101 protein-coding genes, 1 tRNA gene and 6 pseudogenes (1 of these 108 running past the window's edge) are annotated in these 115,343 nt (G+C 39.5%); 82 read left to right on the top strand and 26 right to left on the bottom strand.

The genetic code is table 11. The annotated features are described in order from the left end of the window. Positions 1 to 1,298, top strand: the 3' portion of a protein-coding gene (locus AC1Z3S_RS13800) for an MFS transporter (protein ID WP_461740840.1). The gene continues 133 nt to the left of window position 1, outside the view; the window shows 1,298 of its 1,431 coding nt (coding positions 134–1,431); its start codon lies beyond the left edge, outside the window; it ends in the stop codon at positions 1,296 to 1,298. A gap of 160 nt (positions 1,299 to 1,458) precedes the next feature. Here the strand turns inward: AC1Z3S_RS13800 and AC1Z3S_RS13795 are convergent, their stop codons facing one another. Continuing rightward, positions 1,459 to 2,451 carry an AraC family transcriptional regulator gene (locus AC1Z3S_RS13795; protein WP_461740839.1) on the bottom strand — a complete coding sequence of 331 codons (993 nt, stop codon included), beginning with the start codon at positions 2,449 to 2,451 and terminating at the stop codon, positions 1,459 to 1,461. A gap of 142 nt (positions 2,452 to 2,593) precedes the next feature. On the opposite strand from AC1Z3S_RS13795, the gene AC1Z3S_RS13790 reads away from it, so the two are divergent. Genes AC1Z3S_RS13790 through AC1Z3S_RS13780 form a run of 3 tightly spaced genes read left to right on the top strand, consistent with a single transcriptional unit; the run spans position 2,594 to position 7,222 of the window. Further along, complete coding sequence (locus AC1Z3S_RS13790; protein WP_461740838.1) at positions 2,594 to 3,877, top strand: MFS transporter; 1,284 nt, start codon at positions 2,594 to 2,596, stop codon at positions 3,875 to 3,877. An 11-nt stretch (positions 3,878 to 3,888) separates the two neighbouring features. Continuing rightward, positions 3,889 to 5,868 (top strand): alpha-L-rhamnosidase-related protein, encoded by a 1,980-nt coding sequence (locus tag AC1Z3S_RS13785; RefSeq protein WP_461740837.1) that lies wholly within the window; start codon positions 3,889 to 3,891, stop codon positions 5,866 to 5,868. 13 nt (positions 5,869 to 5,881) lie between these two features. Beyond that, positions 5,882 to 7,222, top strand: a complete 1,341-nt coding sequence (locus AC1Z3S_RS13780) for an MFS transporter (RefSeq protein WP_461740836.1) — start codon at positions 5,882 to 5,884, stop codon at positions 7,220 to 7,222. A gap of 133 nt (positions 7,223 to 7,355) precedes the next feature. On the opposite strand, the gene AC1Z3S_RS13775 is transcribed toward AC1Z3S_RS13780, so the two are convergent. The 4 genes from AC1Z3S_RS13775 to AC1Z3S_RS13760 are packed head-to-tail and all read right to left on the bottom strand — an operon-like array spanning position 7,356 to position 10,286. Then, the gene (locus tag AC1Z3S_RS13775; protein WP_461740835.1) at positions 7,356 to 7,985 is read right to left on the bottom strand and encodes an ECF transporter S component; all 630 of its coding nucleotides are present in this window, start codon (positions 7,983 to 7,985) and stop codon (positions 7,356 to 7,358) included. A 15-nt stretch (positions 7,986 to 8,000) separates the two neighbouring features. Beyond that, complete coding sequence (coaC, locus tag AC1Z3S_RS13770) at positions 8,001 to 8,549, bottom strand: phosphopantothenoylcysteine decarboxylase (protein WP_461740834.1); 549 nt, start codon at positions 8,547 to 8,549, stop codon at positions 8,001 to 8,003. Further along, a complete protein-coding gene (gene coaB, locus AC1Z3S_RS13765; RefSeq protein ID WP_461740833.1) occupies positions 8,546 to 9,295 on the bottom strand; it encodes a phosphopantothenate--cysteine ligase in 750 nt (249 codons plus the stop codon). The genes coaC and coaB overlap by 4 nt, the downstream gene beginning before the upstream one ends. Before the next feature lies 1 nt (position 9,296). After that, positions 9,297 to 10,286, bottom strand: a complete 990-nt coding sequence (locus AC1Z3S_RS13760; protein ID WP_461740832.1) for a YhdH/YhfP family quinone oxidoreductase — start codon at positions 10,284 to 10,286, stop codon at positions 9,297 to 9,299. 411 nt (positions 10,287 to 10,697) lie between these two features. Here AC1Z3S_RS13760 and AC1Z3S_RS13755 point away from each other — a divergent pair, with 411 nt between their 5' ends. From AC1Z3S_RS13755 to AC1Z3S_RS13735, 5 genes are read left to right on the top strand one after another with little or no spacing between them, the layout of a single operon-like run. Next, positions 10,698 to 11,240, top strand: a complete 543-nt coding sequence (locus AC1Z3S_RS13755; RefSeq protein WP_461740831.1) for a helix-turn-helix domain-containing protein — start codon at positions 10,698 to 10,700, stop codon at positions 11,238 to 11,240. Between the two features lie 24 nt (positions 11,241 to 11,264). Beyond that, positions 11,265 to 12,350 carry an ABC transporter ATP-binding protein gene (locus AC1Z3S_RS13750; protein ID WP_461735758.1) on the top strand — a complete coding sequence of 362 codons (1,086 nt, stop codon included), beginning with the start codon at positions 11,265 to 11,267 and terminating at the stop codon, positions 12,348 to 12,350. 11 nt (positions 12,351 to 12,361) lie between these two features. Next, positions 12,362 to 13,174, top strand: a complete 813-nt coding sequence (locus AC1Z3S_RS13745) for an ABC transporter permease (protein WP_461740830.1) — start codon at positions 12,362 to 12,364, stop codon at positions 13,172 to 13,174. After that, positions 13,171 to 14,010, top strand: a complete 840-nt coding sequence (locus tag AC1Z3S_RS13740; protein WP_265455288.1) for an ABC transporter permease — start codon at positions 13,171 to 13,173, stop codon at positions 14,008 to 14,010. Before AC1Z3S_RS13745 ends, AC1Z3S_RS13740 begins: the two co-directional genes overlap by 4 nt. Continuing rightward, positions 14,010 to 15,083 (top strand): ABC transporter substrate-binding protein, encoded by a 1,074-nt coding sequence (locus AC1Z3S_RS13735; protein WP_461740829.1) that lies wholly within the window; start codon positions 14,010 to 14,012, stop codon positions 15,081 to 15,083. Before AC1Z3S_RS13740 ends, AC1Z3S_RS13735 begins: the two co-directional genes overlap by 1 nt. A gap of 237 nt (positions 15,084 to 15,320) precedes the next feature. Here the strand turns inward: AC1Z3S_RS13735 and AC1Z3S_RS13730 are convergent, their stop codons facing one another. Continuing rightward, entirely contained in the window at positions 15,321 to 16,379 is a 1,059-nt protein-coding gene (locus tag AC1Z3S_RS13730; RefSeq protein ID WP_461740828.1) for a zinc-binding dehydrogenase, read from the bottom strand. Positions 16,380 to 16,730: 351 nt separating this feature from the next. Between AC1Z3S_RS13730 and AC1Z3S_RS13725 the strand changes: the two genes are divergently transcribed. From AC1Z3S_RS13725 to AC1Z3S_RS13565, 33 genes and pseudogenes are all read left to right on the top strand, one after another. Then, positions 16,731 to 17,168, top strand: a complete 438-nt coding sequence (locus AC1Z3S_RS13725; RefSeq protein WP_461740827.1) for a MerR family transcriptional regulator — start codon at positions 16,731 to 16,733, stop codon at positions 17,166 to 17,168. Between the two features lie 17 nt (positions 17,169 to 17,185). Then, entirely contained in the window at positions 17,186 to 18,037 is an 852-nt protein-coding gene (locus AC1Z3S_RS13720; protein ID WP_461740826.1) for an aldo/keto reductase, read from the top strand. Positions 18,038 to 18,151: 114 nt separating this feature from the next. Next, positions 18,152 to 19,138, top strand: coding sequence for an aldo/keto reductase (locus AC1Z3S_RS13715; protein WP_461740825.1), 987 nt, complete (start codon positions 18,152 to 18,154; stop codon positions 19,136 to 19,138). A gap of 327 nt (positions 19,139 to 19,465) precedes the next feature. Then, the gene (locus AC1Z3S_RS13710) at positions 19,466 to 20,107 is read left to right on the top strand and encodes a flavodoxin (RefSeq protein ID WP_461740824.1); all 642 of its coding nucleotides are present in this window, start codon (positions 19,466 to 19,468) and stop codon (positions 20,105 to 20,107) included. A gap of 31 nt (positions 20,108 to 20,138) precedes the next feature. After that, entirely contained in the window at positions 20,139 to 20,729 is a 591-nt protein-coding gene (locus tag AC1Z3S_RS13705) for a cyclophilin-like fold protein (protein WP_461740823.1), read from the top strand. 199 nt (positions 20,730 to 20,928) lie between these two features. After that, entirely contained in the window at positions 20,929 to 21,810 is an 882-nt protein-coding gene (locus AC1Z3S_RS13700) for a LysR family transcriptional regulator (RefSeq protein WP_461740822.1), read from the top strand. Between the two features lie 132 nt (positions 21,811 to 21,942). Continuing rightward, complete coding sequence (locus tag AC1Z3S_RS13695; protein WP_461740821.1) at positions 21,943 to 22,293, top strand: MerR family transcriptional regulator; 351 nt, start codon at positions 21,943 to 21,945, stop codon at positions 22,291 to 22,293. Between the two features lie 20 nt (positions 22,294 to 22,313). Continuing rightward, positions 22,314 to 22,862 (top strand): NAD(P)H-dependent oxidoreductase, encoded by a 549-nt coding sequence (locus tag AC1Z3S_RS13690; protein ID WP_461740820.1) that lies wholly within the window; start codon positions 22,314 to 22,316, stop codon positions 22,860 to 22,862. A gap of 14 nt (positions 22,863 to 22,876) precedes the next feature. Beyond that, positions 22,877 to 23,062 carry a 4-oxalocrotonate tautomerase DmpI gene (gene dmpI / locus AC1Z3S_RS13685; RefSeq protein ID WP_461740819.1) on the top strand — a complete coding sequence of 62 codons (186 nt, stop codon included), beginning with the start codon at positions 22,877 to 22,879 and terminating at the stop codon, positions 23,060 to 23,062. 33 nt (positions 23,063 to 23,095) lie between these two features. Continuing rightward, positions 23,096 to 24,058 carry an aldo/keto reductase gene (locus AC1Z3S_RS13680; protein WP_461740818.1) on the top strand — a complete coding sequence of 321 codons (963 nt, stop codon included), beginning with the start codon at positions 23,096 to 23,098 and terminating at the stop codon, positions 24,056 to 24,058. 24 nt (positions 24,059 to 24,082) lie between these two features. Beyond that, the gene (locus tag AC1Z3S_RS13675) at positions 24,083 to 24,472 is read left to right on the top strand and encodes a MerR family transcriptional regulator (RefSeq protein ID WP_461740817.1); all 390 of its coding nucleotides are present in this window, start codon (positions 24,083 to 24,085) and stop codon (positions 24,470 to 24,472) included. A 74-nt stretch (positions 24,473 to 24,546) separates the two neighbouring features. Then, positions 24,547 to 25,286, top strand: a pseudogene (locus tag AC1Z3S_RS13670) (SDR family oxidoreductase). A 466-nt stretch (positions 25,287 to 25,752) separates the two neighbouring features. Next, a pseudogene (gene secA / locus AC1Z3S_RS13665) lies at positions 25,753 to 28,141 on the top strand (preprotein translocase subunit SecA); the annotation flags it as partial. Positions 28,142 to 28,218: 77 nt separating this feature from the next. Further along, positions 28,219 to 28,302 (top strand): annotated as a pseudogene (locus AC1Z3S_RS13660) (SEC-C metal-binding domain-containing protein); the annotation flags it as partial. Positions 28,303 to 28,519: 217 nt separating this feature from the next. Continuing rightward, a protein-coding gene (prfB, locus tag AC1Z3S_RS13655) for a peptide chain release factor 2 (protein WP_461740816.1) occupies positions 28,520 to 29,627 on the top strand; the annotation gives its coding sequence in 2 pieces (ribosomal slippage) (positions 28,520 to 28,591 and positions 28,593 to 29,627; 1,107 coding nt in all). 108 nt (positions 29,628 to 29,735) lie between these two features. Next, positions 29,736 to 30,422 carry a cell division ATP-binding protein FtsE gene (ftsE, locus tag AC1Z3S_RS13650; RefSeq protein WP_461735676.1) on the top strand — a complete coding sequence of 229 codons (687 nt, stop codon included), beginning with the start codon at positions 29,736 to 29,738 and terminating at the stop codon, positions 30,420 to 30,422. Next, the gene (ftsX, locus tag AC1Z3S_RS13645) at positions 30,415 to 31,299 is read left to right on the top strand and encodes a permease-like cell division protein FtsX (protein WP_461740941.1); all 885 of its coding nucleotides are present in this window, start codon (positions 30,415 to 30,417) and stop codon (positions 31,297 to 31,299) included. Before ftsE ends, ftsX begins: the two co-directional genes overlap by 8 nt. Positions 31,300 to 31,498: 199 nt before the next feature. Continuing rightward, positions 31,499 to 32,956: a cardiolipin synthase gene (cls, locus tag AC1Z3S_RS13640; protein ID WP_461740815.1), complete on the top strand. Its 1,458-nt coding sequence runs from the start codon at positions 31,499 to 31,501 to the stop codon at positions 32,954 to 32,956. A 171-nt stretch (positions 32,957 to 33,127) separates the two neighbouring features. Continuing rightward, positions 33,128 to 33,997: a phosphate ABC transporter substrate-binding protein PstS gene (locus AC1Z3S_RS13635; RefSeq protein ID WP_461740814.1), complete on the top strand. Its 870-nt coding sequence runs from the start codon at positions 33,128 to 33,130 to the stop codon at positions 33,995 to 33,997. A 112-nt stretch (positions 33,998 to 34,109) separates the two neighbouring features. Continuing rightward, the gene (pstC, locus tag AC1Z3S_RS13630; protein WP_461735680.1) at positions 34,110 to 35,030 is read left to right on the top strand and encodes a phosphate ABC transporter permease subunit PstC; all 921 of its coding nucleotides are present in this window, start codon (positions 34,110 to 34,112) and stop codon (positions 35,028 to 35,030) included. Then, positions 35,030 to 35,914, top strand: a complete 885-nt coding sequence (gene pstA / locus AC1Z3S_RS13625) for a phosphate ABC transporter permease PstA (RefSeq protein ID WP_265455217.1) — start codon at positions 35,030 to 35,032, stop codon at positions 35,912 to 35,914. Before pstC ends, pstA begins: the two co-directional genes overlap by 1 nt. A gap of 43 nt (positions 35,915 to 35,957) precedes the next feature. Further along, positions 35,958 to 36,764 carry a phosphate ABC transporter ATP-binding protein PstB gene (gene pstB / locus AC1Z3S_RS13620; RefSeq protein ID WP_461740940.1) on the top strand — a complete coding sequence of 269 codons (807 nt, stop codon included), beginning with the start codon at positions 35,958 to 35,960 and terminating at the stop codon, positions 36,762 to 36,764. A 46-nt stretch (positions 36,765 to 36,810) separates the two neighbouring features. Beyond that, on the top strand, positions 36,811 to 37,569 hold the full coding sequence (pstB, locus tag AC1Z3S_RS13615; RefSeq protein WP_265455216.1) for a phosphate ABC transporter ATP-binding protein PstB: 759 nt from the start codon (positions 36,811 to 36,813) through the stop codon (positions 37,567 to 37,569). A gap of 144 nt (positions 37,570 to 37,713) precedes the next feature. Then, entirely contained in the window at positions 37,714 to 38,391 is a 678-nt protein-coding gene (gene phoU, locus AC1Z3S_RS13610) for a phosphate signaling complex protein PhoU (RefSeq protein ID WP_461735760.1), read from the top strand. Positions 38,392 to 38,669: 278 nt separating this feature from the next. Next, a complete protein-coding gene (gene liaX / locus AC1Z3S_RS13605) occupies positions 38,670 to 40,268 on the top strand; it encodes a daptomycin-sensing surface protein LiaX (protein WP_461740813.1) in 1,599 nt (532 codons plus the stop codon). A 65-nt stretch (positions 40,269 to 40,333) separates the two neighbouring features. Next, a complete protein-coding gene (locus tag AC1Z3S_RS13600; protein ID WP_461740939.1) occupies positions 40,334 to 40,645 on the top strand; it encodes a PspC domain-containing protein in 312 nt (103 codons plus the stop codon). Next, positions 40,645 to 40,998, top strand: coding sequence for a phage holin family protein (locus AC1Z3S_RS13595; protein WP_265455212.1), 354 nt, complete (start codon positions 40,645 to 40,647; stop codon positions 40,996 to 40,998). Before AC1Z3S_RS13600 ends, AC1Z3S_RS13595 begins: the two co-directional genes overlap by 1 nt. 328 nt (positions 40,999 to 41,326) lie before the next feature. Next, complete coding sequence (gene hprK, locus AC1Z3S_RS13590; RefSeq protein WP_265455211.1) at positions 41,327 to 42,262, top strand: HPr(Ser) kinase/phosphatase; 936 nt, start codon at positions 41,327 to 41,329, stop codon at positions 42,260 to 42,262. 19 nt (positions 42,263 to 42,281) lie between these two features. After that, the gene (lgt, locus tag AC1Z3S_RS13585) at positions 42,282 to 43,112 is read left to right on the top strand and encodes a prolipoprotein diacylglyceryl transferase (protein ID WP_461740812.1); all 831 of its coding nucleotides are present in this window, start codon (positions 42,282 to 42,284) and stop codon (positions 43,110 to 43,112) included. 76 nt (positions 43,113 to 43,188) lie between these two features. Continuing rightward, entirely contained in the window at positions 43,189 to 44,205 is a 1,017-nt protein-coding gene (locus AC1Z3S_RS13580; protein ID WP_461740811.1) for an NAD(P)H-dependent glycerol-3-phosphate dehydrogenase, read from the top strand. A gap of 19 nt (positions 44,206 to 44,224) precedes the next feature. Beyond that, the gene (gene galU, locus AC1Z3S_RS13575) at positions 44,225 to 45,118 is read left to right on the top strand and encodes a UTP--glucose-1-phosphate uridylyltransferase GalU (RefSeq protein WP_461740810.1); all 894 of its coding nucleotides are present in this window, start codon (positions 44,225 to 44,227) and stop codon (positions 45,116 to 45,118) included. A 169-nt stretch (positions 45,119 to 45,287) separates the two neighbouring features. Then, positions 45,288 to 45,716, top strand: a pseudogene (locus tag AC1Z3S_RS13570) (DUF948 domain-containing protein); the annotation flags it as partial. A gap of 121 nt (positions 45,717 to 45,837) precedes the next feature. Further along, positions 45,838 to 46,425: pseudogene (locus AC1Z3S_RS13565) on the top strand (YtxH domain-containing protein); the annotation flags it as partial. A 207-nt stretch (positions 46,426 to 46,632) separates the two neighbouring features. Here the strand turns inward: AC1Z3S_RS13565 and AC1Z3S_RS13560 are convergent. From AC1Z3S_RS13560 to AC1Z3S_RS13550, 3 genes are all read right to left on the bottom strand, one after another. Then, a complete protein-coding gene (locus AC1Z3S_RS13560; protein ID WP_461740809.1) occupies positions 46,633 to 47,913 on the bottom strand; it encodes a glycosyltransferase in 1,281 nt (426 codons plus the stop codon). Between the two features lie 3 nt (positions 47,914 to 47,916). Beyond that, positions 47,917 to 49,218 (bottom strand): nucleotide sugar dehydrogenase, encoded by a 1,302-nt coding sequence (locus AC1Z3S_RS13555; RefSeq protein ID WP_461740808.1) that lies wholly within the window; start codon positions 49,216 to 49,218, stop codon positions 47,917 to 47,919. Positions 49,219 to 49,479: 261 nt separating this feature from the next. Next, a complete protein-coding gene (locus AC1Z3S_RS13550) occupies positions 49,480 to 50,583 on the bottom strand; it encodes an aminopeptidase P family protein (RefSeq protein ID WP_461740807.1) in 1,104 nt (367 codons plus the stop codon). Positions 50,584 to 50,788: 205 nt separating this feature from the next. On the opposite strand from AC1Z3S_RS13550, the gene ccpA reads away from it, so the two are divergent. The 8 genes from ccpA to AC1Z3S_RS13510 all read left to right on the top strand — a co-directional run bounded on the left by ccpA (position 50,789) and on the right by AC1Z3S_RS13510 (position 56,389). Beyond that, the gene (gene ccpA / locus AC1Z3S_RS13545) at positions 50,789 to 51,790 is read left to right on the top strand and encodes a catabolite control protein A (RefSeq protein ID WP_461735689.1); all 1,002 of its coding nucleotides are present in this window, start codon (positions 50,789 to 50,791) and stop codon (positions 51,788 to 51,790) included. A 286-nt stretch (positions 51,791 to 52,076) separates the two neighbouring features. Next, on the top strand, positions 52,077 to 52,613 hold the full coding sequence (locus tag AC1Z3S_RS13540) for a YqeG family HAD IIIA-type phosphatase (RefSeq protein ID WP_461740806.1): 537 nt from the start codon (positions 52,077 to 52,079) through the stop codon (positions 52,611 to 52,613). Next, entirely contained in the window at positions 52,606 to 53,718 is a 1,113-nt protein-coding gene (gene yqeH, locus AC1Z3S_RS13535) for a ribosome biogenesis GTPase YqeH (protein ID WP_461740938.1), read from the top strand. Before AC1Z3S_RS13540 ends, yqeH begins: the two co-directional genes overlap by 8 nt. 15 nt (positions 53,719 to 53,733) lie before the next feature. After that, positions 53,734 to 54,045, top strand: a complete 312-nt coding sequence (gene yhbY, locus AC1Z3S_RS13530; protein ID WP_265455196.1) for a ribosome assembly RNA-binding protein YhbY — start codon at positions 53,734 to 53,736, stop codon at positions 54,043 to 54,045. A 33-nt stretch (positions 54,046 to 54,078) separates the two neighbouring features. Then, a complete protein-coding gene (locus tag AC1Z3S_RS13525; protein ID WP_265456629.1) occupies positions 54,079 to 54,699 on the top strand; it encodes a nicotinate-nucleotide adenylyltransferase in 621 nt (206 codons plus the stop codon). Continuing rightward, positions 54,689 to 55,285 (top strand): bis(5'-nucleosyl)-tetraphosphatase (symmetrical) YqeK, encoded by a 597-nt coding sequence (gene yqeK, locus AC1Z3S_RS13520; RefSeq protein ID WP_461740805.1) that lies wholly within the window; start codon positions 54,689 to 54,691, stop codon positions 55,283 to 55,285. Before AC1Z3S_RS13525 ends, yqeK begins: the two co-directional genes overlap by 11 nt. A gap of 28 nt (positions 55,286 to 55,313) precedes the next feature. Continuing rightward, entirely contained in the window at positions 55,314 to 55,652 is a 339-nt protein-coding gene (gene rsfS / locus AC1Z3S_RS13515; protein WP_461740804.1) for a ribosome silencing factor, read from the top strand. Beyond that, complete coding sequence (locus AC1Z3S_RS13510; protein ID WP_461740803.1) at positions 55,652 to 56,389, top strand: class I SAM-dependent DNA methyltransferase; 738 nt, start codon at positions 55,652 to 55,654, stop codon at positions 56,387 to 56,389. Before rsfS ends, AC1Z3S_RS13510 begins: the two co-directional genes overlap by 1 nt. Before the next feature lie 263 nt (positions 56,390 to 56,652). Here the strand turns inward: AC1Z3S_RS13510 and AC1Z3S_RS13505 are convergent, their stop codons facing one another. Beyond that, positions 56,653 to 58,842: an LTA synthase family protein gene (locus tag AC1Z3S_RS13505; RefSeq protein ID WP_461740802.1), complete on the bottom strand. Its 2,190-nt coding sequence runs from the start codon at positions 58,840 to 58,842 to the stop codon at positions 56,653 to 56,655. 184 nt (positions 58,843 to 59,026) lie between these two features. Between AC1Z3S_RS13505 and AC1Z3S_RS13500 the strand changes: the two genes are divergently transcribed. Then, entirely contained in the window at positions 59,027 to 60,193 is a 1,167-nt protein-coding gene (locus AC1Z3S_RS13500) for a class I SAM-dependent rRNA methyltransferase (RefSeq protein ID WP_461740801.1), read from the top strand. A 186-nt stretch (positions 60,194 to 60,379) separates the two neighbouring features. Here AC1Z3S_RS13500 and AC1Z3S_RS13495 read toward each other — a convergent pair whose 3' ends face one another. Further along, positions 60,380 to 61,273, bottom strand: coding sequence for a LysR family transcriptional regulator (locus AC1Z3S_RS13495; RefSeq protein ID WP_461740800.1), 894 nt, complete (start codon positions 61,271 to 61,273; stop codon positions 60,380 to 60,382). Positions 61,274 to 61,594: 321 nt separating this feature from the next. On the opposite strand from AC1Z3S_RS13495, the gene AC1Z3S_RS13490 reads away from it, so the two are divergent. From AC1Z3S_RS13490 to AC1Z3S_RS13465, 6 genes are all read left to right on the top strand, one after another. Continuing rightward, positions 61,595 to 63,643: an oxidoreductase gene (locus AC1Z3S_RS13490; protein ID WP_461740799.1), complete on the top strand. Its 2,049-nt coding sequence runs from the start codon at positions 61,595 to 61,597 to the stop codon at positions 63,641 to 63,643. 138 nt (positions 63,644 to 63,781) lie between these two features. Beyond that, complete coding sequence (gene aroD, locus AC1Z3S_RS13485; protein WP_461740798.1) at positions 63,782 to 64,534, top strand: type I 3-dehydroquinate dehydratase; 753 nt, start codon at positions 63,782 to 63,784, stop codon at positions 64,532 to 64,534. Between the two features lie 211 nt (positions 64,535 to 64,745). Next, positions 64,746 to 65,351, top strand: a complete 606-nt coding sequence (locus AC1Z3S_RS13480; protein WP_461740797.1) for a putative ABC transporter permease — start codon at positions 64,746 to 64,748, stop codon at positions 65,349 to 65,351. A 110-nt stretch (positions 65,352 to 65,461) separates the two neighbouring features. After that, positions 65,462 to 66,232 carry a type I 3-dehydroquinate dehydratase gene (locus AC1Z3S_RS13475; protein ID WP_461740796.1) on the top strand — a complete coding sequence of 257 codons (771 nt, stop codon included), beginning with the start codon at positions 65,462 to 65,464 and terminating at the stop codon, positions 66,230 to 66,232. A gap of 28 nt (positions 66,233 to 66,260) precedes the next feature. After that, positions 66,261 to 66,752: a Cys-tRNA(Pro) deacylase gene (gene ybaK / locus AC1Z3S_RS13470; RefSeq protein ID WP_461740795.1), complete on the top strand. Its 492-nt coding sequence runs from the start codon at positions 66,261 to 66,263 to the stop codon at positions 66,750 to 66,752. A gap of 102 nt (positions 66,753 to 66,854) precedes the next feature. Beyond that, positions 66,855 to 67,214, top strand: a complete 360-nt coding sequence (locus AC1Z3S_RS13465; protein ID WP_461740794.1) for a hypothetical protein — start codon at positions 66,855 to 66,857, stop codon at positions 67,212 to 67,214. Positions 67,215 to 67,267: 53 nt separating this feature from the next. Here AC1Z3S_RS13465 and AC1Z3S_RS13460 read toward each other — a convergent pair whose 3' ends face one another. Next, complete coding sequence (locus tag AC1Z3S_RS13460; protein ID WP_461740793.1) at positions 67,268 to 68,533, bottom strand: BaiN/RdsA family NAD(P)/FAD-dependent oxidoreductase; 1,266 nt, start codon at positions 68,531 to 68,533, stop codon at positions 67,268 to 67,270. Positions 68,534 to 68,791: 258 nt separating this feature from the next. Between AC1Z3S_RS13460 and AC1Z3S_RS13455 the strand changes: the two genes are divergently transcribed. Continuing rightward, entirely contained in the window at positions 68,792 to 70,138 is a 1,347-nt protein-coding gene (locus tag AC1Z3S_RS13455) for a glucose-6-phosphate isomerase (RefSeq protein WP_461735705.1), read from the top strand. Positions 70,139 to 70,560: 422 nt separating this feature from the next. On the opposite strand, the gene AC1Z3S_RS13450 is transcribed toward AC1Z3S_RS13455, so the two are convergent. Continuing rightward, positions 70,561 to 71,190 (bottom strand): TetR/AcrR family transcriptional regulator, encoded by a 630-nt coding sequence (locus AC1Z3S_RS13450; protein ID WP_461740792.1) that lies wholly within the window; start codon positions 71,188 to 71,190, stop codon positions 70,561 to 70,563. 522 nt (positions 71,191 to 71,712) lie between these two features. On the opposite strand from AC1Z3S_RS13450, the gene AC1Z3S_RS13445 reads away from it, so the two are divergent. Together AC1Z3S_RS13445 and AC1Z3S_RS13440 are read left to right on the top strand one after the other, a co-directional pair. Continuing rightward, positions 71,713 to 72,378: a winged helix-turn-helix domain-containing protein gene (locus AC1Z3S_RS13445; protein ID WP_461740791.1), complete on the top strand. Its 666-nt coding sequence runs from the start codon at positions 71,713 to 71,715 to the stop codon at positions 72,376 to 72,378. A 321-nt stretch (positions 72,379 to 72,699) separates the two neighbouring features. Beyond that, positions 72,700 to 73,134, top strand: coding sequence for a universal stress protein (locus AC1Z3S_RS13440; protein WP_461740790.1), 435 nt, complete (start codon positions 72,700 to 72,702; stop codon positions 73,132 to 73,134). Between the two features lie 677 nt (positions 73,135 to 73,811). Here the strand turns inward: AC1Z3S_RS13440 and AC1Z3S_RS13435 are convergent. Then, positions 73,812 to 74,213: a hypothetical protein gene (locus tag AC1Z3S_RS13435; protein WP_461740789.1), complete on the bottom strand. Its 402-nt coding sequence runs from the start codon at positions 74,211 to 74,213 to the stop codon at positions 73,812 to 73,814. A gap of 108 nt (positions 74,214 to 74,321) precedes the next feature. Next, positions 74,322 to 75,083, bottom strand: a complete 762-nt coding sequence (locus AC1Z3S_RS13430) for a hypothetical protein (protein ID WP_461740788.1) — start codon at positions 75,081 to 75,083, stop codon at positions 74,322 to 74,324. Positions 75,084 to 75,470: 387 nt separating this feature from the next. On the opposite strand from AC1Z3S_RS13430, the gene AC1Z3S_RS13425 reads away from it, so the two are divergent. Beyond that, positions 75,471 to 76,481, top strand: a complete 1,011-nt coding sequence (locus AC1Z3S_RS13425) for a cobalamin biosynthesis protein (RefSeq protein WP_461740787.1) — start codon at positions 75,471 to 75,473, stop codon at positions 76,479 to 76,481. 209 nt (positions 76,482 to 76,690) lie between these two features. Further along, the gene (locus AC1Z3S_RS13420) at positions 76,691 to 76,921 is read left to right on the top strand and encodes a hypothetical protein (protein ID WP_461740786.1); all 231 of its coding nucleotides are present in this window, start codon (positions 76,691 to 76,693) and stop codon (positions 76,919 to 76,921) included. Positions 76,922 to 76,993: 72 nt separating this feature from the next. Here AC1Z3S_RS13420 and AC1Z3S_RS13415 read toward each other — a convergent pair whose 3' ends face one another. Both AC1Z3S_RS13415 and AC1Z3S_RS13410 read right to left on the bottom strand, forming a co-directional pair. Continuing rightward, complete coding sequence (locus AC1Z3S_RS13415) at positions 76,994 to 78,706, bottom strand: glycerophosphodiester phosphodiesterase family protein (protein WP_461740785.1); 1,713 nt, start codon at positions 78,704 to 78,706, stop codon at positions 76,994 to 76,996. Between the two features lie 76 nt (positions 78,707 to 78,782). Further along, positions 78,783 to 79,379, bottom strand: coding sequence for a TVP38/TMEM64 family protein (locus AC1Z3S_RS13410; RefSeq protein ID WP_461735720.1), 597 nt, complete (start codon positions 79,377 to 79,379; stop codon positions 78,783 to 78,785). A 343-nt stretch (positions 79,380 to 79,722) separates the two neighbouring features. Between AC1Z3S_RS13410 and AC1Z3S_RS13405 the strand changes: the two genes are divergently transcribed. Beyond that, on the top strand, positions 79,723 to 81,072 hold the full coding sequence (locus AC1Z3S_RS13405; protein ID WP_461740784.1) for an Nramp family divalent metal transporter: 1,350 nt from the start codon (positions 79,723 to 79,725) through the stop codon (positions 81,070 to 81,072). 311 nt (positions 81,073 to 81,383) lie between these two features. Here AC1Z3S_RS13405 and AC1Z3S_RS13400 read toward each other — a convergent pair whose 3' ends face one another. Then, positions 81,384 to 81,845 (bottom strand): threonine/serine exporter family protein, encoded by a 462-nt coding sequence (locus AC1Z3S_RS13400; protein WP_461735722.1) that lies wholly within the window; start codon positions 81,843 to 81,845, stop codon positions 81,384 to 81,386. Positions 81,846 to 81,871: 26 nt separating this feature from the next. Further along, a complete protein-coding gene (locus AC1Z3S_RS13395; RefSeq protein WP_461740783.1) occupies positions 81,872 to 82,627 on the bottom strand; it encodes a threonine/serine exporter family protein in 756 nt (251 codons plus the stop codon). Positions 82,628 to 83,035: 408 nt separating this feature from the next. On the opposite strand from AC1Z3S_RS13395, the gene AC1Z3S_RS13390 reads away from it, so the two are divergent. Together AC1Z3S_RS13390 and AC1Z3S_RS13385 are read left to right on the top strand one after the other, a co-directional pair. Then, positions 83,036 to 83,123 (top strand) — tRNA-Ser (locus AC1Z3S_RS13390). A gap of 757 nt (positions 83,124 to 83,880) precedes the next feature. Next, entirely contained in the window at positions 83,881 to 84,102 is a 222-nt protein-coding gene (locus AC1Z3S_RS13385) for a helix-turn-helix domain-containing protein (RefSeq protein ID WP_461740782.1), read from the top strand. Between the two features lie 72 nt (positions 84,103 to 84,174). Here AC1Z3S_RS13385 and AC1Z3S_RS13380 read toward each other — a convergent pair. Continuing rightward, positions 84,175 to 85,315: pseudogene (locus tag AC1Z3S_RS13380) on the bottom strand (IS3 family transposase). Positions 85,316 to 85,925: 610 nt separating this feature from the next. Here AC1Z3S_RS13380 and AC1Z3S_RS13375 point away from each other — a divergent pair. The 3 genes from AC1Z3S_RS13375 to AC1Z3S_RS13365 all read left to right on the top strand — a co-directional run bounded on the left by AC1Z3S_RS13375 (position 85,926) and on the right by AC1Z3S_RS13365 (position 89,446). After that, the gene (locus AC1Z3S_RS13375; RefSeq protein WP_461740781.1) at positions 85,926 to 87,191 is read left to right on the top strand and encodes a PAAR-like protein; all 1,266 of its coding nucleotides are present in this window, start codon (positions 85,926 to 85,928) and stop codon (positions 87,189 to 87,191) included. 1 nt (position 87,192) lies between these two features. Further along, positions 87,193 to 87,792, top strand: a complete 600-nt coding sequence (locus AC1Z3S_RS13370) for a hypothetical protein (RefSeq protein ID WP_461740780.1) — start codon at positions 87,193 to 87,195, stop codon at positions 87,790 to 87,792. A gap of 955 nt (positions 87,793 to 88,747) precedes the next feature. Next, positions 88,748 to 89,446 carry an RraA family protein gene (locus tag AC1Z3S_RS13365; RefSeq protein ID WP_461740779.1) on the top strand — a complete coding sequence of 233 codons (699 nt, stop codon included), beginning with the start codon at positions 88,748 to 88,750 and terminating at the stop codon, positions 89,444 to 89,446. Positions 89,447 to 89,509: 63 nt separating this feature from the next. Here AC1Z3S_RS13365 and AC1Z3S_RS13360 read toward each other — a convergent pair whose 3' ends face one another. Continuing rightward, the gene (locus tag AC1Z3S_RS13360) at positions 89,510 to 90,319 is read right to left on the bottom strand and encodes a Cof-type HAD-IIB family hydrolase (RefSeq protein ID WP_461740778.1); all 810 of its coding nucleotides are present in this window, start codon (positions 90,317 to 90,319) and stop codon (positions 89,510 to 89,512) included. 225 nt (positions 90,320 to 90,544) lie between these two features. Here AC1Z3S_RS13360 and AC1Z3S_RS13355 point away from each other — a divergent pair, with 225 nt between their 5' ends. After that, the gene (locus AC1Z3S_RS13355; RefSeq protein ID WP_461740777.1) at positions 90,545 to 91,981 is read left to right on the top strand and encodes an NCS2 family permease; all 1,437 of its coding nucleotides are present in this window, start codon (positions 90,545 to 90,547) and stop codon (positions 91,979 to 91,981) included. Positions 91,982 to 92,041: 60 nt separating this feature from the next. Here AC1Z3S_RS13355 and AC1Z3S_RS13350 read toward each other — a convergent pair whose 3' ends face one another. The 3 genes from AC1Z3S_RS13350 to AC1Z3S_RS13340 are packed head-to-tail and all read right to left on the bottom strand — an operon-like array spanning position 92,042 to position 96,134. After that, positions 92,042 to 93,607, bottom strand: a complete 1,566-nt coding sequence (locus tag AC1Z3S_RS13350; protein WP_461740776.1) for a response regulator — start codon at positions 93,605 to 93,607, stop codon at positions 92,042 to 92,044. After that, positions 93,600 to 95,075 (bottom strand): sensor histidine kinase, encoded by a 1,476-nt coding sequence (locus AC1Z3S_RS13345; protein ID WP_461740775.1) that lies wholly within the window; start codon positions 95,073 to 95,075, stop codon positions 93,600 to 93,602. Before AC1Z3S_RS13345 ends, AC1Z3S_RS13350 begins: the two co-directional genes overlap by 8 nt. Positions 95,076 to 95,084: 9 nt before the next feature. Further along, positions 95,085 to 96,134, bottom strand: coding sequence for an ABC transporter substrate-binding protein (locus tag AC1Z3S_RS13340; RefSeq protein ID WP_461740774.1), 1,050 nt, complete (start codon positions 96,132 to 96,134; stop codon positions 95,085 to 95,087). 230 nt (positions 96,135 to 96,364) lie between these two features. Here AC1Z3S_RS13340 and chvE point away from each other — a divergent pair, with 230 nt between their 5' ends. From chvE to AC1Z3S_RS13315, 5 genes are all read left to right on the top strand, one after another. Continuing rightward, complete coding sequence (gene chvE / locus AC1Z3S_RS13335) at positions 96,365 to 97,465, top strand: multiple monosaccharide ABC transporter substrate-binding protein (RefSeq protein ID WP_461740773.1); 1,101 nt, start codon at positions 96,365 to 96,367, stop codon at positions 97,463 to 97,465. Positions 97,466 to 97,626: 161 nt separating this feature from the next. Further along, positions 97,627 to 99,156 (top strand): multiple monosaccharide ABC transporter ATP-binding protein, encoded by a 1,530-nt coding sequence (gene mmsA, locus AC1Z3S_RS13330; RefSeq protein ID WP_461740772.1) that lies wholly within the window; start codon positions 97,627 to 97,629, stop codon positions 99,154 to 99,156. Then, positions 99,157 to 100,356, top strand: coding sequence for a multiple monosaccharide ABC transporter permease (gene mmsB, locus AC1Z3S_RS13325; protein ID WP_461740771.1), 1,200 nt, complete (start codon positions 99,157 to 99,159; stop codon positions 100,354 to 100,356). It begins immediately after the preceding gene. 12 nt (positions 100,357 to 100,368) lie between these two features. Next, the gene (locus tag AC1Z3S_RS13320; protein ID WP_461735737.1) at positions 100,369 to 100,695 is read left to right on the top strand and encodes a PTS sugar transporter subunit IIB; all 327 of its coding nucleotides are present in this window, start codon (positions 100,369 to 100,371) and stop codon (positions 100,693 to 100,695) included. A 273-nt stretch (positions 100,696 to 100,968) separates the two neighbouring features. Then, the gene (locus AC1Z3S_RS13315; protein ID WP_461740770.1) at positions 100,969 to 102,168 is read left to right on the top strand and encodes a multidrug efflux MFS transporter; all 1,200 of its coding nucleotides are present in this window, start codon (positions 100,969 to 100,971) and stop codon (positions 102,166 to 102,168) included. A 125-nt stretch (positions 102,169 to 102,293) separates the two neighbouring features. On the opposite strand, the gene AC1Z3S_RS13310 is transcribed toward AC1Z3S_RS13315, so the two are convergent. Further along, positions 102,294 to 102,479, bottom strand: coding sequence for a YjzD family protein (locus AC1Z3S_RS13310; RefSeq protein ID WP_265455122.1), 186 nt, complete (start codon positions 102,477 to 102,479; stop codon positions 102,294 to 102,296). 103 nt (positions 102,480 to 102,582) lie between these two features. Between AC1Z3S_RS13310 and dnaE the strand changes: the two genes are divergently transcribed. The 3 genes from dnaE (at position 102,583) to pyk (ending at position 108,884) form a co-directional block, all read left to right on the top strand. Continuing rightward, positions 102,583 to 105,918: a DNA polymerase III subunit alpha gene (gene dnaE, locus AC1Z3S_RS13305; protein WP_461740769.1), complete on the top strand. Its 3,336-nt coding sequence runs from the start codon at positions 102,583 to 102,585 to the stop codon at positions 105,916 to 105,918. Between the two features lie 155 nt (positions 105,919 to 106,073). Beyond that, positions 106,074 to 107,036, top strand: a complete 963-nt coding sequence (gene pfkA, locus AC1Z3S_RS13300; protein ID WP_461735740.1) for a 6-phosphofructokinase — start codon at positions 106,074 to 106,076, stop codon at positions 107,034 to 107,036. Between the two features lie 63 nt (positions 107,037 to 107,099). Beyond that, positions 107,100 to 108,884, top strand: coding sequence for a pyruvate kinase (pyk, locus tag AC1Z3S_RS13295; RefSeq protein WP_461735741.1), 1,785 nt, complete (start codon positions 107,100 to 107,102; stop codon positions 108,882 to 108,884). A gap of 316 nt (positions 108,885 to 109,200) precedes the next feature. Here the strand turns inward: pyk and AC1Z3S_RS13290 are convergent, their stop codons facing one another. Beyond that, on the bottom strand, positions 109,201 to 109,980 hold the full coding sequence (locus AC1Z3S_RS13290; RefSeq protein ID WP_461740768.1) for an ABC transporter ATP-binding protein: 780 nt from the start codon (positions 109,978 to 109,980) through the stop codon (positions 109,201 to 109,203). Between the two features lie 168 nt (positions 109,981 to 110,148). Between AC1Z3S_RS13290 and AC1Z3S_RS13285 the strand changes: the two genes are divergently transcribed. The 5 genes from AC1Z3S_RS13285 to AC1Z3S_RS13265 all read left to right on the top strand — a co-directional run bounded on the left by AC1Z3S_RS13285 (position 110,149) and on the right by AC1Z3S_RS13265 (position 114,740). After that, on the top strand, positions 110,149 to 110,703 hold the full coding sequence (locus tag AC1Z3S_RS13285; protein WP_461740767.1) for a YceD family protein: 555 nt from the start codon (positions 110,149 to 110,151) through the stop codon (positions 110,701 to 110,703). A gap of 63 nt (positions 110,704 to 110,766) precedes the next feature. Next, entirely contained in the window at positions 110,767 to 110,949 is a 183-nt protein-coding gene (rpmF, locus tag AC1Z3S_RS13280; RefSeq protein ID WP_461740766.1) for a 50S ribosomal protein L32, read from the top strand. Between the two features lie 175 nt (positions 110,950 to 111,124). After that, positions 111,125 to 112,546: an NADP-dependent phosphogluconate dehydrogenase gene (gndA, locus tag AC1Z3S_RS13275; protein ID WP_461735744.1), complete on the top strand. Its 1,422-nt coding sequence runs from the start codon at positions 111,125 to 111,127 to the stop codon at positions 112,544 to 112,546. 38 nt (positions 112,547 to 112,584) lie between these two features. Further along, positions 112,585 to 113,271, top strand: a complete 687-nt coding sequence (locus AC1Z3S_RS13270) for a response regulator transcription factor (protein WP_461735745.1) — start codon at positions 112,585 to 112,587, stop codon at positions 113,269 to 113,271. Then, positions 113,268 to 114,740, top strand: a complete 1,473-nt coding sequence (locus AC1Z3S_RS13265; RefSeq protein WP_461735746.1) for a HAMP domain-containing sensor histidine kinase — start codon at positions 113,268 to 113,270, stop codon at positions 114,738 to 114,740. The genes AC1Z3S_RS13270 and AC1Z3S_RS13265 overlap by 4 nt, the downstream gene beginning before the upstream one ends. The last annotated feature ends 603 nt before the right edge of the window (positions 114,741 to 115,343 follow it).

Raw genomic sequence — 115,343 nt, 5'->3', positions numbered from 1 at the left:
ATCAAGTTTTTATCAAATACTACACGGATGTGATCGGTCTAAGTGCTGCGTGGGTGGGCTGGGTTTATGTGCTTTATAATATTTGGAATGCCGTCAACGATCCGCTAATTGGTTCGTGGTTGGATCATAAACCATATAATCCAAAGCGGGGCAAATATGCATATATCATGAAGGTGACTGTGCCTTTTATGATGCTGGCGACCTTTTTTATGGCTTTAAGCAGTCCATCATGGAGTCAATGGACCATTTTTATCGTCTTCAGCATTGAATTATTCTTTTTCGACACTGCTTCGACGGCCTATGGGATTGCTTATACTTCCTATACGCAACTGGCCGCCCCATCAAAAGAAGAGCGCTTGGACATCGGAACAATTGGAAATTATTTGACCTATGCGTTATCTTTTATGGCGACCATGATTCCAACATTATTACTAATTGGTGATGGCAATCGGGCTTTATTTATTCCAATATTAATGGGTGTCTTAGTAGTGCAGACAATTATTTTTGTTTTAGCGCTGCGGGGTTTAAAAGATACTCCTGAGATGTATGCCAATCTCCATCATGACAAAAGTAGTGTGAAAAAAACGGTGGCGGAAGCTTGGAAAATTATTAAGACGCGACCGTTTTTGACAACGGTGCTTTACGGTGTGATTGCGATGAGTGCTTTTCGTTATTATTCAACGGCCTATTTGTATTATATGGATTCGGTTATTCAGGCGACAGGTTCTCAGGCGACCATTATCAACTTTGTCACCCATCTGGTTGCGTTGGGAATTATGCCCGTCAGTAATTATTCAGTCAAAAACCTCGGCACACGAATCAATGTTTTCATCGGCATGTTGCCGGCGACTTTGGGGTATTTAGGTCTGACCTTTGCGACGGAATTGTGGCAGGTATCAATTGCCTTTGGTTTAGTGGTTATTTGCACGATTCACTTTGCCACATCAACGGGAATTATGAATAGCTTGATTATTGATGAAGATGAGTGGCGCACCGGTATCAGAAAAACTGGTTTATTTAATGGCATGTTTACTTTGTTCGGCACAGCCCTCAGCAGTGTGTTTATGATTATGTACACAAATGTCATGGCAGCCACCGGTTACGATGGTACTTTAGCCGTTCAATCAGCAGAAGCAGTTCGCGGCCTGCGCTTTGCCACCGGAATACTGCCATTGATTTGTATTTGGCTGGGCATCATTCCAATGATTTTATATCCCTTTAATCGTAAAAGAGAACAGGAAATTTCGGCTGAAAGCCGCCGCATGCGAGGGCTGGATACTAGTGATGGACCAGTTTGATTAGAAAAAATCAGATAGTTGGTTTTGATTTAGTTAGGAGAGAGTAGCTTATTGTGCTGCTCTAAAGGAGAAATCTATTATTCCTTTGTTAAATAAAATAGAAAAAACATTAGACAAGCAATTGCTAAAATTGTTTGTCTTTTTTGCTTGTTTTTTACTACTAAGATTTAACTTCAATTGTATTTTTTTTAAAGTGATGATGCTGAAATTCTTTTGGCGTGATGCCCATCTTGTTTTTAAATAATTTGAAAAGAGAGGGGATACTTTTATAGCCAAGTTTTTCAGAGATTTCGCTAATTGTTAAGTCGCCCTCAGACAATAATTTTTGAGCTACGGCTAATCTTTTCGTGTCTAGTAATTCCTGAAAACTACTACCAGTTTTTTCCTTAATTAAATTACTTAAATAGTTTTTATTATAACCAAATTTTTTAGATAAATCCGTTAACGAGGTATCAGTATAATGTTCATTTAGATAATTTAAAATCTGGTAAAGTTGATTTTTTTTTGCAGGAAAAAGTTTGTTTGTGTAAACATTTTCTGCTTCAGTCAGTTCCATCAAAAAAGAAGCAAGCAAGAAATTTAGAGTTCCAAGATTCGGATTTTTAGCAATCAAATATTTTTCAATTAGGATCTCTAGAATTTTTTTTGCAATGGGCAGGTCATTTAAATCGAAAACCATAAAACTATTATGGGTGCTGTTTTGTTGGCTGGCTTCTATAAAGAACAAACTAATCAAACTATCTCGCATTCCCAAGTTATCCAGAACGTCATTCGTTAAAGTAGCTGAATTCAATAGAATATTTACAATCAAATCTTCCTCACCAACAGTGTCAATCTGCTGAATTATATTTTTGTCCATCAAAATTACCTGTCCAGATGCTAATAAGACCTCTTCGCCATTTACAATTTGGCGACAGGTTCCTTGGTAGACATAATTAAATTCTACAAAGCTATGAGTATGTGCCGGAGTGTAGGAATAGCGATGATGTTTATTGATAAAAATATTTCCTTTTTTAAAAAAGTCCTCATTGGGAATCTCTGGAACAATCGAATGAGAATAATCTAGATTCATCTCATTGATATTTTTCCCGGTTTGTCTTTGTAAGATTTCAACCGCATCTTCCTTTTCTAATAACAGCTTCAATTCTTCCATCTCTTTATCTCCATCGAAGTATTTCAATTAGTTTTAATTCGGAAACCTGTAGATTTGATACTATTTTACTAAACTTTTGAAATTGTCGCAAATGATGAAAACGGTTAATATAAGGTCAACAAAGAAAGAAGGGGTTCACGAAATGGAAAACTCAACAAAGCTTTATAAAAAATACGCACCACTATCAACTGCTGCTGGGATAGGTTCCATGCTGGGATCAGGAGTTATTGTTGGCTTATCTGCCACAATTCCCGTTTGGCAAAGAGGTCTTGATTTGTCAGCTGGCCAGGTTGGTATTATTTCTGGAGTCTTAACTTTTGCTATTGCCTTTGGTTCGTTATTTGCTGGTAAAATTTCTAAAATGTTTGGTTTATTCAAATCATTTAATTGGTTAAATCTTTTTTACGCTATTGGTGCAGGCTGTTGTGTCTTTTCGAACAACTTTATTATGTTACTTATCGGAGTAACGGTGATGGGGATTGCATCAGGAGCCGATTTACCGATTAGTTTAACAGTTGTTTCCCATGATGCGCCAAATGAACAAGTTTCTGCACGGTTAGTTTCTTCAACCCAGATTTTCTGGCAGGTTGGGATTTTTATTTCATATATTTGTTCATTTTTATTATCTGGAATTGAAGGCGTTTTAGGAGCTCGGATTGTTTTTGCAATATTGACAGTTTTTTCTCTCATCACTTGGATTTGGCGGACAACTTCCAAAAAATTCAAAGCTTTCCATGAAGAAGGTATCCTGCGCCAAGCTAAAAATGTGACTAAAGACAGTCAGAAACAATCTGTCAAAGAAGTTCTATTCAGTAAAAGCAATCGCTATCTTGGATTTTTCCTTGCTATCTTAACATTTTATGTATGTTGGAATTTATTAGCTAATACTTGGGGACAATTTCAAACATACGCTTTAACAAATGCTGGGGCAACTCAGACAAAGGCGACTGGCTTAGGAATTTTACTAAATGTCATTTCTTTAATTACGACAATTATTTTTGCCTCAGTCTCTGGCGGCAAGTATCGAAATAAAGCCTTCTTTATCGGAGCAGCGGTTCAATTTTTAGCGATGTTGGGAATGGCTTTAATTGGCGGGAGCGCTGGGTTTATCGCCTTAGCAATTACGATTGCCTTTTACAATTTTGGCAATCCAATGGCTGGTGAAGCTATTTATAAAGTTTGGACACAAGAATCTTTTCCAACTGAAACAAGAGCGTCATTACAAGGTTTTATTAATGGCTTTTCACGAATTTGCTGTGGGTTATTTGCCTTTATTACCCCCTATCTAGTAGCACCAGAAAATATTCAATATTCAATGTTTGGCTTTGCGGCTATTGTGTTAATAGCAGCCATAGCGGGTGGAATTATGATGGTTTTACAACGCAAAAATAAAATAGCGACAACACATTTAGCAGAAGAATTGTAGAGGTGATAAGAATGGAAAAAACACAGGCGAGATGGTTATGGTATCCAGGAGATTTTGAAATACGACAAGGATTATTGCAAAACTTTTCGAGGGAGGAACGCGGCTTTGATTGGCCTGCTTACTGGTATCAAGATGATTGTCATAGAAATGTGAAATTTAAAAGATATTATGACTTGAAGGAAAGTACAGAATTTATTGTCCACGGGATTGGAATTGGTTATGTTGAAATTAATGGGGAAAAATTCCCTTTAGAAACAAAACTTATTTGTCCTGCTGGAAAGAATAAAATCCGGGTATTTATCGGTAATCTCAATGAATTGCCGACGATTTATATAGAAGGGGAAGTTGTAAAGAGTGATGCTGGCTGGCAAGCTAGCAATTTTATCCAAGAATTGCCAGCTGGTTGGAGCGAAATGTTTCACTCGCAAAACCAAAATCCAAATGAGATTGTATATACGGAAATAGATTGTGACTGGCAAGAAAAGACAGAAGTTAAGGGTGGCACGCTCTTTGATTTTGGTCGAGCAGTCTTTGGAACTCATCGTTTCACTAAATTGGTAAGTAAAACACCAGTTACTATCTGCTATGGAGAGTCTGAAGCAGAAGCTTTGGATGTTGACATGTGTTATTACAAAGAAAATAATGCAATTGAAACAACAGTGCCAAGAAAAAGAGCTTTTCGCTATCTATTTATTCCTGAAGTTGTCCCAGAAAATGTCGATATCATAGCTAACCACCAATACTTGCCTATTAATAAAAGAGCGCAATTTACTTCTAATAACTCTTTAGTCAATAAAATTTGGCAAGTGTCTGAAGAGACATTTAAACTCTGTAGCGATTTATTTTTTATTGATGGTATTAAGCGAGACCGCTGGATTTGGTCTGGGGATGCGTATCAATCTTATTTAATCAATCAATATTTATTTTTTGATGAGGATATTAATAAACGGACGATGCTGGCATTAAGAGGACAAAATGAAATAAAGCAACATATGAACACCATTGTTGATTATTCCATTTTATGGCTGATTGGAATTGAAAATCATTATATGATGACCGGTGATGCAGAATTTTTGTCACAAATCTATGAGAAAATGTTAACCATGATGAATTACCTTGAAAAGCAGACGAATGAATTAGGCTTTATTTATGGGCGAGAAAAAGATTGGATTTTCATTGATTGGTCTGAAATGGATAAAAAAGGGACGCTTGCGGCTGAACAAGTCCTGCTGTTAAAGGCTTATCAATCAATGGCACATTGCGGCGCTGTTTTAGGAAAAAAAGTCAGCCACTACGAAGAAGCTTTTGATAAGCTGAAAAAAAATCTGATGGAATATTTCTGGGATGCCGAGCTGGGCTCATTTATAGATTCTTATGAATCTGGAAACCGTCATGTGACTCGTCACGCAAATATCTTTGCAGTATTGTTTGATTTTCTTACCGAAAAAGAAGAAGCCAGTGTACTAAATAATGTTTTATTAAATGATGATATCACACAGATTACAACACCCTATTTTAAATTTTTTGAGCAAGATGCGCTATGTAAACTGGGAGAAACTAAAACAGTTTTTACTATTATTCAAGAGTATTGGGGAGGTATGCTGAGAAGAGGAGCTGTTACTTTTTGGGAAGAATTTAATCCTAATGAGCTTGGGGATGATGCATATGCGATGTATGGAGATCCATTTGGTAAAAGCTTGTGCCACGCATGGGGGGCGAGTCCGATTTACTTGCTTGGACGCCATTTTGCAGGACTAAAACCAACTAGCCCAGGTTATGAATCTTTTGAAGTAGCACCTAATTTGACCGAGTTTGATGAGGTTTCTTTCACGTTACCTGTGAAGAATGGCCAAGTGACAATTGAGAAAAAAGGTGATGAGATTGTCATCTTTGCTACACGAGATGGCGGGACTGTAGTGTTTAATCAACAAAACTATACTTTAACTCAGAACGAACCTTTAAAATTGTTGCAAGCCCAAGTCATATTATAAAGGAGCTGATAGCATGACATTGAAAGAAAAAGCTGGTTTTGCCCTAGTAAATTTAGGAAATATACCAGTTATGACGCTACTCAATACTTATTTGCTAATCTTTTATACAGATGTTATCGGGATTAGCCCGGCAACAGTTGCGACTTTATTTTTAGTTTCTAGGTTGATGGATGGCTTAACCGACCCAATTATGGGCTTTCTAATTGACCGTTTTCCTAAGACTAAGTTTGGCAAATACCGACCTATTTTAATTCTGGGTACAATAATCTGTTGTATAAATTATTTATTAGTGTGGTTTGCACCACTTTTAATCCCACAAGCAAAAGTTTTAGTAATCGCTGTTTCTTATTTATTGCTGCGAGTCACCTTTGATATGATGGATATTCCCTTAAATAGTCTTATTCCTGTTCTTGCCAAAGAAGACAATCAAAGAAACGTTTTATCTTCGATTAAGGGAGTCTCGTATACAGTTGGACCTACGTTGTTAAATATTATAGCGCCGCTAACAATTGCTGGTTTTACTAGTAAATTGCAAGGGTATATTGTTTTGATTACTGGCACCGTCATCACCGTTTTGTTCTTTACAATTGTAGGAGCGATGAGTGTCAAAGAGAAATCAGATTTTGACAGCGCCAAAGATGGAGAGAAACAAGAAGGAAAAACAAAATATAGTTTTTCTGATATGGTAAAAATTATTAAAATTCCGTCAGTCTTTACTTTGTTTTTGTCAATGCTACTTGTAACAGCAGCGAACAATATATTTAGTGGTTCTATCTTGTATTATGTCACCTATATTTTAGGTGACGAGCGAGTTTTTAGTTTAGCTAGCTTGATAGGCATGTTAGGTGCAGTAATTGCTGGGAGTTTGGTTCCCAAATTAGCTAAAAAATATGGTAAACAAAAAGTTTACACCATAGCTTTACTTATGAATGGCTTGATTTTACTTGCTGTAATTGTGTTAAATCACAATTTGTTGATATTTTATCTGATGTACTTAGTTGTTCAGTTTGGTTTAGGTTTAATCAACACTATTCAATATAGTATATCCGCTGAAAATGTTGATTTAATTCATCAAGAGCTGGGCATTCAGACAGCCGGACTCATTGCTTCCTTAAATTCATTAATTATGAAGTTTGCAATGGCCGTTGGCGGAGCAGTTCCCGGCTTTATTCTGAGTAGTTTTGGTTATGTTGCGAATCAAAATCAAACGGCTAGAAGTAATTTAGGAATCGTCATTGCTACATTTATGATACCTTTTGTTCTATATATACTGACAGCAGTAGTTTTTGTAGTTGGTATGCGGAAAGCGAAACAGAAAACTTTGTTGGTAAAAAAAGAAATACTCACAAATTAGAAAAGACTGTAGATAAAAATCCTGTAATGGAAGTTCTAGAATGAACTTATATTACAGGATTTTTTTTTAATTTAAAAGAAATGTTTTATCAATTTCTTTACCACTGAAGTTTGGTCTATCTGATCCCAACCACCTAAAACTCAGGATTCCGCACCACTCTAAACAAAACAGCGGTCACAGCGGCTGTTGCAATTCCGGCAACAATCGCTTCAGGAATTCCATTGGCAAAAATTACGCCGAGGATGACGCCATATAAAGCAGTACCGGCTTCACCCATCAATTCTGAATAAGGCTGTTGGAAAAGAAAATAAATGAGGTTCATAACTAAAATCGTATTGACCAAAGAGCCGGCAACGCCCGCAATTCCTAAAGTTAGCGGCTGCTTTTTTCCCTTTAAGCGCTTATTAAGTGCTTTGAAGACAAAATGCGGTACAACGCCAATTAAAATACGGGGTAAAATCGAAACGATTAGTGAGAGCAAGCTGCCGTGTTCACTTCCGTATAAAGGAATAAAGGGCGTAAAGGCAAAGGATAATGGATTTGGAATCACAGTGTTACGGATAATACTGGTAATACCAAAGACACCACCGAGAGCGCCGCCGATTTTCGGCCCTAGAATAATCGACCCGATAATAACTGGAATGTGCATTGTCGTCGCATTCATAAAGCCCAGATTAATATAGCCTAGCGGTGTCACCGCCAATAAAATCATGATGGCTAAAAACATCGCTGTTAAAACAAATTTTTGTGTGTCGCGTTTCATTTTTTAATCCTTCCCCTAAACCGGTGTGCCTAAATTTTTTAACACTTGGTCAACGATATCTTTTGTAGTTGCCAAGGCGCCCCGACCAAAATCACCGCAGGCTAAAAGGGCTTCTCGTGGATCAATTTCTTGATAACCGTCCGTTTTTAAGGTGGTTAAGTTCCGCTGCATAGCAGGATTTTGATACATATATGTATTCATAGCAGGCGCAATTAATTTCGGTACGTCTGACTTGATAGCTAGGGCCGTTGTTGAAAGCAAATCATCAGCGATTCCGTTCGCTAATTTACCAATAATATTTGCTGATGCCGGCGCAATTAAAAATAAGTCGGCCCGTTTTGCGAGCTCGATATGATTGATTAGAGCCGGATCTGGCTCCACCATCACATCCATATGCACCCGGCGATGAGAGAGGGACTGAATCGTTAAAGGCGTAATAAATTCTTGGGCACTCTTGGTCATCATCACATCCACTTGAAAACCAAGTTTGGTTAATTCATTGGTGATTTCGGCAGCTTTAAAGGCGCTGATGCTGCCGGAAACTCCTAAAAGAACTGTTTTCATTTTGCCTGCCTCGTTTCTAAAATTTTCGCCATCAATAAGTCGGCAATTTCTGGTTTGGTAAAAGCTTCTGTCACGCTGCCGTCTTTTGCCAAGAGGTAGCCGTGGTGCTGATCACCGGAAATTTCCGTCAAATCGTTGGCTAAAATAAAGTCTGCATGATTTTTCTTTAAAGAGGCTGCAGCCACCGCCAGTAATTCTGCTGGCGGTACTGCAACTAATAATTTAAAGCCGATTAAAATTGTTTCAGGTTGAATCCTTTTTATTTCCGCAATAACCTTCGGCGTTTTTTGTAACGTTAAAATTAACCGCTGAGTATCTGAAGAAATTTTAGTTTCTGTTGACGGTGTCTGACTCAAGCTATCAAAGAATTGTTCCAGACCAGCTGTTGTCAGCTCAGGTTTTTCCGTTAGCATTTTTTCGATTAAGGCGGCCTGGGAAAAGGCCGCTTCACCGGTGAAATCACTGACCGCCATACTGTGAATCACTGCATCATAGTGATTTTTGGTCATTAAATCCGTTAGCATTTTCAATAAATCCGCCGTGTCGGAAATCCAAAAGGTTTCCAAGCGGGGATTTTTTTGTGCCTGTAAAGCCGTTGGCGTGGTGATATAATCCACTTGCCAATCAGTTTTGGCCAAAATTTGAGTGACAAGCGTTTGTCCTAAGCGGCCGGTTGACTGATTGGTAATAGAACGGACTTGATCAATCGGCTCGGTGGTGCCGCCGCCGGTGATTAAGATTCTCATGTTAGTCCACCGCGATTTTGACAACACTGCGGCCTTCATGGGTACCGCCTAAAAGTGCTTCAAAAGTTGCTGGCAGTTCATCAAAGGCCAGTTCATTGACTTTCAAAACATCGGCTACATTTAAATCAGTTGCCAGCCGTTGCCAAATCTGTTGCCGTTTTGCCATTGGTGTATTAACAGAGTCAATACCTAAAAGTTTTACGCCTCGTAAAATAAAAGGCAGAACAGTTGTATCTAACTTGATGCCGCTAGCGTTACCACATAAAGCCATCGCTCCGTCATATTGAATTTGCGGAATTAAGGCGCTGGCCAAAGCGCCACCGACTGTGTCAATTACGAAGTCAAAATTTTGTTTGTTCAAAGCTTTTGGTTTTTCAGGAATTAGGCTGTCCGGTGTGACAATTTCAGTTGCCCCTAAGTCAGTTAACCAATTTTTTGCTGAGTCTTTGCGGGAAACAGCAATCACATGCTCAAAGCCTAATTTTTTTAACATGGCAATCGCAATACTACCGACACCACCACTAGCCCCAGTAATTAAAATGCGGCTGTCTTTTTTCGCACCAGCTTCTTCAATTCCTTGAACTGCTAAAGCTGCGGTGAAGCCGGCTGTCCCAAATTTCATAACATCTTTTAAAGTTAGGCCTTCAGGTAAAGGTACGACCCACTCGCCGGGAACCTTTTGAATTTGACTGTAACCACCGGGATGGCTGACACCAAAGCCATAACTGGTGACAATAATTTCTTGTCCCATTTTGAAGTCGGGGTCTTGACTATCTAAAACAACGCCGCTGGCATCAATTCCCGGTACCATCGGGTATTGACGGATGACGCCGCCTTTTTCAATGCTGGCTAAGGCATCTTTGTAATTTACGCCAGAATATTCAACTTTAAAGGTGACATCGCCGGCTGGCAAATTTTCAGTTGACAACGTTTCTTTTTCTAGAGTAAAAACTGGTTCATCTTTGACCGTTAAAGCTTCGTAGTGTTTCATTTCAAAAACTCCTTTTATTTTTTAATTATTGGCGACTGTTACATCAGTCAATCTAGTTTAAACTTGCCAAAGGTTTCTATTTAAAGCTGCAAAATAAAAAATTATGCTGGTAATCAGCTGAAATGCCGCTTTAAAAAGTAAATAATTTGGTCAGTTTAACTAGAAGAGCCTAAGTAACAGCCTGTGGATATTTTGTTTAATTGTAACATAATTTTGCAGGCTTCTTCCTCGTTTTAGCTTAGTTTCTCTAAATATTTAGAATTTCATTTTTGCAGTAAATAAACTAAACACTTCAAAAAAAGTTTAACAAAGTCCTTGTTTTTTTAGCAAAAATTCGTATACTGTTATAGGGACTAAAAGTAAACTGAAAGTTTAGTATTAGAAAACTTTTTTGGTTTTTGGAGGAAAAAAATGCAGATTGGCGAAAAAATTCGCAATTTACGGGTCCAAAAAAATTTAACGCTAGAGGAACTTGGCGAGCGAACAGATCTCACCAAGGGCTATATTTCTCAATTAGAACGGGACTTAAGCTCGCCTTCAATGGAAACTTTTTTTTCGATTTTAGAAGTGCTGGGGGTTACGCCGGAGGAATTTTTTAAAGAGGAAACGGCGGGGCGCAAAGTCCATTATAAAAAAGAAGAGGCTACGAAATACCTCGATGAAGAAAACGGCTATGAGCTGGAATGGCCGATTCCCGACTCCAATGAAAAAGAAATGGAGCCGGTCTTGGTGACTTTTCAAGAAAGCGGCGAGTATAAACAATTTCCGCCATCACTTTCTGAGAGTTTTATCTACGTCTTACAGGGGTCGATTGAACTGCGGCTAGGAGAAACTCGTTATTTCGCCAAAAAAGGTGAGTCGCTGTATTACGAGGCGACTGAAAGCCATCAAGTTTTAAATCATAGCCGCGGTAAAAGTCGTATTTTAATTGTGGCGACGGAATCATATTTATAAGAAAAAATAATTTTAGGGGGCGCAATCGTGGGGACAATTATTACCTTTAACGAGATTGTTAAGAGTTACGAGGATGAAAAAGTTTTAAAAAATATCAATTTTGAAATTGAAGAAGGCAAATTTTACACGCTGCTGGGACCTTCCGGCTGCGGCAAGACCACGATTTTGCGAATTATCGCCGGCTTTACTGAAGCGACTAGTGGCGATGTTTTTTTTGAAGGCCAGCGAATCAATGATATCCCGGCCAACAAGCGACCGGTGAATACGGTCTTTCAAGATTACGCTCTGTTTCCCCATATGAATGTTTTTGAAAATGTCGCTTTTGGTTTAAAAATAAAAAAATTATCCAAAAGCCAAATTACCCAAAAGGTCAATGACGCCTTGAAAATGGTGCAGCTGGCGGGCTATGAAAATCGTGAAATCTCTGAAATGTCAGGCGGACAACGACAACGGGTGGCGATTGCCCGGGCGATTGTCAACGAACCGAAAGTTTTATTATTAGATGAGCCTTTGTCTGCTTTAGATTTAAAATTGCGGACAGACATGCAGTATGAATTGCGGGAATTACAACAGCGCTTAGGCATCACCTTTATTTTTGTAACCCATGACCAAGAAGAAGCTTTAGCGATGAGTGATGAAATTTTTGTTATGAATAAAGGTGAAATTGTGCAAAGCGGAACACCGGTGGATATTTATGATGAGCCGATTAATCACTTTGTTGCCGATTTCGTTGGTGAAAGCAATATTGTCAATGGCACGATGATTGAGGATTATTTAGTGGAATTTGTCGGCAAACGCTTTGAATGTGTCGATGGCGGTATGCGGAAAAACGAACCGGTGGAGATTGTGATTCGGCCTGAGGATTTATCTTTAACAACACCAGAAATGGGCAAACTGATGGTGGAAGTCGATACCCAATTATTCCGAGGCGTCCATTATGAAATTATTTGTTATGACGAGCAGGGCAATGAGTGGATGGTTCATTCAACGAGAAAAGCCAAAGAGGGTAGTAAAATCGGTCTTTCCTTTGAGCCAGAAGACATCCATGTGATGCGCTTTAATGAATCCGAAGAAGACTTCGATGCCCGCTTAGAAAGCTATGAAGAGTAGGAGGCATCAAGATGACTAGTATGAAACGTTTTTATTCGATTCCCTATTATATCTGGCTGCTGTTTTTTGTAATTGCCCCAGTACTCTTGATTGTCTACCAATCTTTTTTTGATACCAATGGCGCCTTTACTCTAGAAAATTATCAGCGCTATTTTACTTCTTCAACTTATTTATTGATGACATTGAACTCAATTTGGTATGCTTTTTTAATTACCTTATTCACTTTATTGGTCAGTTATCCGATGGCTTACTTTTTAACAAAATTAAAGCACCGCCAGCTGTGGTTAATGCTAGTTATTTTACCAACGTGGGTCAATTTATTATTGAAGGCTTATGCCTTTATCGGTATTTTCAGTTTGCATGGCTCGGTCAATAATTTTTTGAGCGTGTTTGGCATTGGACCAGAGCAGATTTTATTTACAGATTTTAGCTTTCTATTTGTAGCGGCCTATATTGAGCTGCCCTTTATGATTATGCCGATTTTTAATGCGCTAGAAGAAATTAATCCCAGCTTGATTGCTGCTAGTCGTGACTTAGGGGCAAATGGAGTTGAAACCTTCCGGCGGGTAATTTTCCCCTTATCTTTAAATGGGGTGAAAAGTGGTGTTCAAGCGGTCTTTATCCCGTCGCTTTCCTTATTCATGTTGACCCGTTTAATCGGTGGCAATCGAGTGATCACTTTAGGTACGGCAATTGAGGAACATTTTTTAGTAACGCAAAACTGGGGCATGGGGAGTACCATCGGTGTGATTTTAATTATTGCCATGTTTGGTGTGATGGCCCTCACCGGTGAAAAGAAGAAACGAGGAGGCGAGTTTAAATGAAAAAGAAATTTCGTTGGTCCAATTTGTATATCGCCATCGTTTTTCTCGTGTTGTATGCACCGATTTTTTATCTGATTTTTTATTCTTTTAATGACGGCGGCAGTATGAATGGCTTCACTGGTTTTACTTGGGACAATTATGCGGCGGTTTTTGCTGACACACGTTTATTAATCATTGTGCTGGAAACCTTCATGCTGGCCTTTTTATCCGCTTTAATTGCGACCGCTATCGGAACGTTTGGCGCAATGGGGATTTATTACACAAAAAAACGACGCCAAAGAAACACCTTGTTGAGCTTTAATAATATTTTACTGGTTTCTCCGGATGTTATTATCGGCGCTAGTTTTTTGATTTTTTTCACTTTTATTGGCACGCTTTTCAGTGGCTTTAGCTTAGGCTTTTTAAGCGTTCTGCTGTCACATATTGCCTTCAGTATTCCAATTGTTGTGCTGATGGTTCTACCGAAATTGCAGGAAATGAATGATTCGATGATTGATGCCGCCCGCGATTTAGGAGCGAATAATTTTCAAGTCGTCAAAAATATTATTCTGCCCTTTTTAACACCGGGGATTATCGCTGGCTATTTTATGGCCTTCACGTATTCTTTAGACGATTTTGCGGTAACTTTCTTTGTGACCGGTAACGGCTTTACCACACTCTCTGTGGAAATTTATTCCCGGGCTCGCCAAGGCATTAGCCTAGAAATTAACGCCTTGAGTACCTTGGTCTTTATTTTCTCGATGATTTTAGTCTTAGGCTATTATTTTATCAGCAAGGACAATACCTCGAAAAAAGTTCGTCGCAATCGGCGACAACAGGAGGTGACTGATTTCTAATGAGAAAATTATATTCTTTAGTCATTGGAATTATTGCAGTGATTGCTGTTTTACTTTTAGGCATTAATCAGCTGCAGCGCTCCAGCGGAATGGCCGGCGCCGATGTGGTAACAATTTATAACTGGGGGGATTATATCGACCCTGAGTTGCTGACTAAATTTGAAGAGGAATACGGCTATCAAGTCAATTATGAAACCTTTGATTCAAACGAAGCGATGATGACCAAAATTCAACAAGGGGGCACCGGCTATGACATCGCTATCCCTAGTGAATATATGATTCAACGGATGATGAGCGAAGAGTTGTTGACAAAATTAGACCTGAGTAAAATTGTTGGCTTGGAAAACATTGCTCCTCGCTTTTTAGACCAAAGCTTTGATCCTGGTAATAATTATTCGATTCCTTATTTCTGGGGAACATTAGGGATTATTTACAATGATAAAATGGTCGACGCAGAAGATATTCAGCACTGGGACGACTTATGGAATCCCGCTTTAAAAAATAATGTTATGCTGATTGATGGTGCCAGAGAAGTGATGGGGCTCGGTTTGAATAGTTTGGGCTACTCTTTAAATAGTAAAGAGATGAGTCAGCTAAATGAAGCCGCTGCTAAGTTAAACACCTTGACCGGCAACGTCAAAGCGATTGTCGCCGATGAAATTAAAATGTATATGATTAATGAAGAGAGCGCCGTTGCGGTAACTTTTTCTGGAGAAGCTGCTGAAATGCTTTCTGAGAATGAACATCTGCATTATGTTATTCCCGAAGAAGGCTCAAATCTTTGGTTCGATAATATCGTGATTCCTAAAACAGTTCGCAACGAACAAGGCGCCTATGATTTTATCAATTTTATGTTAGAACCAGAAAACGCCGCTCAAAATGCCGAATACATCGGTTATGCTACCCCAAATTCAGTAGCTGAAGCGATGCTACCAACAGAAATTTCTGGTGACAAGCAATTTTATCCAGATGATGACACCTTATCCCATCTCGAAGTTTATGAAGATTTAGGCTCAGAGTATTTGGAAATTTATAATGATTTATTTTTGGAATTTAAGATGTATCGCAATTAATGGCGAAAAAATTAAAAAGGTCCATAATCAGCACGGCTTTTAGCACAGTGTTGGTTGTTGACCTTTTTTTATTGCAGTCAATCTATAAAAAAATAACCGCAAAAGAGAAAAAGCTAATGCTCGTTCTCTTTTACGGTTTATTTTTCGTTGCGACATCTTGATAGTTTTAAAACAATTTTCCAGCTAGAATATTGTTGAAATCAAAATTCAAGTTAATATTTTCTACCTAGAGTTTTTTTAGTCAGTAAAACTGCTATCAACAACGACCATTGATTTGATTGTTTTGCGTTCTTGCATATCTTCATAGGCTTGGTTAATATCATCCAACGCATAAGTTTGGGTGAAGACCCGACCTGGATTAATATCGCCTTCAAGAACTGCCTTTAATAAAACTTCTTTGTCATAGGTCGTCACAGAAGCTGAGCCGCCGGCAATCGAAATATTTTGGGCAAAGGTTGAGCCAATTGGCCGATTATTATAATGCGGTACGCCGACATAACCGATGCGACCACCGTTATGCAAGACACCCAAAGCTTGTTCAATCGCAGCTTCAGTTCCAACACATTCTAAAGCAGCATCAGCGCCGCCGCCAAGAATTTCCCGAACTTTGGCAATGCCTTCTTCACCACGTTCGGCGACAACAGCAGTTGCTCCAGATTGCAGCGCCATTTCTTGACGATCTTTGTGGCGACTCATCAAAATAATTTGTGAAGCGCCATGCATTTTGGCAGCAATCACGGCACATTGACCGACAGCACCGTCACCAATGACAACGACTTTATCGCCTCGTTCAACATGGGCGCAGCGGGCAGCATGGTAACCAGTTGGCATAACGTCAGCCAACGTTAACAATGATTTTATCATGCCTTCCGTATAATCTGATGGTTGGCCGGGAACTTTTACTAAAGCCCAGTTTCCATAATGGAAGTTAACATATTCAGATTGGAAACCGTTGGACCAGTTTGTTGCCCCTTTATGACGGTCACAAGTGCCATCAAAACCGGCACGACAAGCATCACATTCGCCACAGCCATGGGTAAATGGCACGATGACAAAATCTCCTGGTTTAACAGTGGTAATATCTGATCCAATTTCTTCGACAATCCCCAATGCTTCATGGCCATCATTTACAGAATGGGCTTCTTTATTATCGCCGTGAGCATAAGACCATAAGTCAGAGCCACAGACACAGGCACGAACAATTTTGATGATAACATCATCAGTTGCTTGCAAACTTGGTTTTTCTACTTCTTCAACACTTACTAATCCAGCTTTTTCAAAAATTGCTGATTTCATCTAATTCCTTCTTTCTTGTTTCGGTTAAATATAGTTTACCTGTTGAAGTGGACTCTAAGTCAAGAGGGAAATTGAAAAATTTGAAAATTTCCCCTTGCTATGAAGTACACTCCATACTTTATAGTCTGTTTTGTATCGTAAGGAGGCGGTTCACATTGATTAAAAATCAGGATGTCACATTTTTAAAGAAAAATGATTTTAGCAAAACACGGAATAAAAATTCGGCAAATTTCTTTCATCGTTGTGAAGCTAATTTTTGGCAGATTCTAAGGATAAAAAATTTATTTCTCTTGCCTTGGAGTTCACTTCATAGTTTATACTAAATTTATTAAATAGAAATCAGGTGAAGCTATGAACATTAAAGAAGTCGCCAAAATGTTTGAGTTAACTTCTGACACCATCTGTTATTATGAAAAGGCTGGTGTTATCCCGCCAGTGACGCGAGATGACAAAGGCTACCGCGTGTTTGGCAAACGTGATTTAAATTGGGTCTTCCTGGCAAAAAGTTTGCGCAACGCCGGTGTCTCGATTGAGTCAGTCATTGAATTTGCTAGATTATCTCAAGAAACAGGGGATAAACGGCGGACACAAAAAGATGTGCTCCGGGCGCAACTAGACGAATTAGATGAAAAATTACGTGAAATGCAAAAGACCAGAGATTTATTGGAGTATAAAATCGATACCTATGATGAGCATTTAGCCAAGTTTGAAGCGGGCTTGATGACCGAAGATCAAATCGAAGAACTATGGACCATGAAACACTTTAAAAAACAAACAATTAAAAATTAAGAAAGCAGGAATTGAACATGCAAACAGTTAAATTAAACAATGGAGTAGAAGTCCCAATTTTAGGTTTTGGCACTTTCCAAATCACCGATCCAAAAGAAGCAGAACAAGCCGTGATTGATGCCATCAAAGCAGGCTACCGCCATATTGATACAGCTCAATCTTACATGAATGAAGAAGCCGTTGGTAAAGGAGTTGCGAACTCAGGCGTTGCCAGAGAAGAAATTTTCTTAACCACAAAAATTTGGGTTGAAAATGTTTCTTATGATGGTGTGATGTCTTCATTCCAACGTTCATTAGATCGTTTAGGTGTGGAGTATGTGGATTTATTATTATTACACCAACCATATAACGATGTGTACGGTGCTTGGCGAGCAATGGAAGAATTGCAAGCCGCTGGTAAAATCAAGGCTATCGGCATTTCTAACTTTGCTGTAGACCGTGCCGTTGACTTAGCAGAATTCAATAAAGTAACCCCACAAGTCGATCAAATCGAAATTAATCCTTTCCAACAACAAGCCGAAAATATTGCCGCTTTAAAAGAAGAAGGCATCATGGTAGAAGCATGGGCACCTTTTGCTGAAGGTAAAAATGGCATCTTCCAAAACGAAATCTTAACCACAATTGGTAATAAATATGGCAAATCAGTGGCGCAAGTCATCGTTCGCTGGTTAGTGGAACAAGATATTATCGTGTTAACAAAATCTGTCAATCCAGACCGCATGGCTCAAAACTTAGATGTTTTTGATTTTTCATTAACCGATGAAGACAAAGCGCAAATTGCGACATTGAATGCTGGCGCAAGCCAATTCTTTTCTCATGCTGATCCAGCTATGATTAAATGGATGGCTGGCCGGAAAATGGATGTTTAAAGTTGATACGTTGTACAAATAAAAATTATCAATAAAAAATGTTTTTTCTATTTGACTTGGAGTACACTCCAGCAGCTATGATGAGGATAACTTTTAAAATTGGAGGGCAATAAGATGGACTACATGAAATTTGGCAATACAGGTTTGGATGTCTCACGGTTATGTTTAGGCGCGATGGGCTTTGGCGATCCCAACAGCGGCTTTCACGAGTGGGTTCTAGAGGAAGCGGATAGTCGTGAGGTCGTAAAAAAAGCGTTAGAATTAGGAATTAATTTTTTTGATACTGCGAACATTTATTCCTATGGTGCTAGCGAGCAAATTTTAGGAAAAGCTCTAAATGATTTTGCAAATCGAGATGAAATTGTCGTTGCATCTAAACTTTATATGGGCATGAAAAAAGAAAAAGTTCCGAACAACGGCGGACTGTCCCGTAAAGAAATCATGCACCAAATTGATAAAAGCTTAGAACGTTTGAATATGGATTATCTCGATTTATATATTATTCACCGTTGGGATTATAAGACACCAATTGAAGAAACGATGGAGGCTTTACATGATTTGGTGAAAGCCGGTAAGGTCCGCTATTTGGGAGCTTCGGCAATGTATGCTTGGCAATTTGCCAAAGCGCAACAGGTGGCTAAAGAAAATCATTGGACACCTTTTGTTTCCATGCAAAATCATCTGAATCTTTTGTACCGTGAAGAAGAACGAGAGATGATGCCGTTATGTGCGGACCAAAAAATTGCGGTGACACCATATAGCCCGTTGGCTTCAGGTCGTTTAACCCGTGACTGGAATGCAGAAACGAAACGTTTTTTAACTGACAAAACAGCACAGGGTAAATATGACAAGACTAAAGAACAAGATCAAATCATTGTACAAAGAGTGGCAGAATTGGCTGATAAATATCAAGTGAAACGAGCAGAGATTGCTTTGGCTTGGTTGTTGCAAAAAGACCAAGTCGTAGCGCCAATCATCGGCGCCACTAAAGAAAGTCATTTATTAGATGCACTGCCTGCCTTAGACTTAAAATTAAGCGAAGAAGATGTCGCTTATTTAGAAGCACCTTATGTACCGCATGCAGTAGTTGGGGCGATTTAATAAATAGTCCGACTTTATATGGAGACAGCCTAAAAAATACCAGAAGCTATTTTATCTAAAGAAAAGCAAGCAACTTAAAATTCCTAATTGGAATTTTAAGTTGTTTTTTTGTATGAGAGTTTTTTTAAAATAAAGAGAACTTGAACGAGCTGTTAGTGCCGCATTATTTTAAACACAAAAAGATTTTTATTCTCGAAAGGGGAATAATACAAAATTGCGCTGATTAGACGTGGCTTAAACAATGAAAAAAATATTTTCCCATTTCTCCTTGACTTCCAGTCGGCTTTAACTGATAAGGTTTGTAAAAAAAGGAGGCGCAAAACGCATATGAAAAAGATAGTCGGTATTTTTAGTCTTAGTGCATTGTTTTTAGTGACGGGTTGTAGTAATGATACTCAAAACAACTCAGCGGGTACAAGCTCTAGTTCACAAACTAGTAATTCTATTGATAGCACGCAGGAGGTTTCTAATAGTTCCCAAGGGGAAAATGAAACGGAAACGGGTCACATCGCCATCGTTTATTACTCTTTAACGGGAACCACAGAAACGGTGGCCCAAGAAATTCAAGCTCAAACAAATGGTGATTTATTTGCCTTGCAAACAGTTGAGGCCTATCCGGAAAATTATTCTGAGGTTGCTGATTTGGTACAGCAACAACAGGCTGACGGAGAATTTCCGGAACTGCAACCGTTAGAGGTAGATTTATCAGCTTATGAGACAATTTTTATCGGCTCGCCAATCTGGTTTGGTTCAAGTTCTTTACCGCTTCAGCAATGGCTCATGCAAAATGATTTAAGTGGAAAAACAGTCTATCCATTTTTTACTAGCGGTAGCAGTGGGATTGCGAGTGCCATGACAGAAATCGAAAATCTGATTAGCCCACAAACCTTGATGCCCGGACTTGGCATCACCGATGAGACAATCGATGAAACACCGCAATTGGTTGCCTCATGGTTAGCGGAAAATTGATTGAATGATTGTCTAAAGGGAGGTAGAGGTAATGAAAAAATTTTTACTTGCAGCCGTTTTAATAATCTTTGCGATTGTCTTAATCTTTATTGTGCAATCAACTAGCAATAATAATGCTGCAACATCTTCAGCAGATTCTTCCAGTGTTAGTAATTCTGCAACATTTTTAACAGAATCTTCTATTGAAAGTAGCCCTTCAGGTGATGTTACAGAAGAAATGTTGCCACCGGAAACAAGCAATTCGCTAGGACACTCTCAGGAGGCGGAAGAAATGAAAATAGTTTTGACAGTGGCTGGAGAAAGCCAGACGGCCACTTTAAATAATTCTGCTGCAGCTCGGGATTTTTATGCGTTGCTGCCTCTGGATTTAACGATGGAGGATTATGCCCAGTCAGAAAAGATTGCTGATTTGCCGCAGACGCTTGACACGAGTGATTCACCCGCCGGGACAGTAGCGGAAGTTGGCGATTTAACCTTGTTTGAGCCTTGGGGAAATTTAGCAATTTTTTATCGCAGTATCGGCTACTCGAATGGTTTAATTTTACTTGGGAGGTTGGATGGCGAGATTGATTTTATAACCAATCAAACCGGCGATTTTCTCTTGTCGATTCGCCAAGCATAAGCAAATTGAAAATATTGCGCATATCTTTTTGAATATGCGCTTTTTTGATTGCTGATAGATTTAACTGTGGACAACATTTTCAAACACAAGTTTGCCGAGTTTTCACAGCAACTTTTTAGTATGCGGGAATAAATTTGTGAATGCTATCGAAAAACTGCTAAAATAAATTAAAACTCCTGAACTGAAGGTGAAGTAATCAATGGAATTAAGAGTCCTGCGCTATTTTTTAATGGTCGCGCGAGAAGAAAATATTACCAAGGCTGCTCAGGCGTTGCATGTTACCCAGCCAACCCTCTCCCGCCAGTTGGCTCAGCTAGAGGAAGAATTGGAAGTAAAATTATTCCACCGCAAAAGTCATCACATCGAATTAACGGAGGAGGGCATTTTATTAAGACGGCGAGCTCAAGAGATGATGCAGCTGTCAGAAATCATCAAGGATGAACTTTCCGGGATTGGTGAAGAGCTCTCCGGTAAAGTGGCGATAGGTGCCGGCGAGTTAAAAAGCATGGATCAGCTGGCGGAAATTATTGCCGCCTTTCACGAAGACTATCCTCTGGTGGAATTTGAATTGTTCAGCGGCAATTCAGAGGGCATAAAATTTCGGATGGATCAAGGTCTTTTGGATTTGGGTTTATTAATTGAGCCGGTTGAAATTGAAAAATATGATTTTGTGCGAATGTCCGCCTTAGAAAGGTGGGGTGTTTTAATTCCAACGAGTCATCCGTTGGCACAAAAAGAAACAATCATAGCCAGCGATTTGGCCAATCAGTCGTTGATTATTTCTAAGAGTGCTTCAATCCGCAGTGAACTGAAAAGCTGGTTTGGCGAGTACGGTCAAGAGTTGGAAATTGTCAGTACCTATAATTTGCTGTACAACAGTGCGATGCTGATGCGAAAAAAAATCGGTCTAGGTTTGTCGCTAGAACTACATTCCAGTTATGAGGGCTTGACCTTTGTGCCCTTAGAACCGGAACTGAATTTAACTTCCGTTTTGGTCTGGAAAGCCAATCAAGTTAATTCACCCACTGTTAGCAAATTTATTGCCTTTGCACAGAAATACATAAAAGGCATTTCATCTTAAATAGAATAAGCATTAGACATTACAGTCTTTTGGTTTCATACTGAGATTAACAAATGAAGAAGCAGTTGACCGTTTAAACTGTGGAACTCCATTTGTTTGTCTCAGTTTTTTTGTTTTAAAGGAGGTCAGAAAATGAATCAGACAGAGGTCAGTCAACGCTATCAAATCCCCGTTGAAATTCTCAGAGAATATGAGTCATGGGGGCTGTGCGATGTGGTCAAAATCGTGATGGGGGAATGGCAATATGACGATCAAGACGTGGAGCGCTTGAGTACGATTATGGCGTTGCACGATTTAGATTTCAGCCACGATGAAATTGGAACCTATATGCGTTTACTACTTGAGGACCCCCACGGTGCAGAAAAACGAATGCGCCTATTAAATAGCAAACGGCAAAAAAAATTAGCGGAGATTCATCTGCAGGAAAAAAAACTCGAACGAATCGATTATCTACGTCACGTAATTAAGAAAACCCAAAATTAAAAAGCAAAGAGGTCACCTATATGAAAACTTTAGTCGAATTATTTCACCCGAATCTACAAGCATCAATTGTTAATCGCCGCTTGGCTGAAGCAGCGAATGTCAAGGAAAATGTCACCATCAGAAATCTTTATGAACTATATCCGGATTTCAAAATTGATGTCGAGGAAGAACAACGTCACTTACTAGCAGCTGATCGTATTGTTTTACAATTTCCGATGTATTGGTACAGCTCACCAGCTTTAGTCAAGCAATGGGAAGATGCAGTCTTAGAATATGGCTGGGCGTATGGTACTAATGGCGACCAACTAAAAAATAAAGAATTATTGATTGCGGTGACACCAGGGGCACCAGCTGAAAATTATGTTCACGATGGCCCGTTTAAATATACCGTTCATGATTTATTGCGACCGTTTCAAGCGACTAGCAATTTAATTGGCACCCGCTTTGTCAAACCATTTGTGGTCACCGGCGCTTCAAGTATCCAAGCCGATATTTTGGAACAACAAGCTGCTGCTTATGCTGAATATTTAAGTAGAGAACAATTAGAACTTTTAGGGGATTACGAATAAGGAGGGTGCAAAATATGCCAGTTATTCAATTTGAAATTGGTCACTTAACCAGAGAACAAAAACAGCAGGTTGTAAAAGAATTTACTGAAACGGCAGTGAAGGTCACTGGAATTCCTGCTGAAGCTTTTTATGTTTTTATTAAAGAAAATACCGGCGATAATGTCGGCATCGGCGGAGTATTGCAAAGCGACCGCCATTAATTTATGAAGGATTCAAAAAAGGAGGACTTACTTATGAACGAGATGCAAAAAACTTTAAATATGCCTAAAATTGCTTTAGGTGCTTGGGCGTGGGGCAGTGGTGCTGCTGGCGGCGATCAAGTCTTTGGTCATCATCTAACAACAGCTGAGCTAAGACCGGTTTTTGAAAAATCTTTGGCGGTTGGGTTAAATTTATGGGACACAGCAGCGGTTTACGGCATGGGTTCCTCTGAAGCGATGTTGGGGGAATTTGTGCAGGATATTCCCCGAGAAGCTGTCTTACTCTCCACTAAATTTACACCGCAGATTGCCGAAGATGTTGCCAATCCGGGAGCAAAAATGTTGGCAGGTAGTTTTGAACGCCTTCACATAGATGTGATTGATATTTATTGGATTCATAATCCTGCTGATGTTGCCAAATGGACACCGGCATTAATCCCGTTAGCAAAATCCGGAAAAATCAAATTCATTGGCGTCTCTAATCACAATTTAGCAGAAATCAAATTGGCCAATGAAATTTTAGCCAAAGAAGGGTTAAAAGTTTCGGCGTTGCAAAATCATTTTAGTTTATTGCATCGTTCCTCTGAAGAGGCGGGGATTTTAGCTTATGCCAAAGAGCAAGGGATGACTTTTTTCAGTTACATGGTGCTGGAACAGGGAGCTTTATCTGGAAAATATGATACAGCGCATCCATTTCCTGAAGGCAGTGACCGTGCTGTCGCCTATAACGCGAGTCTCCCGCAGTTAGAAACTTTGCTTCAGTCGATGGCAGATATCGGTAAAAAATATAACGCAACAGTTGCCCAAATTGCGACAGCTTGGGCGATTGCTAAAGTAACGGTGCCGATTATCGGCGTGACCAAAGTTGAACAGGTGATGGATGCAGCACTTGCTGCTAACATTCAGCTGACAGCTGAAGAAATGGCAGCTTTAGAAAATTTAGCCCAGACAGCTGGCGTGAAAACAATTCGGGATTGGGAAAAACCAATGGCCTAGTTTTTATAAAAAGGAGCAAACACTATGAATATCTCTCAAGCAGCAAAGCAATTAGATTTAACCTCGACGACCCTGCGCTATTATGAAACAATTGGCTTAATTCCGCCAATTGAGCGCACGGCTAGCGGCGTAAGAAATTACAGTGAAGAAAATGTTGATTGGATTTATACTATCAAATGCATGCGGGACGCTGGTCTCTCAATCGACTCTTTGATTCAATACAACGCCCTTTATTTAGAAGGGGCCCAGACATATGATGAAAGAAAAGCTATTTTAATGAAGGAACGACAAAATTTAGTCGATAAGATTGCCGAGTTTCAAACCACATTGTCTCGGCTGGATTACAAATTAAATAATTTTTACAGTAGTGATGGTGCGACCATTTGCGATACACAAAATTCAACTGAGTTATGAGGCATAAACTTTGACTGATAGCGGCAGCTCCGTGGTACTGTAAGAGTAGCTTAAGGTAAAAAGGAGAGAAAGCAATGTCAGCGATTGAAAGTAAAGTTGTGGTTATCATGGGGGCTTCTTCAGGAATTGGTGAGGCCACTGCTAGACGTTTAGCTAAAGAAGGGGCAAAATTAATTTTAGCAGCTCGCCGAGAAGACCACTTAAAAGAATTGGTAGCGTCTTTACCCGGGGAAGCCTTCTATCAAGTTGCAGATGTCACTAAACAAATGGATGTCGAAAATGTAATGAAGTTTGCGGTTGAAAAATTTGGCAAAATTGATGTGCTCTATAATAATGCAGGAATCATGCCCCAAGGATTTTTATCGGAGGCGGATTATGCATCATGGCAAAGTATGTTAGATATTAATATTATGGGGGTATTGCATGGAATTGGTTCAGTTCTCCCAATCATGCGAAAACAAGGCAGCGGCTTAATCATCACAACAGATTCAGTAGCTGGTCATGTCGTATACCCAGGTTCTGCTGTTTATAACGGCACGAAATATGCCGTTAGAGCCATTATGGAAGGACTGCGGCAGGAAGAGAAAAATAATGGCATTCGCTCAACATTGTCTCACCAGGGATGGTTTCAACTGAGCTAATCAGCACCGTCGGCAATGAAAAAATTGCCGCCAGCTTAACTGAAATGGGTAAAAAAGAAGGTGCCAGTCTTTTTGCAGAAGATGTGGCAAATGCTGTTGTCTATGTTATCGAACAGCCTGAACATGTGGCTGTCAGCGAAGTTTTAATTCGCCCCAGCCGACAAGTTGTTTAAAAATCTATCAGTCAGTCAAACTGATGGAAAAGCATTTCTGTTTCTATTTAGAGCAGAGATGCTTTTTCTTATGCAAATTTTTTGTCTAACTCATTAAAAGAAGCTTTAAAACAGCGGTCTTTCTTGAAAAAAATTGATAAGGACAGCCAAAATGTTTAACCCTCTGGAAACTATTTAGTTTCGACTTACAAGGAAACTTTTTCTAGGTCATAAAGAAATAAAATATCTTATATTTAATAGTAGAAAAGTGTTCACCCAAGTTTGCAGAGCAGCATTCGCCAAGCTAAGATTCCTTATTTTATACGAGGGCTCCAAAAAAAGTTAATAAATTCTAATTTTAACAGCGATTCCCAACTGCAAAGTGAAAAGATATTCACATTGACGGCAAGTAGTGATAAAATAGGTTGGAGATTCTGTTCAGATGATGCTGAATAGCGTAGATAGATTAAAGGGGAAGAGAAGCTAAATGGCGAATTTTATTCGAAAAATTGTAGAGAATGATAAAAAAGAATTAAAACGATTAGACAAAATTGCCCTTAAGGTTGAAACATTTGCAGATCAAATGGCAGCTTTAAGTGATGAACAATTAAAAGCTAAAACCGATGAGTTTAAAGAAAGATTCCAAAAAGGCGAAACCTTAGACCAAATGCTGCCTGAAGCCTTTGCGGTTGTGCGGGAAGCTGCTCAACGTGTCTTAGGCCTGTATCCGTACCATGTGCAATTAATGGGTGGTGTGGTTTTACATGATGGAAATATACCGGAAATGCGTACTGGTGAAGGGAAAACCTTGACCGCTACGATGCCGGTTTATTTGAATGCCATCGCGGGCCTTGGTGTCCACGTTGTTACTGTCAATGAATACCTAGCAACCCGTGACTCAGAAGAAATGGGTGAGTTGTATAATTTCTTAGGCATGACAGTTGGTTTAAATATTAATTCAAAATCCGCTGAAGAAAAACGGGCAGCTTATGCCTGTGACATTACTTACAGCACCAATAATGAATTAGGTTTTGATTACCTGCGGGACAACATGGTCGTTTACCGCCATCAAATGGTACAACGTCCGTTAAACTATGCGATTGTCGATGAAGTGGATTCGATTTTAGTCGATGAAGCGCGGACGCCGTTAATCATCTCTGGCCAAGCTGAAAAATCAACTGCTTTGTATACCCGGGCAGACAATTTTATCAAACGCTTGAAGGAAGAAGAAGATTATAAAATTGACTTGCAGTCAAAAACAATCAGCTTAACTGAACAAGGAATTGAAAAAGCGGAAGAAAACTTCGGCTTAGATAATTTATATGACCTTGAAAATACGGCTCTGACTCACCACTTGGACCAATCTTTACGGGCAAACTACATCATGCTTTTAGATATTGATTACGTGGTACAAGAGGGTAAAGTCTTAATCGTTGACCAATTTACGGGTCGGATTATGGACGGTCGTCGTTATTCCGACGGCTTGCACCAAGCTATTGAAGCCAAAGAAGGCGTTGAAATTGAAGACGAATCAAAAACGATGGCGACAATTACCTTCCAAAACTATTTTAGAATGTACAAAAAATTAGCCGGGATGACCGGGACTGCCAAAACAGAGGAAGAAGAATTCCGGGAAATTTACAACATGGAAGTCTTCCAAATTCCAACTAATAAACCAATCCAACGGGATGACCGCCAGGATTTATTGTATCCGACGTTAAATTCTAAATTTAACGCAGTCGTTCAAGATATTAAAGAACGTTATCGCAATGGTCAACCGGTCTTAGTCGGAACGGTTGCCGTAGAAACGTCAGAATTACTGTCTGAAAAATTAAACAAAGAAAAAATTCCTCATGAAGTCTTAAATGCCAAAAACCACTTTAAAGAAGCCGAAATTATTAAAAATGCTGGTGAAAAAGGTGCAGTAACTATCGCCACCAACATGGCCGGTCGTGGTACCGATATTAAACTTGGTTTAGGTGTTGTTGAATTAGGTGGCTTGGCTGTTATCGGGACAGAACGTCACGAGTCTCGCCGGATTGATAATCAGTTACGGGGCCGTTCAGGTCGTCAGGGTGACCCAGGGGTTTCTCAATTTTATCTATCTTTAGAAGATGATTTGATGAAACGTTTTGGTTCTGAACGGATTAAAACTTTACTGGATCGGATGAAGATTGAAGAATCCGATGCAGTTATCCAAAGCCGGATGTTCACCAAACAAATCGAATCTGCTCAAAAACGCGTGGAAGGTAATAACTACGACACCCGGAAAAACGTTTTGCAATACGATGATGTTATGCGGGAACAGCGGGAAGTTATTTACGGTCAACGTCAAGCGGTTATCATGGAGGACACGACTCTAACAGAAACAATTTTCAGTATGATTAAGCGGACGATTGCTCGGGTAGTCGATGCCCATACCCAATTGGACAAGCCTGAAAACTGGAACCTGCAAGGGATTGTTGATTTCACCAGCAATACGCTCTTAAAGGAAGATACTGTTAAAGAAGAGGACTTAAAAGGCAAAACAGCGGCTGAGATTAAAACTTATCTAGAAGATTTATCACGGGCCGTTTTTGATGAAAAATCAAATCTTTTAAATGGTCCTGAACAACTATTGGAATTCCAAAAAGTAGTCGTTTTGCGGGTAGTCGATTCTAAATGGACGGACCATATCGACGCAATGGACCAATTGCGTCAGTCAATCGGTCTGCGTTCTTACGGTCAGAATAATCCGTTGGTGGAATACCAAACAGAAGGCTACCAAATGTTTGAAGACATGGTGGGTGCAATTGAGTTTGAAGTTACGCGTCTGTACATGAAGGCCGAAATTCGTCAAAACGTGCAACGGGAACAAGTAGCTCAAGGTACGCCTGTTAATGATGCTGGTGCAGCAGAAAGTCAAACAACCCAAAATGGTTTGGCTCGCAAAGTGTTACCAGAGGAATTTAAAAATGTCGGCCGCAATGATCCTTGTCCATGCGGCAGCGGCAAGAAATTTAAAAATTGCCACGGTCGGAATTTATACAAAGCATAGCCGTCAGCAGCTAAACAGTTAAGAAGGATGAGGCTGTGACATTAGTTAGAACAGAGCCGAACTTTACGAACAATAGCTAGTGAAAACCACTAGCTATTGTTAATTTGCGACGGGGATCTACTGGACCGCAAGCGCAAATATGATATAGTTCGAAATTGCATCTGTTAAAAGACTAATGTCACAGGCTCGTCTTTATTTATGAAATGTGAGGGGAATTATGGAAACAGCAGAAATTAGAAATTTATTGAAAAAAATGGAAGAACAGGTCGCAAGCTTTAGGAGGTCTCTTTGACTTAGACGGTCTAGAAGAGGCAATCGCAGAAGCGGAAAGTCGCATGGCAGACCCGAGTTTTTGGGATCATGCAGAGGCGGCGCAAAAAGTAATTAATGAAAACAATGCTAATAAAAATACCTATGATCAATTTCATCAAGTGGCTGATGAGGTAGAAGAGTTAACTGTTATGGCGGAAATGCAGCTGGAGGATTTTGATCCCGAGCTACAAACAGAATTAGAAGAACGTCTAAAACTATTAGAAGAACGACTGGCAGCCTACGAGTTATCTCTTTTATTGGATCAGCCTTATGACAGCAGCAATGCAATTTTAGAATTGCATCCCGGTGCTGGTGGTACCGAGTCACAAGACTGGGGCAGTATGCTTTTACGCATGTATACTCGCTGGGCAGAACAGCACGGCTTTCAAGTGGAAACTTTGGACTATCAAGATGGCGATGAAGCCGGCATTAAAAGTGTCACTCTGTTAATTAAAGGCCACAATGCTTATGGTTACTTGCGTTCTGAAAAAGGCGTGCATCGGCTAGTAAGGATTTCGCCATTTGATTCTGCTAGTCGCCGGCATACATCTTTTTGTTCGGTGGATATTATGCCTGAGCTTGATGATTCGATTGATATTCAAGTGAATCCCGATGATTTAAAAATTGACACTTATCGGGCAAGTGGTGCTGGCGGTCAGCATATTAATAAAACAGAGTCAGCCGTGCGGATTACGCATATTCCTACAGGGACCGTCGTTGCCAGCCAAGCACAACGCTCGCAGTTAAAAAACCGGGAGCAGGCGATGGGCATGTTAAAAGCTAAACTCTATCAATTGGAAATTGAAAAGCAAGAGCAAGAAGCTGCTGCCTTACGGGGGGAGCAAATGGAAATCGGTTGGGGCTCGCAAATCCGTTCTTACGTTTTTCATCCCTACTCGATGGTGAAAGATCATCGAACCAATTATGAAACCGGCAATGTTCAAGCGGTAATGGACGGCGATCTCGATGGTTTTATTGATGCTTATCTGAAAATGAGTTTGACGGAGGAGTAACTTTTCTGCTAGATTAAATGAAATGAAAATGTAACCTTTTGAAAGCACAGTGAAATAAAATCATGCTATAATGCAACTGATTGAATTAAATTAATTGGAGAGTATCTTATGATTGAAATGCAGGAAGTAATGAAGAAATATTCAAACGGTACGACTGCCATCCGTAATATCTCCGTCAAGATTAATCAAGGAGAATTTGTTTATGTTGTAGGGCCTTCTGGGGCTGGTAAGTCAACGTTTATTAAATTAATGTATCGTGAAGAAAGAGCCACAAAAGGTAAGCTAGTTGTAGCTGGCCATGATTTATTAAGAATTAAAAATCGTGATGTGCCACTTTTACGGCGGGAAATTGGAATTGTCTTTCAAGACTACAAATTGTTACCGCGCAAGACGGTCTATGAAAATGTTGCCTATGCTATGCAGGTGATCGGCCGCAAGCCACGGGACATTAAAAAAAGAGTCATGGAAGTGTTGGACTTAGTCGGACTTAAACATAAGGTTCGGGTCTTTCCAAGTGAACTATCCGGTGGGGAACAGCAACGGGTTTCGATTGCGCGGGCAATTGTCAACACCCCCAAAGTGCTGATTGCCGATGAACCTACCGGAAATCTTGATCCAGAAAATTCATGGGAAATTATGAAACTTTTGGATCGGATTAACGCACAGGGAACAACTGTTGTGATGGCAACCCACAACAGCACTATTGTAAATACAATTCGTCATCGTGTAATTGCCATTGAAAATGGCCGCATTATTCGGGACCAAGCGGAAGGAGAGTATGGCTACGATGATTAGAACTTTTTTCCGTCATGTTTTTGAAAGTTTAAAAAGTTTAAAACGAAATGGTTGGATGACAGTTGCCTCTGTCAGTGCCGTAACGATTACCTTAACTTTAGTCGGTATTTTCCTGGCTGTCATTATCAATGCGACAAAACTGGCCCAAGATATTGAAGACAACGTCAACGTCTCAGTCTTTATTGATATCGGCACAACGCAAGAAGATATCGATGCTCTGCAAACAGAATTAGAAGGATTGGATCATGTTGAAACAGTGTCATTTTCTAGTCGCGATGAGGAGTTAGCAAGATTACAAGAGGCAATGGGTGAAGCGTGGAGTTTGTTTGAAGGCGACTCAAATCCCTTATACGATGTCTTTGTCGTCAGCGCTGATGATCCGTCGAACACTGTCGCCATTTCAGAAGAAGCTGGCAATTTAGCGAATGTCTATCGTTCTGATTACGGTGGTACCGATTCAGATCGGATTTTCAGTATTTCGCAAGCTGTCCAAACTTGGGGCTTAGGCGCCGCAGCACTATTAATCTTTGTGGCGATTTTCTTAATCTCCAATACGATTCGTATTACAATTTTGTCCCGCCAAAGAGAGATTCAAATTATGCGTCTCGTTGGGGCAAAAAATGGTTACATCCGCTGGCCCTTCTTTTTAGAAGGCGCTTGGATTGGTATTTTAGGGGCAATTGTACCAATTGTAATCATGTTCTTTGGTTATCACTTTGTATATCAAGCCGTGAACCCGACACTCCTGCGCTCAAACTATTCATTAGTTCTACCGGGGACATTCCTATTACAAATTAATTTATTGTTAATGGGAATTGGCGTGATTATCGGTTCCTTAGGTTCCGTATTATCCATGCGGCGTTTCTTAAAAGCTTAAAAATTTTATGGCTGTGACATTAGTTAAAACAGAATTGATTTTTCCCAGCAATATCTGGTGAGCACCACCAAATATTGACAAAATATTTCGGGATTTCATCTGTTCACAAGACTAATGTCACAGTCATTTTTTTGTTCTTCTTTACAATTACTGGCCCATTAGCTATTCTAATGAAAGAGGGAAAAATGGGGAGTGGGTTATGCAGGTTATTCAATATATTACCGAAAATTTTATGACAGTGATTATTGTCGCCAATATTTTACTGTCATTAATTATTATTTTTAGAGAGCGCAAGCAAACAGCGCAGACGTGGGCTTGGTTATTAGTGCTGCTGTTCATCCCTATATTGGGCTTTGTGCTTTATATCTTTTTGGGGCGGGGAATTTCCAAAGATAAAGTGTTTGATTTGAAAATGCAGGAAAAAGTCGGTAAAAATGTCGAGATTGAAGCAGAAAAAGCCGCCATCAGTCGTGGCTTATTTCCTCATCCGAAAACGGGACAGGCCGATCCTCGCCAGCTGATTTATATGCTGACGTTTCATGAAAATTCCCTTTACACGATGGGCAATCAAATTCATTTGTTTACTGATGGCCGCAAAAAATTCGATGCCTTAATCGCTGATATCAATCAAGCGAGGAATCATATTCATTTGCAATATTATATTTATCGTTCAGACGAGTTGGGTCAAGAGGTGCGGGAGGCCTTAATTACCGCGGCTAAAAGAGGTGTTCAAGTGCGAGTGCTATTAGATGCCTGGGGCTCAACGGCTGTCAATGAGAAATTTTTTGCCGGCTTAAAGGCAGCCGGCGGTGAGCTAGCCTTTTTCTTTCCACTGTTTGTGCCTTATATCAATCCCCGCATCAATTATCGCAATCACCGGAAGATTGTCGTCATCGACGGGAAAATCGGCTACACCGGCGGCTTCAATATCGGCAATGAATATTTAGGTTTAGTCAAAAAATTCGGCTATTGGCGGGACAATCATCTGCGAATATATGGGGATGCTGTTTATAGTTTGCAAAATCGTTTTATTATGGACTGGAATTCCCAGAATACAAAGGAAATTCAATATGAACAACACCTCTTTCCTGAGATTGAGGCGACTGGCACAAAAGCCGCTCAGATTGTCACCAGTGGACCTGATTCTGAACACGAGCAAATAAAAATGACTTACTTAAAGATGATTTCTTTAGCCAAAGAAGAAATTTTAATTCAAACGCCTTACTATATTCCCGATGAATCAATTCATGAGGCACTTAAATTAGCCCTCTTATCTGGTGTCAGTGTCCGGCTGCAGATTCCCAATAAGCCAGACCATATGTTAGTCTATTGGGCGACCTATTCATTTTCTGCAGAATTATTAGACTACGGAGCGATTGTTGAAACCTACGAGAATGGTTTCATCCATGCGAAAACGATGATTATCGATCGAGGAATTGCTTCTGTCGGATCCGCAAATATTGACGTGCGGTCCTTTCAATTGGATTTTGAAGTCAATGCAGTGATTTATAATGAAGATTTAGCAGAGGAATTAAGAGCGGCTTTCTTTGCCGATAGCCAGCTCTCTAAAGAGTTGACCAAGGAAATCTACGAACAAAGAAGTCTGTTGATTAAGTTTAAAGAAGGGCTCGCTCGGCTGATTTCACCGCTTTTGTAACAACTAGTTTGCAATTGTAAATTTTGTGTAAATAAATCCGCATTTTCTGTGAAGAATTTGCGGATTTTATTTTTTTATTTTTTTACATTCTTAACAAAATGTTTTAAAATAAGCTAGCTTAAAAAAATTTTTCTTTGATGAAAATCGATACTAATATGTAGGAGCAATGTTATGAAAAATTTCCTAAAACGGGCAGCCTTATTAACGACAATCGCTGGCGGTCTCTTTTTGATGAGCGGTTGTGCCTCATGGGCGGACCGCGGCGAATCGATCACGGCTGTTGGATCTTCAGCTTTGCAGCCGTTAGTTGAAACGGTTGCCGAACAATATCAAACGGCTAATGCCGGTCAATTTATCAATGTTCAAGGAGGCGGTAGCGGGACTGGTTTGAGTCAGGTACAATCAGGTGCTGTTCAAATCGGCAATTCCGATGTCTTTGCCGAAGAAAAAGACGGTATTGATGCCTCGGCTTTAGTTGACCATCAAGTGGCAGTCGTCGGCATCACGCCGGTGGTGAATCCCGAAGTGGGGGTCACAGATATTTCCCTATCCGATTTGTCCAAAATTTTTCTTGGGGAGATTACCAATTGGTCTGAAGTTGGCGGCAATGATGTAGCAATTGTCTTATTAAATCGTGCCAGCGGCTCTGGTACCCGTTCTACTTTTGAAAAATGGGTTTTGGATGGACAAACGGCCGCCCAAGCACAGGAACAAGATTCCAGCGGGATGGTGCGCTCAATCGTCGCCGATACTCCTGGGGCCATCAGTTATCTGGCTTTTTCCTATGTCACAGATGATATTCAGACTCTAAGCATTGATGGCGTAGCTCCCACCGATGATAATGTCAAAACCAATAGCTGGATTATTTGGTCCTACGAGCATATGTACACGCTAGGAACACCCACTGAATTGACACAAACTTTTTTGGATTATATCCTCTCTGATGATATCCAAAATAATGTTGTTGGTGAATTAGGTTATATTGCCATCTCACAAATGCAAGTGGCCAGAGATTGGCAGGGAAATATTATTTCCCAATAATCTTTACACAAAATTTACAAAGCATATCGAACTTTTACAATTAATTGATGTGAAGTTGATATTTCCAAGCTAAACTAGATAAGAAGTTTGCAAAGAAAATGGAGGAACTCTCTTGGAAGATGTAAAAAAAGCTTTATTAACCAAATCCAAAAGCGCCCGCAATGAACAACGGGGCAAGGCGATTAGTTTTATCTGTATCGCTTTAATAGTGATTGTGGTCTTAGCCATTTTTTATTTTGTCGCGAGTAAAGGGCTTGCTACCTTTTTTACCGACGGCGTGAATATTTTTGATTTTCTTTTTGGTACTACTTGGAATCCGGGAACCGTTGACGCTAGCGGAAATCCAGAAGTCGGCGCGTTGCCGATGATTGCCGGTTCATTTTTCGTAACGGTTTTATCTGCTTTGGTGGCAACGCCATTTGCAATTGGCGCGGCAGTCTTTATGGTGGAGGTCTCGCCAAAAAATGGGACCAAAATCTTACAGCCGGTTATTGAGCTATTAGTTGGGATTCCTTCTGTTGTTTATGGGTTTATCGGCCTTTCAGTAATTGTTCCGGCCGTCCGTTCAGTGTTCGGCGGCACAGGCTTTGGGATTTTAGCCGGTACCTTTGTCCTATTCATTATGATTTTACCAACCGTCACTACGATGACCGTCGATGCTTTAAAAGCTGTGCCCCGCTATTATCGGGAAGCTTCTTTAGCTTTAGGGGCAACCCGCTGGCAAACAATTTATAAAGTTGTACTGCGGGCTGCGGTGCCGGGAATTTTGACAGCGGTAGTTTTTGGGATGGCACGGGCGTTTGGTGAAGCCTTAGCTATTCAAATGGTTATCGGGAATGCTGCTTTAATGCCAACCAGCTTGACAACACCAGCAGCAACCTTAACTTCTATTTTAACAATGGGAATCGGAAACACAGTCATGGGCACACTAGAAAATAATGTGTTGTGGTCGTTAGCGTTGATTCTTTTATTAATGTCTCTAGTCTTTAATATTGTGATTCGCCTAATTGGTAAGAAGGGAGCCTTAAAATAATGAACGCAAAACGTTGGGATAAAGTCGCTACAGCCGGCTTATACATCATCTCCGGAATTATTGTTTTAATTTTGGCTGCGCTACTGCTTTATATTTTAGTGCGAGGCATTCCAAATATTTCTTGGTCCTTTTTAACCTCACCGTCAAAATCTTACCAAGCTGGTGGCGGGATTGGGATTCAATTATTTAATTCGATTTATCTCTTATTTGTCACTATGATTATCAGCTTTCCGATTTCAATGGGAGCAGGGATTTATCTTTCAGAATATGCTAAGAAAAATCTCTTAACAGATATCATCCGTACCTCGATTGAAATTTTGAGTTCATTGCCTTCAGTAGTAGTCGGTTTGTTTGGCTTTTTATTGTTTGTTATTCAGTTTAATTATGGCTTCTCAATTATTTCTGGAGCGTTAGCATTGACCTTGTTCAACTTGCCGCTTCTAACTAGAAATGTCGAAGAATCCTTAAGAGCCGTCCATTATACGCAACGTGAAGCTGGCTTAGCGCTCGGACTTTCGCGTTGGGAAACTGTCAGAAAAGTTGTCATTCCAGAGGCTTTACCGGGAATTTTAACCGGGGTTATCTTAAGCTCTGGAAGAATCTTCGGTGAGGCAGCTGCGCTGATTTACACGGCGGGACAAAGTGCACCAGCTTTAGACTGGGGCAATTGGAATCCGTTGAGCGTTTCAAGTCCAATCAGTATTTTCCGACAAGCAGAGACTTTGGCAGTTCACATTTGGAAAATTAACTCTGAAGGAACCATGCCGGATGGTGCGGCAGTTTCAGCCGGCGCTTCAGCCGTTTTAATTATCGCTGTGTTGATTTTCAACTTTAGTTCACGGGCGATTGGCAAACGACTTTACAAAAAATTGACTTCAGCTTAAGCCAAGCATTTTTGTAAAGAACGAGGGAGAAAAATACATGTTAATGAATGACTATAATTTTGATGAAACCCATATGGTAACCTTTGACCCCAAAGACCCCTTAGCACTATATACCAATGATTTACATGTTTGGTATGGGGATAACGAAGCCATCAAGGGCATAGATTTACAATTCAAGGAAAATAATATTACTGCTTTAATTGGCCCCTCCGGCTGTGGCAAGTCAACGTATCTTCGTTCTTTAAATCGGATGAACGATGGCATTGCCAACACCCGAGTGACTGGTGAAATTATGTATAAAGAAGTGGACATCAACGGACCAAAAGTCGATGTTTACGAAATGCGCAAGCGGATTGGCATGGTGTTTCAGCGGCCAAATCCCTTTTCAAAATCAATCTACGATAATATTACCTTTGCTTTAAAACAGCACGGGGAAAAGGATAAAAAGAAATTAGATGAGCTTGTTGAAACCAGTTTAAAGCAAGCCGCTTTATGGGACCAAGTAAAGGATTCTTTAGATAAAAGCGCCTTGGCTTTATCCGGCGGGCAGCAGCAGCGTCTGTGTATTGCTCGGGCGATTGCTATGAAGCCAGATATTTTATTATTAGATGAGCCGGCCAGCGCCTTAGATCCAATTTCAACTAGTACAGTAGAAGAAACTTTAGTTAATCTGCGAAATGATTTTTCGATTATCATCGTTACCCATAATATGCAGCAAGCTGCCCGGATTAGCGATTACACAGCTTTCTTTTATCTCGGCAAGGTGATTGAGTACGATGAAACCCGTAAAATTTTCACCCGCCCGAAAATTCAGGCAACAGAAGATTATGTGTCTGGTCACTTTGGGTAAACAGCTAAAAGTTTCAATTGGTTCTGCCAATTAGAAGGAGAATGTTATGGCAAAGGAAATTATTTCTTCAAAAGACCTGCACCTTTACTATGGAAAAAAAGAGGCTTTGAAGGGAATTGACTTGAGTATTAATGAAGGGGAAATTACGGCGATGATTGGCCCCTCTGGTTGCGGTAAGTCAACTTACTTGCGCTCGTTAAATCGGATGAATGATTTAATTCCGGGAGTGACGATTACAGGTAGTGTCGTCTATAAGGATAAAGACATCTACGGACCAACTACTGATACCGTTGAATTGCGCAAAGAAATCGGCATGGTTTTCCAACAGCCCAACCCGTTTCCTTTTTCAGTCTATGAAAATGTTATCTACGGTTTGAAGCTAAAGGGTGAAAAAGACAAACAAAAACTCGATCAAGTGGTGGAAGAGAGTTTGAAGGCAGCGTCTGTTTGGGATGATGTCAAAGATAAATTGCATAAAAGTGCTTTATCACTCTCCGGTGGTCAACAACAACGGGTCTGTATTGCGCGGGTATTAGCCGTTAATCCGGATATTATTTTACTGGACGAACCGACTAGTGCGCTAGACCCGGTTTCCACAGGTAAAATTGAGAATATGCTCTTAACTTTAAAAGAAAAGTATACTATGATTATAGTAACCCACAATATGTCCCAAGCTTCACGAATTTCTGATAAGACGGCCTTTTTCTTAGATGGTAATTTAATTGAGTTTGACAACACTAAGAAAATCTTTTTAGATCCAGCCAAAAAAGAAACCGAGGATTATATTTCCGGAAAATTCGGTTAGGGATAAAAAAGAGTAGAGCAATGGCGCAATTATTTTTTACCAGTAGTAAAAAAGTGCAAAATAATTTTGCTGCCACTTTTGCTGAAGCATAAATTTACTTTCAGATAGTGAATATAGAACAAAACTAGGAGGAAACGACGAATGATGTTACGCTCGCAGTTTGACGAGGAGTTGCTAAGTTTACACAATCAGTTTTATGAAATGGGGATGATGGTCAGCAATGCTGTCCATAAATCGGTGCGGGCCTTTACTAAACATGATAAAACTTTGGCCCATGAAGTTATCGATCAAGACGTCCAAATCAATGATATGGAAGTCCGCCTTGAGAAAAAAAGCTTTGAGATGATTGCTCTGCAACAGCCGGTTACCACCGACCTGCGGACAATTATTACAATTATGAAGGCTTCTAGTGATTTAGAACGAATGGGAGATCACGCTGTCTCCATTGCTAAATCAGCTATCTCGGTTAAAGGGGAAACCCGAATTTCAGAAATTGAAGCGGATCTCAGTGATATGTCCGACTTTGTTAAAAAAATGGTGGACAATGTGTTGATTGCCTACATTAAAACCGACCAAAAAGATGCCCGCACCATTGCTAAAATGGATGACCGGGTCAACGAATTTTTCGATTTAGTCTATGGTAAGGCGATTAAAAATATGAAGCAAAATCCAGACACAGTGGTCAGTGGCACGAACTACATCCGGGTTGCTCAATATTTGGAACGGATTGCCGATTATGTCACCAATATTTGCGAGTGGATTGTCTACTTAGCCACTGGGAAAATTACTGAATTAAATAGTAACCACGACGAAAGCAACTAAATTAAGTGATTGATCAGCGGTCAGCCATTATTTAGGCGAACTTATAAAAGTTCTCTTAAAATAATTGCTAGCCGCTGATTTTTTTGCTACTTTTATTGATGACAGGCATAAAAAGCACTTATTTTTCAAAGAGTGAGCTAAAATTTAAGAAAAATTGCGACTAAGTTCTCCGACGGAAGCAAAGTTCGGGCTTAAGTCCTATGACAAACTTCTTTTAAGAGGGCATAATAGGTTCATAAGGAAAATCCAGTTCAGCAAATAAAAAGGAGGAATTTTCCATGAAAGAAAGAGAACGTATTTTAGAACTAGTTAAAAAAGGCATCCTTTCAACTGAAGAAGGTTTAGATTTATTAGAAAGTATGGCGACTGCCAAAGATGAAAAACAAATCGAAAAAGCAGCCGATGCCATTAGCCCACAAGAAAAAGCAGCAGAGTTTAAAGTTGAGGAAGACTTCGGTCAGTCTTTAGAAGAAGAACTGGAAGAAATCGACGCCGAAGCAGCCCAAGCTGAAAAAGCTCAAGAAGATCGGGAAAATTTAGAAAAGATTTTAGCAGAGCTAGCCGATGAAGCCAATCAAACTTCGGCAGAGCTGGATGAAGTCAATGTTGAAATTGCTGGCTTGAAAATCGAGTTAAAGGATACCCAAGAAGCTTTGATGGAATTAAACACCAAAGAAGATTTGGATGCTTTAACCGAAGTTGATTTAGCAACGAGAGAAAGCTTGGAAGCGACTATCAAAGGCTTAGAAGTTCAATTGGAAACTTTGGAAATCCAAAAGAATCAATTAAACGAATCCTTGAAAAATATTCGCAAAGACCAATGGAGCACCAACAAAGATAGCTTCAGCGGCAAGGTGAATGAAAAAATCCAAAGCTTGAAAAATGAAATTCCTGATGATTTCAAAGAACAAGCAACGGAAACCTTCACTCAAGTTGGCAAAAATATGTCTGAAGCCGGCAGTCAAATCGGTCGCTTATTCAAAAAGACCTTCAAGGCTGTTTCAGAATCAGTCAACGACAACTTTGAATGGAAAGATTTAAACGTTAAAGTGCCAGGGGTTGCGACAACGAAGTTTGAGCACACCTTTGAATACGAAGCCAATGATGCTACTTTAATTGATGTGAAAGTAGCCAATGGCAATATCGAATTCAAAACTTGGGCTGAAAATTATGTCAAAGTGGAGGGTAAATTCCGTTTATATGGCAAAATGGATGCCGAAACGCCTCTACAAGCGTTGATGGAACGCAGCCAAATTGAAGTCGATGACGATCATATTTCCTTCCAAATCCCGAACAAGCGGGTACGGGCGGACTTAACCTTCTACTTGCCAAGCCGGACTTATGACCATGTTCAACTCCGTTTATTAAACGGTAATGTCTTAGTCAGCGACTTGGATGTCAAAGACATTTATTTAAAATCAACCAACGGCAATATCACAACCGATGAGTTAAAAGCGACGATGCTGGAAATTGAAGGCGTCAACGGCAATATCACAATCGGTGCTGGTGAAATTCTTGATTTGATTGTCGAAACAGTTAACGGCACCGCATCTATCAATGGTGCAGCGGCTAACATTGGAGTTTCATTAGTCAATGGTGACGTGAAGGTGACTGCTAAACATGACAACTTAAATAAAATTGATGCCAGCGCAGTCAATGGTAATGTTAAAATCGCTTTACCAGAAGCAGTTGGTTTTGAAGGCTTAGCAAAAACTAGTCTTGGCAGCATCAACACTCGCTTAAGCGATTACGATGTGGTACGGGAAAAGAAAGAAAAATTAAATCAATTGTTACAATTTAGAAGAGTTGCTGACCAAGTTGCCAAAATCAACTTGTCTACCACAACTGGTAATATCTTCTTAAAGGATGCTGAGTAATCTCAGCATCCCGCTTGGAAATAAAATAAAAACATTGTAAAATAAGAGGGATAGAGGTGAGATCATTGAAAAGAAAATTGACAAAATCACGGACGAACGTCATTTTAACAGGAACCTTAGGAGGCATTGCCGAATACTTCGGAATTGATGCGACAATTGTACGGATTATCTTCGTATTGATTACCTTTGGTGCGGCGTTTAGCCCAATCCTTTTATACATCATCATGGCTTTAATTATCCCTTCAGGTCGCTCGAATTCTCGCCGGGATGATTACGGACATGAAAATCCATATTATCGCAATAACAGCTACGGAAGCCAAAAGAAAGAACGTAAAGAAGCAGAAAAGGTTGACGATGATGATTGGAGTGACTTCTAATGAGTTATTTCCAACGACTAGTCGTGAACACGCTGACCTTCGTGGCTTTAACGGTCCTGATGCCTAACACGATTCATGTGAGCAGCATCTGGGCGGCCATCCTTGCCAGCTTTGTTTTATCACTTTTAAATATGCTAGTGAAACCAATTTTAACTTTGTTTTCACTGCCACTGACACTGATTACTTTTGGACTATTCAGCTTTGTCATCAATGCCTTTATGCTTCAGCTAACCTCAACGTTAGTTGGTGCTGGCTTTCGACTTTCCTCCTTCTGGGGGGCAGTGCTAGTCGCCATTGTGATGAGCTTGGTCAATGCGATTGTCAGCGAACACAATTTAACAAAATATACTTAATAAAAATAGATAGTCAAAAATCTTGGTCGGCATGAAACTACTTCAGCTGACTGCTAAGGGATGAGGCTATCTTTTTTTATTTTGATTTTTTGTCGTTGAGACTATGAAATTCTTTTAACTAAAACAAAATTCAAAAAGCAATTCGTAACAACTTCTACTTTAAAAATTTTTCCTTCTGTTGAGGACCTACTGGATCATAAAAATTAAATGCAATATTAATTAAAATTGCATCTAGTAAAAAGACTAGTGCCGACCTCGCTTTTTCCTAGTAACTCACAGTAAGGAATGATAGAATAAAAAGGAATCTCTAAGGAAATGAGGAAGTTTAATGGCTGAAATTGTAAAAGTCGGACAGCTGGTGGAAAAGCTAAATTTAGAAATTGTCACCGGTTCAGAAAATAGTTTGGAAAGAATCATTACCATCGGGGATATTTCTAGACCGGGTTTAGAGCTGACCGGCTATTTTAATTATTATTCCCATGATCGCATTCAATTATTCGGCAACAAAGAAGTTGCCTTTGCCCAGCGCATGATGCCGGAGGAACGCTTAATGGTGATGCGCCGCATGTGTACTGAGGACATGCCGTGTTTTTTAATTTCCCGCGGATTAGAAGCCTCTGATGAATTGATTCAAGCTGCTGTAGAACACGATATTGCTGTGCTGCGCTCGCCACTATCGACTTCAAGATTGGTCGGCGAAGCTTCTAGCTATTTAGATAGTCTGTTGGCTGAAAGAACTAGCGTCCACGGAGTATTAGTCGAAGTCTATGGTTTAGGCGTGCTAATTCAAGGGGATAGCGGTATCGGAAAAAGTGAAACAGCTTTGGAATTAATTAAACGGGGTCATCGTTTAATCGCTGATGATCGGGTGGATGTCTATCGGCAGGATGAACTGACTGTTGTCGGTGAACCACCGAAAATTTTACAGCACTTAATTGAAATTCGCGGTATCGGTATTATCGATGTCATGAATTTATTTGGTGCCAGTGCGGTGCGGGGCTCAATGCAGGTGCAGTTGACGGTCTATTTAGAATCTTGGTCTAAAGATAAAAAATATGATCGCCTCGGCAGTGAAGATTCGACTAAGGAAATTGCCAAGGTCAGCATCCCGCAAATTAAAATTCCTGTAAAAACCGGGCGCAACGTGGCAATTATCATTGAAGTGGCGGCGATGAATTTCAGAGCCAAAACAATGGGCTACGATGCAACGAAAACCTTTGAAGATCGCCTCACACAATTAATTCAAGAAAATTCTGGAGAATAAAAGAAAGTTGGAGTAAGTCATGGTCGCAACCATCAATCGAGTTGCCTTTAATCTATTTGGAATTGAAATCTATTGGTACGCCCTAATCATTGTCGCTGGCATTATTATCGCCATGTGGATGAGCAGCCGAGAAGCACTGCGGGTGGGCATGCAAAAGGATGATGTTGGCGATTTTATGCTCTGGGCCTTACCAATTGCCATTGTCGGAGCGCGGCTCTATTATATTTTATTTGATTTGCCCAAATATTTAGCAGACCCGATTCAGATATTTAATATCCGTTCAGGAGGTCTTGCCATTTATGGTGGGCTGATTGCCGGTGGGATTGTGGTATTCTTTTTTACCCGCTATCGGTTTATCAATACTTGGACTTTTTTAGACATTGCCGCACCAAGTGTTTTGTTGGCCCAAGCGTTCGGCCGTTGGGGCAATTTTATGAATCACGAAGCTTACGGTGGCGATACGACCCGCAGCTTTCTTGAAAGCTTGCACCTGCCGAATTTTATTATTGATAATATGTATATTGACGGTATTTACCGTCAGCCGACTTTTTTATATGAGTCGACTTGGAGTCTAATCGGCGTGATTTTATTATTAGTATTAAGAAAACGCCACGGCTTCTTTAAGCAAGGAGAAGTCTTTTTAACTTACATTGCTTGGTATAGTTTTGGCCGCTTCTTTGTTGAAGGAATGCGGACGGATAGCTTGTATCTGTTTGCAAACATTCGGGTGTCTCAAGTGCTTTCGGTTATCTTATTTGTCGGAGCGATTGTAATTATCATTTGGCGCCGTAAAAAAGGCAATCTAAAGGATTACGACCGCAGCAAAGGAGAGAACCAAAGTTTCCTATAAATTTCTAATTTTTTTAGGCTAGTATCATCGCTTATGCTAAAATTATTTTATTAGTAGTTGAATTGGAGGATGTTCGTTGAAACAAAAAATTGCAGTCTTAGGACCTGGCTCGTGGGGCACAGCCTTAGCTCAAGTGCTAGCCCAAAATGGTCATGAAGTTTCTATTTGGGGCCATAATCCGGCCCAGATTGATGAAATTAATACCTATCACACCAACCGCCATTATTTACCGGATATTAAAATTCCGGAGGCGATTAAAGGGTATAAAGGATTAGCGGAGGCCATTGAAGGGGCAGATGCGGTGTTGTTTGTGGTTCCCACCAAGGCCATTCGCTCAGTTGCTCAAGAGTTTACGGCCCAAGTTAAAAATCAGCCGGTCATCATTCATGCCAGCAAAGGTTTAGAACAGGGTAGTCACAAACGGATTTCGGAAATTTTATTTGAAGAAATCCCAGCCGAAAAACGCCAAGAAATTGTTGTTCTGTCTGGGCCAAGCCATGCTGAAGAAGTGGCAGTCGGTGATATTACCACCATCACTGCTGCCAGCTTATCAGACGAATGTGCCAAATATGTTCAGAAAATTTTTATGAACAGCTATTTTCGAATTTACACCAATAACGATGTGATTGGTGTCGAAACGGGAGCGGCTTTAAAAAATATTATTGCCATCGGTGCGGGGGCAATTCACGGCTTAGGCTTTGGCGACAATGCCAAGGCGGCCATCATGACCCGCGGCTTAGCGGAAATTAGCCGCTTAGGTGTGGCGATGGGTGCCAATCCTTTAACCTTTATCGGTTTAAGTGGCGTTGGTGATTTAATTGTCACCTGTACCAGTGTCCATTCGAGAAACTGGCGGGCCGGCAATCTGTTAGGCAAAGGTCAAAAATTAGACGAAATTCTCGACAATATGGGGATGATTGTCGAAGGTGTCTCCACCACTAAAGCCGCTCGTGAATTGGCAGAAAATTTGCAGATTGATATGCCAATTACAGAAGCCATTTATCAAGTGCTGTACGAAAATAAAGAAGTAAAGGAAGCAGCACGGGATATTATGCTGCGGGATGGGAAAGATGAAAATGAATTTAGTAAATGAGGATAAAGGAGCTCAAATTATGAATGTCAAAAAAGCAGTAATTCCAGCAGCCGGTTTAGGTACTCGTTTTTTACCAGCCACAAAGGCAATGGCCAAAGAAATGTTGCCAATCGTCGATAAACCGACGATTCAATTTATCGTCGAAGAAGCCTTAAGATCCGGAATTGAAGATATTTTAATCGTCACCGGTAAAGCTAAACGTCCGATTGAAGATCACTTTGATTCCAATGTTGAATTAGAGATGAACTTAAAGGAAAAAGGCAAAACAGAACTGCTGCAATTAGTTGAAGAAACGACAGAAGTTAATTTGCATTTTATCCGTCAATCTCATCCAAAAGGCTTAGGCCATGCAGTATTACAAGCGAAGGCCTTTGTTGGCAATGAACCTTTTGTAGTGATGCTCGGCGACGACATCATGGAAGACAAGGTGCCTTTGACAAAGCAGCTAATCAATGATTATGACAATACTCATGCTTCAACAATTGCTGTTATGCGGGTGCCCCACGAAGACACCTCTAAATACGGCATCATCAATCCTGAGACTGAAGTCCAAAAAGGATTGTACAATGTGAAAAATTTTGTTGAGAAACCAAAACCAGAAGAAGCGCCTAGCGACTTAGCTATTATTGGTCGCTACTTATTAACGCCAGAAATTTTTAATATTTTAGAAAATCAAAAACCAGGGGCGGGTGGAGAAATTCAGTTAACCGATGCCATTGATACCTTGAACAAAACACAACGGGTCTTTGCTAGAGAATTTAAAGGCAAACGCTTTGATGTCGGTGATAAATTCGGCTTTATGAAAACTAGCATTGAGTATGGCCTACAGCATCCAGAAGTCAAAGATAACCTGCGGGAATATTTAATTCAGTTAGGCACTGAATTACAGCAAGAAACCAAAGAGAAGAAATAGCAAATTTAAAGAGACTCTGACATTAGTCAATAGATTCAGGAAACTGTCTGTTAAAACTAATTTCAGAGTCTCTTTTCTATATTACTTTAGCATTTTGCTGGAAACTGCTATAATAAATCTAATAGCGCTTTAACAGATGAAAATAATTTTAACAGGGGAGGATTTTTTGATGACACTTGGAGGAATCGCTGCGTTGATTGCAGCCATCGCCTTTTTAATCTTGGTACTTTTTTTAGTAAAGGTACTGAATAAAGCTGCTCAGGCAGTCGAAAAAATTGATAATACCGTAGCGGAGGTAAATAAAACAATCGCCGTTGTTACAAACGACGTGGATTTATTAAGCCGCCAGGTGGAAGGCCTGCTCGTTAAGTCAAATGATTTATTAGAAGACGTTAATGGCAAGGTCGCAACAGTCGATCCATTATTCCAAGCGATTGCTGATTTAAGTGAAAGTGTGTCTGATTTAAATAGTGCCAGTCGCAATCTAGTACGCCGCTTTACTTTAGTCGGCCGCAATTCAAATACAGCTGGGATGGCGGGTAAAATGGGCGGCGCTGCCTATCGCTTTTACAAAAATCGCAAGGGTAAGGGAACTAGCGAGACAGCTGAGGATTTGCAAAAGGATTCAGAGGCTGAGATGGATGATATCGTTCAAGAATATCAAGAATACACAACTGATTAGTAGAGTAGCAAAAATAAAATTTTAGGAGGCAGTTACAATGGCAAATAAAGGTGGAGGCTTTTTATTAGGTGCAATTATCGGCGGAACAGCAGCGGCGGTTGCAGCCTTATTGTTAGCACCAAAATCAGGTAAAGAATTACGGGAAGACTTGGCCGATCAGTTTGAGGATTTCGCTGATCAAGCAGGGGATTACACCGAGTATGCAAAAGAAAAAGCGGCAACAGTGACGAAGCAAGCTAGTGATTTTGCCGATTCTGTTATCAGTAAAACGAGCGATTCTTTCCAAAACGCACAAGATAATGGCAGTGATGTCTTAGATAATTTAAAACAGCGGACCAGTGATTTGTCCGACCGCTTCAAAAAAACAGCCGCCGACATGGAAGAGCTAACCAGCGATTTCGGTGATTTAGCCGGCAACACCACCGAAGATATTATTATCGATGTACAGGATACCTTTGGAACTGTTAGTGATACGGCTAAAGAAGCAGTTGAAGAAGCGAAGGCCACCGTTAGTGAAGCAGCCGCTGATGTGAAAGAAAATGTGAAGGACAATGCAGAAGACGCTGCAGTCATGGCTGAAATTGCCAAAGATGAATTAAGCGACACCGCTAAAGATGTCAAAACGGCAGCTAAAGAAACAGTGGATGATACTAAAGCAGCCGCTGACGATACGGCTAAAGATCTTAAAGCAACTGTCGAAAAAGTCAAGGCTGAAGCCAAAGACACAGCTAAAGATGTGAAAGAGACTGTGAAGGAAAAAAAATAAATTGAAGCTAATAAACAGAGGTCCCCTCAGACAAGTTGAAGGGGCCTCTGTTTTGTTTTTCAAAAGTTATCTGGTATACCATTTTGAAATACCAATTGTACATAAAGCATATACGCGAATAAACATTAGCAAAAATCCATAGACAAAATTCAAAACAAAACCCAGCAGATACCAGAGCAGATTTTTGCGGGAGTAATAGATACAGGTCAAATAATAAACCAACACAGTGTAAATAATTGCCACAAAAATCATTAGGGGCGTAAAACGGAAATTTTCAAAAAAGTACAGATAAAGAAAAATGAGCAAGTTAATTAACCATAAATATTGTTCCAAAACTTGAAAAATTAAAGCCAGAATTCTTTTGTAAAGCGTCTTAAAGCTAAACAAGGTGAACAAAAGTCCTGATTTCTGCCAACGAATCTGTTGTCGCAGGTATTTAGAAACTCTAGTGGGAACGTCAGTCCAGCAAACGGCGGATTCCCGATAGAGGGTTTTAAGCCCTTCTTTCATGGTGATTAAGGTCAGCAGCCGATCATCGCCAGTCACACAGCGGATGCCTAAAAATCTTTCACGACTGAACAATTCGAGATTTTTTAATACTATCTCTAGACGATACATACTTAGAGCACCAGAACATACAATAACGGTGCCGAAATAACTTTGGGCACGCCTGCCAAGTTGAAAAGCATTGCTGTAGACAATATCCTGCATCCGAGTAAGAAAATTATGCGCAAAATTACGGGGCTGAATTTTACCAACGACAGCGCCGGTTTTGGCATCTTCAAAAGGCAACAACATGTCAGCGACGGCATTGTCAGAAATTTCCCCATCAGAATCTAAGAGCAAGACAAATTCACTTGTTAATTCTTTAAAGGCCAAAATCTGAGCCGCTTTTTTGCCCAAGTTTTCTGGTTGCCGCAAAATTCTCAAGGAAATGTCTGGATATTTTTTCCACCAGCGGGGCACTTGCCGCTGCAATTGATTATAAACAGTTAAGTCATCACTACCATCATCCACAAATACAATTTCATGGACAGGGTAAGTTTGCTGAGCAATACATTTTAAAACTGTCAGCAGGGTATCAAAATCTTCATTGAAATAAGGGACGATAACAGCAACAGTTGGTTGTTGTTCAATCAGCCAGTTGCTGTCAGCATTTTTTATGCGCCAATTGGTAAATAAAGAAAAGAACAGTTTAAAACATAGATAAGCAAAATTTACGGATAAGAAAATCCACCATAATCGATATTCATGATGCACCCATCTACGTAAAAGTAAAATCAGTAAAAAAATCAAGCAAATCCAGAGAACAGTCACAACCTTCTTTGATATAGTCAAGGGTTTCATAGTTTAAATCCCATAGAGCTGTGGCAAATGGTGATTTTTAGTCACGCCTTTTGTGTCAAAAATTAACAGGTTCTGATCAATAAGTTTTTGATAGTCCACTTGATCATGATCCGTTAAAATCAAAATTAGATCCTTCTGATACAGCTCTTGGTAATCAATGTTAGCGACTTTTTCCGGGTGACCGTCAATTTCTATAGAGTTGACATAGGGATCGTATAACGAAATATTTACACCATAATCCCGTAATTCTTTAACTAATTTTGGAGCAGCTGATTCCCTTAAATCACTGATATTTTTTTTATAGGTCACCCCTAAAACCGCAACATTTGCTGAAAAACTAGGAATATGTTCCTGAGCTAGCAGTTTGATTACCTGACTGACTGTAAAATCATTCATCGATTCATCGACAGCTACCGCAGCGTCGATGATCGGTGTTTGATATTTTTGCCCCTCCATAAACCACTTTAAATAATGGGGATCAACACCGATGCAATGGCCACCGACTTTTACAGAAGGGGTGAACTTCATAAAGCCAAAGGGTTTGGTACCAGCAGCTTCAATCACTTCAAAAACATCAATGTTCAAAGTATCACATATTTTTGCAACCTCATCGACGAAACTGATATTAACATACCGAAAAGTATTCTCGTAGAGTTTCGCCAGTTCAGCTACCTCCATACTACTAACTGGTACTGCCTTTGCGCCAAAGAAGACTTTCGCAAGTTGAGTGCACTTAGGAGTATAGCCGCCGATTAATTTTGGCGTGTTATCAACAGTGTACTTTCTATTTCCCGGATCAACTCTTTCTGGAGAAAACGCCACAAAAATATCTTTGCCGATTTTCCAGCCAGCTTTTTCTAACGGCTCAACTAAGTATTGCTTCGTAGTGGTGGGATAAGAAGTGCTTTGCAAAATAATCAGCTGACCGACTTGGGCCCGAGCAACAACTTGCTGACAAGCCGCTTGGACAAATGACATATCTGGTTGATTAAAATTATCGATGGGTGTCGGCACATTAATTAAAATGACATCCATCCTGTCGATTTTCTGAAAGTCAGTAGACAACTGATTATGTAAATTAAATGTCTCAATTTGCTGATTTGAGATATTATCAATATAGCTTTGACCCTTTTGTAATTTTCTAATTTTTTCTTTAGCGATATCAATTCCCAAGACGGAAAACCCCTGTTCACTGTAATGTAGTGCATAGGGAAGACCGACATATCCAAGGCCGACAACAGCAATTTTGGCCTTTTTGGAATTAATTTTTTCTTTTAATCCTAAAAACTCAGCCATTAACTTCATAAAAATACCTCTTTTTCTTTCTAATTAAAACTTAATACATAATTTATTATAATTTATTTTATAAAAAGAAGTCCAATATAAAGTTTTGAAATTTTAGTGAATATTTTTCATAAAAAAAGAAAAGGTTATTTTATAATGATTAACGAAAAGGTTTTTTTGAGCTTAATGGTCAGTCAGGCAAAATATTTCAGCTGAAAACAAAGAAAAAACGCCTAAAAAATATAGGCGTTTCAATTTGAAATGAAAAATATAACGAAAACTCTAACGAATAATTGTTATTTCTTTTGAAGTTGTCGTAAAAGGAATGCAACCATCTTTTGTGACTGCAACACAGTCTTCAATCCGCACGCCAACTTTTTCAGGTATATAAATACCTGGCTCAATCGAAAAACACATGCCTTCTTCTAAAATCAAGTCATTGCCGGCAACAATACTAGGATATTCATGAACAGTTGTGCCAATCCCATGACCTAAGCGGTGATTGAAATATTCTTCGTAACCATAGCTGCTGATGACATTGCGGGCGACGGCATCCAGTTCAGCAGCAGAGATTCCCGGCTTGACCGCAGCTTGAGCTGCCAATTGTGCTTCTAAAACAATGTTGTAAATTTCTTTTTGAAAATCATTTGGCTCGTGAAAAGCAACAGTTCGCGTGGCATCACTGCAATAGCCGTTCCAAACGACACCAAGATCAAATAAAACTAAGTCACCAGTAGTTACGGCAGACTTTCCAGGATTACCATGGGGGCTGGCTGCATTTTTGCCAGTCAATACTAACGTGTCAAAAGACATTTGCTGAACGCCGTTGCGTTTCAACTGGTATTCAATTTCTGCGACTAGTTCTTGTTCAGTGACGCCTTCATGAATAGCTTTGAAGCCAACTTCAAATGCGACATCTGCCCAACGGCCTGCTTCCAGCAAGCGCTTGATTTCGCTAGGCGTTTTTAACAATTGCATTTTTTGAATCAAAGGTGTTAGATTAGCAGAAAACGTTGCTCTTGGAAAAGCTTGTGCTAATGCTTCAAAGCGTTCCACTGGCAATTGATTTTTTTCAATTGCAAAACTTTCAATGCTGCCGTAACGCTGTTTCAATTCTTTTGCAATGATGTCCCAGGGATCTTGGCTATCTAAATAGCCAATCACATCAAAGATAAAGCCGCTGTTTTTGGCATCTTCAACTTCAAGAGTCGGAGTAAATAAAAAAGGCTCCGCTTCAGCACTGACAAAAAGCGCCAAAATTCGTTCGTGGGGTTCGCTCTCATAACCGGCGAAATAGGCGATGTGTTGGGGATCGCTGATATAGGCCACAGCGGTTTGATTGTCAGTTAACCAATTTTGTAATTCTTTCATTTTTTCGCTATCCATAAAAAGACCTCCATTAAAAAACTTCTTATTGTAGCCTGATTGTAGCACGTTTTTTGAAGGGCTGTAAAAAAGTACGTAAAATAGAAAAGAAAAAATAATTTTCATGAAAGTGAAAGTAAAACGGTTGCAATTTTGGAGGAAGTTTGCTATTCTTGTCTAGAAATGTAAATAGGATTTTCTGAAAAAATATAAGGGGCATAAAATTATGGATAAACAAACAATTACGATTTATGATGTGGCGCGGGAAGCCAATGTTTCAATGGCGACTGTTTCACGGGTTGTCAATGGCAATCCCAATGTTAAACCAGCAACACGGAAAAAAGTTTTGGAGGTCATCGATCGTTTAGACTATCGTCCAAATGCAGTAGCTCGTGGCTTAGCCAGCAAGAAAACAACGACAGTGGGAGTAATTATTCCCGATGTCAGCAATACATTTTTTGCATCACTTGCCCGTGGGATTGATGATGTGGCAACGATGTATAAATACAATATCATCCTAGCGAACTCTGACAGCAACGATCAAAAAGAAGTCAGTGTGTTAAACAACTTATTGGCGAAACAAGTTGACGGTGTGATTTTCATGGGCCATCGGATTACCGATGAAATCCGTGGCGAATTTTCTCGCTCGAAAACACCAGTTGTATTAGCGGGCTCAATTGATCCTGATGAACAAGTGGGGAGTGTCAATATTGATTACACTTCAGCAACGAAAGATGCTGTCAGTTTATTGGCTGCCAATGGTCACAAGAAAATCGCTTTTGTCAGCGGTGCGTTGATTGACCCTATTAATGGTAAAAACCGCTTGAATGGGTATAAAGAAGCCTTGAAGGAAAATAAATTAGATTACAGCGAAGGCTTAATTTTTGAAGCGAACTATAATTTCAAAGAAGGCTTAAACTTAGCTGAAAGAATCCGCAACAGCGGTGCAACAGCAGCCTATGTAACCGATGATGAATTAGCAGTCGGTGTTTTAGATGGGATGCTGGATGCTGGCGTAAAAGTTCCCGAAGACTTTGAAATTATCACTAGCAACAATTCATTGTTGACGGATATTGTGCGTCCTCGCCTCACTTCGATTACCCAACCGTTGTATGATATCGGTGCAGTGGCAATGCGTCTACTGACTAAAATGATGAACAAAGAAGATGTTGAAGAAAAAACAATTGTCCTGCCTTATGGTATTGATAAAAAAGGCTCGACGAAATAAGACTATTCTCAATGGGAGTCAATCGGCACATGCGGATTGGCTCTTTTTTTGGTAATAGCGATGGTACTGTTTTTTATAAGAGCACTTATTTTTTTATTCAATCAAAGAAATAATTTCAATGATTTTCATTATCTTAAAAGGAAAAAGCGTTAAACAATTCAAAGCCTTAAAATCCCTTTAAAGTCGTTGATAAAAAAGGCGGCCTTCATAGCTTTTTTTCAGCATTTAAGCTATAATAAAACGTCGTGGAGTCTTGCTGCTCCTATTTTTTATTTGAGGAGAAAATATGTTTTCAAAATATAAACCAACTTGGATGGTGGAAGCCATCTATCAAATTACACCGGAACAATTAAAGGCGATGGGGATTAAGGCAGTTCTCACGGATTTGGATAATACATTAATTGCTTGGAATAACCCAGAAGGCACTGAAGAATTGCGCCTGTGGCTAGAAGAGATGGCCACAGCTGGGATTCCAGTGGTGGTGGTTTCCAATAATAATCATGAGCGGGTTGAAAAGGCGATTGCGCCTTTTAATTTAACCTTTGAAGCGCGGGCTTTAAAGCCACTGAGCCGCGGCTTAAAAAAAGCCCAAGCAAAATTAGGGCTAAAAAATAATGAAATTTTAATGGTCGGCGATCAGATTATGACTGATATTCGTGCGGCTAATGGGGCGGGGATTCCCAATGTTTTAGTCAAACCGATTGTTGATACGGATAGCTGGAAGACACAAATCAATCGCTTTTTTGAAGGGCATATTATGAAACATTTGGCAAAAAAACATCCCGAGATGTTATGGCAGGAGGGCCTTTTTGAAAATGAATGAAGAAACGATTCACTGTATCGGCTGCGGCGTGGTCATTCAGACTGACGAGCCTCAGGAGTTGGGCTACACACCAAAAAATGCTTTGGAAAAAGGCTTGGAAAACGGCGAAGTTTATTGTCAGCGCTGTTTCCGTTTACGCCATTATAACGAGATTCAAGATGTCCATTTAACAGATGATGATTTCTTACGTTTATTAAATGAAATTGGTCAAAAAGATGCCTTGATTGTTAACGTGGTCGATATTTTTGATTTCGACGGCTCCTTAATTCCCGGCTTGCATCGTTTTGTAGGGGATAACCCATTGATTATGGTGGGCAATAAAGTTGACATCTTGCCGAAATCTTTAAAGCGGGGCAAAATGACGCAATGGATGCGGGAAAGAGCGTATGAAGCGGGTTTAAGACCGCTGGATGTTTTGTTAACGAGCGCACGAAAACCTCAGGAAATGACGCAGCTATTAGAGTTGATTGAAAAATATCGCGATCATCGGGATGTTTATATTGTCGGGGTGACCAATGTCGGCAAGTCAACCTTGATTAATCAAATTATCAAGCAAACTGTTGGTGTGCAGGATTTAATTACTACTTCAAGATTTCCAGGCACAACATTAGATAAGATTGAAATTCCTTTGGATGACGGTCATTTCTTGATTGATACACCGGGGATTATCCATCGCCATCAGATGGCCCATTATCTTGGCGATAAGGATTTAAAAATTATTGCGCCCCACAAGGAAATCAAGCCGAAAGTTTATCAGCTGAATCCAGAGCAAACCTTATTTTTAGGCGGCTTGGCCCGTTTTGATTTTATCAAAGGTGAGCGCAGTTCTTTTGTGGCGTATGTAGCGAATGATATTGAAATTCATCGGACAAAATTAAGTAATGCCGATAATTTTTATCAAAAACATGCCGGGGGTCTTCTGCAACCACCAAGACCAGATGAAGTCGCGGAATTTCCGGAATTGGTCCGCTTTGAATTTTCAATTAAAGAAAAAACAGATATCGTCTTTGCCGGCTTAGGCTGGATTACCATCACCAAGCCAGCTGTTATTGCCGGTTGGGCGCCTAAGGGTGTCGATGTGATTGTGCGCAAAGGCTTAGTCTAGAAAAGAGAAGAGAAAATGGAATTAAGAGGCAAGCAAAAACGGTTTTTAAGAAGTCAGGCCCATCATTTACAGCCGATTTTTCAAATCGGCAAAGGCGGTCTGAACGCAGCGGTCATCAAACAAATTGATGAGGCTTTGGAAAAAAGAGAGCTGATTAAAATTAGTCTCCTGCAAAATACCGACGAAGTGGCTGATGAGGTCGCAAAAGTTATTCAAGAAACGATTCATTGTGAGGTTGTTCAGATTATTGGTCGAGTAATTGTTTTATTCAAACCATCATCTAAAGAGAAATATCAAAAACTTTCTCAAGAAGTCAAAGCAATCTAGGAGGCGTTTACGGTGGCTTTAACCAGTAAACAAATGCAGACAAAAGTTGTTTTAGAAGAAGCTCTTGAAGTGAAAAAAAGAAAGCAAGTCGGGCTATTAGGGGGCAGCTTTAATCCCGTTCACCTAGCTCATTTGGTGATGGCTGATCAAGTCGGCCGCTCATTAGGCTTAGACAAAGTATCATTAATGCCTAGCTACGAGTCACCCCATGTCGACCACAAGGAAGCCATCTCAGCTGCCCATCGTTTAAAAATGCTGCAGCTGGCGCTTGAAGATAATGATTATCTGGATATTGAAATGATTGAGTTGATTCGTAAAGGGAAGAGCTATACCTATGATACAATGAAATTATTAAAAGAGCGGGAGCCGCAGACGGATTTTTATTTTATCATCGGCGGCGATATGGTGGCCTACTTACCAAAATGGCATCGTATCGAAGAATTGATGGAGCTGGTGAATTTTGTCGGCGTTAAACGCCCCGGCTATGATGAAACTAGTCCTTATCCGATTATTTGGGTGGATGTGCCGCAGATTAGTCTCAGCTCGACTAAAGTTCGCCAAAAGATTGCTCAAGGCTGCTCTTTAAAATACTTGGTGCCGGATAAAGTCTTGGACTATATCCATCAGGAAGGACTGTATCTAGATGACAAATGAGTTCACGAGTTTTGACCGGGAAATGATTATGCAACGGGTCCAAATGGCGATGAGTGAAAAAAGATTTTTGCATGTCCTCGGCGTTGAAAAAACAGCGATTGAGCTGGCCAAAAGATTTGGCGGCGACATTGAGCAGGCGGCTTTGGCGGGATTGACCCATGATTATGCCAAAGAACGTCCTGACGAAGAATTTGAGCTGGTGATTTATCGTGACGGCTACGATTTAAATTTATTGAAATACGGCAACGCCATTTGGCACGGGGTAATCGGAGCCGATTTTGTGGAACGGGAATTAAAGATTACTGACCAAGCGGTGCTCCAAGCAATTCGTCTGCATACAACGGGGGCTGCTCAAATGACTTTGTTAGATAAAATTCTTTATGTTGCCGATTATATTGAACCCGGCCGTGATTTTCCCGGCGTAGAGGAGGCCCGCAAATTGGCTGAAGTCGATTTAGATGCGGCGGTTGCCTTTGAAACTAAACACACGTTGGCTCATTTAATAGAAAATGAGCAATTGATTTATCCAAAAACATTAGAAACATACAATCAATGGGTGGTTAAACCCAAACAATTTAAAGCATAGGGAGTGAATTATTATTAACAGTTTAGAAATGTTGGAAATTGCTGTTAAGGCCGCTGATTCGAAGCGGGCTGAGGATATTTTAGCCTTGGAAGTCAAAGATATTTCATTATTGGCGGATTATTTTATGATTTGTTCGGCCAATTCAGAGCGGCAAATCAATGCGATTGTCGAGGAAGTAGTCGAAAAAATCGAAGAAAAACAAGGCACAGTTAAACGTATTGAAGGTAAAGACGGTGGCAAATGGGTCTTAATTGATTTAGGCGATGTCATTGTCCATGTCTTCCAGACGGCAGAACGCAGCTTTTATAATTTGGAAAAATTATGGTCAGATGCTCCCCTTGTTCAGATTAGCGAGTGGGTTGACTAATGGCTTACGAAACCTTTGCCTTTATTTATGATGAAGTGATGGACACTAGTCTTTATCAACAATGGCTGACTTTCACGCAGCGCCATCTGCCTAAAGAAACGAAAAATATTTTGGAATTGGCCTGCGGGACTGGTGCTTTGGCTGTTGAGTTGGCCAAAGCAGATTATCAAGTCACAGCTTTAGATTTGTCAGAGGAAATGCTAATGGTGGCTGCTGATCGTGCGATTGCGGCTGAGGTGGATATTCAGTTTGTTGAAGGCAATATGTTGGATTTATCTGAAATTGGCCAGTATCAAGCGATTACTTGTTATTCAGATTCTCTTTGCTACATGCGCAATCAAGCAGAGGTGCAACAAGTCTTTGATGAAGTTTACCAAGCGTTAGATGAGCAGGGGACATTTATTTTTGATGTTCACTCGCTTTATAAAATCGACCAGCTGTTTCCAGAGTACAGTTATCACTACCAAACAGATGAGTTCGCTTTTTTGTGGGAAAGCTATCCCGGTCAAAAGGCTCATAGTATTGAGCATTTTCTAACTTTTTTTGTTCAGACCGAAGAAGAGGAAGAGATTTTTATCCGCAAAGATGAGCTGCATCAAGAGCGGACCTATCCCCTTGAAATTTATATCAATATGCTGGAAAATGCCGGCTTTGAAAATGTCAAAATCTTTGCTGATTTTAGCGAATCAGCCCCGACGGAAAAAAGTGAACGCTGGTTTTTCGTTTGTCAAAAGTAAGTGATAGCCATCCGTGAAAGCGGGTGGTTTTTTTGCTGTCGAAAAATGATAGGGTTGCTTGGAGAAAAGATATAGCTAGCGCCATGCCACAAAAAAAGAACCTGTGACACTAGTCTTTTTAATAGATAAAATCCCGAACTATATTATGTTTGCGACTGCGGTCCAGTAGGTCCTCGTCACAAACAACAATATCTAGTGAAAACACTAGATATTGTTCGTAAAGTTCGGCTCTGTTCTAACTAATGTCACAGCCTCTTTAAAATTTATTCTGTTACTGGCTCTTCGGCTTCTTCAACCTGCGAGCTGTCAGTTGCCTCTTCAGCAACTTCAACTGGGTGATAATCTTGATAGGTTTTTGAATCGTATAACTCACTGGTCGATTGCCCGCCGTTCACAGAGAGCAGGCTAGTCGAGGCATCGCCTAGTTCAGCGGTGATATCTTGCATTTGCTGAACTTGTCTCAAATAACTATAGTCATCCGTATTAATTGGCGTCAAACCGCTGTCTGAGTAAAAACGCAACAGGTCACCATTATTAATTTGATCAGAGATGCTCAGCTGCAAATTAACTTTGTTTTGCAAAATTTCCAGCTGGTCTTGAATTGCTGTTTGGGCACTGGTGACAATTCGGCCGTTCTCATTATAATAAGTCAGCCCGTTATAAGACGTGTATTCTGGTGTGATAAAGCTGCCGTTTCTAAAGGCCACTAATTCTTCCCGCTCAGGCGAAAATAAATCTTGCCCCAGCATTAAGTAATTGCTGGTATCAATACCTAATAAATGCATCAAGGTCGGCAAGGCGTCGACTTGGCCGCTATATGTGTGATTCACATAGCCGCCAGTTTCACCTGGAATATGAATCATATAAGGTACCCGCTGCATTTGTGCATTGTCAAAATTATTCCAAGAAGAAGATGTCTCCCCAACTAATTCAGCCAAATCTTGATTTCGCGAATTGGAGATACCATAGTGATCCCCATACAAAATAATAATCGAGTTGTCATAGAGTCCGCTGGCTTTTAAATAGTTGAAAAATTCCTCAACGGCTGTGTCTAAGTAATTGGCAGTTGCAAAATAGCCGTTAATGGTTTCATCGTCGGTTGTCGCTCGTGGGAAGCCACTTTCTTCTGAACTAATATCAGAATAAGGATAGTGGTTGCTGACGGCTAAAAACTTCGTATAAAAAGGCTGTTGCAATTGTTCCAAATATTGAGCAGATTGTTCAAAAAATGGTTTGTCGTGCAAGCCATACTGGAAGCTATTGTCATCAGTTACATCATAATAATTTTCATCGAAGAAATAGTCATAGCCAAAACTCTTATAGGTTTCATTGCGGTTCCAAAAGTTGCCGGAGTTACCGTGGAAAACGGCACTGGTGTAACCAGCTGTCTGGCTTAAAATATCTGGAGCAGCTTGGAACGTATTGGTGCTGCCAGACTGGGTAAATAAGGAACCTTGGCTTAAACCGAATAAAGAATTTTCCATTAAAGTTTCCGCATCACTTGTTTTACCAGCGTTGACTTGATGGAAGAAATTATCAAAGCTGTATGTGCTCTGGTCGGTATACAAGCTATTTAGAAACGGTGTAACCTCGTGGGCCACCCCTTCTTCATCAACTAGACTGTAGTCGATCAAAAACTGCTGAAAGCTTTCTAAATGGACGTAGATGACATTGCGACCTTCAGCGATACCGAACATACTCTCATCGGGTGCGGCATAGTGTTCATCGACATAATTTTCAACAGCCAGTAAATCATTTTCAGAGGCTTCCGCCTTGATTTGGTTGGTTTGATACGTTTGGACGCCATCATAGACGGTGAAAGCATTAATTCCTAAAAACTTAACGAGGTATTCTCTTGAAAAAGTTCTCGTCAATAAGCCCGGACGTTCCGACTCAGCCAAGTTTAAGTTGCCGGTAAAAACTAAAACAGCAATCGCACTGAAGGCTAAAGAATAACGAGCTTTGACTGGTTTTTCCTGCATTTTTATTTTTTTCGTCACGAGGGCCAAAATAAATAATGGAATGTCTAAAATGTAAATTATGTCATAGGGTCTAAACAAGCGCAGGGCACTTTCACCTAATCCACTGGCAACTTTGCCGGCGCCGAGCATAGTGTTAATCGTAATAAAATCGGTAAACTCCCGATAATAAACGGCGTTAGAAAAAAGCAGCAACACCAAAAGGCTATAGATGGTCATCATGGTGATGTAAGAAAGTTTCTTACTGCGAATATAAAGGGCTAGCCCTAGTATTAAAAGTGAAGAAGCAATGGGATTGATAAACAAGATGACATATTGCATCAAGTTTTCAACACCCAAATTAAACTCTACAAAATAAGCGAAAATTGTCTTGGCCCACAGCAGAATTAGCAATGTGAAGAACAGGCCTAAACGTGTATTTAAGAATGTTGGTAACCTAAGTTTGCCAAAGATATTCTTGATTTTTTGTGTCATGAGAATCCCCTTTGTAAAATAACTGTAAATTGTCAAATTTGCATATTAATCTTATTCTACTAGCCTTAAAAATCGCTGTCAAATAAATTTGAAAAATTCAAGAAGGAGTTAAGCTTTTTTTACGAAAGACAGGCGAAAATTATTCTGCTATACTGAAAAGCGACAAAGAATGAGGAGTTTTAAAATGAAGATCAAAGTGACACAACAGGCGGCTAAAAAAATTCGCCGCGGCTATCCTTTATTGCGTAATGAAGATTTGGCAACAGCAGCAGCTGAGATTACAGAATGGGTCTGCTTTGTTGACGACAAGAATAGTTTTTTAGGCCAAGGCTATTTAGGACAGCAAAATAAAGGCGCCGGCTGGATTATTAGTCGTCAGTCGGAACCATTGGATCAGCAATTTTTCAAAAAGCTTTTTTCAAAGGCCAAGGAACTGCGCCACAGCTTTTTTACAAATCCCGAGACAACTGCTTTTCGCCTTTTTAATGGCGAAGGCGATGGCTTAGGCGGTTTGACGGTTGATTGGTATAACGGCTACGGTGTTTTTTCTTGGTACAATCAAAGTATCTATCAGCATAGCCAAGAGCTGATTGCAGCCTTTCAAGCCGTTTATCCAGAAATGCTCGGAGCTAGCGAGAAAATTCGTTTCCAAAGTGAGCTACCAGAAAGCCGCTGGTTATTTGGTGAAGAGCCTGAAGAACCTTTGCTGATTAAAGAAAACGGCATTCAATTTGCGACTTATCTAAATGAAGGCTTAATGACGGGAATCTTTTTAGATCAACGGGAAGTCCGCAATCAATTAGTAGAGGGCTTTGCGAGCGGTCAAACAGTCTTGAATATGTTCAGTTATACCGGCGCCTTTTCAGTCGCAGCTGCTATGGGCGGTGCTTTAGAAACTACCAGCGTTGATTTAGCTAAACGTAGTCGGGAGAAAACCGCTGAACAATTTTTAGTAAATCAAATGCCACCAGAATCACAAAAAATTATCGTGATGGACACCTTCGAATTTTTTAAGTATGCCTTGAGGAAAAATCTGACCTATGATGTGATTATTTTGGACCCGCCAAGTTTTGCCCGCAACAAGAAAAAAACTTTCTCCGTTGCCAAAAACTACGGCGACTTAATCAGTCAATCTTTAGCAATTTTAAATCCCGGCGGAAGAATTATTGCTTCTACAAATGCAGCCAATGTCAGCTCTGCTAAGTTTCAAGGGATGATTGAGGCCGCCTTTACACAGGCGCGGCGAAACTTTCAGTTAAAAAATAAATTTAGTCTGCCCTTTGATTTCCATGTGGCAACCGAGTTTCCAGAAGGTGACTATTTAAAGGTATTGTTTTATCAGGTAGATTAATTGCTGCGTTTTGGAAAAATCCTACTATATAATATAGCAGGTTGCTTGAACTTTTTTCCACTGGTTAGAAATCTAATTCATCAATAAATTTATTTATAAATGGAAAAACGAACTAACTTGCAGGCTTGCCTAGTAATTTTTACTAAGCGAATCTTACAAGTTAGTTCGTTTTGATTTTCTGATGACTTAAATCGTGTGCAGCTGATTTTGTTGAAGACAAAAATCGTAAAATCGCTGGGCGACTGGCGATAGCGGCGTCCCTTTTCTAGTTGCTAAATAGATCAGGCGGGGTTCCCGTTGATCAAGTATCTCGATTTTTTTAACAGGGTAAGCGCTAATCGAAGGAATATCCGGCATTAAGCCAATGCCGAAATCATACCCGATAAAGCCTAGCATACTGTGATCTTCTTCAACTTCACAGACAATTTCTGGTTGCAAATGCTGTAAGGCCATCAATTCATCAACGTATGGCCGCAGACCACTCTCCTGATTGAAATAAATATAAGGGAAGTCGCTAGTTTCCTTCAGATAAACCTGATTTTTATCTGCCAGAGGATGATCTTGATTGACAACTAAGACAATTTTTTGTTCGGCAATGGCTTGATAGTGAATATCATCAGTCTGATTTATTTTAGAAGCAAGGGCAATATCAATATCAGCCGCCCGCAGTTTTTTGATAATCGTTTGGGAATTTCCCTGACTAAAATGAAAATTGATTTTTTCATTGCCGGGAATCGATAAAAATTTACGGGTCAAAGAGGGACTCAATTCAGCGCCCATTGTGTAAATATAACCAAAATCAATTTGACCGGTATCAGGACTGATTAAGTTTTGCAGTTCCTGCTGGCCTTTATTAATCTCATTCAAAGCGGTGGCAACATAGCTATAATAAAATCGGCCATATTTGGTCAAGCGAATATTGCGGCCGACTTTTTCAAAAAGGGCCGCCCCCAATTCCTTTTCCAGCTCTGACATCGCATGACTTAAATTAGGTTGCGATGTATTTAATAAGGTTGCCGCTTTAGTCATATGCTCTGTATCGGCTAAGGTGACAAAATACTCCAATTGCCGTAAATTCATGTAAAGCGCCTCCAATAGTTGTTTTAAATAATTGAAAAATTTTCAAGCAGAATCATACTTCCCGAAAATTCGGGAATCCACTTCTTAAAAATAACACATGTTGAGTTAAAAGTCTTTCATTTGTCTTTTAATTCGCTACTATTTTTTGAAAACTTTTTTTAAGGGGCTTTCGCCAAGCGAATGATAAAAAAAAATCATGAATTTTATCAAAATAAAGCATTAGTATTTATGATTGTTCTCCCTTAAAATAATTGTTGTAGTAGTTATGTGAAAAACATAACTTGTCAATTGGAAATGACCATGCAGTTAGGAGAATTTTCTATGGAAAAATATCAAGCAATTTTTGAACCGCTAACGATTCGCCGCACCACTTTTAAAAATCGCGTTATTATGCCACCAATGGGTACTAATTTTGCCAATAATGATGGCAGCTTTAACCAAGAACACTTGGCCTATTATGAACAGCGGGCTAAAGGGGGCACCGGCCTCATTACTTTGGAGAATGTCTGCTTTGATTATCCGATGGGAACTAACGGCACCACGCAATTGCGGATGGATAATGATCAGTATTTGCCAGGCCTTTACAAATTTAACGAAGCGATGCACGCCTATGGAGCGTTGACTTCTGTACAAATTAATCACGCTGGGGCTTCGGCTTATGCTTTGCGTCTAGAAGGCAAACAGGCTGTTTCAGCTTCAAACATTCCGAGTAAAACTGGTAATCCGGCACCACGTCCATTAACCAAAGAAGAAATTTACGAGATTGTTAATAAATATGCTGAAGCTGCTAATCGGGCCCAAAGAGCTGGCTTTGATTGTGTAGAAATTCACGCAGGCCATTCTTATCTTTTATGCCAATTCTTATCACCTTTGTATAATGATCGAACAGACGAATTTGGTGGCAGTCCTGAAAACCGTGCCCGCTTTACAACTTTAGTGGTGGAAGCCGTGCGGAAGGCTGTCGGACCCTTCATGCCGATTTCGGTGCGCTTCAGTGCAGACGAATTAATTGCAGGTGGTAATTCATTAGAAGACTCATTAGATATTTTAAAATACTTTGCCAAAGAAGTGGATATTTTAAATGTTTCTGCTGCCTTAAATGATAACCTGCAGTATCAAATTGACCGGATGAATTTGAAAGACGGCTGGCGCTCTTATATGGCTAAAGCAGTCAAAGAGCGCTATCCGGATAAAGTCATCGTGACCTCCGGGAATATTCGGAGTCCTAAACGGGCAGCCGAAATTTTAGAAAATGGCGATGCTGACTTGTTGGCGATGGGTCGTGGCTTAATTGCAGAACCAAACTGGGTCAATAAAGTGGCAGATGGCCAAGAAAATTTATTGCGTAAATGTATCTCCTGTAATATCGGTTGTGCGGATCATCGTATTGGCAAATCAAAACCAATTCGCTGCACGGTTAACCCAGATTTATATTACGAAGATCAATACAAAGAAAAAATAATTGAGAATCCATTGAAAATGGTGGTTGTCGGCGGTGGTACGGCCGGCTTGGAAGCGGCAGCGACAGCAGCAGAAGTTGGAGTTGAAGTCGAATTATTTGAACAAAAAAGTTATCTAGGCGGCCTCGGCCATGAAATTTCCCGTTTCCCAGATAAAAAACGGATTGATGACTTTATTGTTTATTTAGAAAACCGCTGCGCTCTGTTACCAAATCTAACGATTCATTTGAATCGCACATTTGACGAAGCAGATCTCGACAATCAACAGGCAGACATAATTGTCAACGCAACTGGGGCCAAACCTTTATTGCCACCAATTAAAGGACTGCATGAAGTTTTAGCACAACCAAATCGGAAAGTTTTTTCCATCTTTGATATTTTGAATAATATGGAAAACTTCCAAGATTTTACTGATCAAGAAGTTGTCGTGATTGGCGGCGGAGCAGTTGGCTTAGACGTAGTGGAATATTACGCTGAACGTGGTGCTAAAAAAGTCACGATTGTTGAAATGCAAAATCAACTGGGGAAAGACTTAGACTTAATCACCAAACTTAGCATGATGGAAATTGTGAAGGATTACGGCGTTATCGCCCATACCGAAACTAAATTATTAGAAGTCTGCGGGGATCATTTTGTCGTGGAGTTACCATCAGGTGAATTGGAAAATCTTTATTTTGATTTAGGTTTTGTTTGTTTAGGAATGCGGGCAGATGCACCATTAATGCCTGAGCTTAAAGACTATGCGCAAGCAAATAATGCCAAGCTAGTGAACATTGGCGACAGTAAAGTTGCTCGGCGTATCATGGAGGGAACCAGAGAAGCCCGTGATATTTTAACAGCGGTTTATGAAAAAGATCGCCAAATCAGCCAGCAAAATCTTTACCAAAATAGTCTATTAACAAAAATTTAAAGAAAAAAACTGTCGGGAAGCTCAGAAATGGGCTTTCTTTATTTATTTCCAATGTTTTTCTAATAATTTATACGACATTAAAACTTATTAAAATAATATTCTTTGTTATAATCAAAGAGAAGAAAGGGGGGATTCCTGATGAAAGTCGCTGAAATCCATGGTCTCTTGATTGGTGTTGGTCAGCCCAAAATCATTGTTCCCCTGCTTGCAGGAAATGCTGCTGAAGTTCTTGGCGATGTCAAAGAATTAGAGGATTCTGAATGCGACATGATTGAATGGCGTCTTGATTATTTTACCGACCCTTTAGATGCTAATCAAATTAACCAGCTTGCTAGAGAAATAAAAAAAGTGACAGCCAAACCATTGATAATGGCTTTAAGAAGTCAACGAGAAGGCGGCGTCAAAAATTTTTCCGGACAAGAGTACCTTGATTTTTATTTAGAATTACTAGAGCAGCCAGCCTTTGAATTAATCGATGTCGAAATTTTTATGCCGGAGGTTCCGGTAGAACGAATCGTCGCTAAAGCCCATCAACAACATGTCAGTGTCATTATGTCCAATCATGATTTTCGGCGGACTTCCTCTAAAAAGACGCTGGTTGCCATGCTGACTTCCATGGCAGAAAAACGCGCTGATATCTGTAAGATTGCCGTCATGCCCCGCAGCAGCCAAGATGTATTAACTTTATTAGCAGCTACCAATGAGGCCAAGAAACTCATTGATTGTCCACTGATTACGATTGCTTTAGGCAAATTAGGTTTTGTCAGCCGCTTTACCGGCGAAATTTTTGGCTCAGCCGCCACCTATGCTGCTGGAAAAAAAGTTTCTGACCCAGGTCAAATTGCTGCTGAGAATCTCAAAGAATTGTTAACTAGCGTTTCTTTAAAGTAAAAACTTTTTTTCAAAAAATCAAAATACCTCAAGCTATTGATTCGAAAAATTCCCTCAGACACTTTCTGCAACAAACCAGCCAGTAAAAATTTTAGTGCTAACGACTAATTGCTTATCAGAAATATTTTAATTTACCAAACAAAAAATCCAGTCCAACACCTTTCAAGTCTTTTTGACAATCAGTATAATGGTAGAAAAAGGGTTTGATAAAATGAAAAAGCGAAGTTCGTATGACATACTCTTCATCTTTTTGGTTTGCGGGGTGCTGGGCTGGATTTTTGAAACTTTGGTGGTCTATTTCACCCAAGGTATCATGACCGACCGCGGCTATCTCTTTGTGATGGGGCGTTTACCAGAATATTTACCTTTTTTGAAGGGTGTACCGTTATTAAAGGATTTGCATTTAGTTTGGGGCCTCCCTTTAATTGAAATGTATGGCATCGGGGCGGTGCTGATTTCTTTATTTTTTGACCGCTATAAAAAACAGCCGGTAAAATTATTTTTTACCAGTATGTTTGGCATGACCTTGTTTGAATTGCTATCCAGCTATTTGTCCAGCTGGCTGCTTCATAAAACCTACTGGGATTATTCTAAAGATTTTCTGAATTTTCAAGGGCGCATTTGCCTGCGTTCCTCACTTGCCTGGGGAGTGCTTTCTTTGGCGATGATTTATTTTATTGATCCGTTTTTGGATTTCATTTATGGCGATTTCAAAAAAGAACGCAATTACAAACGGATTATCGTTGTTTTAACCGTCTATGCAATTATCTGTGCTTTGACGAAATATTGGTGGGATCCGACGATTATAAAAAACTAGCAGCAGAAAAAATCGGCAGGCAACTGTAAAATATGACCATTTATCCCTCTCGTGCTATACTATTCCTAAGAATATTTTGACAATTTAAAGTGGAAATAGGAGCAGTTGGCATGAAAAGTGTGGTAGTGCGGGATTTAATTTTAACCGATCAAGAGCCGAAAATTTGTGTGGCTATTAAAGGAGACACCCAAGAAGAAATCCTCCGTCAAGCAACTAAGGCCGTAGCAGAGGGGGCTGAATTGTTGGAGTGGCGAGGAGACTATTTCAAAGAATACCAGGAGATGGCTAGTGTTTTGGCGGTTTTACAGGAGCTGCGCCAAATTGCAGGAAACCTGCCAGTCATCTTTAGTTTTTTGACGCCGGATGACGATGGCAAAAATTCAGTCAGTCCAGGCATCTTACGGGAAATTTATTTAACTGCGGCAGAAAGCGGCTTAGTCGATATCTTAGAATTGCAGCTGATTGTTGCTGAATTAATCGGCCCCTCTTTTATGAATTTGCTGCGGGAAACCAAAGTCAAGCTGATTTTAAGTCATTATTATTTAGATGATACACCAGATGATGCGTTAATTTTATTTCAGTTGAATTTGATGGAGCATTTGAAGGCTGACATTGGAAAAATTGTCGCCTATGGCAATAGTCGTTACGATGTGATGAAGATGATGTCGGTGGGATTTCAGGTGGAGCCCTTTGTGGCAATTCCGATTATTTTATTTTCTAGCGGAAATTTAGGTCGCCTCTCGCAGATTGCTGGCGGCATCAACGGCAGCTGTATTGCATACAGCAGTGTAGCCTACTATCCTGATAGTGATGAATATACACTAGAAGAATTGCAGATGGCGTTAGAATTATTGAAACCTCAGGAGTACAAACGGCGCTAATTAAAAATAAAGAAGGTTACTACGTGTTATGGCTAAGAAAAAAATTCAAAAGACCAATGCAATTCGCTTAGTTGAACAACAAAAAATTCCCTACACTGAACATGAGTATGCGTGGTCTGAAAGTGATTTGGGCGCTGATGAAGTGGTGGATCAGGTAAAAGCTCCACCTGAACAAATTTTTAAAACTTTAGTTGCGGTGGGGAATAAAACGGGACCGATTGTCGCTGTAATTCCCAGCAATCAAGAATTAGATTTGAAGAAAATCGCCAAGGCTTCCGGCAATAAAAAAGTTGAGATGCTACACCTGCGAGATTTAGAAGTAACGACTGGTTATATCCGTGGCGGTTGTTCGCCGGTAGGTATGAAAAAATTATTGCCCACCTATTTTGATGCTTCGGCAGAAAATTTTGCAACGATGATCGTTTCCGCTGGTCGCCGCGGTCTGCAGATGGAAGTAGCCCCCAAAGAGTTAAAAAATTTGGTCAAAGGTTTTTTTGTGGATTTGATTAGTGAAGCATGATAAATCAACCAATATTGCCTAAATGATTCCTCAGATGGTATAATAAGTTATCGAAAGTATAATCAATTATTGTCCGTTGGAGGTATCTAGGAGGGCTGAAAAATGAATGAGAGAGAGCGTCAAAATAAATCTGTTGAAAAAGCTTCTGTTCGTAATAGTGAGTACAATCGCATGAGTATCAATGCGACGCGGCTGGCTAATCCAGGGATGCCGGCAACCAATCTTTTACCAGGTGAGGTACCAGTAGCCGGAAGTTCCGTGATGTTGGTTTTAAATGTTGTGGCTGTTGTATTGGCAGTTGTCTTGTTTGGTCTGATTACCTTAGGGGCTCGCTTCATCCTGCCAGAAGATATTTACGGCGGTGTTTTATTTTTAGCCATTAGCCTGATTATCAGCGCTGCAATCGCTTATTTCAGTCGTTTTCCCCTCTGGCGCCTCTGGCGGAAAATTCGTAGAAGATAAAGTAAATTTAAAAGTCCTTAATGGAGCGCTAGCTCCATTAAGGATTTTTTAGTTTAATTTAAATACGTGTAACTGGCAATTTCAGCAGCATTTTTTCCAGCAACATGACCGGTGACAAAGGCGGCGGTAATATTATAACCACCAGTATAGCCATTGACATCTAACAGTTCGCCTGTCATAAATAATCCCTGCAACAATTTGCTCTCCATTGTTTTAGGTTGAACTTCTTTTAGATTAATTCCGCCACCTGTGACAAAAGACTTTTCAAGAGGGAAGGTTTTGACAATTTTGATTGGAAAGCTCTTTAAAAAGATAACGAAAGATTCGACTTGTTCGGTTGTCAATTGGTCAGCAATCACATCAGCTAACGTTAGTCTTTCTAAATAAAAAGCGAGTAAGCGCTCAGGAATTAAACCGTGAAGAGCGTTTTTTGCAGTTTTTTTAGATTGCAGAGAAGATTGGACTTGCTGTGTTAGTTCAACTGAGCTGACGGCTGGAAAACAATCCAGCTCGACTAAAACATTGTCCGCATTTTTCAACTCTTGATTGACAAAACTAGAGCAACGGAGAGCAGCTGGTCCCGATAAACCAAAGTGGGTGAAGAGTAAATCCATCGTATGACTAGTGACTGCCCGCTGTTTTTGATTGAGGACAGACAATTTAACATCCTGTAAAGAGAGCCCCTGCAGGGTTTTATCTTTGATGAAACTTTCTTCTGAGACCAAAGGAGACTCAGTTGGGTAAAGTGTTGTAATGGTGTGACCGACTTTTTTAGCTAATTGATAGCCGTCACCTGTCGCACCGGTTGAAGGATAGGTGCGTCCGCCAGTTGAAAGAATAACACAAGGGGCGGTGAATTCCCCTTTATCCGTTTTAACGCCATAGACTTGGCCATCTTTATGAATTAATTTTTCTACTTTTGTTTGAAAATAGACCGTAGCTCCCAAATCCTGAATGGTCTTCATCAACGCCTCTACCACGGTTTTAGAGGAGTTAGTGACTGGAAACATCCGACCGTGATCCTCTTCTTTCAATGAAACGCCATGGGATTCAAAAAAGGCCATCACATCGAAATTATTCCACTGGGAAAAGGCACTAAATAAAAATTTGCCATTTCCGGGAATATGGGCAATTAAGTCCTCTGTTGGCCGGTTATTGGTGACATTGCAGCGGCCACCACCGGTCATCAATAATTTTTTTCCTGCCCGACGATTTTTCTCAATGAGTAAGACCCGAGCACCATTTTCTGCTGCGCTGATGGCCGCCATCATCCCGCTAGTGCCAGCGCCGACGACAATAACTTCATATTGTTGTTCCAATTTTTTCCTCCTAAGAAGTAATTTATCTTTTCTATTTATGATAGTGAATTTAAAATAAGTCTTGATTTCTATGCTAAAGTGTTTGACAGTGCTGTGCCTTTTGAAAATTTCTGCTATGAGTGTAACATAATTTTCTTAAGTTTAATAAAAATTGGCTGAAATTTCAAAAAAAGCAGAAGATAGCGGGTATTTACTTGAAATAAATCGAAAAAAAACGTAAAGTAGACAGTGTATAAAATAGCTTTTAGGAGGATTATCATGGCTCACATTAAATTTGATTATTCAAAAGTTGCACCCTTTGTCAACGAGCACGAACTTGGCTATATGCAAAGCTTGGTTACAGCAGCTGACAAGGATTTGCGCCAAGGAACAGGTGCCGGTAGCGACTATATCGGTTGGGTAGACCTACCAGCAAATTACGATAAGGCTGAATTCGCCCGCATCAAAAAAGCAGCGGAAAAAATTCAATCTGATTCTGAAGTATTGGTTGTTATCGGAATCGGGGGTTCTTATTTAGGTGCCCGCGCAGCAATTGATTTTCTGCAACATACTTTTTATAATTTGTTACCAAATGAAACCCGCAAAACACCGCAAATTTTCTTTGCAGGGAACTCCATCAGCTCAACCTATCTAGCTGATTTAATTGAAGTCATCGGTGAACGTGATTTCTCAGTAAATGTTATTTCAAAATCAGGAACCACGACTGAACCAGCAATTGCTTTCAGAGTGTTCAAAGAATTATTAATTAAAAAATATGGCAAAGAAGAAGCCAACAAACGAATTTATGCAACAACTGACAAAGCCAAAGGTGCTGTGAAGGTTGAAGCAGATGCTGAAGGCTGGGAATCATTTGTTATTCCTGATGATGTCGGCGGACGCTTCTCAGTCTTAACGGCGGTCGGTTTATTACCAATTGCTGCCAGCGGTGCTGACATTGATGCCCTAATGCAAGGGGCAGCTGACGCTCGTGAAGCATATTCAAGTGATAAATTAGCAGAAAACGAAGCCTATCAATATGCGGCTATGCGCAATATCTTATATCGCAAAGGCAAAGTTACCGAATTATTAATCAACTACGAGCCAGGCATGCAATATTTTTCAGAATGGTGGAAACAATTGTTCGGCGAGTCTGAAGGGAAAGATCAAAAAGGCATTTACCCTTCAAGCGCAAACTTCTCAACTGATTTGCATTCCTTAGGTCAGTACATTCAAGAAGGCCGCCGCAACATTTTTGAAACAGTGGTCAAAGTTGAAAATGCCCGCAAAAACGTTAAAATTCCTTTACAAGATGCTGACTTAGATGGCTTAGGCTATCTGCAAGGCAAGGAAGTTGATTTCGTTAACACCAAAGCCTTTGAAGGAACCTTATTGGCCCATACGGATGGCGATGTGCCAAACCTATTAGTAAAAATTCCAGAAATGGATGCTTATACTTTAGGCTACTTAATGTACTTCTTTGAAATCGCAGTTGGCGTATCTGGCTACTTAAACGGCGTCAATCCATTTGACCAACCAGGTGTAGAAGCCTACAAGAAAAACATGTTTGCTTTACTAGGCAAACCTGGCTTTGAAGACTTAGCTAAAGAGTTGAACGAACGCTTATAGGTCAACGTTTGAAAACTACTGCTTTATAATAATAAGATTGAAAAAGCACTCGAAGCGAGTGCTTTTTCTTTTTGCTTAAAACTTAACTATGATAGATAGAATAGTGATTGCAAAATACAAATTATTATCATTTTTAAAATTCATAGTGAACTCTAAAAACTAAATAGTAAATGGAGTTCCACAATATAACCTTCAATTGATTTAGAAAAAACTGATACTAAAATATTAGTCTCAAAGAATTGTTTTAACCGCGAAATAAAATCTAAAATAATCAAGTATATTTTAGATAGAGTTAATATTAAATAACGAGAGATTTAATTGCTAAGAATAGAAGATTGATTCTTAGTTTTTTTGGGGAAGACTTTTTTCTAATATAGAAAACTATATTGAGAAGTATGTATGTAGTACAAAGTGGAAAGATATCACTCAAAGTTGGCAGGACATGCTTGTTGTCTCATCGCAGTCAAGTGTAATTCCTGCAATGGCGTTGTCAACATGTTCGTAAGGATTTCTGCTATTGTTGCAGGTGATTCTTGAAACCCATTTTGAAACCATTGTTCGATAACAGCATTTACCCCAGTGGTAATGAAAGTAGCATAACAGTTTAAAGTGCTTTGATCCACTTCTTTAGAGATATTATCAGGCATTGCTCGTGTAAATTGATTGTAATAAGTCAAGTGCAATAAATCCATAAAATCTACCAAATTTTTACTGGAGGATAAAGCGCGAATAGACTTTTCGTGATTGCAAAAAAAGTTTAGAACCTCTAAAGTGCTTGATAAAAGCGCTCCTTTTAATTCTTCATTATCTGTCATATTAATTTTTTTAAAAATAGCCACATGTTTTTGCTGCAAAGAATCAAACTCCCCTAATAATTTTTCAATCAATGTATCAAGGATATCCTCCTTATTTTCGAAATTTTTATAAAATGTCACTCGGCTAATCTTAACTTTTTTTGTGAGTTCTGTGATTGAAATAGATTTAAAATTTTTTTTCAACAGTAGTTCAATAAAGCAATCTGTAATAAGCTCAGAGATTGATTGTTTCTTCACAAGGAACCCCCTTTATAAAACAACACAAATTTGTTAATCAACTGAAATAATACATTTTTTTGGTACTGTTTTCAAATTGTTTTTTATAAAATACAGGTTATTTTAATATTTTTTGTTATAATCTTTATAAAAGATACAAGAAATCATCAACAATAATTTTTTTAAAATTTATTAAAATAATTATTTTTTATGATTAATAAAAAAGAATAAATGGCTCTATATAAACAATTAGGATGCTTTCGCTACTAGACAATATCAAAAATATTTTGTATTAAGGTAAAATAGGCTACTAAATTTACAAATTGCAACCGAATGTAAATTGCTCTTTATAAAGATAAATGTCATAATTCAAATCGAATGATAGTTATTTTATTTCTTGTTTACTTAAAAAGAATTTCTGAACAATTTAATAAATAACTAAATCAAGAAATGAATCATTAATCTAAATGTATTTTTCTGAAACTGTCATCAATTAGTAGTTCATGTCGAAAAAATTAAGTAAAAGAAAAATGGAGGGGCTTTATGGAGCCAATTGTGATTTTAACTAATAATCCTACTCGAGAGAGTAATCTAGAAAAGAAACTGCGCTTTTTAGGTTATGAGGTATTTTGCTCAGCTCAGCTCTTAAAAAGAGGAGCAGAACACAGTGAGTTTTATTCCAATTTTTTTAAGATTGTCATGCTTAGCGAGACAATTGCTGATTTTGATGCACGGAAATTTTTAAGCCATTTGCCTAAAGACATCGCAGTTTACCGAGTAACGGATGATTTAGAGATTGACGGGGATTTTCTAAAAGAAGAGGAAGTTCAGGAGTTTAATGATTCGCAAATTATTTCGGCAGAGATGACCATCGCTGAGCTAAGGGAAATTCTGGTGAACGGCAAGAAAATCAATCAACAGAAGGGGCCTGCTTCAACTGCCTTAGAAGTCTTTAAAGCTAAAATGTCGACAACTGAAAATCGCCTTTTTGATTTGTTAGAGGAAGCAGAGGGGCAAATCTTGACTCGCAATCAAATATCTCTTGATCTTTGGCAGGAGCCGGCCAATACGTCCCGGAAGACCCAAATTTCACAATTAGTCAGCAAAATTCGTTTAAAGATGGAAAACGCTGGTTTTGATGGACAATCTTTAAAAGTGATTTGGCGAAAAGGCTATTGTCTACAACCAAATTGGGCTGACGAGGCTTGAGTAAAAGGAAAGAAGCAGAGTAAGAGTGAAGCATGAACTGGAACAATTTTAAAAATTTTATTGTTGAAGTTATCGATTATCGCAGATTTGGCGAATGCGACATCACTGATACAATTACGTAAACAGTTGATAAGACTAAGGATGAAAATTAATCTTTGATTGAATACAGTCCAAATGAAATAATTGTTACAATTTAGATTTAGAGCTGCCAGCATCTACTTCAAAAGAAACTTGTGTGAGATTTTGAAGAAATCTCACTTCCCTTAAAAAACGGGCTTCCTGCGGTAAAATATGGTAAAATTTAAGTGGGAGGTGAACATCATGCTAGATGGATATCAGAACATTTTAGTTGCTGTAGATGGATCCGAACAAGCTGACAAAGCCTTTAAAGAGTCGCTGACAATTGCTAAAAACAGCCAAGCCAAGTTGCATATTGCTATGATTATTAATGATGCGGATATCTCCAATAGTGCCTATGCCTATACCAAAGTTTTAGATGCAGAGATGGAGTTTGCAAAGAACAAAGCCGCTGAAAAAATTCGCCTGGCAGAAACTGAAGGAGTTACAAACACGGTATCAATTGTCGAGTTGGGAAGTCCTAAACAACTTATTTCTAGTACGCTTCCAGAGGAATATGATATTGATTTGATTGTTATTGGTGTGACAGGAAAGGGCAGAATTCAAAGAATGCTAGTTGGTTCCACCACTGCATTTGTTGTCAACCACGCCCCTTGCAATGTGCTAGTAGTGAAATAATTTTAACAAGACAAGGCCAAGTAAATCGCTTGGCCTTTTTATATTGGAAAATTATTAACTCATCTTTCTGTGAAAAAGGAGTAGGATGATTGGCACCATAATTAATGTGTGTCAATTCCGTATCGATGTGTCAAAGTTTTTTTGCCTATAAATTACAGAGTATAAGTTGAAAAAACGGCTTGAGAGTTTAAGATGGAAAGCACACTTCAATGGATGGCTTTAAATCTAAACAAACTAGGATTGATTTAGAGGGGATTTTGCAGAAAAAAAGACCAGCAACAACTATGACATCAAACCTCTTGTCATCGATGTGCTGAATCTATTTTTTATAAATAGTTAACTAGTAGCAACCAATTAAACTTAGACTATAAAAAGAATTTCGCCAAGCTGACTATCGCAGCAAGAATTAATAATCCGATGGCTATCTTTATCAACTCATCGGCGCGGTTATTGTTGTCGTTATTGTTATTCAAGGTGTCTTCCTCCTGACTTTGAAAAGGTTTGCTAATGCTTATTATTATAGAGGATTGTCAAAAGCAGTACAATATCAAATTCTATTTGTGATTTAAAAAAAACTTTCTTCGCAAAAAGTAGACCCACTTGAGTTTATCAGGTGGGTCTGCTCCTTTTGTATACTGGATCAGTGTTTGATTTTGCCAAAGCTTAATCAAACAGTCCTATTCTTCTTCAAAATGATTGGCAATTAGTTTGATGTCATAGCTTGAGCTTTCATTATCAGCATTTTTAAAAGTGAAGGTAACTTCTGTGTCGCCAAGTTCAGCCATATCGTAATTAATTGTGAAGTCTTCGCCGGCCGTTACCGCTACAGCTTCCTCTTCACCAGCAGCATTATTGAAGGTGATGGTGCCATCTTCATCAGCTGTTCCCTTAATCTCAACTTGCTTTTCTGGATTAGACGTGTAGAAGCCCTTAGTGAAGGTCACACCTTGATTAGCAGCCGAAGTTGAAGTAGTAGTAGCTTCACTTGAAGAGCTGCTTGTTGAATCGGTTGAAGTCCCACAAGCGCTCAATACAAAGAAACTTGCACATACTAAAGTAAGTCCCATAATTTTTTTCATTTTCTTACACCTAATTTCTTTTTTTATCATTCTTCCAAATAGCTATTATATCAATAAATCAAGCGAAGAAAAGTTATTTTTAGATTAGAAAATCTTGAGAATATTTGGCTAGTTATACTGACTCAAAATACTTTGTAGCTCAGTTTGAGCAGCGCTGTCTTGTGATTTTTGGAAAACTAGTTGGCTCTCTGGTGAATAGTAGGTATAAAGGTCTCCATCATCGCCGGCGACATAAAAGCCATCGGAAAAAGCCGAGCTCGTTTTGGCTTCATAGACGACGCCATTATCCGCTAAGATATATTTCGTAAAAGGCTGTTGGCTATCTGCCACATTTGAAAAGCCAACTGCGGTGCTAGGCGAATTCTGCGAGTCATCTACTTCATCGGTAATGCCCGTTACCCCGTTTACCGAATAATACCAGACAATTCCACCAAGGCTGTGCAACGGGAAGGAGTCATAGCCAGGCAGTCCGTTCTCAGATTGCTGTTGGACTTGAATTAAACCATCCGAAGTAACTGCGTACCAATCGCCGATACCGCTGGCACCATGATTGAAATAATTTGAATTGACTGCCATTCCAGCAGTTTTAGCACGACTATCCGCCCAATTTAAAAAAGTTTCGGTAATAGCCTGCTTCTCAGCTTCAGAATAAACCCTGATTGTAGTGGTGGCTGTCGAAGAATTCGAGCTAGCTTCAGAGCTCGTTGTTGAACTTTCGGTAGAGTTTATCGTGGTAGAACTGGTAGAAGTTTCTGATTGGCTGTTGGTGTCAGTAGTTGAGGTGCTTGAGCTAGTAGTTGTCGGCTCGTTCCCTTGGCAACCGCTTAACAACAAAAAAGACAATCCCAAAAAAATCATTTGTTTTTTCATTTTAATCCCGCCTTTATGTTTTTCTCAATTTAATTATAGCACTTAGGCCATAAGAATCGTTTTTTATTTCTTTTAGTTTACAAAAATTACGTCTTTCGTAATAAATGCTCTCTTTATCTTTATTACCGAAATAATCCTGTTTATTAAATACTTATCAAGAAAATTTCAAAAAATTTTTGAGTAGGTTTTCGGAAAGATACACAGCAGCTAAATCTTTTTCTTTTAAATTGTTATTTAAATTCACTTGTTTAAACACTCGGTTTTCATTAATTTTGCGAATTTTTCAAAATAAATAAGTAATTTATACTCAAATGAAACGTTTTCACTTTTCTTGTGAAAAATCTAAGCTATAATAGAGGTAATTAATAAAGGATGTGGGGTGGAAAAGTGAAAATTGGTTTAATTGCGTTATCTAAAAAAGGCAAACAATTGGCGAAACAGACGATTGATAAATTGGATCCAAAGATTCAGGCTGAATTGATTTTGCCGGAAGACTTGGCAGACTCCCAAACTTTGTTTTTTGTGGAGACAGATTTAAGTAAAGTTTTCGCTTCTTTGTTCACTGAATATGATGGGCTGATTTGTTTTATGTCGACTGGTCGTTTCTTAAAGAGTTTTCCCACTCAAAAGGACTGGACTGATTCAAAAAACTTTATTCTTTTGATAGATGAGACAGGGGATTTTGTTATCAGCTTATTACCCGGTAAGGAAAACTACGGCAACCGTTTGGCGAGGTCTTTAGCGGTAGCTTTAAACGCAACTGCGGTGATTACCGGCCAAGAAGAAAATCCAGATTTAGCCACTTTTGCAGGCATTGTAAAAGCTGTTCGTGGTTGGTATTCAAGAGATAAAACTAATTCTGATTATTTGGATCAGCTCCTGCAATCCGATGCGAAAATCGGATTATTACAAGAACAACCCTATCTGCAGGATGTTCCACGACTGACGCCCATCACATCACTTAATGAGTTAGATGATTTTGCGGCGGTATTTTTTATCTCAACTAGAGCAGAAATTGTGACAAACAGAAAAATTATTCCGATTGTTCCGAAACTTTTTTATCTAGGTGTCTCTTATAAGCAAACACTTTCTGCAGCCCATTTAAAGCGAGATTTTTTAAAATTTTGCCATCAGGAAATGCTAAATCCCTTTAGTATTCGCCAATTAGCTTGCCCACAACAATTGCAAGGCGAACCGGCCTTAATTGATTTAGCGGCATGGCTGCAAGTTCCTTTGATGTCTTATTCCGAGGAGAACATTACTACAGAATCTCAGGATAAAACGATAACAAATTTAGCAATCGCTAAAAAAGCTGCTCAACTAGCTAGTCGTCAGCAAAATATTTCGGCCTCTTTTGCAACAGAAGAAGTTGCCTTTGCATTGATTAAACCAACTTAGATTAAATTCGCTAGTTTTTTTCAAAATCTTTGAGAAAAAAGTAACAAAACAGTCGTTTTTAAAAAAGAAACATAATAAAACGTTTAAATAACTTAAATAACGTTCATTATGCTAAATTAAATGAAGTAATATGCTATTAAAATCGTTTACACTATTTATTTTTATAAAAATGCATGTTATTATAATAATAACAGAAAGGAGAATAAAAAATGACGAATATTGAGATTGGGAACTATGTCTATGGACGCGCAATTGGTTTAAAAGAACTAGTTTTGGGAAGAGTTGAGCATGTTTATGATAAAACAGTAGCGGTAAGTGTCATGGAATATGCTCCCCGAGATGAAATCAGATTAATCGATTTACAATTTAAGGTTTTAGTGAAAATCGAAGAAATTGAGAACGTCTCCACCGGAGTTACAGCCTATCAGGTTGCTACATAACTCCCAGGAGTATAAATAAAAGCCCCCAAGAAACTTGCTGAAAAATTCAGCGGGCTGCTTGGGGGCTTCTCTTTAGCCAAAACCTAGACTAAGAAAAAATAATTGATTGGAATAGCGAAGTTGATTTTGTTCAAGGGCCAATTGTGTCACAGGTAAATTGTCGGTAATAATGCCATCTACAGCATAACTTGCCATGCGCTGAATAGCTTTTTGATTATTCAGCGTCCAGACAAAAACAGTTTGATTCGACTGATGGGATCTATCAATCAAGGCTTGCGTCACCGTTCGATAATCAATTGCAATAAAATCGGCCGGCAAATTAGGCAGCTGGCTAATTGAAAAAGGCATAATGTAACCAACGTTTAGTTCAGGGGCTGCTTTTTTTAATTCTTTTACAATCGACAGACGCAAGCTTTGTAAAAGGCTGCTAGTTTCTTTCAACTCTGGCAAATATTCAGCTAAAAATAATTGGACCATTTCCTGGGTATCAACGGATTCTGATTTCAATTCAATTAATAATTTTTGATTAGACAAACGGGCTTGAGCTAAATAATCGGAAAAACTTGCTAATTGATCTTTTTGCTGCCCCTCTCGTAAGGGCAGCCCATCCAAGTCATTTAAATTATATTGGGGAATGCTGCCAGATATGCCAGCAAGCGGCTGCAAATCAAAATCATGATAGACGACAAATTGTCTATCCTTGGTCATCTGCACATCAATCTCAACATAATCTGGCTTGTCCAGCATTGTTTTTTCTAAAGCATTCAGCGTGTTTTGCAGACCATTTTGATTGCTGACACCCCGGTGGGAAATAATCGTCGGCTGCGGGCTCACCAATGCCACCGGTAGGCTTTGAAAATTGTAAAAACTCCCGCCAATTAAAGGAATCAGAGCAATGATTGCTGTAAAAGCTATCGAAGAAAAACGAACTGGTTGGCGAAAAATAGAATTTTCTTGTAGGGAGTTTACCAGTTTTTTTAGCAAACCTAAAAAAAAGAACTCCCAATTCAATACAAAAAAATATTGCAAGAGTGTGACTAAAAATCTGCCAGTTATAGTTGCATTTTCAAACCAGACTAGCTCGCTGATTATTTGGAAGCTCCAACAAAAAAGAAATGCTACGCACAAGATTGCAAAATATTTTAGTAAAGAGAAAAATAAGTGACTGAAAATATTTTTTTTGCCTTGAGCGGTTAGCTGCCAACTTTTTGCAAGAGCTTTTTTAAAGCCGCTTTCCTCTATAATCATTAATGGTAGAGTAAAAAGAAAACGAAAGCCTAGAAACAATAAAACCAGATAGAAGGCAATTAAGCTGCCAATAACTGGGACCCGCTGAATGGAGATAAAATCAATTAGCGTTGCAGACAATGGCAGTGTCCTTAAGATTGTCAAAAAGAAACCAGTAGCTAAGATTGGCAAGCTGATGAAAGCATAGCAAGCCAACAAAAGAAATTTACTCCAAAAATGATTCTTTAGGCTGGTTAAAGAAAACAGTAGGTGCTGTTTAGTAGTTTGAACAGTCGATTGCTTGGGCTCAGGGGATGGTAGAGTCAAATAATGGATTGCCAGACTTAACACCAATAAGAAAACAACTAATAAACTATTGAAAATTAGCCAAAAGGTAACCCAATTTGCAGGGGTTTTTAAAACAAAATTGCCGCTTATCTTTAAAAGCAAAGCCAGCAATGGTAAAATTCCGAATAAAATAATTTTTAGAAAAAGTCCGGTCTGAAATTTTTGTGGTTCAGGCCGGCTGATTTTTTTTGCATGAGGGTCCAGTGACATATGCAGCTCCTTTGAAATGAAAGTATAAAAAAACTGTGACAAAAAGCCAACTGCGCTTCTGTCACAGATATCTATTTTAGCCTAATAAACCTGAAAGCAAGTTTCCGCCATAAATTAAAGCCATGCTGTATAAGAAGATGGAAGCGGGTTTTGCTAAAAGAATAATCCAAGTGAATTTTTTAACCGAAATATTAGTCAAGCCAGCCATCAGACAAAGGGCATCATCCGGTGCAACTGGGAAGAAAATTGCCAGCGTGAATAATTTATCAAAACGGTTTTGATTATCTAACCAGCTGATGTACTTGTTGTAAGTTTTATCGCTGACTAATGACATAACAAAAGGTTTGCCATAGCGTCGTCCTAAAAGGAAAATAATTACTGAGCCGATACAAATGCCGACATAATTATAAACGAAGCCCATCCAGGGACCGAATATTAAGACACCGGCCGCCGTACTAATCCCGCCAGGAATAATCGGGATGACAACCTGTAGAATTTGAATTAGGATGAAAATGACAGGACCTAAAATCACTGAGTTGCCAACGAGGCCACGTAAGGCATTGATATCCTTAAAGACACCCAAGTGAATAAAATAAAAGGTGATGGCGATACTAAAGCCAATTCCTAAAATTGAAATTAGGTTGATGATTTTTCTCGATGTTGCAACGCTCATAACATCAGCTCCTTTTGGCTACTTTCCTAGTAAAGATCTTGTTACACTTATTATAGGGAAATAATTTTGACAGCGCCACTACAGAAAACGATTCTTAACGAACAGTTTTGTAAGTTTTCCCGTGACTGCTGAAGTATAAAATCAGTATAACGAAATTTTACGGGAAATTCACCAGACTTAAGTCTGATTTGGGTCAATCAGGGAAAACTTATGCTTTTTCTTAAAAAGGGTGTCTCCGTTTACTTTTTTTAAGAAAAGTCCTATAATAAAAAATGAATTTAGGGATGCCTAAAAAATTAAGTGAACAGCATTGAAATAAAATTTATGTAATGGAGGACTCAGGATGGGAGAAGAAGATATCACAGAAAATTCTGAGATAAAAAGTCTCGAAGAAATTAATAGTACGGTGGAAGTACCGAAGAATGCTTCCTTTTTTAAAACTCTCTTGGCCTTCAGCGGGCCGGGGGCGTTGGTGGCTGTCGGCTATATGGATCCGGGGAATTGGATTACTTCCATTTCTGGAGGCGCCTCTTATCAATATGCGCTATTAAGTGTCATTTTACTTTCCAGTTTGATTGCGATGCTGTTACAAAGTATGGCAGCCAAATTAGGGATTGTCACCGGCATGGATTTAGCCCAAGCAACTCGCCAGCACACAAGTAAGGCTGGAGGTTTTGCCTTGTGGATTATTAGTGAGCTGGCCATCATGGCAACCGATATTGCCGAAGTTATCGGTGGGGCAGTGGCCTTGCAATTATTATTTGGTTTTCCGCTTTTAATCGGGGTTTTGATTACAACCTTTGATGTGTTTCTCCTATTATTATTGACTAAGCTTGGGTTTAGAAAAGTCGAAATTGTTGTGGCCTTATTAATTTCAGTAATCTTTTTCGTTTTTGCCTATGAAGTTATTTTGGCTGATCCCAATTGGAGTCAGGTGTTGGAAGGATTTATTCCAGTTCCTGAAATTGCCACCAATCGCAGTATGTTGTTTCTGGCCTTAGGAATCGTCGGGGCTACCGTGATGCCCCATAATTTATATTTGCATTCCTCCATTTCTCAAAGTCGCAAAATTGATCGCAACGATAAAGGTGAAGTGAAAAAAGCAATTAAATTTACGATTTGGGATTCGAATATTCAATTAACGATTGCCTTTGTTGTCAACTGTCTACTGTTAGTTTTGGGTGGTGCTTTATTCTTTGGCACCAACAGTGATTTGGGTCGTTTCGTTGATTTATATGATGCTCTCAAAGATAGCTCAATTGTTGGCCCGATTGCTAGTCCTTTGTTGTCGACATTGTTTGCAGTGGCTTTACTGGCTTCTGGTCAAAATTCCACCATCACCGGTACACTCTCTGGGCAAATTGTCATGGAAGGGTTCATACATTTAAAATTGCCAATGTGGTTGCGGCGGTTAATCACTCGTTTGATTGCAATTTTCCCGGTAATTGTCTGCGTGATTTTATATGGCGGCAGCGAAAATGCAGTGGAGGATTTACTTTTATACACACAAGTCTTTTTAAGTGTTGCTCTGCCATTTTCGATTATTCCGCTGACGATTTTTACCAGCGACAAGCAGCTGATGGGACCATTCGCCAGTCGGCCCATCGTAAAATATGCTGCTTGGGTGGTCACAGTTGTTTTAACCATTTTAAATATTTTCTTGATTTATACGACGTTTGCAGGTGTCAATTAAAATTTGACCCACTATAAGACAAAATAAAAAATCCAAGCTGGCTGGTAACTTTACAACGAGGCTTTTGAAACCTCAGGTAAACTCAATCTAGTTTGGATTTTTTTCATGGATAAATGTTCAAACAAGTGACTAAGAATCCCGTTTGTTTTTATCGGCCCAACTTTTGGTAATCTCCGGCAGCACCGATGCATTCCAGCCCAATAGAACAAAAGCCCCTAACAGCAAAATAATCGTAAGAATATCTTTCATTGTCAAAAACCTCCTGACTGCTTTCCTTTATTATACAAAAAAAAAGCGGAAAAAGCTCTTGACTAAGGCTTTTTCCGCTTTATTTGATAAGGATTTTTCAAAAGGAATTTAGCTAGTTTTTCGACTAAGTTGGTCACCATAAAGCCAATCGCAATGGCGCCAGCTGTGATAATCACAATCAAAATGTTTTGCAGGCCAGCTTCATAATTTCCCTGCATAATTTGGCGCACCGCTTGATAGGCGGGACCACCGGGAACTAGCGGGACTAGGCTAGGAATATTAAAAATAATCAAAGGCATCTTATACCTGCGGGAGAGAAAGACACTGATAATCCCCACGGATAAGGCGCCTAAAAAATTTGCGCCCCCCAGACCTAAGCCCATTTCATTAGAAAAATGAAAGAGGACCCAACCAATCCCACCGGTGACACCACAGGCAAGTAAAGCCCGCCTTGGGATATTGGTAATAATTCCAAAGGCCATCGTGGCCAGACCGCTAAAGAAAAAATTTAAAAAAATTGTCATGGTTGCTCCTCTATCTAAAAAATACGTTAGCCCAATAATTTAATCACCAAATAAATACCTGTCCCAATCGCCCCTGCTGTAAAAATCGCCTCCGTTCCGCGAGCCATCCCACTGATTAAATGCCCCGCCAGAATATCACGAAAAGAATTTGTGATGGCGACACCGGGAACTAAAGGCATCAGACTACCAATCATCACGGTATCGACATCCGCAATAATTCCCAAACGGAAGCCAATAAACGACAAACTGCCAATCACTAAGGCCGCTACTAATTCGTTTAAAAAACGAATTTCCAACCAGTAAATACCATAGAGGGAGACAGTATAGCCAATGGCCCCGATTAGAAAAGCCGGAATAAAATCCGACCAAACGCCACCAAATAAAATTAAGAGCGTGCAACTAATCACCCCGGCAGCCAAAATTCGCCACCATGCAGGAAAAGTCGGTGTTTCATGATCAATTTTCTTTAATTCTTGATGGAGTGTCACCAAGTCGATTGTTCCTGCTGCAAATTCGCGGGATAGTTGATTCACCGCCACGACTTTTTCCAAATTAATCGTGCGGTCTTTAATCTGCTCCAACTGACTGTAGTTACTACTTTTTAAACTCATGAAAAGTCCCGTTGCCGTGACATAACTGGAATTTTCCGGTTCACCAGCATTTGTGGCAATCCGTTGCATCGTGTCCTCCACCCGATAAGCCTCTGACCCAGACTCAGTCATAATCCTGCCGGCTAAAAGGCAGGTCCGTAGTATTAAATTTTGCATTTGCGCCTCTGTCATGGCTTAATCCACCTTTTTAAATATGAAATTTTTGTCAAAAATGAGTGAACAAAAATCTCTTGTGCTTCCCAAGAATAGCCTGAAACCGCCGCTTCCGTCAAATCATTTTTCGCTGAAATATGAATTTTTTTAGACAGCTGTTTTTCTTAAGCTTGGTTTAAGTCCTAAATCCTAAGATAAAGCCATCAAATAAAGGAGGCGGTTTTCATGATTAAGAAATGGATTCAGATAATTTTTAACTATGACGAGTTTTTAAAAGAGGCCTCAGATGAAACCATGACAACAATTAGATAAGGTGAATAGTGGCCGCTACTTCGTTTCTAGAGGTAGCGGCTTTTTTAATGTTTTCCTCCTACATAAAGATTTCCACTTGACAAAATTTAAAAAAAAGCGAAAAATAGTCTTTGCGGAAGGTTGGCAGAGTGGTAATGCAGCGGACTCGAAATCCGCCGAACCGGCTTATACCGGTGCGCAGGTTCAAATCCTGTACCTTCCTTAAGAATAAAACGTACCTAAGTAAAAAAGAAAAAGATAAACTCTTCCGAATAAGGTGAGTTTATCTTTTTTTTGATTAATTAGCAGAAAAATTTGAGTAAAAAAAAATTCATGCACATTTGTGTGAAACTTTTACATATAGAGAAATGGAAATCTCAATTCTAATTTCATTTTAATATTGAGTATTTCGAAAAAAATTACTATAATAAATAGATAGAAATCTTGATCTATGGTTTTAATCAATGATAAATTGAGACATTATTGACAAACCGATTCTAAACTAATGAGAGCGAATCAGAATTTCAACTGGTTGATCAGTATTGTAGCTCAAAAAAATTGAATCGATTTTCCAGGTTAAAGAAAAATTGATGATGAAATTAGTTCCAGTGACAATGACTCTTTCTGTCGCATTAGTTTGCGAGATAATTAAACCAAAAATATGATAAACATACTATTCTATTGGTTGTAGGACATTCGTTGAAGCCCGAATTCTTAAATGCGTAACAGAATGGTAGTCTTTATTACGAGGAGTAATCTTCAAATTATTTTCTAGAGCCAGGGTAAATTACCAAGAGGTATGATACTAAAGCAAACTATCATGTTAAAAATTTGATTTAAATTCATTAGTAAGTCTCCAGTCTAGGTTAAATTATCAAATAATAATTTATTATTTGATAATTAATATTATAAAGGGTAAATAAATAATATGCAATGAAAGATTTTATTTTTTGAAAATATGGTCAACAAAGGGGATAATTTTGAAAATAAACGGAAAAGTTATTGCTTCAAAAAGAAAAGAATTACGGATGACACAAAAAGAGCTTGCTGATGGGATTTGTAATCAAGCTACCATAAGTGTTATTGAGAATAAAAATATGGATTTGAGTCAATATCTTGGACACGATTTAAGAGATTTTTTGGAAATTCCGAGGAGTGATTGTTTCATCGTCTCGCTCAGCCATCAAACCCAACCCGTTTGACCGCCGAGCGAAACGATGAAGGGCCTCCTTATGGAATTGTCGCCAAAAAAATAGGTGTAGTCGGCAAAAAAACTAAGCTTGTAATGCTAACTCCTCCATCCTATTGGGCGTTAAATAGTCGATACTGCTGTGAATTCGTTTACGGTTGTAAAAGCCTTCAATGTACTGGAAAATCGCTAAATGTGCTTCTTCAAAACTTTCATATATTTTTGAGGGATACACTTCCTCTTTCTTAATGGAGGCATGAAAGGATTCAATCCCAGCATTGTCGTAAGGACAGCCTTTTCGGCTAAAGGAATGCTGGATTTTTAATGCCTGAAGTTTTTCTTCATAGGCATTACTCGTATATTGCGCTCCTAAATCCGAATGCAGGATCAGGTTTCCCGATGGTTGGCTCTTGATCAATGCATGATCCAGAGTCTCCATCACAAGTTCTGTTGTCATGTGTTTACTGAACTTCCAACCAATAATTTTTTTCGAATGCAGGTCTTGAATGGTTGATAGATAAGTCCAACCGTTTTTCTTTGTCTGAATGTAAGTAATATCTGTAACCCATTTTTGGTTAAGCGCTATTGTGGTGAAGTCTTGCTTTAATAAATTTTCACGTCCTTTGGCATTCACGTTTGCTTGTTTGCCAGGTTTGTATTTTTTAAGCGTAATCGCACGCAAACCACTTGTTTTCATTAGCTTTTGGACACGTTTCAAGGAAACCTCTTCACCACGACGAATGAGCAGTTGATGAATTTTGAGTGCACCATAGATCCCCTTGTTCTCAAAATAAAGGACTGAGATTAAGCGAGTAAGACGGTTATTTTCGTTTTCTCGTTTCGAAGGTTTGCGATTCGTCCACTGATAGTGCTGGATCGGGAAATTTCCATTACTTGACACATCTGTTTTACGTTATGTTGGGGTTCATTTGATTGAATAAATTCAAAGACATCGTTGGAGGCTATTTTTGAGCGAATATGGTTAAAGCCTTTTTTAGAATGGCATTTTCCTCCTGCATGCGGGCCATTTCTTTTTTCATAGCGAGAATCTCTACTTCGTTCATGCTTGTTTTTTCATTTTTAGCATACAGTTTTATCCAGCGATAGATGGTTTGAGTAGCGATAACATATTCCTCAGACAACCGCTCAACCGATTGATCGGTCTGATAGAGCTCAACAATTGTCTTTTTAAAGGTTTCATCAAATTTTTTCTTGGCTTTTGCCATTTTGGACACGTCCTTTTCTAGTAGTTAAATTCTACCAAATCGTGTCCTTGAAATCATCCTAGCATCAAAAATGCGAGATTTTCAAAATGATAAAGACCAAAGTTATGACAGATTAGCTAATTGAAGGAGAAACCTTAAATCACGACCATGTAACAAAGATACTTGGTTTAACTCTAAGGAAATTCTCAATAAAGGAGAGCTTATAAAAATGGCAGCCTTAGGAAAATTTCTTCTTGATTTGTAGGGATGGACTTTGAAGAATCTCTTGGTATTATGAATTAATTAGATAAATTTTCAGCCTTTGTAAAAGAAAATCGAAGAAGCCCTTAAAGAACTAAAATAATTGTTTGGTATTTCCATCGTAATTATTGAAATTGAAAATGGTCAATCGTCAAAAATTTTTATTTGAAGAATTCTCCATATTATTGGCACATATAAGTGCTAAATTTCAATTTACCTTTACATTATGTCATCACGATGAAAAAAATTATAACTTTTAGGCTGATTTAATAAATGTAGAATTATTTTGATTAGAACAACTAAATTTATCGGCGGTATTAGGGATGTAGTATGTAATTCTTGCCTAAAAAAAGGAGTGGAGGTTGATTGGTTGGGAACATCTACACTAAATCCAAAAACAATTCTTCTGTCAAAACGAATCAGTCTGTTAGCTGGAACGGATGGCGGAGGGAGTCCAGAGTTTGTCATCACCGGAGCGACAGTCAAATGTCAACAGGGAGAAAAAGAAGCAACCCTACTAAAAACAAGTTTTGGTAATATGAGTATTGGGGATGCTAAAATTGCTTTAACATCAGAAGATAAAGCTATTGCAGAAGAAAATTTTGGTGTTTGCAAAAAGCTATCGAAAAAATACAAAGAAGCAATGGGGGAAGCAAAAGATATTCCCTGTGAGCCAGATTTTTTAGAGTGGAAAGAAACAGAAACGCTCACCACTCTTCAAGCAGTAGAGACGCTAACCATGAAATCTAAGCTGGGGTGTAGTCAGGATACCCCAGAATGTATTGAGATTGTGGAGAGTGGGCAAGGTAAAACATTTGTACCAAAGAAATTAGAAATGACAATGAAAGAATTCAATGAGAACTTCTCTTGGTCTACCAATTGGAATGATTGGGTAGACAAAAGGACCGGTAGACCTTCAGCAGAAGCGACAAGATGGCGAAACAATTATTTAGCAGAAACTTATAGTTCAGAAAATTTCAAGAATCCAACACTAGAACGGTTCAAAGAAATCTTAAGAACAGGTATTGATCCAGTCTCGGGGCACCAATATTCTGATGCAGAACTTGCTGGAATTAGAATCATGATGTATGCCGAAGCAGCATCACCATTTGTAGCAGCGTTCTCTACTAGTAAATTTAGTAAGAGTTCGTCAGGTTCAAGCAAAGGGGTAACAAGTTCAAGCAAAGGTTCAACAAGTGTAAACAAAGGGTCTATTTTAGATGATTTGGGAGATGTTGAAAAAAAAGCCAGTGGAGCTAATATTCCAAATAACTCAAAAAATAGTGCCCATTATCAAAAGTATAAAAATGAGTTGATGAAAGGTGATGTACTCGAAAACTCAAAACCTATAATATCTGGTTCTGATTTAAAAGACCCTAAGGTAGTTTCTGAGCTCACTAAGAATGGAAGCTCCATGTCAGACTGGGCGAAAATGGAGTCAACATATAGCTATGAAACGTCAATGGGTACAGGGAAGATTCACTATTATCAGAATTTAAAAACTGACGAAATTAGTTATTATGATGTGAAAATGAAAGTACCAATTCCTAAAGATCTTAAATTTAGGAAAGGACTTACTGATGATTTTTGGATTATAGACTTAGATAATAATTTTATACCAAAAGGGGTTAGATAATATGATTGTAAAAGTAATTTCTAACAAAGCAAATAGAGATATTACTGTTAATAAACTCTATCCAGTTCTTATAAAAAAAGAAGATGAAATTAGAATAGTTGATGATTTTGGAGGATTATCAATATATGAACTTAAAGATTTTCAGATTTACAAAGAAAATACTAGTTCGTACCTTAGAGAAATGAATTCATTAGTTTATGAGCTAGTTGATTATCCCACTTTTTTAGAAAATTATTATAATGACGACAAAAAAGCTCGAAATGATGTAGATAAGAGCAGATTAAGTATATTTAAAGAGGATTTAACTGGAGATGAGCTTATTAAACTAATTATATCAGAAGCTTATTCAAGTTATGAAAAAAATATATTTATTGAAGTGGCAGAAAATAAAATAAATAATAATTCAGCAAAAATTTTAGCTAAATATTTTCAAAATAATCAAAATATAGAATCAGAAATGCTACTGCCTATTTGTAAACTTTTATATAAATATCAAAATCAAGAAGTTTATGATTTGTTTTCAAATTTTATAAGCGATGATACAATTAATAATGATTCTATGCAAAATTTAATTATTGAATATTTCAACAATTATAACTAAAAAAGGCACTTTACTATCAGATTGGCGTCGGATAGTAAAGCCTTGACTAGTAATCAAGCACTCACTAATCAAGTTGCCAGTAGCTAAGTTTATTAAAGGTGATGGTATATAAAAAGGTAACATAAGATTGGCATTCAAATGATTAAAAGTTGGTATAAATATATAAGCTCACTAATCAATTTAGCAATAGCAAAATAGCTAAAAAAAGCTGGCTATATTTATTGCACAAAAATTCAGATAGTTTTAAATTTACAGATAAAGTATAAGATATTGGGGATATTCCTAAGAAGATTAGTGGAGCTAATGATGTTAAGAAGCTAATAAAACGGAAGAAACTGTTGAATTAACATCAGGTGTTAAATAGTTTTTGATAGCAGTGTTGCTAATGAATATAATTATGAAAAAGATAGGATATTCTGATTATCCTGAGGCTCTAAGAAACGTTATTTTGAGAGTATTCATGGATTTTTAAAACAAAATAATTAATTTTATCAATTAATCTTTATTAGAAGAATAATGTTAAAGCTCAAGTAATTCTTCGAAAGAATATTTAGCTAACTTTTTGAATAAAACATTTTTTGCTTGCTGCTCACTTGAAATAATTGCATTAACAACTAAAAACCACTGGTTAGTTCTTGAAACTGGTGATGGTCAAGTTTCAAATCTAAGTGATTTTGCGAATAAACAGGATTTTTACCAGCGGTTGCTCAAGGCAATCAGTTCTTCATAATTATTGTACTAAACCTGTTCTTTTCGCCAAACTATGCGCTTTTCTCTGCAAAATCAGCAGAGAAAGCGTTTTTTTGTGCTAAACTAAATAAGTCTTACTAGTAGTTATGGCTGAGTCAAAATCGTAAACTAGTTTCAATTTATATGACTTACCTTGAAAATCCCGAAGAATGTAAAGTTAAAAAAAATTACCATAAAAATCATCTATAAGAAAAGAGGGCAAAACATGTCAGTTGGAAATCGGATTTATCTAAAGAGAAAGCTGCCGGAAAAAAATTTAGTGGCAAGGTTTGAAAAACTGCCGGCAGCTAATGTGGCCGATTGTATGAGTCGCAGTTTTACCTTTAGTCCAGAATTAAAGTTAATGAGCTCCCCAGTGAAAAAAATGTGCGGTGTCGCATTAACGGTAAAAACCCATGCGGGAGATAATTTAATGGTCAGCCAAGCTTTGGAAATGGCGCAAGAGGGGGATGTTGTGGTCATTGCCAATGAGGGGCATCGCCAGCGGGCTATGCTGGGGGAAATTATGTACCGGTATTTGGCGGACTTTAAAAAAGTTGCCGGTATCGTTATTGACGGGCCGATTCGTGATATTGATGTGATTGCTGATGAGAAGTGTCCGATTTATGCAACCGGCACGACACCGGCCGGTCCATATAAATCAGGACCGGGAGAAATCAATACTCCAATTTCCCTTGGGCATGTTGTGGTGATGCCAGGAGATATTATTTTAGGTGATCAAGATGGTTTACTGGTAATTCCTCAGGGCGATGCGCAAAACTTGATTGAAAAGGCAGAGGAAAATGCCGCTAGTGATGCCGCAAAAGTTGCAGCAGCTAAAGCCGGAAAAATAGACCACAGTTGGCTAAAAAAAGCATTAACTGATGGTCAAGTTGAAATGATTGATGAGAGTTATCCTGGATAATCGGGACAAAATAAAAATGCGCTGAAGGTGAGCTGTCGCTGCTCAATCTTCGGCGCATTTTTTTTAGTTTAATTCTAAATATTTTTCTAGATAATCTGCCAAACCGTCTTCGCCGTTGGTTTTTTCGGTGACATCGTTGGCAACAGCCTTTACTTGGTCAGTACCATTGGCCATGGCAACGCCCCAACCGGCATAGTCTAGCATCTCTACATCATTGTGTTCATCACCAAAAGCGATGATGTCCTCTTGTTGAAAGCCTAATAAATCGGCAACGTGGGAAACTCCTTTGGCTTTTTGAATACCTTTAGCCACCACTTCTAAAATCGGATTTGGTCCGCCCCAAGTATTGACTTCTACATAATCACCGTAATCTTTGACTAACTGTTCTGAAACGCTGAGGCTGTCGGGATTGTTGACCCGCAGCAATAGAGAATTTGGATTGGTAGTCATGTTCTTTGCGGATAAAATATTTTTTTCACTGGCTTTTTCTGAGGCAAAGAAGTTGCCATCAAAATTATCTAACGTATCAATGTAGAAACTATTTTTATTTTCGGCCGCTACAAAATCTAAGTTCAGCTGTTGCTTTTGGGCTAAAATTTCAAAGGCAATGTCTCGGTTGATTAAGGTTTCCAGCTCTCCAGACCAAACCTGATGAGGCAGGTGAACGAGGGCGCCGTTAAAATTTATCATCGGTGATGTTAATTTAAGCTGGGAATAAATATGTTCGGACATCCGGTAAGGACGACCGGTAGCAATGGTTACTGTGTGACCTGCTCGTTTGGCTTTTTCTAAAACAGCCGCTGTGCGGGGGGAAACTTGTGAATCTGTATTTAAAGTTGTGCCATCAAGGTCAATCGCAATTAATTTTTTCATGAAAAACTCCTCATTTCTGAATCTATACGTTGTTCTAGTCTAGCACAGATTGGCTTGTGAAAAAAGTTATCTGCTAAAGTTTGAACAATTCAGTTTCAATAAAACACGAACATTAAAAACTTATTAAGAAGTTTTTGTATGGAAAACATTGCTATTTTTGCGGAAAGATTTTATAATCATGGCTTGTGATAGGGTAATATTTAACTTTAAGGAGGAAATCATCACATGGAAAAGTTCTTTAAATTGAAGGAGAACAAGACGACCGTTTCGCGGGAATTTGTGGCGGGTGTTACGACATTCTTTGCAATGAGCTATATTTTATTTGTTAATCCGAGCATTTTGTCGCAAACGGGGATGCCATTTCAAGCGGTCTTTTTAGCAACGATTATTGCATCAGTCATTGGAACGCTCGTTATGGGGCTGTTTGCCAATGTTCCTTATGCACAGGCACCGGGGATGGGGCTGAATGCCTTTTTCACCTACACAGTTGTTTTTGCGCTAGGTTACACCTGGCAACAGGCGTTAGCGATGGTTTTCATTTGTGGACTTATTAATATTTTTATTACAGTAACCAAGATTCGTAAATTAATCATTCATGCAATTCCTGAAAGCCTGCAACACGCAATTGGTGGTGGGATTGGGATTTTTGTTGCCTATGTGGGGATTAAAAACGCCGGCTTGCTTTCTTTTACTGTTGATTCCGCTTCTGTTGATTCCGCGACTATTTCTGGCGATTCCATCGTCAGCGCAACTGTCAATGGTGGAATTGTTCCAGCTTTGGCAAATTTCAATAATCCAGCAATTATCTTGGCGGTTATCGGTCTTGCGCTGATGGCAGTCTTAGTCGTGTTAAATGTTCGCGGCGGTATTTTAATCGGGATTGTGGCGATTACGATTTTAGGAATTTTAATGGGTGTGGTGGACTTGAGTGCCATCAACTGGACGGAAAATTCTTTAGGAAGTTCAATTTCTGAATTGGGCACAGTTTTTGGAGCAGCATTTAGTTCTGAAGGAATGGGCTCACTTTTCTCTGACGCTAGTAAATTGCCTCAGGTAATTATGACAATCATTGCCTTTAGTTTATCTGATACTTTTGATACTATCGGGACCTTTATTGGAACTGGTCGTCGGACGGGCATCTTTTCTAAAGAAGATGAAGAAGCTCTGGAAGACAGTAAAGGCTTCAAAACAAAAATGGATAAAGCCTTGTTTGCCGATGCAATTGCCACTTCAGTTGGCGCAATCTTCGGTACATCTAATACCACAACCTATGTGGAATCAGCTGCCGGAATTGGTGCCGGTGGCCGCACTGGTTTAACCTCAGTTGTTGTAGCTGCTTTATTTGCGATTGCCAGCTTCTTTTCACCGCTGATTTCAATCGTGCCGAATCAAGCGACTGCACCAGCCTTGATTATGGTTGGGGTCATGATGATGGCTTCCTTTAAAGATATTGATTGGACTGATTTAGAAGATGCAGTACCTGCTTTCTTTGCTTCAATCTTTATGGGCTTGTGTTATAGCATTTCTTACGGGATTGCGGCCGGCTTCATTTTCTATACAATCATCAAAGTTGCCAAAGGTAAATTTAATGAAGTTTCTCCAATTTTATGGGTAGTGGATTTACTATTTATCGCTAACTTTATCATCTTAGCTGTTTTATAAAACAAAATAAGGGCCTCTAGCGGGAGACTTTCCAGTCTGTTGCTAGGGGCCTTTTTGTTTTTAACTGGCTAAATTTGCTTGCCGGTAATCCTTTGGCGACATCTCAACTTTTTTCTTGAAGAGAAAACTAAAGTAATTTGGGTCATTATAGCCGATTTCAAAGGCGATATCGGATAGCCGCAAATCGGTCGTTAACAGCAGTTGCTTGGCTTTTTCAATCCGTTGATTGGTCAAGTATTCGATAAAGGTTGAGCCAGTGGATTGAGAAAAAATCGTACTAAAGTGGGCAGCGCTGAGGCTGACAACTTCTGCCACTGATTTTAATGAGATATTGGGATCAGCAAAATTTTCCTTAATATAGTTTAGGGCTTGCTGAATAACGCTTTGATATTTTTGCATCATTGGATTGCCCTTTTTCGCCAACAATTGCGGTAGTAAATTAGCTAAAACACCTTGGAAGGCCTGTTGATTATTTGGTGCAGTGGTCAATAACTCAATATTATCCAACTCGATATCAATATCATCAGGATCAATGTTTTCATTGCGATAAATCAATCCTTTTAGCTCTATCAAAATAAAAAAGCGAAACATGCGGGTCCGCTCAATTGTCCCTTGATCTTTGGACAGTTCGGCAATGAGGTCTGGAATTTCTTTTTCCGTCAAATCAGCTAAGCGTTGACTCAAATCAATCTTAAAGGGGTTGGTGGGGGAGAGCTCGCCTTCTTTTAGATTATCTTCATAGCTCATGATTTTTTCCACCCGAATCAGACCATAACTATCCAGCATATCCTTAGCTTTGCGATAGGAACGAGGCAGGTCGGAAATCCGTTCGACAATGGGACCTGTGGCTACTACGAGATTATCGCTGCCGATTTCTAATTCATTGATTAAGGTTTGCGCCACTTGATAGCTTTTTTCTAAGACAGTCTTTTCATTGGAATCAAAGATTAATAATTTGATAAAGCGGCTGGACAGGCTGGAGAAAAAAATCTGCGAGTCGGTCTGATAAAGAAAATTTAGTTTTTCGGCATACTGTGTGTAGTCCCCTAAGAAATGTTCGTCTCGATTACTGACTAGCATGACATTGATTTTCTTGCCGACTAAACTTTTTTGAAAGGGCTCAATCTGCTTGACGACATCAGAAATTGCGATGGTTCCCGAGAGTAAATTGTTTAAAAGCTGATTTTTTTGAGATTCAATTTTGATGACACTATCCGTTGAAGGTCCCTCCAGCTGTTTTTTTTGCTGGTCCAAATTTTTAACGGCTTTGGACAAAGCCTCCTCTAGCTCACCGCTTTTAATCGGCTTTAATAAGTAATCATCCGCCTGCACTTGAATGGCGGTTTTGGCGTATTCAAAATCGTCAAAGCCGCTAATAAAGATTAAGCGGACATAAGGCAAGAGCTTGCGGGCTTCTTTGGCAAAGGTCAAGCCGTCCATAAAGGGCATTTTAATATCCGTTAAAATAATATCCGGTCGCAAATCTAAAATCGAGGACAGCGCCAGTTCACCATCTGCCGCTTCGTCGAGATATTCGATTGGGATTTTTTTGGCCAAGTCGTTGACCTGCTGCCTGAGACTTTCGCGAATCAAATGCTCGTCTTCCACAATAAAGACCTTATACATGATTTTCCTCCTTGTTTAAGCTGGCTGTCAGTGAAACGGCAGTCTCTTTGGAATGTTTTTTAGGAATTACGATGTAAATGCTGGTGCCGGTTCGATAGATACTCTCAATTTTGAAACTGGCCTCACCATTATAGTTCAGCATAATTCGCTGGTAGACATTGTGCAGGCCGTAGCCGTTTTCAGATTCGCCAAGCAAACCTTCATTTAAATTATCAGTGATTTCCTGCAGCTTTTCTGGCGTCATGCCAATGCCGTTATCGCTGACGACAATTTGCCAATCAGTTGTCGTGGCAGTGACGGATATTTCAATCAAGCCCCGTCTGCGGACAAATTTAGTCCCGTGATACACCGCATTTTCCACTAGCGGCTGTAAAATCATTTTCAAGATTTCTTCCTCTTTTAATTCCTCAGGATAACTGATTGTATAGTTCAGCATAGCGCCATAGCGAATCTGGAGGATTTTTAAATAATCCTCCACATGGCGAATTTCCTGTTCTAAAGAAATCCAGTCCGTGCCTTTGCTTAAGGAAATCCGGAAGAAATCGGAGAGGGCATAGGTCATTTCAATCGCCTGTCGGTAATCACCGGCTTCAATTAAAGAAACGATAGCATCTAAACTATTATAGATGAAGTGGGGAGTTATCTGCGCTTGTAAGACGCGGATTTCACTTTGGGCCAAATGATACTGCTTCAAAGCATTTTCCTCTAGCAGCTGGGTTAAATCCTCCGCCATTTTATTCAAACTATAGGTCAGGTTTTTCATTTCAATTGTGTCAGGAATCTCTGCCCGAAAATTTAACTCACCGTTGGACAATTTTTTCGACAGCTCGACTAAGTTTTTTAGAGGGTCTTCGACTTTTTTTCTTAAAAAACGGCTGTTGCGGCGAATGAAATAGAAAATGACTAATAAGATAACTCCTTGGGCTAAGGTTAAAAGGAAAACAGAGCGGATCAACTCTTGATTAGTCTGACTGGCCAAGTCAATTTCCAATCGAACAAAGCGGTCGAGAAAATCAATGACGCTATCGACAACCGCCTCAGCGTTACTGAGAATGGCTTCGCCTTCTTCATAGCTCTCATCGTTTTCAACACTGGTCACCAGTTGATTTTGATAATCCTCTAAATTGCTGAGGGTCCTTAAGGCGACATCCAAGCGATTTAGTTCAGAATTGCTTTGGACATTTTCTTGAATATGGTAAATATCCTCCCGCACCTCATCAATCACGTTGTTATCCTGAAAATCTTCAATACTAATTTGACCATAAGCCAGATCATACATGCTTTCTAAGGCTCGGTCCCGCATGGTCTCGCTGACGGCATTGGCTTCTTGGATATTACCGATGGTTTGCTGGTAGATAAAAATTTGCCGCGTATAAAAAATCACACTGATTAATAAGGGAATAATGGCAATGGCAATCATGACGATATTGGTTTTGCGGAAAATATCTTTGATACTACTATCCTTCATGGCAGTCACCTAATAATTGCGAGGGGGAATTTGGCTAAAATCCATGTCATCGGAAAAAACCGTTTCATGGACATAAATTTCCTTAGGCAAATCCGTTTTGCCGTCTAAATAACGCTTAATGGCGTTACGGACATAAATCCCTTGATTCGGATTGCATTCCACCACACAATTGACCTCTCCCGCCTTTAATTTGTCTATCATATTTTTCTGGGCATCAATCGAAACGATAATAATATCTTTCCCCGGTGCAACGCCGGCTGCCTCCAAAGCCTCCATCGCCCCAAGAGTCATCTCATCGCTTTGACTAAAGAGAACATCAATTTGGCTGATATCTTTCTGTACGATATAGTCAGCCATCGCTTCTTTCCCTTTACGGCGAATAAAATCGCCACTGATGCTGTCGACGACTTGAATCGTTTGCTGATTGTCTTGATAATTGCGCTGAATGGTTTCAGAGAACCCTTCACTTCTTAAAATAGTCGGCGAGGCATTTACGTTGCCGGTCAATTCAAGGACATTGACCTCGCTGTATTCTTGATTGCGAAAATAATTGCTCACGTATAAGCCAGCCCGGTTGCCCTCGGCTTTAAAGCTCGGACCAATGTGGGTGACCATCAGCTCTTGGCCGGCACCTTCTTCTAGAGCCAGCACGGCACTTTTTTTTAGGGTTTCTTGGCTGACTTCAATACTGCGGTCAACCACAAAGACGGGAATATTAGCTTTTTGTGCTTCTAATAAAATATCATCCCAACCAGATTCTTGCAGAGGAGAGAGGACGATAATGTCAACATTATAGGAAATAAAACTGCGAATATCTTGAATCTGCTGCTCCAAGCTGAGATAGGCATTGCGATACAACACTTCATAGCCTTCTTTTTCCAGCTCTGTTTGAACCGATTCAGTATGCTGCTTACGCCAATTGCTCTCAGTTCCCAATTGAGAGAAACCGATTACAATTCTAGGGATGCTCACATCAGTTTCACTATCAGCTGTAGTGGTAGTAGTGGAACACCCGTTTAAAAATAAAAAGAAAAATAACAAACCCACTAATTTTTTCAATTTAAATCAACTCCTCTAATTGGCCTTATTATAACAGATTTTTATAGGTTTATTTTCCTATTTCAAGGCAATCAAAAGAAATCCAAGTTTTTCCAAAAATAAATCAAGTTTTTTTTCGCAATTTTGAAATGTCGGAAAAAAATTAAAGATTTTCCCAAAAAAACTCAATGTAAGCGGTTCGAAAATAACCTATACTAAGTCCGTAAAGAAAATTATTTGGAGGGATCAAGATGAAGTTCAATATGAAAAAGGCAGCAGCAGTGGTTGCAACGTTAGCTTTAGGGGTGTTATTGGTAGGTTGCGGTTCCAGCGGCGGATCAGATTCCGGCGGCAGCGGCGACAAAGGCTATGTTGGGATTGCCATGCCAACAAAATCAGCAGAACGCTGGATTGAAGATGGCAACAACATGGTGGATCAATTAGAAGAACTTGGATATAAAACAGATTTACAATACGGGGAAGATAAAGTTGAAAACCAAGTAGCTCAAATTGAAAATATGATTACTAAAGGCGTAGACACGTTAGTTATTGCGTCCATCGACGGCTCAGCTTTAACCGATGTATTGGAAAAAGCCCACAACGAAGACATCACTGTCATTGCGTATGACCGTTTGTTAATGAATTCAGAATATGTGGATTACTACGCGACCTTCGATAACTTTAGCGTTGGGGTATTACAAGCTTCTTATATTGAAGATAAATTAGATTTAGAAAATGGCACGGGTCCATTTAACATTGAATTATTTGGTGGTTCACCAGATGACAACAACGCCTTAATTAATTACAACGGTGTGATGTCAGTCTTCCAACCTTACTTTGACAGCGGCCAACTAGTTTGCCAATCAGGTCAAACGGATTTCAACCAAATCGCAACCCTGCGTTGGGATGGTTCAACTGCCCAAGCGCGGATGGATAATTTATTGAGTGCTAACTATACAGACAAAGAATTAGACGCTGTCTTGTCACCATATGATCCAATTAGTTTGGGAATTATTTCTTCCTTAAAAGGGGTTGGTTATGGTTCAGCGGATCAACCATTACCAGTAATTACTGGTCAAGATGCAACGATTGCCGGCGTGAAATCCATTATTGCTGGTGAACAAACTGAAACTATCTTTAAAGACACTCGGGTTCTTGCTGAAAATACCATCGACATGATTGAAGCCTTGGCTAATGATGAAGAAGTGCCAGTAAACGATACTGAAACTTATGACAATGGTGTAAAAGTAGTGCCAACTTACTTGGCAACGCCAGTTTCTGTAGACAAAGATAATTATGTTGCAGAATTAATCGATACTGGTTACTACACTGAAGCAGATTTGAGCAACTAATTACAAGGTAAAAACTGAGAATGAAGAGGTACAAGCTAATTTCTCAGAAAAAAATAGTTGTAGATTAGCGCCGAGGACCTACTGGACCGTAGGCGCAAATTTACTTTAACAGATGTTGACTTAAAAAAGTTACAAGCTACTTGATAGAGAGGGTGAATTCAATGTCAGATTATATCCTGGAGATGAATAATATCGTCAAGGAGTTCTCTGGAGTGAGGGCCTTAAGTAATGTCAATCTGAAAATTGAACGGGGAGAAATTCATGCTTTGTGCGGCGAAAATGGTGCCGGCAAATCAACGTTGATGAATGTCTTAAGCGGATTGTATCCTTATGGCAGTTATGAAGGCGACATTATTTATGAAGGCGAAGTCTGTAAGTTCAAAGATTTAAGAGATAGTGAAGAAAAAGGGATTGTGATTATTCATCAGGAATTAGCTTTAAGCCCTTATTTATCCATTAAAGAAAATATTTTTCTCGGCAACGAACAAGCTAAACATGGTGTCATCGATTGGGAATTAACGGAAAAGAAAACCGAGAATCTTTTAAAGACTGTCGGACTTAAGATTAATCCGAATATTTTAGTTTCTCAAATCGGTGTAGGTCAACAGCAATTGGTTGAAATTGCCAAAGCTTTTTCTAAATCTGTACGCCTGTTGATTTTAGATGAACCAACGGCTGCTCTTAATGAAGAGGAAAGTGCCAATCTACTTGGTCTAATCAAAGAATTTAAAAATCAGGGAATTACTTCAATTATTATTTCCCACAAGCTTAATGAAATCGTTAGTGTTGCTGACCGCATCACCATTTTGCGGGATGGGGAAACGATTGAAACGTTGGAAAATTCAATGATTTCTGAAGAACGCATCATCAAAGGCATGGTTGGTCGGGATTTGACGAACCGCTATCCTGAGCGGCATCCGAATATCGGGGAAGTCTTTTTTGAAGTCAAAGACTGGACAGTCCATCATCCAATCGATAGCTCACGGGTAATCAATAAAGACATCAATTTCCATATAAGAAAAGGAGAAATTGTCGGCATTGCCGGCTTGATGGGAGCTGGTCGGACAGAATTTGCCATGAGTGTTTTTGGTCATTCATACGGCAGCAATATTTCTGGACAAGTGATCAAAGATGGCCAAGACATTTCAGTTAAAGATGTGCCGGCCGCCGTTAAAAACGGCCTAGCCTATGTGTCAGAAGACCGCAAGGCACTTGGATTAAATCTTTTGATGGACATTCGTGAAAATACGACGATTGCCAGTCTCGGGAAAATTAGTCATGGCGGTGTCATCGACAAGGAAAAAGAAATTGTCGATGCCGTGGAATATCGCAAACGGATGCATACCAAAGCCAGCTCGATTTTCCAAAAAGTAAGCAGTCTCAGTGGTGGGAACCAACAAAAAGTTGTCTTGTCAAAATGGCTGATGACAGAACCGGATATCCTGTTTCTTGATGAACCGACCCGCGGAATTGATGTGGGAGCCAAGTATGAAATTTATACCATCATTGAGGAAATGGCGGCTGCCGGTAAAGGAATTTGTATTATTTCTTCTGAGCTGCCGGAAATTTTAGGGATGTGTGATCGGATTTACACCATGAATGAAGGCCGCATGACCGGTGAAGTAATGCGGGCGGATGCGAATCAAGAAATGCTGATGAATCTTATGACTTTGGAAGAGAGTGTGGTTTAAATGGAATCAACCGATAAATTAAAAGAGAAAAAAAGTAGCTCCTTAAAGGATAAAGCCTTAGAAATTTTTAGTAAATATAGCATGGTCATTATTCTCGTTGTCCTTTTAATTGCCTTTCAAGTGATGACGGAAGGAATCTTTTGGCGGCCGTTAAATATTACCAACTTGGTTTTGCAAAATAGCCATATTTTAGTTTTGGCAGCTGGCATGTTGTTAGTCGTTCTCTTGGGACACGTTGACTTATCCGTTGGTTCCGTGATGGCTTTTGTCGGTGCGATGGCCGGCTTAATGATGGTTAATAATAATATGAGTCCGTGGATTGCCGTACCTGCTTGTTTATTACTTGGAGCAGCGATTGGTGCTTGGCAAGGTTTCTGGGTCGCTTATGTCGGGATTCCCGCCTTTATCGTGACCTTATCCGGACTTTTAATGTTCCGAGGCTTAACACAAGTTGTTTTAGGTGGTCAGTCGTTAGCACCATTTCCAACCGCTTTCCAAAAAATTTCAACTGGCTATCTACCTGACATTATGGGGGGAGAACATATTCACTTCCTTTCCATGATTATCGGCTTTATTATCACAGCTATTTTAATTTTTAATCAATGGCGGGCACGGGAACGCCGTCGTAAAAATGAATTTGAAGTAGAATCGATGACGACCTTCCTTTTAAAAGCTGGCTTTACAGCTGTAGTTTTCTTAGGTGTTTCTTATATCTTTGCCTCTTATCAAGGCTATCCAGTTATCTTGATTTTACTTGGAGTTATTGTTGCCGTTTATGGATTTTTAACTAATAAAACCGTAGCTGGTCGTCAGATTTATGCAACCGGGGGCAATAAAAAAGCTGCAGAACTTTCCGGGATTAAAACGAAAAAAATTACCTTCTTAGTCTTTGTTAACATGAGCATGATGGCCGCTTTAGCTGGTTTGATTTTAGCAGCCCGCTTGAACGCTGCCACACCACAAGCCGGTCAATCAATGGAATTAGATGCGATGGCTGCCGTTTACTTCGGTGGTGCTTCTACCTCTGGTGGTATCGGAACTATTATGGGGGCAATCGTCGGTGGTTTAGTGATGGGTGTCTTAAATAATGGGATGTCAATTCTTGGTGTCGGTGTCGATTGGCAACAAGCCATTAAAGGTTTGATTCTCCTCTTGGCAGTTGTCCTAGACATTTACAACAAGAAACGGAAAATTTCTTAAGGAGGCAAAAGCATGGTCGATCCAAATGCAAAAACCATTCTGCTGATTTGTACAGCCGGTATCACTTCAGGTCTGCTGGTAAAAAATATGCAGACAGCAGCCGATGAACAACGTTTAAATCTGCACATCTATTCGGCACCGGCAATTATCGCCGAGCAGATTATTCAAAATCAAAAGGTCGATGTCTTAATGATAGGACCGCAATCAGAATACGAGATTGCCCGCTTAAAGGATTTTTTAAATTATAAAGCCGTTCCTTATAAGCTTATAAAAAAAGAAGATTATGAAACATTGGACGGCGAGGCTGTCTTAAAAGATGGCTTAACCCTCTTAAACTAGTTTCCTCCAAGATTTATTTTGTTTTTTCATAAAAGGCAGGTGTTATATAATTTTAGCCAGGAAAAGCCAAAATTGTAAAGCAGCTGCCGCACCCTCTGAAGGCTATAGGTCAGGCAAAAGGATATAACAGCCAGCGATAAATCGGCTGGACACCTTTTGCTGTATCCTATAGTTTTTTTCAATTGAAGAAATCCCGTCGGAAATTTTGAAAATATTCTTACTTTTTGCTGAAAAAGGAGTATAGTAGAAACGAAAGGGTGGTAAAGAGGTATTATGAAGATTAATTGGCGGAAGAATTTATTGATTTCTTGGATTGGCTGTTTTTTTACGGGGGCAAGTTTTAGTCTGGTGATGCCCTTTATTCCTGTTTATATTGAACAATTACATACACCAGCCGACCAAGTGGAATTATTTTCTGGTCTGGCAATTTCGGTTACAGCTTTTGCGGCCGCTATTTTCTCACCAATTTGGGGTAATTTAGCTGATCGGCGGGGCCGTAAAATGATGATGATTCGGGCAGCTGCCGGTATGACCGTTTCCATGGGGGCCTTAGCTTTTGTACCAGATGTTTATTGGCTATTAGCCATGCGGTTTTTGACTGGAGTTTTATCCGGCTACATTCCAAATGCGACTGCCATGATTGCCTCCCAAGCTCCTAAAGAAAAAAGCGGCTGGGCGCTGGGAACCTTGTCGACTGGCGCCGTTGCAGGTTCATTAATCGGCCCTTCTTTGGGCGGTGCTTTAGCCCAGTGGTTTGGCATGAGCAATGTTTTTATCATCACGGGAGTGGTGTTAGCCATCACCACGTTACTGACAGTCTTCTTAGTGAAGGAAGATTTCCAGCCGCTGCCAAAGGGCGAGATGATGTCCTCCAAAGAGTTATTTGCCAAGATTGATCGTAAATCTATCTTAATCGGCCTGTTTATCACCACCTTGATTTTACAATTAGGGGTCACGAGTATCACACCGATTTTAACTCTTTATATTCGCCAATTAAGCGGCGATATGAACAATATTTTATTTGTCAGCGGGCTGATTGTTTCGATTGCCGGTGTGTCAGCGATGATTTCGTCACCGATTTTAGGCCGCTTAGGCGATCGCTATGGCAGCCACCGGGTTTTATTGGGCGGCTTGATTTTATCCTTCTTATGCTTTGTACCGATGGCCTTTGTGACTTCGCCATTTCAATTGGGGGCTCTGCGCTTTTTGCTTGGCTTTTCCACCGGCGCATTGATGCCTTCGATTAACACTTTAATCGGCAAAATCACCCCCTTTGAAGGAGTCAGCCGGATTTATAGCTACAATACAATGTTCAATAATTTTGGTCAGGTTTTAGGTCCATTAGTGGGCTCAACAGTTGCTTCAACCTTAGGCTACGCTAGTGTTTTTCTTGTGACCAGTGCTTTTGTCTTGATGAATATCATTTTATCACTGTTTAATTTTAGAGGATTATTGAAACGAAATTTTGATTAAGCATCAAAATGAAGAATAATAAAAAACCAGCTACATGTTGCAACCAGCTGTTAGCTAAGCCCTTTTTGTCAGAGGCTTAGCTAATAACAGCGAATGATTGCATGTAACTGGTTTTTCGATTATATTTAAGATTGATTTGAAGATGTGTGGGGTTTGGCTCCATAACGAATTAAAATAATGATAACACCGGCAATCAGTGAAACAATTGTCGAAATTTTAAAATCAAAGGCAGTGGCCGCTAAAGAGCTGGCAATATAACTAATCACTTGGCCTAAGATAAAAGCCCAAAATAAGGTAACTACATAACGCATGACCTGCACCTCTTTTCTCACGCTTAGTTTAGCACAATCTATAAAATAAAGTAAAGAAAACTCTCTAGATAAACTTAGAAATTTTCATGAAAGGATGACGAGAATGCTGCCTCAGTTAAATACGACTACCAGCTTCACCTTATTGCAAAGTACCTTAAAAATTAAGTCATTGGTTGAAACTGCCAAAGCTCGCGGCTATCAAGCTCTGGCCATTGCTGATCATAACGTTTTGACGGCAGCGGTGGATTTTTTCCAAGCCTGCCAGAAAAATCAGCTGCAGCCAGTGATTGGCCTGCGCTTGGATTATCAGATTCCTGATCGTGATGGAGTCTTTCAACTGGTAGTCTATGCCAAAAATATAGCTGGTTATCAGCAGCTATTGCAACTTTCTACCTATAATATGACCCATGACAAGCCACTATTCCTTGAAGAACAAGTGGAAAACTTCAGCGAGTTAGTCGGGATTTTGCCGGCGGACAATGAGCTACGGACAAATGATCGGTTCAACGAAGCCTCAGCAAATCGGCTCCCTTTTTTCCAAGAGCTGTTTAGCGACAAGCAATTTTATTTTGCTGTGGAAGTGCCTGACTTAGAAACTGAAAATGCTTGGCTAGCCGAGCTGCAAGCGCAAGGCTTGCCGCTAATCGCTTTTCCTAGTGTCCGCTATCTAAATGCCAATGAAAGCTTTGCCGTCAAAGTGATGCAGCACATCAATGACGGAACAATTTTGGAGGAAAATCTGAATGATGGGTTTCGCGATATTCGCGGCACTGAATTTTTACGGAATGCTGCTGAAATCACCGAACTCTATCAGTGTTTAGGATTTGCTGAGGCGGTAATCGCCGCAGAAAATTTAGTCGCTACGTGCCAGTTTGAATTGCCACTCCATCAAAAATTACTGCCCCATTATCAATTGCCGCAAGGGGAAACTGCTGCTAGCTATCTAGCCAAATTGTGTCAACAAGCTCTAACCAAGCGTGTGCCCGCCGAAGATAGTCGTTATACTGAGCGATTAAATTACGAGTTAGAAATCATTCACTCCATGGGCTTTGACGATTACTTTTTAATCGTTTGGGATGTTATGGCCTTTGCCCATCAAAATAAAATTGTGACCGGAGCAGGACGGGGCTCGGCTGCTGGCTCACTGGTAGCATATTTACTAGAAATTACCGATGTAGATCCGATTCAATATGATTTATTGTTTGAGCGATTTTTAAATCCAGAGCGTTATACCATGCCAGATATTGATTTGGATATCCCTGATAATAAGCGGGATGAAATTTTACAGTATGTTCAAGAAAAATACGGTCATTTTCACATGGCGCAAATTGCGACTTTCGGAACCATGGCAGCAAAAATGGTCTTGCGGGACGTGGCCCGGGTCTTCGGTTTATCCCAAAGCGAAGCCAATCGTTGGAGTCAAGCGATACCAAACCGCTTGAAAATTACTTTGCCCCTTGCTCTTGAAGATTCAAACAAGCTGCAAACTTTAGCCGGCCAATCAGAAAAATATCAACTGCTCTTAGAGACCGCCATGCAATTAGAGGGCTTGCCACGACACGTTTCAACTCACGCAGCTGGCGTGGTTATCAGCGATCAAAACTTAGTCGAGCTGGTTCCACTGCAAACGGGTTCCGATAATATCTTATTAACGCAATTTACCATGAATGATGTGGAAGCCATTGGTCTGTTAAAAATGGATTTTCTAGGCTTACGCAATCTTTCTATTATTGATGACACCTTGAAAGGGATTAAAAAAGGGTATGGAATTGAATTTGACTATAAGCAAATTCCCTTAGATGATTTACCGACAATTGAGCTCTTTCAAAAAGGGGCTACTAGCGGAATTTTTCAATTTGAATCAGCGGGTATTCGCAACGTTTTGCGGCGTCTGGAGCCTAATGGGATTGAAGATATTGCCGCTGTTAATGCCCTTTATCGCCCTGGTCCTATGCAAAATATTGACACCTTTATTCGCCGGAAAAAAGGCCAAGAGCCGATTCGCTATCCCGACGATAGCCTAGCAGAAATTTTAGGGAATACCTATGGCGTCATGGTTTATCAGGAACAGGTCATGCAGGTGGCTTCAAAAATGGCGGGCTTTTCACTGGGGCAAGCCGATATTTTACGGCGGGCCATCAGCAAGAAGAAAAAAGATGTCTTAGATGAACAGCGGCATCTCTTTGTCAGCGGGGCTATAAAGCAGAGCTATTCTGAAGCAAAAGCCAATGAAGTCTATGACTATATCGAACGCTTTGCTAACTACGGCTTTAACCGTTCCCACGCTTTTGCTTATTCCTTTGTCGGATTTCAAATGGCCTATCTGAAGGTTCATTATCCAGCACCTTTTTACGGCGCACTATTGCATTCGGTGCGGCATAATCCAGCAAAAATTAAAGAATATGTCAGTGAGGCCCGCAAAAACGGCGTGGAATTAATCGCTCCTTCAATCAATCAAAGCAGCTACAGCTTTAAAATTATTGATCAAGGGAAAATTTTATTTGGCTTGAGCGGCTTAAAAGGCCTGCGTCGTGATTTTATTTTAGAAATTTTAGAAGAACGGCGGGCGGCGGGACGCTATACCAGCTTTGATCAATTTTTAATTCGCACCCATAATAAATGGCTTAAGCTGGAAAATCTGCGGCCATTAGTGGCAATCGGTGTGTTTGATGAAATCGAGCCTAACCGCAAGCAATTGATGAACAATTTGGAAAGTAAAATTCAAAATACGATTTATAGCGGCGGTAGTCTAGATTTATTAGGTATCATGGAATTAAAAGAAGCCGAGCTGCCGGATTATACCTTAACTGAGCGTCTTAACTTGGAGGAGGACTATTTAGGCATCTATCTCTCTGGCCATCCGACAGAAGGCTTCCATAAATTACGCAAAGCGAAAAAAATTCAAAGCATCACCGATAGTCTAGCGGGTCAAAAAAATCGTGTTCTATATTATTTACGGGATTTACGGGAGATTCGCACCAAAAAAGGCGAGTTGATGGCTTTTCTTGAAGGCAATGATAGCTCAGGCGAAATCAGCGTAACTATTTTTCCCCAATTGTATCGTAGAGTGATGGGTATTTTAGAGGTCAATCAAGTCTATTACATTGAAGGCAAGGTTGAAGAGAGCAGCTATAATCAAGAGCTCCAGTTACTAGCGGAAAATATTCAGCCGGCTATCCAAATGGAAGGGCAGATTGCTGACCAAACTGCCTATCTCAAAGTCATTCCTGAAAATGATACAAAGGAATTTTTGCAAAAACTCCAGGGGATTTTGCAGCGCCACAGCGGACATATTCCCGTGATTGTCTTCTTTTCTGGTAGCGGGCGCAAAATTCAGTTGGCAGAAGCTTTTTGGGTGGATGACAGCCGGGAAGCAGCCGAACAATTGAAATATCTTCTTGGAAATGAAAATGTTGTTTTCAAAAATATCACAAATTAGAAGTAAAGTATTTTCATTTTTTTCAACTTTTTAGGGGTTAACCAAGACTTTTCCTAATAGATTATGGTAAAATGGGTCTCGTGGAAAAATCAAATTTTCAAAAACTCAGAAACTGGTTTTCAGTCTGAGAAGTAAACTAATGAGGTGACATATAAATGAAGCGCATTGGAATCTTAACAAGCGGTGGCGATGCACCGGGAATGAACGCGGCAATTCGTGCCGTGGTGCGTAAAGGTATTTATGAAGGATTAGAAGTTTATGGCATTAACTATGGCTATGCCGGGTTAGTTGCTGGAGATATTCGCAAACTGGATGTTGCTGATGTCGGTGATATCATTCAGCGGGGTGGGACCGTGCTTTACTCTGCCCGCTATCCAGAATTTGCCACAGAAGAAGGCCAATTAAAAGGCATCGAGCAATTAAAAAAATTCGGAATTGAAGGCTTAGTAGTTGTCGGTGGTGACGGCTCTTATCATGGAGCAATGGCTTTGACTAAACACGGCTATCCAGCAATTGGTATCCCAGGGACGATTGACAATGATATTCCTGGAACTGATTTTACCATTGGTTTTGATACAGCTATCAACACGGTCTTAGAATCTGTCGATAGAATTCGTGATACAGCGACTTCTCATGTCCGGACATTCGTCATTGAAGTGATGGGTCGCGATGCCGGTGATATCGCATTGTGGTCAGGTGTGGCCGGTGGGGCTGATGAAATTATCATTCCTGAACATGACTTTGATATGGCAGAAGTTGCCAAAAGTATTCAAAGCGGCCGAGAACGCGGCAAAAAACATTGCCTCATCATTTTGGCTGAAGGGGTAATGGGGGGCAATAAATTTGCCGAAGAATTGTCTGCTTATGGCGATTTCCATACTCGGGTCTCTATTTTAGGTCACGTAGTACGTGGTGGTTCACCATCTGCACGAGATCGCGTCTTAGCTAGTAAATTCGGCGCCTATGCTGTTGATTTGTTAATGGCAGGTAAAGGCGGCTTATGTGTAGGCATGCTTGAAAACAAAGTCGTGGCAGCCGATATTATTGATACTTTAGAAAACAACAAGCATAAACCTGATTTGTCTTTATTCGATTTAAATAAACGTATTTCTTTCTAACGTTAAATTGCTCTTGAAAGAATGCATTTAAAATAAAAAAATATAGAGGAGCGTTTTTCTGTAATGAAAAAGACTAAAATTGTCAGCACTTTAGGACCAGCCAGTAACACAGTAGAAATTATTTCTCAATTGATTGAATCTGGAGCCAATGTATTTCGTTTCAACTTCTCCCATGGAGATCATGAAGAACAATTAGGTCGGATGGAAATGGTTCGCCAAGCTGAAAAAGCAATTGGCAAAGATGTTGCCATCTTGTTAGACACTAAAGGTGCTGAAATTCGGACTACCGTTCAAGACACAACTGAAGCGGATTACGGTCGTGCTGGCTATATTCAATTTACAGCTGGTGACAAAACTCGCATTTCAATGGACCCTGAGTTAAAAGGGAAAAAAGAAAAAATCGCTGTCACATATCCTGGTTTATTTGACGATGTGCATGTGGGCGGTCACGTATTATTTGATGACGGCTTGATTGACATGCAAATTCTTGAAAAAGATGCTGTTAACCGTGAACTAGTTGTTGAAGTGAAAAATACTGGTATGCTAGGCTCAAGAAAAGGGGTCAATGCACCAGGCGTTTCAATCAGCTTACCTGGTATCACTGAAAAAGATGCGGATGATATTCGTTTTGGTTTAGATAATGATATCGACTTTATCGCTGCAAGTTTTGTTCGTAAAGCACAAGACGTATTAGATATTCGTGAAATTATCGAAGAAAAAAATATGAATCACGTACAAATCTTCTCTAAAATTGAATCACAAGAAGGTATTGATAATATCGATGAAATCATCAAGGTTTCTGATGGTATCATGGTCGCTCGTGGTGACATGGGTGTCGAAATTGCGGCTGAATTAGTACCATTGGCTCAAAAACGCATCATCAAAAAATGTAACCTTGCTGGTAAATCTGTTATCACAGCAACACAAATGTTAGAATCAATGCAAGAAAATCCTCGTCCAACCCGCGCTGAAGCGTCTGACGTTGCCAATGCGGTCTTTGATGGAACAGACGCAACCATGTTATCTGGTGAATCTGCCAATGGGGATTATCCAGTTGAAGCAGTTGCAACAATGGCTAGAATTGACGAAGAAGCTGAACAAGCTTTATCGGAAATGGGTACTTTCCAAATCAATCAATTCGATAAAACCGATGTAACTGAAACAATTGGTTTATCAGTGGCTCGTGCTGCGAAAAACTTAGGCGTTAAAACAATCGTTGCAGCGACTGAATCTGGTTATACTGCGAAAATGATTTCAAAATATCGCCCAGAAGCTGATATTTTAGCGGTTACCTTTGATGAAAGAACCAAACGTGGTTTGATGTTAAACTGGGGTGTCTTCCCAACCGTTGCTGAAAAACCAACAACAACTGATGAAATGTTTGACTTAGCAGCTAAAAAAGCCGTTGATTTAGGCTTTGCTGAAGAAGGCGACTTAATCTTAATCACAGCCGGTGTACCAGTTGGCGAACGTGGAACTACTAACGTTATGAAAATCCAATTAATCGGTTCTAAATTATTAGACGCTCAAGGTGTTGGTGAAAAAGCAGTTGTTGCCAATGCAGTGATTGCTAACTCTGCTGAAGAAGCAAATGCTAAAGCGAAGGATGGAATGGTCTTAGTTGTTCCAACAACTGACAAAGATTATATGCCAGCTATCGACAAAGCAGCAGCTTTGGTTGTTGAAGAAGGCGGCTTAACAAGCCATGCAGCAGTAGTCGGAATTGCCAAAAACATTCCGGTTATCGTTGGTGCACAAGATGCCCGCAATTTGATTGCGGATGGTGAATTAATCACCGTTGACCCTCGTCGTGGAATTGTCTACCGTGGTCAAACAACAGCTATCTAAAAGATAATCTCTCTAGAGGTTGTGACATTAGTCAAAAACAGAAACGAACTTAACGGACAATATCTTTTAAGAAAGATTAAATATTGTCAATTTGCGACGGGAACCTATTGGACTACAGTCGCAAACAAAGTATGGTTTGGGTTTCCATCTGTTAAAGAGATTAATGTTACAGCCTCTTTTTTATTGAAAAGCCAGAAGAAGGCAATATAAAGGGACCAGCAAAAGTTAGCCAAAAATGCTAATTTTTGCTGGTCCCTTTATGCAATTTACAATAGTAACTGCACTTTTTATTCTCATGTTTTGTCACAAGGTCACTTTATCCCGGCAACACCATTAGCCGTTCAGGTGTAATCTCTTGAAAACGAATCGGCTTTTGATAAAAGTCCGATAGATTTTCCTTAGTAAATAAGGTTTTTCTTTGACCCTGAGCAAAAATTTGACCATCGCGAATCATCAAAAGGTGATCAAAGGTCGGCAAAAGCTCCTCCGTGTGATGGGTGACAAACAATAGAGCTGGTGAATTTTTTTCAGCAGCTAAGCGGTCAATGCGTGCTAACAGTTCTTCTCTAGCGAAGAGATCTAGTCCGTTGCAGGGCTCGTCTAAAATTAACAGCTCTGGGTCCGCCATTAGAGCGCGGCTAATTAAGACAATTTGCCGTTCCCCTTGAGACAGTAGTTTATAAGGACGCCCAATTAATCTCTTGGCATCAAAGGAAAGTAAAATGTTTTTAGCTCGCTCCATGTCTTCAACGGAATATTTTTGGTAGATACCAATACTGGCAAATTTTCCTGATAACACGATTCTTTCAGCGGTTTCGGATTCATGAATCCGATATTGCAATGCAGTCGAAACCCAGCCAATCCGTTTTTGCAGCTCTGGAATTGAAGTGTGGCCAAAGACTTCGCCTAAAACCTCCAAACGGCCTTTAGAGGGCCAGAGACTGCCGGTGATTAGCTGCAGAAGCAAAGTTTTGCCGGTGCCGTTCAGCCCTAAGATACCCCAGTTTTCCTTTTCCTGCATCTGCCAATTAATTTCAGATAGTAATTTATGCTGCTCCCGAATCAGTGAAACATTTTCAAATGAAATGATTTCCATAGTAAACACCTTCTTTTCTATAGCATTACTATAAAATATCCTAGCCAATTTGCCTACTGTTTTTAGCAAAAAGCGGCAAAAAGTCAAAATGAAAAGGTGTCAAGAAAATTTCATTGACAAAGGTTTTTAAGCCCTGTATAATAGCTTTTGTTGTGTAGAGGTGAGAAGATGAAATGGTCATTATTAGAACTTCGGAAATATCAGGAAACACCTTTAGAATTTTCCGAAACTCTTGATTTAAAGCAAAATTTAATCAAACGTGATGGCTCCATTTTAGATTTGGAACCAGTTGTTGTGGAAGGAATTTTAACTGTTGATAAAGCCGCCTATATTATTCATTATCGGGTGCAGACAGTTATCACAATACCTTCGACGCGTTCTTTGGAACCAGTAGTCTTGCCCATGGACTTTACGGTGGATGAAGTATTCATGACACCAGAACAGTACAATCGGCGAGAGGATTTGATTCCTGAAGAAGAGATTATCATCTTAGACAAGGATTCAATTGATCTAGATGAATCAATTGAAGACAATCTACTCTTGGCAATCCCCACACGGGTTTTGACGGAGGCAGAGGAGCATGCGGACAAATTACCTGAGGGTGATGGTTGGCAAGTGATGTCTGAAGAGGACTATCTTCTACAACAAGAACAAGCAGCAGATCAGCTTGATCCTCGTCTAGCTAAACTTTCAGAATTATTCTCTGACGATGATTCGAAATAAACGCTAGATTGGAATAAATTTGCAGGATTTTTCTGCAAAAATTTATAAAGGAGGTGTTTGTCAATGGCAGTACCAGCTCGTAAAACTTCTAAAGCGAAAAAAGCAAAACGTCGTACTCATTACAAATTAATCATTAACGGTTTAAATGAATGTCCTAATTGTGGTGAAATGAAGAAAAGCCATCATGTATGCTCAAATTGTGGCTACTATGACGGAAAAGACGTTATGACTAAAGAAGAAGCATAAGACATTTTTGAAATGTCGAAAACCCCGAGACTAACCATGGAGTCTCGGGGTTTTCTTATGACGGATGTTATTTAGTTTTTTTCACAAACAAATACTATTTTGTTTCAATTATTAATTTCTTAGGATATAATGAGAGAGATTAGGGAGAATTCCCATTTTTTTAGGAGGTACCAAAATGACAAAACAACAAATCGGTGTTGTCGGCATGGCCGTCATGGGTAAAAACCTAGCACTGAACATCGAAAGCCGCGGATACTCTGTCGCTATCTATAACCGGACGGGTTCTAAAACCGAAGAAGTGATCGCTGAACATCCGGATAAAAATCTACACGCTGCATTTACTGTAGAAGAATTCGTGAACTCATTAGAAACACCTCGTCGCATTTTATTAATGGTCAAAGCTGGTGCTGGAACAGACGCAACTATCCAATCGTTATTGCCTCACCTAGACAAAGGAGACGTTTTAATCGATGGTGGGAACACCTACTTTAAAGATACGATTCGCCGCAATGAAGAGTTAGCTAATTCTGGCATCAACTTTATCGGCACCGGCGTTTCTGGTGGTGAAAAAGGTGCCTTGGAGGGCCCTTCTATCATGCCTGGCGGCCAAAAAGAAGCTTATGATTTAGTGGCGCCAATTTTAGAAGAAATTTCGGCTAAAGCAGAAGACGGCGCACCATGTGTGACCTATATCGGCGCAAACGGTGCCGGTCATTATGTCAAAATGGTTCATAATGGGATCGAATACGGCGACATGCAATTAATCGCTGAATCTTATGATTTAATGCAAAATATTCTAGGCTTATCTGTTTCAGAAATGGCGGATATTTTCAGCGAATGGAACAAAGGCGAATTGGATTCGTATCTAATTGAAATCACGGCGGATATTTTAACCCGCAAAGATGATGAAGGCACCGGCAAACCAATTGTGGACGTTATTTTAGATGCTGCAGGGAATAAAGGCACTGGTAAATGGACCAGTCAAGATGCTTTAGACTTAGGCGTGCCATTATCATTGATTACTGAGTCTGTTTTTGCCCGCTATATTTCAGCCTATAAAGAAGAACGGGTAGAAGCTAGCAAAGTCTTACCGAAACCAGCGCCATATAATTACGCTGGGGACAAAACGGAATTAATTGAAAAAATTCGCGAAGCTTTATACTTTAGTAAAATCATGAGCTATGCCCAAGGATTTGCGCAATTACGTGTCGCTTCCAAAGAATACGATTGGGACTTACCATTTGGCGAAATCGCAAAAATTTGGCGCGCTGGTTGTATTATTCGAGCCCGCTTCTTGCAACGCATTACCGACGCCTATGACAAAGATGCGGATTTGAAGAATTTATTGTTGGATGACTATTTCATGGAAATTACCGCGAAATACCAACAAGCTGTCAGAGATGTTGTAGCGATTGCCGTTCAAGCCGGTATTCCTGCACCAACTTTCTCAGCAGCGATTGCTTATTTTGATTCATACCGGGCAGAACGTTTACCGGCCAACTTAATTCAAGCACAACGGGATTACTTTGGCGCCCACACCTATGAACGGACAGACAAAGAAGGCATTTATCATTATAGCTGGTACCACGAAGAATAATTCGCAGAAGAGAATGTTAGCGAAGAAAGGAAAATTGAATGAGTAGTATTCTAATCATTGAAGATGAAAAGAACTTGGCTCGCTTTGTTGAATTGGAGTTAAAGCATGAAGGCTACACAACGGAAGTTCATTACAATGGACGGACTGGCTTAGAAGCTGCCCTTGAGGAAGAATGGGATGCTATCTTGCTAGATTTAATGTTGCCTGAATTGAACGGCTTAGAAGTTTGCCGACGGGTACGTCAGGTGAAAAACACACCCATTATTATGATGACGGCCCGTGATTCGGTGATTGACCGGGTTTCTGGTTTAGATCACGGTGCAGATGATTACATCGTTAAGCCCTTCGCTATTGAAGAGCTGCTGGCACGCTTAAGAGCCTTATTGCGCCGAATTGACATTGAAGGCGATAAAAATATCGCTAAGCAAACGACATTAACCTACCGTGATTTGACGATTGAAAAGGAAAATCGAGTGGTGCGTCGTGGTGAAGAGATTATCGAATTGACGAAACGTGAGTATGAACTACTGTTAACTTTAATGGAAAACATTAATGTTGTTTTAGCTCGAGATGTTTTATTAAACAAAGTCTGGGGTTATGAAACAGAAGTTGAGACAAACGTTGTCGATGTTTATATCCGTTACCTTAGAAATAAAATTGATGTTCCCGGAGAAGAAAGCTATATCCAAACTGTACGGGGAACAGGCTATGTGATGCGTTCATGATAAATAGAAAACAAGTAGAACTGAAGGGGCCCTCTTTGACTGTCAAGTGGGCCTTGGCAAGTTCTTTCTTTATATTCGTTGTTTTTACAATTTTTGCTGTTATTACCTATCAACGGACCGTCAGCCTGATGGCGTCGAGGGAGCAGGCCAACGCTGAAACAACCATGACTGATACAGTAGCTCGTCTAGCTCAAGCAGATCAAGAATTATCGACAAGTTCGGTTGTGACCTATTTGTTTAACTCTGCCGATGAGGTAACCGATAATTCCAACGATCAGACTGTTTATGAAATTGATGGGTTATACAGTGAATTAGGTCAGGAAGACTTGAATCTGACAATCTTTGATTTGTCAGAGGAACCGATTTTCCAAACGCAGGCAGCCACACAAGATTTCGCCGGAACAGATGTCAAAGAAGCAGACATCACCACCATCAGTAATGAAACCGGCCTGCTTTCAGTTGAGCCGATTCGTTCCGTCACAACCAATCAAGTAGTTGGCTATGCCCAAATCTTTTATAGCCTCAGCAGCTTTTACGAAATTCGTGAACGCTTGTTGCTGACCTTAGTTGTTTTAGAAATCATTTCACTAATTCTATCCAGCTTTTTAGGCTTTTTGCTCTCCAGTTACTTTTTGAAACCTTTAAAAGTTCTCAGGAATACGATGGAAATTATCCGTAATGATCCAGAATCCGATGCACGGATGCCCGAAATCAAGACCAATGATGAACTCGCTGATATCTCAGAGAATTTCAATGAAATGCTCGACCGGATGAAACTCTATATTGAAAGTCAAAAACAATTCGTAGAGGATGTTTCCCATGAACTCAGGACACCAGTGGCGGTCATCGAAGGTCATTTAAGTATGCTGAACCGCTGGGGAAAAGATGATCCAGAAATTCTGCAAGAATCCATTCTAGCAAGCCTCCAAGAAATTAGTCGGATGAAGACTCTCGTTCAGGAGATGCTCGATTTGTCTCGAGCACAGCAATCGGAAATTCTTTACAAAAACGAAACTTCTAAAGCCAAAGAAGTTATCTATCAAGTTTTTAATAACTTCAAAATATTGTATCCAGAATTTACCTTTACTCTAGATGACGATTTACATGAAGAAGTCGATGTTAAAATCTATCGCAATCATTTTGAACAGTTAATCATTATCATTTTGGATAATGCTGTCAAATACTCAACGAATCGCAAAGAAGTGCATATTTCAATTTCCCGCAATAGCACTGCTTTTGAGTTAGCTATTCAAGATTTTGGTGAAGGAATTACAGAAGAAGATTTAAAGAAAATCTTCAACCGCTTTTACCGAGTAGATAAAGCTCGAGCTCGGACTAAGGGCGGAAACGGATTAGGTTTATCAATCGCCAAACAACTTGTTGAGAATTATAAGGGAACAATTTCGGTCGATAGCTCAGTAGGTCATGGTACAATTTTTAGAATTACATTACCACTTGTTGTAAAATAACAGATATCTTAAGAGGATTCAGAGCTGTAGTTTTGAATCCTTTTTTTATTTGCAAAATATCGAAGTTTTTGAGGAGAAATTTTGGCTTCTTTTAGTTCAATTTCCGAACAATCTTGAAGGAATTAAAGAGAGCGTTCCGATAATAAAAAAAATAGCAAAAAGCGTGATTTATCTCTTGCATTCTTGCTGTAAGATTGGTATATTTTATCTTGTCCTTGTGAAAGAAATAATTCGTTTGAGAAATTTAAAAATTCTTGTTGACGAATCTATAAAGGCATGATAGACTAACAAAGTCGCTTGAGGATGAGGAGTTTAAGATAACAAAACTTCAAAAAAATTCACAAGCTAGCAACAAAACTTTTCTAAAAAAACTTTTTGAAAAATTGTTGACAATCAGTTGAAAAGCTGATAAGATATAAAAGTTGCTGAAACAACAGATTCACTTCTTTCGAGAAGCTGAATTGCAACAAGTTGACCTTTGAAAACTGAACAAAGCAAACGAACCAATGTGTAGGGCGTTCTTGATATTCAAGAACAAAATAAACATTGCAAGCAAAAGCTAGCAAACAATTAATGAGCTAACAATCGCAAGATTGTGCAAAC

This window comes from Enterococcus sp. LJL90 (assembly GCF_056924355.1).
Note: the sequence above shows the minus strand (reverse complement) of the source record. Positions and strands in the feature narration are given on the sequence as shown.

Coding starts and splice junctions, on each gene's coding strand:
- AC1Z3S_RS13795 (WP_461740839.1), bottom strand. CDS start 2,451: ATGGAAGAATTGAAGCTGTTATTAGAAAAGGAAGATGCGGTTGAAATC.
- AC1Z3S_RS13790 (WP_461740838.1), top strand. CDS start 2,594: ATGGAAAACTCAACAAAGCTTTATAAAAAATACGCACCACTATCAACT.
- AC1Z3S_RS13785 (WP_461740837.1), top strand. CDS start 3,889: ATGGAAAAAACACAGGCGAGATGGTTATGGTATCCAGGAGATTTTGAA.
- AC1Z3S_RS13780 (WP_461740836.1), top strand. CDS start 5,882: ATGACATTGAAAGAAAAAGCTGGTTTTGCCCTAGTAAATTTAGGAAAT.
- AC1Z3S_RS13775 (WP_461740835.1), bottom strand. CDS start 7,985: ATGAAACGCGACACACAAAAATTTGTTTTAACAGCGATGTTTTTAGCC.
- coaC (WP_461740834.1), bottom strand. CDS start 8,549: ATGAAAACAGTTCTTTTAGGAGTTTCCGGCAGCATCAGCGCCTTTAAA.
- coaB (WP_461740833.1), bottom strand. CDS start 9,295: ATGAGAATCTTAATCACCGGCGGCGGCACCACCGAGCCGATTGATCAA.
- AC1Z3S_RS13760 (WP_461740832.1), bottom strand. CDS start 10,286: ATGAAACACTACGAAGCTTTAACGGTCAAAGATGAACCAGTTTTTACT.
- AC1Z3S_RS13755 (WP_461740831.1), top strand. CDS start 10,698: ATGCAGATTGGCGAAAAAATTCGCAATTTACGGGTCCAAAAAAATTTA.
- AC1Z3S_RS13745 (WP_461740830.1), top strand. CDS start 12,362: ATGACTAGTATGAAACGTTTTTATTCGATTCCCTATTATATCTGGCTG.
- AC1Z3S_RS13740 (WP_265455288.1), top strand. CDS start 13,171: ATGAAAAAGAAATTTCGTTGGTCCAATTTGTATATCGCCATCGTTTTT.
- AC1Z3S_RS13735 (WP_461740829.1), top strand. CDS start 14,010: ATGAGAAAATTATATTCTTTAGTCATTGGAATTATTGCAGTGATTGCT.
- AC1Z3S_RS13730 (WP_461740828.1), bottom strand. CDS start 16,379: ATGAAATCAGCAATTTTTGAAAAAGCTGGATTAGTAAGTGTTGAAGAA.
- AC1Z3S_RS13725 (WP_461740827.1), top strand. CDS start 16,731: ATGAACATTAAAGAAGTCGCCAAAATGTTTGAGTTAACTTCTGACACC.
- AC1Z3S_RS13720 (WP_461740826.1), top strand. CDS start 17,186: ATGCAAACAGTTAAATTAAACAATGGAGTAGAAGTCCCAATTTTAGGT.
- AC1Z3S_RS13715 (WP_461740825.1), top strand. CDS start 18,152: ATGGACTACATGAAATTTGGCAATACAGGTTTGGATGTCTCACGGTTA.
- AC1Z3S_RS13710 (WP_461740824.1), top strand. CDS start 19,466: ATGAAAAAGATAGTCGGTATTTTTAGTCTTAGTGCATTGTTTTTAGTG.
- AC1Z3S_RS13705 (WP_461740823.1), top strand. CDS start 20,139: ATGAAAAAATTTTTACTTGCAGCCGTTTTAATAATCTTTGCGATTGTC.
- AC1Z3S_RS13700 (WP_461740822.1), top strand. CDS start 20,929: ATGGAATTAAGAGTCCTGCGCTATTTTTTAATGGTCGCGCGAGAAGAA.
- AC1Z3S_RS13695 (WP_461740821.1), top strand. CDS start 21,943: ATGAATCAGACAGAGGTCAGTCAACGCTATCAAATCCCCGTTGAAATT.
- AC1Z3S_RS13690 (WP_461740820.1), top strand. CDS start 22,314: ATGAAAACTTTAGTCGAATTATTTCACCCGAATCTACAAGCATCAATT.
- dmpI (WP_461740819.1), top strand. CDS start 22,877: ATGCCAGTTATTCAATTTGAAATTGGTCACTTAACCAGAGAACAAAAA.
- AC1Z3S_RS13680 (WP_461740818.1), top strand. CDS start 23,096: ATGAACGAGATGCAAAAAACTTTAAATATGCCTAAAATTGCTTTAGGT.
- AC1Z3S_RS13675 (WP_461740817.1), top strand. CDS start 24,083: ATGAATATCTCTCAAGCAGCAAAGCAATTAGATTTAACCTCGACGACC.
- ftsE (WP_461735676.1), top strand. CDS start 29,736: ATGATTGAAATGCAGGAAGTAATGAAGAAATATTCAAACGGTACGACT.
- ftsX (WP_461740941.1), top strand. CDS start 30,415: ATGATTAGAACTTTTTTCCGTCATGTTTTTGAAAGTTTAAAAAGTTTA.
- cls (WP_461740815.1), top strand. CDS start 31,499: ATGCAGGTTATTCAATATATTACCGAAAATTTTATGACAGTGATTATT.
- AC1Z3S_RS13635 (WP_461740814.1), top strand. CDS start 33,128: ATGAAAAATTTCCTAAAACGGGCAGCCTTATTAACGACAATCGCTGGC.
- pstA (WP_265455217.1), top strand. CDS start 35,030: ATGAACGCAAAACGTTGGGATAAAGTCGCTACAGCCGGCTTATACATC.
- pstB (WP_461740940.1), top strand. CDS start 35,958: ATGAATGACTATAATTTTGATGAAACCCATATGGTAACCTTTGACCCC.
- pstB (WP_265455216.1), top strand. CDS start 36,811: ATGGCAAAGGAAATTATTTCTTCAAAAGACCTGCACCTTTACTATGGA.
- phoU (WP_461735760.1), top strand. CDS start 37,714: ATGTTACGCTCGCAGTTTGACGAGGAGTTGCTAAGTTTACACAATCAG.
- liaX (WP_461740813.1), top strand. CDS start 38,670: ATGAAAGAAAGAGAACGTATTTTAGAACTAGTTAAAAAAGGCATCCTT.
- AC1Z3S_RS13595 (WP_265455212.1), top strand. CDS start 40,645: ATGAGTTATTTCCAACGACTAGTCGTGAACACGCTGACCTTCGTGGCT.
- hprK (WP_265455211.1), top strand. CDS start 41,327: ATGGCTGAAATTGTAAAAGTCGGACAGCTGGTGGAAAAGCTAAATTTA.
- lgt (WP_461740812.1), top strand. CDS start 42,282: ATGGTCGCAACCATCAATCGAGTTGCCTTTAATCTATTTGGAATTGAA.
- galU (WP_461740810.1), top strand. CDS start 44,225: ATGAATGTCAAAAAAGCAGTAATTCCAGCAGCCGGTTTAGGTACTCGT.
- AC1Z3S_RS13560 (WP_461740809.1), bottom strand. CDS start 47,913: ATGAAACCCTTGACTATATCAAAGAAGGTTGTGACTGTTCTCTGGATT.
- AC1Z3S_RS13555 (WP_461740808.1), bottom strand. CDS start 49,218: ATGAAGTTAATGGCTGAGTTTTTAGGATTAAAAGAAAAAATTAATTCC.
- AC1Z3S_RS13550 (WP_461740807.1), bottom strand. CDS start 50,583: ATGGATAGCGAAAAAATGAAAGAATTACAAAATTGGTTAACTGACAAT.
- ccpA (WP_461735689.1), top strand. CDS start 50,789: ATGGATAAACAAACAATTACGATTTATGATGTGGCGCGGGAAGCCAAT.
- AC1Z3S_RS13540 (WP_461740806.1), top strand. CDS start 52,077: ATGTTTTCAAAATATAAACCAACTTGGATGGTGGAAGCCATCTATCAA.
- yqeH (WP_461740938.1), top strand. CDS start 52,606: ATGAATGAAGAAACGATTCACTGTATCGGCTGCGGCGTGGTCATTCAG.
- yhbY (WP_265455196.1), top strand. CDS start 53,734: ATGGAATTAAGAGGCAAGCAAAAACGGTTTTTAAGAAGTCAGGCCCAT.
- AC1Z3S_RS13525 (WP_265456629.1), top strand. CDS start 54,079: ATGCAGACAAAAGTTGTTTTAGAAGAAGCTCTTGAAGTGAAAAAAAGA.
- yqeK (WP_461740805.1), top strand. CDS start 54,689: ATGACAAATGAGTTCACGAGTTTTGACCGGGAAATGATTATGCAACGG.
- rsfS (WP_461740804.1), top strand. CDS start 55,314: ATGTTGGAAATTGCTGTTAAGGCCGCTGATTCGAAGCGGGCTGAGGAT.
- AC1Z3S_RS13510 (WP_461740803.1), top strand. CDS start 55,652: ATGGCTTACGAAACCTTTGCCTTTATTTATGATGAAGTGATGGACACT.
- AC1Z3S_RS13505 (WP_461740802.1), bottom strand. CDS start 58,842: ATGACACAAAAAATCAAGAATATCTTTGGCAAACTTAGGTTACCAACA.
- AC1Z3S_RS13500 (WP_461740801.1), top strand. CDS start 59,027: ATGAAGATCAAAGTGACACAACAGGCGGCTAAAAAAATTCGCCGCGGC.
- AC1Z3S_RS13495 (WP_461740800.1), bottom strand. CDS start 61,273: ATGAATTTACGGCAATTGGAGTATTTTGTCACCTTAGCCGATACAGAG.
- AC1Z3S_RS13490 (WP_461740799.1), top strand. CDS start 61,595: ATGGAAAAATATCAAGCAATTTTTGAACCGCTAACGATTCGCCGCACC.
- aroD (WP_461740798.1), top strand. CDS start 63,782: ATGAAAGTCGCTGAAATCCATGGTCTCTTGATTGGTGTTGGTCAGCCC.
- AC1Z3S_RS13480 (WP_461740797.1), top strand. CDS start 64,746: ATGAAAAAGCGAAGTTCGTATGACATACTCTTCATCTTTTTGGTTTGC.
- AC1Z3S_RS13475 (WP_461740796.1), top strand. CDS start 65,462: ATGAAAAGTGTGGTAGTGCGGGATTTAATTTTAACCGATCAAGAGCCG.
- ybaK (WP_461740795.1), top strand. CDS start 66,261: ATGGCTAAGAAAAAAATTCAAAAGACCAATGCAATTCGCTTAGTTGAA.
- AC1Z3S_RS13465 (WP_461740794.1), top strand. CDS start 66,855: ATGAATGAGAGAGAGCGTCAAAATAAATCTGTTGAAAAAGCTTCTGTT.
- AC1Z3S_RS13455 (WP_461735705.1), top strand. CDS start 68,792: ATGGCTCACATTAAATTTGATTATTCAAAAGTTGCACCCTTTGTCAAC.
- AC1Z3S_RS13445 (WP_461740791.1), top strand. CDS start 71,713: ATGGAGCCAATTGTGATTTTAACTAATAATCCTACTCGAGAGAGTAAT.
- AC1Z3S_RS13440 (WP_461740790.1), top strand. CDS start 72,700: ATGCTAGATGGATATCAGAACATTTTAGTTGCTGTAGATGGATCCGAA.
- AC1Z3S_RS13435 (WP_461740789.1), bottom strand. CDS start 74,213: ATGAAAAAAATTATGGGACTTACTTTAGTATGTGCAAGTTTCTTTGTA.
- AC1Z3S_RS13430 (WP_461740788.1), bottom strand. CDS start 75,083: ATGAAAAAACAAATGATTTTTTTGGGATTGTCTTTTTTGTTGTTAAGC.
- AC1Z3S_RS13420 (WP_461740786.1), top strand. CDS start 76,691: ATGACGAATATTGAGATTGGGAACTATGTCTATGGACGCGCAATTGGT.
- AC1Z3S_RS13415 (WP_461740785.1), bottom strand. CDS start 78,706: ATGTCACTGGACCCTCATGCAAAAAAAATCAGCCGGCCTGAACCACAA.
- AC1Z3S_RS13410 (WP_461735720.1), bottom strand. CDS start 79,379: ATGAGCGTTGCAACATCGAGAAAAATCATCAACCTAATTTCAATTTTA.
- AC1Z3S_RS13405 (WP_461740784.1), top strand. CDS start 79,723: ATGGGAGAAGAAGATATCACAGAAAATTCTGAGATAAAAAGTCTCGAA.
- AC1Z3S_RS13400 (WP_461735722.1), bottom strand. CDS start 81,845: ATGACAATTTTTTTAAATTTTTTCTTTAGCGGTCTGGCCACGATGGCC.
- AC1Z3S_RS13395 (WP_461740783.1), bottom strand. CDS start 82,627: ATGACAGAGGCGCAAATGCAAAATTTAATACTACGGACCTGCCTTTTA.
- AC1Z3S_RS13370 (WP_461740780.1), top strand. CDS start 87,193: ATGATTGTAAAAGTAATTTCTAACAAAGCAAATAGAGATATTACTGTT.
- AC1Z3S_RS13365 (WP_461740779.1), top strand. CDS start 88,748: ATGTCAGTTGGAAATCGGATTTATCTAAAGAGAAAGCTGCCGGAAAAA.
- AC1Z3S_RS13360 (WP_461740778.1), bottom strand. CDS start 90,319: ATGAAAAAATTAATTGCGATTGACCTTGATGGCACAACTTTAAATACA.
- AC1Z3S_RS13355 (WP_461740777.1), top strand. CDS start 90,545: ATGGAAAAGTTCTTTAAATTGAAGGAGAACAAGACGACCGTTTCGCGG.
- AC1Z3S_RS13350 (WP_461740776.1), bottom strand. CDS start 93,607: ATGTATAAGGTCTTTATTGTGGAAGACGAGCATTTGATTCGCGAAAGT.
- AC1Z3S_RS13345 (WP_461740775.1), bottom strand. CDS start 95,075: ATGAAGGATAGTAGTATCAAAGATATTTTCCGCAAAACCAATATCGTC.
- chvE (WP_461740773.1), top strand. CDS start 96,365: ATGAAGTTCAATATGAAAAAGGCAGCAGCAGTGGTTGCAACGTTAGCT.
- mmsA (WP_461740772.1), top strand. CDS start 97,627: ATGTCAGATTATATCCTGGAGATGAATAATATCGTCAAGGAGTTCTCT.
- mmsB (WP_461740771.1), top strand. CDS start 99,157: ATGGAATCAACCGATAAATTAAAAGAGAAAAAAAGTAGCTCCTTAAAG.
- AC1Z3S_RS13320 (WP_461735737.1), top strand. CDS start 100,369: ATGGTCGATCCAAATGCAAAAACCATTCTGCTGATTTGTACAGCCGGT.
- AC1Z3S_RS13315 (WP_461740770.1), top strand. CDS start 100,969: ATGAAGATTAATTGGCGGAAGAATTTATTGATTTCTTGGATTGGCTGT.
- AC1Z3S_RS13310 (WP_265455122.1), bottom strand. CDS start 102,479: ATGCGTTATGTAGTTACCTTATTTTGGGCTTTTATCTTAGGCCAAGTG.
- dnaE (WP_461740769.1), top strand. CDS start 102,583: ATGCTGCCTCAGTTAAATACGACTACCAGCTTCACCTTATTGCAAAGT.
- pfkA (WP_461735740.1), top strand. CDS start 106,074: ATGAAGCGCATTGGAATCTTAACAAGCGGTGGCGATGCACCGGGAATG.
- pyk (WP_461735741.1), top strand. CDS start 107,100: ATGAAAAAGACTAAAATTGTCAGCACTTTAGGACCAGCCAGTAACACA.
- AC1Z3S_RS13290 (WP_461740768.1), bottom strand. CDS start 109,980: ATGGAAATCATTTCATTTGAAAATGTTTCACTGATTCGGGAGCAGCAT.
- AC1Z3S_RS13285 (WP_461740767.1), top strand. CDS start 110,149: ATGAAATGGTCATTATTAGAACTTCGGAAATATCAGGAAACACCTTTA.
- rpmF (WP_461740766.1), top strand. CDS start 110,767: ATGGCAGTACCAGCTCGTAAAACTTCTAAAGCGAAAAAAGCAAAACGT.
- gndA (WP_461735744.1), top strand. CDS start 111,125: ATGACAAAACAACAAATCGGTGTTGTCGGCATGGCCGTCATGGGTAAA.
- AC1Z3S_RS13270 (WP_461735745.1), top strand. CDS start 112,585: ATGAGTAGTATTCTAATCATTGAAGATGAAAAGAACTTGGCTCGCTTT.
- AC1Z3S_RS13265 (WP_461735746.1), top strand. CDS start 113,268: ATGATAAATAGAAAACAAGTAGAACTGAAGGGGCCCTCTTTGACTGTC.